Consider the following 108276-nt stretch of genomic DNA (forward strand, 5'->3'; position numbering starts at 1 on the left):
GAGAAGGCGTGGTTGAAGGGGTCCAGCGGCCCCGCCTCGATGGCCCGGTAGTCCTGGCCGCCCAGGGTGAAGGCCATGATCTTGACGCTGCCGGCCGGCCCGCCCGGATTGTCGGCCATCACCGCCGACCGCTCCGTGATCCGCGAGCCGGGGATCAGCGAGGTGTAGAGGCCGATCGCGGCCTCCATGTCCGTCTCGAACCACAGATGCTGGGTGACCTTCATCGCCTCGTCCTTTCGTCCGACGCGGCGCCGCGCCTCGACGTCCGTCGCTCCCAAGGACGCACGACGCCGTCGCGTCCCGACATCCCTCGCTCCGCTCGGGCCCTCTCCCTGTCCCCTCCCTCTCCCCCGGCGCGCGGTGCCGAGAGGGAGGGCGGTGAGAGGCCGGCGCGCACCGCGCGCCGGAACCGCATCCGCCAACGCTGGCGGGCCCGCTCGCCTATCCCACGCCCGGCCCGGGCCGCACCTCCACGTCCCGCGCCGTAACCGGGCCGCCGCATTCCGAGCAGGTGGTCACCGGCTGGAAGTCGCAACCGCAGGTCCTGTGCCGGTGCAGCAGGGGCGGCCCCGCCTCGCCGGCGTAGTAGGCGTCGCCCCAGTGGACGATCGCCATCAGCACCGGATGCAGCGCCAGGCCCTTCTCGGTCAGCCGGTACTCGTGCCGCAGCGGCCGGTCCTGGTAGGCCTCGCGCCGCAGCACGCCCTCGTCGGTCAGCCGCTTCAGCCGGCCGGCCACGATGCTGCGCGAGATCCCCAGGCGCCGCTCGAAATCCTCGAAGCGCCGCACCCCCAGGAAGCAGTCGCGCAGCAGCATCAGGGTCCAGCGGTCGCCGATCACCGCCACCGAGCGGGCCACCGAGCACGGCGCCTCCGACAGTTCGCTCCACTTCATCCGACGCGCTCCTGCGGTTCGCGCCATGGTCCCATTGACTCCGTTCGGATTCAATACGAACGTCCGTCCAGATTCCGAACGGAGCCGCGCCATGTCCGCCCCCACGGGAGCCTGCCTCGTCGTCGGCGTCGGCGACGGCCTCGGCTCGGCCATCGCCCGCGCCTTCGCCGCCGAGGGTCTCGCCGTCTGCATGACGCGCCGCCCGCGTCACCTCGAGGCGCTGGAGGCCCTGGCCCAGGATATCCGCGACGCCGGCGGCCGGGCCCATGCCTATGGTGTCGACGCCCGCTCCGAGGACGAGATGGCCGCCCTCTTCGCCGCGATCGAGCGCGACGTCGGCCCGCTCGAGGTCGTGGTCTTCAACATCGGCGCGAACGTCCGCTTTCCCATCCGCGAGACCACCGCCCGGGTGTTCCACAAGGTCTGGGAGATGGCCTGCTTCGCCGGCTTCCTCGCCGGCCGCGAGGCCGCCAGGGTCATGGTCCCGCGCGGCCGAGGCACGATCCTCTTCACCGGCGCCACCGCCAGCGTGCGCGGGCGCGACGGCTTCGCCGCCTTCGCCGCCGCCAAGCACGGCCTGCGCGCCGTGGCCCAGAGCATGGCCCGCGAGCTCGGCCCGGAAGGGATCCACGTCGCCCACGTGGTCATCGACGGCGGGATCGACGGGACCTTCATCCGCGAGAACCGGCCCGACGCCGAGGCCGCCCTGGCCCGCGACGAGATCCTCCGTCCCGAGGACGTCGCGCTCAACTACGTGGCCCTGCACCGCCAGCCGCGCTCGGCCTGGACCCACGAACTCGACCTGCGCCCCTGGCGCGAAGCCTTCTGAAGGGAGCCCCCAGTGGCCCAACCCGCGCCCCGCCCCGCGATCGACTTCGTCTTCGACTTCGGCAGCCCCAACGGCTACCTGGCCTGGAAGGTGCTCCCTGCCCTCGCCGCCCGCGCCGGCGCCGAGGTGAACCTGATCCCCTGCCTGCTGGGCGGCATCTTCAAGGCGACGGGCAACCGCTCGCCGATGGAGGCCTTCGGCGAGGTGAAGGGCAAGCTGGCCTACGAACAGCTCGAGACCCGCCGCTTCGTCGAACGGCACGGCCTCACGGCCTTCCGCTTCAACCCGCATTTCCCGGTCAACACCCTCCTGATCATGCGCGGCCTGGTCGCCGCCCGCCGCATCGGCGCGGACGTCGGCGAGCGCTACCTGGAGGCCGTGCTCGCCGCCATGTGGGAGGCCGGCGAGAAGATGGACGATCCCGAGGTCGTGGCCCGGGTGCTCTCCGCCGCCGGCCTCGACGCCGCCGCGATCCTCGCCGCCACCCAGGACCTGCAGGTCAAGGCCGAGCTCGTCGCCAACACCGAGGCCGCGGTCGCCCGCGGCGCCTTCGGCGTCCCGACCTTCTTCGTCGGCGAGGAGATGTTCTTCGGCAAGGAGCGCCTGCCCCAGGTCGAGGACGAGGCCCGCCGCGCCGCTGGAGTGTCCGCATGAGCCACCCGTTCGACGAGGCCGTCGCCCTGAAGTCCTTGGGCGAGGGCCGCTACGCCGGCGCCACCAGCCCCGCCTACTGGAACATGGCCGGGCCCTTCGGCGGGGTCACCGCCGCCGTCCTGCTGCGCGCCGTTCTGAACGAGCCCGCCCGCCGCGGCCGGCCGCTCGCCCAGACCGTCAATTTCTGCGCCGCGATCGCGCAGGGCGCCTTCGAGATCGCCGTGCGCCTCGTCCGCGACGGCCGCTCGACCCAGCACTGGAACGTCGAGCTGACCCAGGGCGAGGTCGTCGCCGCCACCGCCAGCATCGTCACCGGCCCCAGCCGTGAGACCTGGAGCCATCTGCCGGCCTCTCCGCCGTCGATGCCGCCGGCCGCGGACCTCCCGCCGATGCCGACCGAGGGTCGGCCCGGCTGGCTCGGCCGCTACGAGATGCGCTTCGAGCGCGGCGCCGCGCAGCCCGGCGAAGCCCGCCCCGATGCGCCGGCCTCGGCCGAGAGCCGCCTGTGGATCCGCGACGTCCCCGCCCGGCCGCTCGACTATCCCGCCCTCGCCGCCCTCGCCGACGCCTTCGTCGTCCGCATCCTGCAGGTGCGCGGCGACGTGCCGCCGGTCGCCACCGTCACCCTCTCGACCTACTTCACCGCCGACGAGGCCGAGATGGCCGCCCAGGCCGACCGGCCGCTGATCGGCGTCGCGGGCGCGCGCATCTTCCGCCACGGCTTCAACGACCAGTCCGCCGAGCTGTGGTCCGACGCCGGCGCCCTGCTGGCCGTTTCGCACCAGCTCGTGTGGTTCAAGGCCTGAACACGCCCCCGCCGGGCTCCTTCGTCGGATTTCGACAAAACTCCCGCTCCGGTGGTGCTAGGCTCGCCAGATCGCCGGCTGGGAGTTTTTCCAGGCGCCGGCGGCTGAGAGACGCGGGGCCGGGCGCCTCCATGCTCCCGCCTGCGACGCGGAGTGCTCTCGATGGCCGGAGACGTCGAATTCCTGGATCTCGCGCGCCAGGCGCGCCGGCGCCCCCCTGCGCCCGCTCCTGCACGCGCCGCTGCGGCGGGCGCCTATGTCCGGCGGGCCGAGGACGCCCTCATCCTCCTCTCCGGCCTCGACGAGCTGGGCGAGCGCGCCGCCGTCTGCCGCATCGCCGAGGCCTGGCTCGCCCTGGCCGAAGCCCAGCTCGACAAGCCCGGCGGCTGACGGCCACCGGAACGACCGCCCACCGCCGGGCGCGTGAACCGACGCCGGCCGGGTGATCGCCAGCGCTCTTGCATTCTTGTCTCGACGCCGGCTCGGCGGGGGGTCAGCGGATGAAGTAGCCGGTCACCTTCCAGGCCGAGCCCTCCCGCGCCAGCACCACCGTCTCGGTGACCCCACGCAGGTTGGTGAAATCGGTCGTGAACTGCACGATCTTGTAGTCCCCGTCCGGCGCGCCGGGCAGCGACGTGGCGTTGCTCACGCTCCTGAGGCTGCGCGACGAGACGCTTCCGAGCTGCCGCCGCAGAGGCTCGATCATTGCGGCCCAGCCCTTCTGGGTGAGGGCCGACCGGAACATCCCGCCGGACTGCGTCCAGCTCTCGCCCCAGCGCCGCTCGTCCAGCAGCTCCGCCCACGCCCGGGCGGCGTCCGCCCCCGCCTTGTCGGACGCCGCGTCCGGCGCCGGACGCGCGGCCGGCGTGGCGGCGGGGGCTCCGCGGTCGGCGACGAGGGTTGTCGCCAGGTAAGCTGCGGCCAGGATCGCCAGCATGATGACCATTCCTCCGATGAGCCAGGCGACGGGTCCGCCCGAGCGCCGGCGCTGATGGGAGGGCTGGTGTCCCAGGCGATCGCCGGCGGCGGCGACCCCCATTTCCGTGTCCCCAAGGATTTTGGGGCCGGCGCCTTCGTGCCGGGCGAGCAGCCTCGCCGCCTCCCGGCTGCTGGTGACGCCGAGCTTTCGCCGCGCCTCGCGCAGCCGCTCGTTGACGGTGTGGACGGACAGCCCCAGAGCCCCGGCGACGGACTTGGCGTCATGGCCGACCAGCAGAAGTCGCAGCGCCTCCTTCTCCCGCTCCGTCAGACCGCCAAGTCGCTCGTCCATCCCGCAGCGCCGCCCCTCTCCCGCTCGCCCCAGCCTAGGCTGCGCCGGGCGGGGGTTCCGCCGGGATGGTGCGCCCGCCAGCCGCCACGAGCAGACCCTGAGGGCGCTAGCGGGGGCCGCCCAGCGCTGAACGTCAGCAATGGGTGGGTAGCGGACTCTCCGGCGTCTCCTCGCCCGGTTGGGCTTGCGGCCGCGCTCCTATACGCCATTGTTCAGCTATGTCGTCGGTCGCCGAAATCGCCCAGGCGCAGCAGATCCGCCTTGGAGGTTCGGCCGCCCGGCCGCTCGTCCACATCTCTGACGCCCGGCGGTTCCTCGACGCCGCGGAGGCCGCGGAAGCGATCGCGCGCGGCTTCAGGATCGAGCATCGCGATGCTTCCGGCGCGTGGTCGGTGCCAAGCGAAGACGTAGCGTTCGGCGATGGTGCGCCCAACGATACTCGGTTCGCCCTGATCCGAGAGCTTCTGCAGGTGTGGGAAGACGACGACGCGGTCTGGGTCGACTTCCTCGTAGAGCCGCGCCCCTCACGGCCCGAACTCGGCCGAATGCCGACCCCGCGATGGCTCGCGAATTACTTCGTGACGGTCCTCTGGATAGGCCTCGCCTACTATCTCATCCTGGCCTTCATCAGCCCGCGGGACCCGGACCCGGCGACGGGCGCGACTTACCTTCTCCCGCGTCGGCGACGCGACGGCTATATCCCGCTGTGGCAGGCGATCCTGCTCTGGGCATTCATCGCCCACTTCGTCGCCTTTTTCGTCGGGAGCCTCGCTCTTCAGATCAAGGAAAAGCTTCACCCGAGCACGCGCCGCAACGCGTGAGCCTCGGCCCGCCACCGCGATGTCCCCTCCTTGACTTGGCCGTGCGAGGATTGGCGTCGAGGCCAGAGATCAAGGCGCAAACTTTGCAGCGGCTTGTCCGCAATGGGTCGGAGGGGACCTTGGCTCGAACTCCCTACGCGGACCTTCCTAACCTCAGCTATGGGTCGGAAGCCATGGTTTTCAGGCCGGGTGCGCCTCAGCGGTTTACGCACTCCCGGCCGTGCCGCGCCTCTTGGAATGCGGCCTCGACGGCCGCCGTATCGTTCGACGCCAGCCGGCAGCCCTGCAGCTTCAGCCAATAGGCGTTCATCATCACCCCAGACATGTTGTCGGGATGGCTCACGCCCCGGGCGACGAAGAAGTCCTTCAGCGGCCCGCCCTTCCAGAGCCCCCAGTTGTTGCGGATCCACATGCCCACGCCGAAGTGGCTGCCGATCACATCCTTCGCCGGCAGGGCGCGGAAGGTTTGCTTCGTCTCGTCGGACCAGTGCGCGTCCAGGCACGCCATCGCGCTATCAAGGTCCTTCGGCGCGCAGTCCGCCATCGCCTTGTTTTTCGCCGCCCGCTCACGATCCCCGGGCTCCTCGGTGTCCGGGGTCGGCTGGAGGAACATCCAGTTCCCACGTAGACCGCCCCCCGTCCCGCCGCCCCAGCGTTCGAGGTCGTGCTCCAGGATCGGCGCGCCGGGTGCCGCGAAGGCGAGGCGCGCCCGGAAGGTCCCCTCAGCGTCGCGATAGGGGTACGCGGCGCACACGACGCCGCTGTCGGACGTGGTGAAGGTCACGACGCCAGCCGGGCCCGTCTCGCACTTGGCCGGGAGCTGCTGCCGGTCATGCGGCGCGAATGTTCCGCTGAACCCTAGCCGCCGGCTCGTATCGGCCACCCCGACGACGGTCCAGTTCGCCTCCACGTGAGCGCGCACCCGCCGCGCGACCTCGTCCACAGATTCTGCCGCCGACGGCGTCACCCGCAAGGAGTCGAGGATGTCATCGGCACGAACTTTCAGCGCGCCCATCCGCGTCTTCAGCTGGACAAGACAGGTCTCCCGCGTGATCGCCTTTCCAGCGCTGGAGGCCTTGCCTTCTTCGAACGCCGCAATGACGAACGCCTGGAACTCAGGAGGCCTACCTTCAAGTAGGCCGGGCAAGTCGCGGGCGACGGTCCCACCGCTGACCTGGTCACAAGCCCCTAAGAGACGGATAACCTCGTGCAGTTCTCGCGCGGCCGCAGCGGGGGCTTGGTCAAGCTTGACGCTTTGCTCCCGTTCAAGGGCGCTGGCGTCAGCCGAGGCAAGGAGGAATAGGCTCGTTGCCGCCGTGATCCTCCCCCGAAAAAGTGGACGGGGTTAAGCCGCTCTGCGCTCGGCCTCGGCTGGACTGATGTAGCCCAGGGCTGAGTGCAGGCGGCGGGGATTGTAGAAGCCCTCGATGTACTGGAACAGGTCTCGTCGGGCCTGGTCGCGGGTGGCGTAGACCCGGTGGTGGACGCGCTCGGTCTTGAGGGTGTGGAAGAAGCTCTCCATCGGGGCGTTGTCCCAACAATCGCCCTTGCGGCTCATTGAAGGCGTGATGCCGGCGCGGGCCAGGGCCGAGCGGTAGGCCTCGGCGGCGTACTGGATACCGCGGTCGGAGTGGTGGATCAGGCCGGGCGCCGGCCGCTGGCGCTCGATGGCCATCTGCAGCGCGTCGAGGGCGATCTCGACGTGCAGCGAAGGCCGCATGCACCAGCCGACGATCTTGCGGGTGAAGAGGTCGAGCACGGTAGCGAGGTACAGCCAGCCCTCGCCGGTGGGGATGTAGGTGAGGTCGGCGAGCCAGACCTGGTTCGGCGCCTGGGTGGTGAAGTTGCGGCCGAGCCGGTTGGGCGCAATCGGATAGCCATGGCGACTGTCGGTCGTCCGCGTGCGCCGCGGCAGAGCCGCCAGGCCCCGGATGCCGGCCCGGCGCATCAGCCGCTCGATGCGGCTGCGCCCGACGCGGCGGCCGTGGCCGCGGAGCACGGCATGCACCCGAGGCGAGCCATAGGTCCCGCTGCTGTCGGCGTGGATCCGGCGGATGTCGTCCAGCAATGCGCGGTTGGCGACCGCGCGCCGGCTCTCTGGCCTGGAGCGCCAGGCGTAGTAACCGCTGGCCGACAGACCCAGGACCGCGCACATCACCCGAACCGGCCAGACGCTGCGATGCTCATCGACGAACCCGAACTTCATCGGGAGGCCGATCCGAAGATGAGCGCGGCTTTTTTTAGGATGTCGCGCTCCATCCGCAGCCGCTCGTTCTCGCGCCGAAGCCGGGCGTTCTCCGAGGCCAGGTCAGACGGCGACGGGGCCGGCGCTTGCGTGGTGGAGCGCCTCGCCGCCCCCGTCGCCTGCGCCCCGAACTGCATCATCCATCGTCGAAGCACCGTCTCGTGCAGACCCAGCTCCCGGGCCACCGCGCCCACCGACAGGCCGCTCACAGCCACCCGGTCGACCGCCTCGCGCTTGAACGTCTCCGGAAACACCCGGCGCGCACCACTCATCTGACACTCCTCTCCAGCTCCTCAGAGCTAGCATGGGTGTCCACCAAACCGGGGGAGGATCACCGCGACCACCGCCGACATAGCTTCCCCCCTAGCGCAGCGCAGGAAGCCGCGGCGCACCTCAATCATTCTTAGCACCGCGACACCGCCGCGGCCCTCATTCTTGACGTGCGCTCCGGTCGATGCGCGAGCGGCTGTCTACCCAGCGCAGTCTCAGGATCAGCGAGCATCACTGTCCGCACATGAAGCCGTTTCAAGACGCAGTCCCCTGTCCGGGTTGGACCTTCAAGCGCTTGAGGAATGCCTCAAACGTTCGAACGTCCTCCACAAGGTGTTCCCGTGTAGTGACAATGTAGGCTTCGTAGAGCGGCTCCGAGGATTTCGGATCGGTGGCGGCGGGCGCTGGCGCATAGACGCTGATCTGGATGAAGCCGCTCTGGTGCAGTTCGCACGCGCGGCTGTGGGATGAGCCGAGACGCGGTGGCCCGTCGAATAGCTTCGCCATCGAGGGCGACAGCTCCCGCCACGCAAGGGACGGGTCCGCCTTGGCCCGGCATCCCTGCTTTGGGGATCGTGCGATCTCGATGCCCATCACCCGCGACTGATCGAGGATCTCGCAGGGGCTGCCCGGCGCACGGACCATGGCGAAAAAGCCGCGTGCCTCGCCATCGTCGTTCCGCGCCGTGCAGACCGGAGTCGTGCGGGGGAAGGTCGCGGCGATCCCCAGGCGATCGTCGTGGAACGGCCGCTCGCCGTCCGACAGGGTGGGCCGCGCCATGCCGCACGGGATCCTGCCCGCCGGACAGGGGATCCGCTCGGTCACCGTCGTCTTGGCGTCGATCCTGAGCGCGTGCGCCCCCGGCCACCCGTCGTCGTCGATCGTCGAGACGATCCAGTGATCCCCGAAGCGCCTGGCCATGTAGGGCGAGTCGTCCGACGCCATCGTTGCAAGCGCGTTGGACGCCAGCGCCTTCGCTTCCTCCGGGTCGGAAACAGGCCGGATCCGGACTCGCCACTCGAACGCGCTCGCCGGCAGCTGCGCCCAGCGCAGGTCCCGGCAGACTTCGACCACGTCGCAGCGGTTTGCGTCGATGACGACCTGCGGCGGCCACACGAGAATCGAGAAGGCCAGCGCCCAGCCCCAGCGTTTCCGCGCGATCGCGAGGCCTCCGCCGGCCACCGCGACGATCGAGAACACCAGCGAGATGATGTTCAGGACGGTCCAGGCGTCCAGGGCCGTCGCCTGAAACGCCACCCAGCCCAGATAGGCGAGGTCCTGAACCAGGATCAGCGCCGCGTAGAGGAAGAATAGGCCCACGAGCAGGATGAGGATCGACTTCGCGAGCCGCATTAGGATCGCCGCGAGCTTCACCCCGAGGCGGTTGCGGCGATTGTCGTGGACCTCTGGCATATCGGCCGCCCCGCGCAGCGAGCTCTGCCGGAGGACGGTAGCGCTTAGCCGATGAAGATCAACGCCGTAGCGGGCTGGACGGGAGTTTAGTTCTGGGTCGATCGCTGCCGGTGAAGTCGTGGCCGGGAGCGGACCTTCTCAAGGTCCGATACCGACCCGTTGCGGACCCTGAGCTCATTGGTGCAATCAGGGCCAACCCTTGGAGAGCTTATGAGCACAGCTACCGGCCTGACACTCGGCTTGGCGGTCGCCATGCTGGCTCTCTTCTTGATCACCGGCCACATACCGAACGGCTACGGATCACTCTTCACAAGTCGAAAGACCGATCCAGTACCGTACTGGTTTGGGATCGGCCTTTACGTCTTAGCGCTACTGGTCGTACTATTGATCGTCGGTGTGCGGGCAGCACGCGGGTTAGCTATTTGACGTCCGCGAACCACCCTTCCGCGAAGTTCGGGGTGTCCGCTCTGAGCGGTCGCGGGGTCGCTGCGGCCGGCCGGTCACATTGGCGACGGATGGCCAAGTGCCGCGGCCCGCATCCAGGCGCCGAGGCGCGGAAGGAGCCCGCGAGAAACCCCCAAAGAACCCCCAAGGAACCCCGGGCGGCCGGGGCCGGTTGGACGGAGGACCTTCGAAAGGATCTCCCATGACAGCCGACAACGACAACGCCGACCGCGACGCCGGGACTACTGATGCGGGGACTGCTGAAGATGGCGGCCGCGGCGGCGATCCCAACCGCCAGGGCGGCGCCTCCAAGCCCGGCCACCTCTCCCCGCAGATCGACATCCGCGGCGGCAAGAGCGAGAAGGGCGGCCAGATCGCCCAGGATCCCCAGCAGTCCAGCGGCCAGGGCGGCCAAAGCTGACCGGCCAAAGCTGACAGAACCGGAGCTGGCAGGACCGCAGCTGGCAGGACCGCAGCTGGCAGGGCCAGGCCTGCCGCCCGCCTGGGGTGGCGATCCGCGCGGACCGCAACCGCCCCTCCCCCTCATCCCGGAGGAAGAGGGGATCCAGGCGGCCTCGCCGGCGCACGGCGAACCTGCCGCGGGCCGGCCCAGGCCCGCTTGGACCCGTTCGGGGCTGTCTTACGCGCACTCCTGGAGGCTACCGAAATCCTGGCGAATTCACGCGGGAATGTCAAGAACAAAATGCGAACACGTCAGCCCCGCGCCAGGATGCTGAGGGCGACGCGCAGCACCGCCTCCAGCCGCGCGCCCTCCCGGTCGCCGCCCGCGGCCTCGCGCGGCGTCATCTCCTCGCCGCAAACCAGGTCGCAGGCCGAGACCATCTCGGCCTGCATCAGGAGGCTCCGCCGGTAGGCCGCCAGCAGGTCGCGGGCCTGGGCGGTCCCGTGCGCCTGCGAGAGCAGGGCCTTCAGCGACTGTCCCGCCGGCTGGCCGCCCTGGGGCCGGGCCTCCAGCGTCGACGGGATCGCCGGATCCTGCCGCGCGCGCCGGTAGGCCGCGCCGTAGCGCTCCCCTGCCGCCACCTCCTCGGCGCTCAGCCGCCCCTTGCGACCCAGCCACTCCAGCCCCGTCTGCCGCTGATAGGGCTTGGCCCGGGTCGCCCGCCCCGGGGGCTGCGCGATGGCCGCCCCCCGCTTCCGCTCCAGCGCCACCGTCTCGGCCACGCCGTCCATCACCGCCCGCGCCTCGGCGCGCGCCTTCGCCTGCCGCTCCAGCCGCAGCAGCCTCGTCCTGTCCATGTCCCGTACTCCTCAGCGGCGTGCGCCGCGCGCCACCACCGCGTCGGCCAGGCGGTACACCGCCTCGCCCGCTTCCCGCTCGCCCTCGATGACCACCAGCCCCGCCGCCGTATGCGCCAGCAGTTCCTTCAGGAACTGCGCCCGCTGGTCCGGCGGGCGGCGGCTCAGGGCGCGGGCCACCAGGGCCGCCGCGCCCTCCGACCGACCGCTCACGGCGTCAGAGCCGGATAGCCGCCCTCGGCCAGCACCGCCGCCACGTGGGCGCCGTGGCGGGCGAACCGCGGCCGCATCGCGTCGGCCCCGCGGCCGGGGGGCCTGGCCTGGAACAGGGCTTCCAGCACCCTCGCCTTGCCGGGGGGCAGCCCCAGCTCCGTGGTCGCGCGTCCCGCCGAGGCCCCGCCTCGCCGCAGGTTCGCATAGGCCTCTCCGGCCCAGGTTTCGTGCATCGCCATGCCGAAATGTATAAAACCTACGGCCCGCTTGCGCAAAAGATTTCTACAGGTTATCTACAGCGACGAGACACCACAGGATCTCCCATGGACGGTCGCGCCGAACGCCTGCGCCAGGCCCGCATCGACAAGGGCTTCGAGACCGCCGCTGCGGCGGCCGACGCCTTCGGCTGGAACCGCAACACCTACGCCTCGAACGAGAACGGCAACGCCCCCTTCTCCTATAGGCGCGCCAAGGAATACGCGGCCGCGTTCGGGGTCCGGCCCGAGTGGCTCTACGACGCGGCCGGCGGCATGCGGCCCGCCGCGGAGGGGGGGCTCGCGCCGGTCATCGGCCGCGTGGGAGCCAATCCCGACGGGATCGTCCTCTTCGCCACGGGCCACGACCCCGGCGAGCTCGCCCCGATCCCCCCCGGCGGGACCGACCGGGCCGTGGCCCTGCGGGTCGTCGGCCACTCGATGCGCGGCGTCGCCGACGACGGGGCGCTGATCTACTTCGAGGACCAGCGCACCCCGCCCACCCCGGACATGCTGGGCCACGTGGTGGTGGTCGAGACCGACACCGACGAGGTGCTGGTCAAGCGCCTGCTGCGCGGCTCCCGTCCCGGGCTCTACGACCTCGAGAGTGTCGCCGGCCCGACCCGTCAGGACGCCCGGCTCCGCTGGGCGGCCCACATCACGGCGATCATCCCGCCCTTCCAGGCCCGCCGGATCATCCGCGGCGCAGCTTAGATACAGAGAAATTTGGAGCTGACCTGTATATAATGTATAGTTCGGTCATGCCCCTCCTGTCCGCCCAGCAAGACGAGGCCTTCCGCGCCGCCGCCCATCGCCGCGATCGGGAGGCGGCCGGGGGCGTGGCCTGGTCGGGTCTTGGCCCCCAGCCCTTCCGCCCCCTGGCCCTGGAGGCCCTGCAGGCGGAGGAGCGGCGGCGGCGCGAGCGGCTGGCCGCCTGGCGGTCCAGCGCCGCGGGCCGGGCCCTGGCCGCCGTCGCCGAGGTGGAGCGCCAGGCGGCGGCGATCCGCGCCGCCCTCGCCCGCGATCCGGACCAGGCGCTCCCGGGCCCCGCAGCGGCTCTCGCGGCCGCGGCCGAGACGGTCTGCCGGACGCTCGCCCGCTAGCGCTTGCCAAGCCTGCCGTCGGCGGGCCACCTCAGGGCATGTGCAACGAGTACCGCCTCGAGCGCTCGCTGGACGAGCTGCTGCAGGAGTTCAGCCAGCTTCGCATCCCGCTGGAGTGGGAGGGCGGCGCGCCGAACCTCGAGCCCCGCGTCTCGATCCGCCCCACCGACAGGGCGCCGGTGATCGTCGGGCAGGACGGGGCGGCCGTGCTGAAGCAGCTCGCCTGGGGCTTCCCGCGGCCCAAGGGCGGGCCGGTGATCAACTTCCGCTCGGAGGGCCGCCAGTTCCCGAACGGCCGCTGCCTGATCCCGGCCGACGGCTTCTACGAGTTCACCGGGACGAAGAGCCCCAAGTCGAAATGGCTGTTCGAAGGCGCCGAGGGCCCGCTGTTCGCGATCGCAGGCCTGATCCGCGAGGATCGCTTCACCATGCTGACCTGCGCGCCGGGGCCGGACATCGCGCCCTACCACGACCGCCAGATCGTCATCCTGCCGAAGAAGGACTGGGCCGCCTGGCTGGGCCCGCCGGAGGAGCAGCCGCCGATCGGCCCCCTCCCGGCCGGCAGCCTGACGGTCACCCAGGTGCGCTAGGGCAGATCCTCGGCGAGAATCGCCATCTCGAACATGAACGAGCCGTCCTCGTCCTCGTCCTGGAAGACGACGCCCACGAACTCCTCGCCGATGTAGACCTCGGCGGAGTCCTTCTGCTTGGGACGCGGCACGAGGGTGATCCGCGCATTGGCGAAGGTCCCGCGCAGATGGCCTTCGATCTTGCGGATGGTCTTCTCGTCCACGCCAACGCTCCTTGAGACGGCAAATTCGCGGCGAACCTACCGTCTCGCGGCCCGGCGGGAAACCTCAGATCACGTAGTCGTACACAGCATCGGCCAGCGTGTGGTCCATGCTCTTGGCCGGCTCGTCGCAGGTGGGGCAGTTGACCAGCCGCGCCGGCACGCCCGCCGCGGTGCAGTGCGGCGGCACCGGCTTCAGCACCACCGAGCCCGAGGCCACCTTGGCGTGATCGCCGATGGTGATGTTGCCCAGCACCTTGGCCCCCGCGCCCAGCAGCACGCCGTTGCCGACCTTGGGGTGGCGGTCGCCGCGCTCGGCGCCCGTGCCGCCCAGGGTCACGCCCTGCAGCATCGAGACGTCGTCGCCGATCACCGCGGTCTCGCCGATGACGATGCCGGTGCCGTGGTCGATGAACACGCCGCGGCCGATGCGGGTGGCGGGGTTGATGTCCACCTGGAACAGCTCGCTCGAGCGGCTCTGCAGGTAGAACGCCAGGGTCTCGCGCCCGGCCTTCCACAGCCAGTGGGCCACCCGGTGCGTCTGCAGCGCCTGGAAGCCCTTGAAGAACAGGAACGGCTGGACATAGCCGCGGCAGGCCGGATCGCGCTCGAACACCGCCTTCAGGTCGGCCTCGGCGATCTCCACCAAGGACGGATCGCTCTCGTAGGCTTCCTCGAGGATGTCGCGGAGCGTCATCGCCCGCAGCTCCTGGTCGCCCAGCTTGCGCGCCAGCTGGTAGGACAGGGCGTCGCCGAGCGTCTCGTGGTTCAGGATCACGGCGGCCAGCAGGCTGGCCAGGGCCGCCTCGCTCTTGGCGGCGGCGTAGGCTTCGTTGCGCAGCGCGGCCCACACGGGGGGCGGCGTGGCGGGGTCCACCACTTCCAGGCGTTGGCTCATCGGTTCCTCCCGACCCATCGGGCTCTCCCTACCCTAGCATCGCCCGCGCGAGCGTGGGCGGCAACGACCCTTCCCGAGCCATATGGTATGCGCGCAGCAGCATCGCCACCGTCAACATGTCGGGCATGTGTCCGGCCAGCGCCGCGTCCAGCACCTCGCGGAACGGCGCGCGGACGATGGCCAGGGACTCCGTACCGTCCAGCTCATGGGCGCCGTCCGCCGCCCGAAGGCCCAGCGCCACATAGCCGACGGCCCGCTCGTCGGTGATCGAGTTCGAGAGCTGGGTCCGCATCACCTCGCGCCAGTCGTCGGCTGCGAGCCCGGCCTCCTCGGCCAGCTCGCGCCTGGCCGCCTCCAGCGGGTCCTCGTCGCGCGGCGCGCCGCCCTCGGGGATCTCCCAGCTGTAGTCGGCGTGCGGCAGGCGGTGCTGGCCGACCAGCGTCACCGAGCCGTCGTCGTGCAGGGGCAGGACCGCCACCGCCACGTTCTTGAAGCCGACCACCCCGTACAGCGCCGGACGGCCCGTGGGCGCGATGGCGTCGTGCTCGGTGACCCGGATCCAGGGGTTGTCGTACACCACCCGGCTCTCGCCGCGGATCCAGGGTTTTCCATGGGGCGCCAGCCAGGCGGGCGTGTCGGGCATCTCTGTCACCTCGCCTTGCGGAACGCACGGGCGAGCCGATAAATCCACGGCTCTATCGTTTTCCTAAACGCCAAGGCCTCCTCATTGAGCTCTGACCTGCCGCCCGTCCCGGAGTTCGGCGCCCCGCTTCCCATCGCCCCCGTCCCGGAAGTCCTGCGCTTCCTGGCGCTCCGCCGCTCGGCCCCCGCCCTGACGCTGGCCGAGCCCGGCCCCTCCTCGGACCAGCTGGGCGACCTCCTTCGCCTGGCCGGCCGGGCGCCCGACCACGGCAAGCTGTCGCCCTGGCGCTTCGTCCTGCTGGAAGGCGAGGCCAAGACCGCCTTCGCCGACCGGCTCGAGGCCCTCGCGCGCGGCCGGGGCGATGCGACCCAGGCGGCCAAGCTGGGCAAGCTGCGGACGCCGCCCCTGGCGATCGTGGTCGTCTCGCGGGTGAAGCCCGGGGCGATTCCGGAATGGGAGCAGGTGCTGTCGGCGGGCGCGGTCTGCACCAACCTGCTGAACGCCGCCCAGGCCATGGGCTACGGCGCGAACTGGATCACGGATTGGTACAGCTTCGATTCCGAGGCGCAGCGGGTCCTCGGCCTGGCCGAGCACGAACGCGTCGCGGGGTTCATCATGATCGGGACGCCCCGGGAGCCGCCGCTGGAGCGCGAGCGGATGGACGTGGGCAGCCTCGTCACCCGCTGGAAGCCCTGAGCCCCACGGGCCAGACACACAGCGGCCGGACGGCGCGCCGCGCCGCCCGGCCTGAGGTGACACGCCCGAGGAGAGTTGGGCAAGATCACCTATAGGCCTCAACGCCCCTTTTGGGAAGCCCGAACAGGCTTAGCGGCCCGCACGCGCCCCTTTTCGCCTCAGGCGAGAGTAGGCGGCTTGAAGCGGCGGCCGGCCGAATTCTGGCGCGGGTCCCGAATATTCCATCCATCGCCCGACGCGGCGCTCAGATATCCGAGTAATCGCAAGCTGTCGGGTCCGATATACGTGGCGTCTATGCCGCGTCTACGCTCACCCGCGGCCGCGATATGGCGCGACGCCTTGGTCGGGCAGCCAAAGACCTTCCGGCGCCGGGCCGGTTTGCCAGAATACGTCGATGGGGATGCCGCCGCGGGGGTACCAGTACCCGCCGATCCGCAACCACTGCGGCGCGAGCTCGGCCACCAGCCGCTTGCCGATCGCCACGGTGCAATCCTCGTGGAATGCGCCGTGGTTGCGGAACGAGGCCAGGTAGAGCTTCAGCGACTTGGATTCCACCAGCCACTCGCCGGGAACGTAGTCGATCACCAGGTGGGCGAAGTCGGGCTGCCCCGTCACCGGGCACAGCGAGGTGAACTCCGGCGCCGTGAACCGGACGAGGTAGGTCTCGCCCTTGTGCGGATTGGGCACGCGCTCGACCACCGCGGCCTCGGGGCTGTCGAAGCCCCGCACGTCGCGGCCGAGCTGGCTCAGGTGGGTCTCTTCCATGGGCGCGCCTTTACCCGCTACTAGGGGCGCTAACAACACACGCAAGGGAGAGCGACATGGCGGCCGGCGGGGACTTCCAGGACTTCGTGGTGGTGGTGACCGGCGCCTCGACCGGGCTCGGCCGGGCGATCGCCGTCGAGGTGGCGCGCCGCGGCGCCAAGGCCGTGGTGGTCAACTACGCGCGCAGCGCCAGCGAGGCCGAGGAGACCGCCGCCCTCGTGCGCGCCGAGGGCGCCGAGGGGGTGCTGGTGCAGGGCGACGTCGCCTCGGACGAGGATTGCCGCAAGATCGCCGCCGCCGCCCAGCCGTTCGGCCGCATCGACGCCCTGTTCAACAATGCGGGCACGACCCGCTTCGCCGCCCACGGCGACCTCGACGCGGTCTCGGCGCAGGACTTCCTCGACCTCTACGCCGTCAACGTGGTGGGCGCCTACCAGATGGTCCGCGCGTGCCGGAGCCTGCTCGAGGCCGCCCCCCGCCACGGCGCGGTCGTGAACACGGCCTCCATCGCCGGCGTCACCGGGATCGGCTCCTCGATCCCCTACGCCGCCTCCAAGGGCGCCATGACCACCATGACCCTGTCGCTGGCCCGGGCCCTGGCCCCGAAGATCCGCGTGAACGCCGTCTGCCCCGGCTTCATCGACACGCCCTGGTTCGGCAAGGGCATGCCGGACGCCGCCGTCGACCGCGTGCGGGCGAACGCCGAGGCCTCGACGCCGCTGCGGGCGGCCTCCACCCCCCAGGATATCGCCGAGGCGACGGTGTTCCTGGCCGCGCCGGCCTCGCGCCACGTCACCGGCGAAACCCTGCTGGTGGACGCCGGCATGCACCTCGGCTACGCGCCGACCGTGGCGCGCTAAGCAGGGTGCGGTGCAGGCTGCGGGCGGGTTCTGCCCAATTTCCCGGCGCCGGCCACGTTGGGCGCACAAAGTTCGCTCAGCCCCTGCCGAGCTGCGCCATGGGCGACGCTGCGCGTTGATCTGCCCGACCGCCGCTCGCGACCATGCCGGCGCACGATCCAACCGAGGTCGGATCGGAGACATAAGGGGATAGACCAAAATGAATAAGCTCAAGGTGTCGCTTCTCGCCGCCCTCGGCACAATGGCGTTTTCCGGCGTGGCTCACGCCCAGGACGAAGGCCCTGTCTCGCTGTCCTTCAATCTCGGCGCGGCCACGGAGTACGTGTTCCGCGGGGTCAGCCAGACCGACGAGGATCCGCAGGTGTTCGGCGGCGTCGACGCCACCTTGGGCTCGATCGGCTACGCCGGGGTCTGGGCCTCGAACGTCGACTTCGGCGATTCCACCGACGCCGAGTTCGACCTCTATGCGGGCGTGAAGCCCACCGTCGGCGCGGTCACCCTGGACATCGGCGTGATCTATTACGGCTACCTCGACCAGCCCTCGGGCGCCGACTACGACTACTGGGAAGGCAAGGTCGCCGCCTCGGTGCCGGCCGGCCCGGCCACCTTCGGCGCGGCGGTCTACTATTCGCCCGACTTCACGGCCAACACGGGCGACGCCTGGTACTACGAGGCCAACGCGACCTTCCCGATCCCGAGCAGCCGCTTCGTGGTCAGCGGCGCCATCGGCCACCAGACGATCGAGGAAGCCTCGGACTACACCACCTGGAACCTCGGCGTCGGCTTCTCGCTGACCGACAACCTGGGCTTCGACGTCCGCTATTTCGACACCGACGGGCACGAGTTCGGCAAGCTGTACGACAGCCGCGTCGTGGCCGGGTTGAAGCTCGCTTTCTGAGCGCAGCGCACCGCACAGGACACGTCCAGCCGCCGCGGAGCCTCCGCGGCGGCTTTTCGTTTGCACCCGCAGGCGCCGGTTCTTAAGGTTATGCGCCTACCCCGAACGCGCCGGACATAGGGCCGCGGCGGGGGCGTTCCCGGCCGGGCGCTCCGGCGTATGGTCTGCGAATTCGGAAGGTTAGGCGGAGTGCGACGCATGGAGCGTGTGGCTTTCCGGGCCCAGACCGTCGTCGCCGACGTCGCTCTCGCCGCCCTCGCCTTCGCCCTGGCCTTCATCGTCGCGCGCACCCAGCCCGTCTTCGCGCTCGACGACCTGCCGCTGACGCGGTTCCTGCAGCTCACCTTCGTCTACGGCGCCATCGCCGGCGTGTTCGCCCTGCTCTTCCGGCGCGAGCTCTCGCCCTGGCGCTACGTCTCGATCCCCGACGTCCTCGTGCTGGCGCGCAGCGCCCTGCTGACGGTGGGCGTCTTCCTGCTGGGCGTCTTCGTGCTGAACCGGGCCCAGGGCCTGCCCCGCTCGGCGCTGTTCATGGCGCCGATGTTCCAGATGGTCTTCTCCATGGGCGTGCGGATCGTCCGCCGGGCGCTGCACGAACACGCCCTGGACAGCTTCTCGCCGCTCAAGACGGTCACCGACCGGATGGCCCAGGCGCCGACCCTGCTGCTGATCGGGCCGCCCTCGCTGGCCGACACCTACCTGCGCGACGTCGCGCGCAGCCACGACCGCACCTACACGCCCGTGGGCATCGTCACGACCGAGAAGCGCGACGTGGGCCAGCAGGTCCGCGGCGTCTGCATCCTCGACACCCTGGAGCGGCTGGACGAGGCCCTGGCCGAGCTGCGCCGCTGGAACCGCTACCCGCGGGCGATCCTGTTCCTCGAGGAGCCGGCGCGCCTGAAGGGCCTCACCGCCGACCAGCTCGGCCGGCTGAAGAACGACGGCATCCGCCTGCTGCGCCTGCCGTCCATCGTCGAGCTGCCGCAGCACGACAGCGTCACCCTGCTGCCGATGCGCGACATCAACATCGAGGAGCTGCTGGCCCGCGACCCCATCGAGCTGGACCGGGGGGCGATCGCCAAGCTGATCCGCGGCCGGCGCGTGCTGGTCACCGGCGCCGGCGGCTCGATCGGCGCCGAGCTGTGCCGCCAGGTGGCCGCCTTCGACTGCGCGCACCTGACCCTGCTCGACATCTCCGAGACCGCGCTGTTCGAGATCGAGCGCGAGATGCGCGAGACCTTCCCGCACATCCCGCGCAAGGCGGTGCTGTGCGACGTCCGCATCGCCCACAAGCTTGAGGCGGCCTTCCGGGCCGAGGCGCCCGACCTCGTCTTCCATGCGGCGGCCCTGAAGCACGTCTCCATGGTCGAGCAGCATCCCAGCGAGGGCGTGCTCACCAACGTCATCGGCACCTGGAACGTGACCGAGGCGGCCAAGGCCTGCGGGGCCGGCCAGATGGTGCTGATCTCCACCGACAAGGCCGTGGACCCGTCGAACGTGATGGGCGCCACCAAGCGGCTCGCCGAGGCGGTGATCCAGGCCCAGCAGTCCAGCGCCAAGGGCACGCGCTTCTCGGCCGTGCGCTTCGGCAACGTCCTGGGCTCGGCCGGATCGGTGGTGCCGATCTTCAAGTCGCAGATCGAGCGCGGCGGGCCGGTCACCATCACCCATCCCGAGATGGAACGGTTCTTCATGACCATTCCGGAGGCCGCGCAGCTGGTGCTGCACGCCACCGCCACCTCGGCCGAGGGCGAGGCGCGGGACGCCCGGCTGTTCCTGCTCGAGATGGGCGAGCCGGTGCGGATCATGGATCTCGCCCGCCAGATGATCGCCCTCTCCGGCCGCACCCCCGGCCGCGACATCGAGATCGAGATCACCGGCCTGCGTCCGGGCGAGAAGCTGACCGAGGCCCTGCTGGACGAGACCGAGAGCGCGGTCCCCTGCGCGCCCAAGGTGCTGGAGGTGATCACCAACTCGGCCCTGCGGGTCACCCCGGGACACCTGGCCGAGCTGGAGGCCCTGGCCAGCCGCGGCGCCGTGGACGAGGTGCGCGCCGCCCTCTTCGCCCTCGTGGCCCAAGTCCGCGGCGAGAAGCCGGGCGGCGCCCCCAACCTGCGGGTCATCGCCGGCGGCTGAGCCCGCGGCTGGGGCCTCAAGTCCGGCCTCACGCCGGACCTCACGTCGGGGAGTTCATCCCCGGCCCGCCGTCTGCTAAAGGCCGGCCATGGGTTACGCAGCAGGCCTGATCGGCCTTACCGCTCCGATGGCGGCCCTCGCCGCCTACGTCGGCCTCAAGCGGCGCTCCGAGCGCCGCCGACGGCAGGCCCGGCTCGATGCGGCGCGGACCCCTGCGCCTGCGACGCCGCCGCCCGCCGAGGAGAAGGATGCCTTCGACGCCTGGCGCGAGGGTTTCTCCAGCCAGGTCGAGCCGCCCGGCGACGGGAAGGCCTGAAACGAAAAGGCCGCGGGGTGACCCGCGGCCTTCGTCGTCCGGAGGGTGGCCGCCGCGCCTATTCGGCGGCGACGACCTGCTTGGGCGCAGCTTCCTCGAGGCGCTTCACCAGCGCCTCGTACTCGCCCCACAGCGCCTTCGGCAAATGCTCGCCGAACCGCTGGTAGAAATCGGGGATGAGGGCCGCTTCCTGGCCCCAGATCGCGGGATCCACCGTCAGCAGCAGGTCGAGCTGCTGGTCGCTGAGGGTCAGACCCGACAGGTCCAGGCTCGTCTTCGACGGCACGCGACCGATCGGGGTGTCCACGGCGTCGGCCTTGCCCTCCAGCCGCTCGACGATCCACTTCAGGACCCGCGAGTTGTCGCCGAAGCCCGGCCAGACGAACTTGCCCCGCTCGTCCTTGCGGAACCAGTTCACGAAGTAGATCCGCGGCAGCTTGGCCGGATCGGCCTGCTCGCCCATGGCCAGCCAGTGGCCGAAGTAGTCGCCCATGTTGTAGCCGCAGAAGGGCAGCATGGCGAAGGGATCGCGGCGCAGTTCGCCGATCTTGTTCTCGGCGGCGGCGGTGCCTTCCGAGGCGACGTTCGAGGCCATGAATACGCCGTGGGTCCAGTCGCGCGCCTCGGTGACCAGCGGCACGGCCGACGCCCGACGGCCGCCGAACAGGATGGCCGAGATCGGCACGCCCGCCGGGTCCTCCCACTCGGGCGCGGCGACCGGGCACTGCGAGGCCGGAACCGTGAAGCGGGCGTTCGGGTGCGCGGCGGGCTCGTCGCTGTCGGGCGTCCACGGACGGCCCTTCCAGTCGATCAGGCGCGCCGGCGGCTCGTCGGTCAGGCCTTCCCACCAGACGTCGCCGTCCTCGGTGAGCGCGACGTTGGTGAAGATGCAGTTCGAATGCAGCGTGGCGATGGCGTTCTGGTTGGTGTTGACGCCCGTGCCCGGCGCCACGCCGAAGAAGCCCGCCTCGGGGTTGACCGCATAGAGGCGTCCGTCGTCGCCGAAGCGCATCCAGCAGATGTCGTCGCCGATCGTCTCGGCCTTCCAGCCGGCCAGCGTCGGCTGCAGCATGGCCATGTTGGTCTTGCCGCAGGCGCTGGGGAAGGCCGCGGCGATGTAGCGGACCTGCCCCTCGGGCGAGGTCAGCTTCAGGATCAGCATGTGCTCGGCGAACCAGCCCTCGTCACGGGCCATGACCGAGGCGATGCGCAGCGCGAAGCACTTCTTGCCCAGCAGCGCGTTGCCGCCGTAGCCCGAGCCGTAGGACCAGATCTCGCGGGTCTCGGGGAAGTGGACGATGTACTTGATCTCGTTGCACGGCCAGGCGACGTCCTTGGCCCCGTCGACCAGCGGCATGCCCACCGAGTGGACCGCAGGAACGAAAAAGCCGTCCTCGCCGAGCTGGTCGAGGGCGGCCTGGCCCATCCGCGTCATGATCCGCATCGATACGGCCACGTAGGCGGAATCGGTGATCTCGACGCCGATGGCGCTGATCTTCGAGCCGAGCGGGCCCATGCAGAAGGGCACCACGTACATGGTGCGGCCGCGCATCACGCCCTTGAACAGGTCCTTCAGGTCGGCCCGCATCTCGGTGGGGTCGAGCCAGTTGTTGGTCGGACCGGCGTCCTCCTGCTTCTCCGAGCAGATGAACGTGCGGCTCTCGACGCGGGCGACGTCGCGCGGGTCCGAGGCGGCGTAGAACGAGTTCGGACGCTTGTCCGGATTGAGGCGCTTGAGGGTGCCTGCGGCGACCAGCTCTTCGGTCAGCCGGTTCCACTCCTCTTCCGACCCGTCGCACCAGACCACGCGGTCGGGCTGGGTCAGCTCGGCGATCTCGCCGACCCATTGGACCAGCTTGGCGTGCTTCGTCGGCGCGGGCGCAAGTCCCGGGACGGTGGGTTGGCTCATAGACGAAAACTCCCTGGCCCCAACTCGGCGCGTGCGGCAGACGCCCCGCACGCTCCTTACACGTGAGCAACTCCTTAACGGCGGAAAGCGCGTCTGCCTACCGCGTGCGCACCCGTACAGGCTGCGCCGTCGCATCAACGCCCCAGAACGCAAGGCGGACGCGCCGGTTCACGGCCAATTGCACGCCCTCACCCTGGGTGAGGCATCCGCCGACGGACGAATCGCCAGGTGGGTTGGCGGCCGGTTGGCGCGGCGCTGCGAATGGGGCATGTCTCCCCCATGGCCGGTCGGGGCAAATCGGCGGCGCGCGACCCGCTCCTCGACGTCTATCTGGAGCGTCGGGAGACGCTCGTGCGCTTCCTGGCGGCGCGGGCGGGCTCGCGCGCGGCGGGCGAGGACCTCGCCCAGGAGCTCTACATCCGGATCGCCGGCCGCGATCCGGCCGCCGGCGCCGACAATCCACTGGCCCTGCTCTACCGGATGGCCCTGAACCTGGCGCTGGACCGCGCGCGCGGCGAGCGCCGCGCCGCCGCCCGCGAGGCCGCCTGGCGCGAGACCGCCCATACGCGCATCGGGGCCGTGGACGTGGCCGACGAGCCCCCAGCCGACGAGGCGGTGGCCTCGCGCCAGCGCCTGCGCCGGATGATCGAGGCCGTGGCCGAGCTGCCGCCCCAGGCGCAGCGGGCCTTCCGGCTGCACAAGCTGGAGGGCCTCTCGCACGCCGAGACCGCCCGGGCGATGGGGCTGTCCGTGAAGTCCGTCGAGAAGCACGTCAGCGCCGCGCTGAAGTCGCTCACCGCGAAGTTGGGTGCATGATCTACCATAAATTGCATGCCCCGACCGGGGGGCGCATCCTGGCGGCGGCGTCTAGTCAGGTGAAGGGCCGCCGGGGGCGGCTGCGGGAAGGATCATGAACGATCTTCGGCGACAGGCGGACGAGGAGGCTCGCTGCGCGGCGGCGGCCGACTGGCTCGTCCGGCTCGGGGCCGACGATCTGGACGAGGCCGAGGCGCTCCCCTTCGACGCCTGGGTCCAGGCGCCGGACAACGCGCGCGCCTACGATGCGGCGCTCGCCGTCTGGAGCGCCTACGACGCCGAGGCCCCTGCGGTGGCCCAGGGCCTTGCGAACCGGCGCGGGCCGCGCCCCGACCGGCGACGCCTGTGGTTCGCCGCGGGGATCGCCGCCGCCGCCGTGGGCGCCGTCGTGCTGCTGCCCCAGCTCCAGACCCAGCCGCGGACCGACGTCTACGCCACCGGCGTGGGCCAGCACCGCACGGTCACGCTCGCCGACGGCTCCACCCTCGAGCTGAACGCCGCCACGCGCCTGTCGGTCACCCTGCGCCGCGACCGCCGGGACGTGACGCTGGACCAGGGCGAGGCGATCTTCGACGTCGCGCACGATCCTCGCCGGCCGTTCCAGATCGCCGCCGGCGACCGGGCGGTGCGGGTGGTCGGCACCCAGTTCGACGTGCGGCGCCGCGACGGCGAGCTCTCGGTCACGGTGGCGCGTGGCGCGGTCGAGGTGCGGCCGGCCGCCGGCGCGGCGGGTCGGGCCTATCGTCTGCGGCCCGGCCAGCGGCTGGACCACCGCGAGGGCCAGGCCGAGGTCCGGCTGGCGGCCGTCGAGGCGTCGGAGGTGATGTCCTGGCGCACGGGCCGGCTCGTCTATCGCGACCAACCTTTGCGGGCGGTGGTGGACGACCTCAACCGGGAGTTCCCCACGCCGATCCGCATCGCCGACGCGGACCTGGGGGAGACGCCGATCTCGGGCGTCATCGTGCTCGACGACCAGGAGGCGGTCATCCGTCGTCTGGCCTTGCTGGTTCCCATCGAAGCGGTACGTTCCGACGCGGGTCTGGTCCTGCGGCGCGACGGCGCGCCGGGGCGTTGATGGGGTCTGGAAGTCATCCCGACGCGGAGCGTGCCTCTACGGGCGTTGCTGGCCGGCGGCCTCGTCGCGTGCGTCGCGACGGCCGCTGAGGCCGCGGGCGCGCGCCATCGCCTGTCGATCTCCCCCAAGTCCTACGCCGACGCCCTGATCGACCTGGGGATCCAGGCGAACGTCTCGATCGTCGGCACATCGGCCTGCGGCCGCGGCGGGCCCGTGGCCCTGCAGGGCCGCTACACCGTCGAGGAGGCCCTCGCCCGGCTTCTGGACGGCGCGCCGTGCCAGTTCCGCATCGTCGATGCGCGGACGGTCCGCATCACCCCCGCCCCCACGCCTGCGGCTCCGCCCGTCGAGCGGCCGCCGGCCGACCAGCCGATGCTGGTGTCCGAACTCGTCGTGACAGCGGCCAAGCGCCCGGCCAGCCTCGATCTGCTGCCGGCCGGCGTCAGCGCCGTCTCCCGCGCCCAGATCGCCGCCACTGGCGCAGGCGACGTCGGCCAGACCATCGGCCAGGTGGCCGGCGTGCTGACCACCAACCTCGGCCCCGGCCGCGACAAGCTGCTGATCCGCGCGCTCTCGGACGGGACGTTCACCGGCCGCGCCCGTTCGACGGTCAGCACCTACCTCGACCACGCGCCCCTCAACTACAACGCCCCGGACCCCGACCTGCGGCTCGTGGACATCGAGCGCATCGAGGTCGTCCGCGGCCCGCAAGGGGCGCTCTACGGATCGGGCTCGCTGTCGGGCGTCTATCGCATCATCACCCGAAAGCCCGACCCGGAGGCCGTGGCCGGCGGCGTCGGGGCGACCTTCGCGGCCACCAAGGGCGGCGATCCCAGCGAGGAGGTCGAGGGCTATCTGAACCTGCCGCTGGCGGGCGGCCGGGCGGCGGTGCGGCTGGTCGCCTACCACGACGAGCGCGGCGGCTACCTCGACGACACCCCGCCCGGCGCGACGAACGTCGACCGCACCGTCCGCGACGGGGGTCGGCTGGCCGTCCGGCTGCGGCTGGGAGACACGTGGAGGGTGGACGCCCTGGCCGCGACCCAGCACCTGCGCTCCGACAACGCCCAGTACGTCAACGTCGTGCTCTCGACCGGCGCCAGCCGCGGCAATCGCATCCGGGAAGGACACGACAACGACTTCACCCACGGCGCCGTGACCATCCAGGGCGACCTCGGCGGGGTGAGCCTCGTCTCGTCCTCGGCCTATGTGCACCACACGTTCACCAGCCAGTACGACGCCTCGAGCGTGGACGATCCGCTGCTGCCCGGCGGCGCGTTCAACGCCGCCCCGGCGGACACGGTGGTCTATCTGGAGAACACCCGGGTCAACATGCTGGTCGAGGACCTGGTGCTCCGCTCGCGGACGGGCGGGCGGTTCCGCTGGCTGGCCGGCGTCTACGGCTCGCTCACCCTGGAGCGCTCGCCCTCCTCGGCCGACATCTTCGCCCCCGGCGCCCCGCGGGTGCCGGCCTACCGCGAGCACCGCAAGGACCGGGTCAGCGAGCTCGCGCTCTATGGCGAGGTGGACTATGCCCTCGCGCCGGGCTGGACCCTCAGCGTCGGGGGCCGGCTGTTCGGAAGCTGGGTCCGGACCTCGGCCGACGTATGGACCTGGGCCCCCAACGGGCCGCGGGTCGTCGCCTACGAGCGCCGGTTCCAGGGGGTCTCCCCGAAGATCTCGCTCCAGCGCGAGATCGGCGAGCGGGGGGCGGCCTATGCGCTGATCTCGGAAGGCCACCGGCCCGGCGGCTTCAACACCGCCGGCATCACGCCCCTGCGCGAGATCCGCACCACCTTCGGCGCCGATCGCCTGCGGAACTACGAGGCGGGGCTCAAGCTGCGCTTCTTCGACGGCCGGATGGCCGTCCGCTCCGCCGCCTATTTCGCCGAGTGGCGCGACATCCAGACCGACCAGTACCGCATCACGGGCCTCGCCTACACCGCCAACGTCGCCGACGCCGAGACCTTCGGCCTGGAGGGCGAGATCGGCTACGACTGGGACTTCGGGCTGTCGGTGCAGGCCAACGCCCTCCTCGCCGACTCCCGGGTGACGGACAAGAATCCGAACTTCACCGGGCGCGTGGCCGACGAGCTGCCCGCGGTCCCCGACGTCTCGGGCGGGGTCATCGCCATCTACCAGCGCCCGTTCCGCGACGACCTCGTGCTGCGGCTGGTGGGCGAGGCCAGCTACGTCGGCCGCTCGGCCCTCTCTTTCGACGCCACGATCAACCGCCCCATGGCCGGCTACGTCCGCGCCCGGCTGTCCGCCGAGCTGGCCGCCGACGGCTGGAGCGCGGCCGCCTTCGTCAGCAATCCGCTCGACGACGACAGTGACACCTTCGCCTACGGTAATCCCTTCAGCTTCCGCGGCCTGCGGCAGGTCACGCCCCAGCGGCCGCGCACCATCGGCGTCCGGCTGGCCGCCAACTTTTAGACAAAATTCACCGCCGCGGGCGGGGGGCGGCGCCGCGCGGCGCCGTCTTACTGATCAGGGGAACTCGCGCTCGTGGAAGCGGGGGGGCAAGTGGTCAGGCTATCGGCGTTGGTGTGCGTTCGCGGAGGGGAGAGCGGCCTTGCCGACTGCCTGCGCGGCCTGTCGTTCTGCGACGAGGTCGTGCTGGTGGTGGACCGGGGAGCCGACGGGGTCCGCGACCTCGCCCGCCGGGCAGGGGCGAAGGTCGTCGACGGCATCTTCCCCTTGCCCAGCCAGGCCCGCGCCGCGGGCGCCGAGGTCTGCACGGGCGACTGGATCCTGGAGGTCGAGCCGGACGAACGCGTGGACCGGGCGCTTGCCTGGGAGATCCGCGCGGCCCTGCAGATGCGGCCGGGCGGCGACTGGTTCGACATCCCGATCGACAACTACGTGGGGACGACCCTCGTGCGCCAGGGCTGGACGGGGACCCTGAGCGCCCGGCGCGCGGCGCGGCTGTTCCGCAGGGGGGTGAAGACCTGGGGACCGGGACGGCTGGGCCGCGCGTCGCTTTCCGGCGCCCCGGCCGGGGCCCTGACCGGCGCCCTGCGGCGCTCCCTCGGGCGCGACACCGGCGAACTGGTCGAGCGGGCGAACCGGCAGGCCGAGCTCTGGGCCGAGGACGCGGCCGACGCCGGCCGCCGGCGCGGCCTCGCCGCCGCCCTCCTCGCGGGGACCGGCGGGCTGCTGGACAGCTATGTGGCGCGCGGGGGCTGGCGCGAGGGCCGTCTCGGCGTGCTGGTGGCCCTGCTCACCGGCCTGCACCCCGTCCTGGCCCAGTTGCGGGCCGCCGAGATCCTCACGGCCGAGGCCCAGCAGGCGCCCGCCCCGACCGCGCCCCTGCGCCGGGCCGGCTGACGCCGTCATCGACTTGGGCGCCTGCGGACGCTAGGGAATCCCCTGCGCGATCCTCCGCGCGGAAACTTCGTGTGGCGCCTTGGCGATCCTGGTCACCGGCTCGGCCGGCTTCATCGGCTTCCACCTGAGCCGCCGGCTGCTGCAGCGGGGCGAACAGGTCATCGGGGTCGACAACCTCAACGCCTACTACGATCCCAGCCTAAAGGCGGCGCGCCTGGCGCTGCTGGAGGCCGAGGCCGGCTACCGCCACGCCCGCATCGACCTCGCCGACCGGGAGGCCATGGCCGCCCTGTTCGAGGAGACGCGCCCCGATGGGGTGGTGAACCTGGCCGCCCAGGCCGGCGTGCGCTACAGCCTCGAGAACCCCGCCGCCTATGCGGACTCGAACGTGGTGGGCTTTCTGAACGTCCTGGAAGGCTGCCGCGCCGTGCAGCCCAGACATCTCGTCTACGCCTCCACCAGCTCGGTCTACGGCGCCAACGGCAAGCTGCCGTTCAGCGTCCACGACCACGCCGTCCACCCGATCACGCTCTATGCGGCGACCAAGCTGGCCAACGAGGCCATGGCCCACGCCTACGCCCACCTATTCGGCGTGCCGTGCACGGGCCTGCGCTTCTTCACCGTCTACGGTCCCTGGGGCCGCCCCGACATGTCGCCGTTCAAGTTCCTCTCGGCGATCCTCGAGGGTCGGCCGATCGACGTCTACGGCCAGGGCCGGATGCAGCGGGACTTCACCTACGTCGACGACATCGTCGACGGCGTGATCGCCGCCCTGGACCGCCCGGCGCAGGCGAATCCTGAGTGGGATCCGCAGCGGCCCGATCCCGCCTCCAGCGGCGTGGCTCCCTGGCGCATCTACAACATCGGGGCCAGCGAGCCGGTCGAACTGATGCGCTACATCGAGACCTTCGAGCGCAAGCTGGGCTGCAAAGCGAAGCTCAACCTGATGCCGATGCAGCCGGGCGACGTCGTCAGCACGGCCGCCGACGTGAGCGAGACCGTCCGGGACCTCGGCTATCGCCCGACCACCTCCATCGAGGAGGGCGTCGGCCGCTTCGTGGACTGGTACCTCGACTACTACGGCAGCAAGGCCTAGCGGCGGGAGAACGGGCATCTTCGGCGCCGGCGCACTGAACCTGCTGGTCGCGCTTGGCCTCGGCCTGCTGATCGGCGCCGAGCGCGAGCGCCGCAAGATCGAGAAGGCCGTGCCCGCGGCCGCCGGCATCCGCACGTTCACCGTGGCCGCCCTCGCCGGCGGGCTGGGCCAGCTGGTCGGCGGCCCCGTTCTTACGGCGGTCATCGTCGCCGCCGTGGGCGCGTTCGTGGCCCTGGGCTACTGGCGCACGCGGCGGGAGGACGACCCCGGCCTGACCACCGAGATCGCCCTGGTCGTCACCGCGCTGCTGGGCGCCCTCGCCATCGCCGACCCCGCCCTGGCCGCGGGCGGCGGGGTGGCGGTGGCCGTCGTGCTCGCCGGCCGGACCCAGCTGCACCACTTCGTGGGCGAGGTGCTGACCGAGCGCGAGGTGCGCGGCGCCCTGGTCCTCGCCGCCGCGACGCTGATCGTCCTGCCGCTGCTGCCGGACCGGCCGATGGGGCCGTTCGACGCGGTGAACCCCCGCTCGGTCTGGCTGCTGGTGATCCTCGTCCTGGCGATCGGCGCCGCGGGCCACGTCGCCGTCCGGGCGCTGGGTGTCCGCTTCGGCCTGCCGATGGCGGGCCTGGCGTCGGGGTTCGTATCCAGCGCGGCCACCATCGGGGCCATGGGGGCCCGGGCGCGCACGACGCCCGAGCTGATGCCCGCCGCCGTCGCCGGCGCGGTGCTGTCCACCGTCGCGACCGTGATGCAGATGACCCTGGTGGTGGCCGCCGTCAGCCTGCCGACGCTGCAGGCGCTCGCCCTGCCCCTCGCGCTCGCCGGCCTGACCGCCGTGGCTTACGGGATCGTCTTCACCCTTGCCGGCCTGCGCCGCACGCCGGACGGGGAGCTCGATGCGGGCGAAGCGTTCAGCCTCGCCACGGCGCTGGTCTTCGGGGCCACGCTCACGGCGATCATGCTGGCGGCGGCGGCCCTGCAGGCCTGGTTCGGCGACCTCGGCGCCGCCGCGGCGGCGGCGCTGGCCGGTCTCGTCGACGCCCACGCCGCGGCGATCTCGGTGGCCGCCCTGGCGCGGAGCGGCCAGCTCGCCCCGGCAGACGCCGTGCTGCCGATCCTGGCCGGCTTCTCGACCAACGCGGCGACCAAGATCGTCCTGGCCGCCACGGCGGGCGGCCGCGCCTACGCCCTGCGGGTCGCGCCCGGGGTCGTGCTGGTGACGGGGGCGGCGTGGGCGGGCGCCCTCCTCTCCCGCGCCGCGTAACGGCTCAGACCGGCCGGTCGATGGAGGCCGGGGGCTGGGAGAACCACTTCGGCCCCTGATCGGTCATGTAGAGGCAGTCCTCGATCCGGACGCCGAACTCGCCGGGGATGTAGATGCCGGGCTCGTTCGACAGGCACATGCCGGCCGCCAGGGGCGTCTGCTCGCCCCGCACGAAGTTGATCGGCTCGTGCCCGTCCAGTCCGATGCCGTGGCCGGTCCGGTGCGACGTCCCGGGCAGGCGGTAGTCGGGTCCGTAACCCAGGGTCGCGTAATAGGCGCGCACCGCGTCGTCCACGCGGCCGGCGGGGGCGCCGAGCTGCGCGGCCTCGAAGGCGACCTGCTGTCCCCGATGCATGTGCTCCCACACGGTCCGCTGCCGCCTGGAAGGCTCCCCGAACACCAGCGTGCGCGAGATGTCGGACTGGTAGCCCTGGAACGTGCAGCCGCAGTCCATCAGTACGACTTCACCGTCGCGCACCGCCTGCGGCTTGCCCGAGCCGTGCGGGTAGGCGCTGGCCTCGCCCAGCAGGATCAGGGCGAACTCCGGCTGGCCGCCCAGAGCGCGGGTGGCGCCGTTCATGATCTCGCCGATGTCGGCCGGCGTCATGCCCCGCTCGATGCGCGGGACCGTGTGCCGGTAGGCCGCGACCGTGATGTCGGACGCATGCTGCATCAGCGCGATCTCGGCGGGCGACTTGATCATCCGGCAGCCGCGCACCACGCCGGACGCCGAGCGGACCGCCACGCCGGGCAGGCTCCGCTGCAGGCCCTCGACGGCGAAATAGCGGACCGTCTCCTCGATCCCGATCGCGCCCCGCGCCAGCTTCCGCTCGCGCAGCCAGCCGGCGACCAGCGCCAGGGGGTCCTCGTGCTCCTGCCATGTCCGGACCTGCGCGGACACGCCCAGGGTCTCGCGCACCGAAGGCTCCTCGAAGAAGGGCGTGACCACCAGGATCTCGCCCTCGGCCGGGATCACCGCCGCGGTCAGGCGCTCGCTGCGCCACCATTGCAGGCCGGTGAAGTAGACGAGACTGGCGCCCGGCTCGATCAGCACCGCCGAGAGGCCCTGCTCGCGCATCAGGCGCTGGGCCTTGGCGATCCGCGCCTCCCGCTCGGCCCGCCCGATCGGCGGCGGCGGGTTCGGCAGGGGCGCGAGGTCCGCCGCGCCGGCGGGGGCGGAGCCGGCCGCGGCCGCGATCAGCGCCGAGGCGCCGGTGAGGAAGATTCGACGATCCATCCGGCGAAGCTCTCGCGACTTCGCCGCAAGCTCAAGCGCGACGGAGCGTCTACGAATACCGCGCCTCGCCGCCGGCGGCGCCGCGCGCCGCCTCCACGGCCCAGGCGAGGTCGGCGAGATAGCTGTCGGCGATCTCGGCGTGCACGGGCGAGAGCATCAGGTGCAGCCCGCGCGGCTCGGTGGTCACGCTGGTGAACCAGCCCCGCTCGCGCAGCTTGGCCCAGACGGCCAGGCAGTCGACGTCCTGGCGGGCGAAGGCGAGCAGCCCCAGCTGCGGGCGGCCGATCACCGAAAAGCCCAGCTCGCGCACGCCGGCCTCGATCCGCTCCCGCGCCCGCGTCACCTGCCCGTGCTTGCGCCGGTAGCCCTCGACGCCCAGGAACGTCATCACCGCCCAGGCCGCTGCGATCGCCCCGCCCGGCCGCGTGCCGGCGAGCGTCGGCGTCACCATCCGGCCGCCCGGCCAGTCGTTGAAGTCGAAGACCATCAGCCGGTGCAGCTCGGCCGAACGGAAGAGCACCGTCGAGGCGCCCTTGGCGCAGTAGCCGTACTTGTGCAGGTCGGCCGAGATCGAGCGAACGCCCGGCAGCTTGAAGTCGAAAGGCGGGATGTCGCCGCCGTTCATCCGCACGAAGGGGGCGATGTAGCCCCCGACGCAGGCGTCCACGTGCAGCCACAGGTCCCGCGCCGTCGCCAGGTCAGAGAGCGCCCCGATGGGATCGATCAGGCCGTAGGGGAAGTTCGGCGCCGAGCCGACGATCATCACCGTGCGGTCGTCAGCCGCCGCGGCCATGGCCTCGGGATCGGCCAGCCAGTCCTTCAGCGGCGTCCGGCGGACCTCGATCTCCATGACCGCGCAGGCCTTGTCGAACGCCGGATGCGCCGAGCGCGGCAGGACGAGGTTGAGCGGACCCGTCACCCCGCGCACCTTCCGGGCGTGGTCGCGCGCGGCCTTCACCGCCATGGTGATGGAATCGGTCCCGCCCGAAGTGATCGTTCCGGCCGCCCCCTCGGGCGCGTTCAGCAGCGACAGGCCGTAGCCGACGACCTCGGCCTCCATCCGCGCCAGGCTCGGGAAGGCGGCGGGCCCCAGCCCGTTCTCGGACATGAAGAGGGCGTAGGCCTCCTTCTGGACCTGCTCCACCTCGGGGCCGGCGTTGAAGACGTAGACGGCGGTCTTGCCCTCGCGCCAGTGGACGTCGCCGGCGCCCATCTCCTGCATACGGGCCTTCAGGTCCGGCCAGTCGGCGCCGGTCTGCGGAAGGGCTGCGGCCATGGAGGTCCCCCGGGTCGATGAGCGGGGAAGGACCTTAGCCGGACGCTCGGACAAACAAAAAGCCGCGCCTTTCGGCGCGGCCAGTTAGGGAGGAAACGCCCCTAAGGGCAGGACCACCTAGACCAGCGATTTGTGTCAGCGCGAAGACGTCATCGCTTCAATTGCGAAACCCGGTTCGACAGGCGCCCGCAGCCTGGGCAGCCTGCCCGGAATCCGGGCGCCGGGTGTCATCCGGCGCGGCCGGTCAGCTCCAGCACCGCCATGGTCAGGTGGTACAGCGAGGTCGCCGGCGCCGGCTCGTCCACGAAGCCGCCGTCGGGCCGCAGCTTGTCGCGCCAGGCGCCCCGGGCGGGGGTCTCCAGATAGCGCGCCAGCCCCCGCGCGGCCGAGATGGCGTCGGCCTCCTCGCCCAGCAGGACGGCGGCCTTCAGGCGCTCGGTCTGAGGCCACAGGCGTGCATAGCCGTCGCGCACCGCCAGGTCGTCCCACAGGGCGTTGACCGCCACCTCGCGCGAGGCGTCGACGCCCGCCCGGCCGACCTCGTAGAGGCGGCGCGCCGTGTGCAGCCCGCGCTCGGCGCCGCGGGCCCGGCCCCAGCGCTCCAGCAACCAGGCCCATTCGAACTGGTGCCCCGGCTCCACCAGGCCCGCCTCGCCCGTCAGAGGGGCCCAGCCCGCGTCGAAGAACTCGCGCAGCACGCCGCTGTCGGGATCGATGAACCGCTCGAGGGCGAGATCGGCCACCTCGTCCGCCAGCCGCCCCCAGCCGCCGTCGGGCTCCACCGCCTCCCAGGCGAGGGCCGCCTCGAAGAGGTGCATGTGGGCGTTGGCCTGGTAGGGCTGGGGCCCCGCCTCGCGGAAGCCGCCGGCCGGATGGCGGAAGATCTCCAGGGCCGCGCGGGCGCGGGCGCCCTCGGTCCGCCAGCGGGCGTCCCCGGGCTCGGCACGGGCGAGCGCGCTCAGGGCCAGCAGCAGGAAGGCGTGCTCGTACAGGCAGGCGGTCTCGTCCAGCGGCGCGCCGTCCACGGTCAGCACCGACACCGTCCGCCCGTCCTTGCGCAGTCCCCGGGCGGCGTAGAACTCCCAGCCGCGCTTGGCGACCTCCAGCCAGGGGCCGGGGGCGCCGATCGCCGCCGCCGTGGCGAAGACGAAGACCTGCCGGGCCTGGGTGCGGGCGCGCCGCCGCGGGTCGACCGCCTCGCCCTCGGCGGTCAGCGCCTCGCGGAAACCGCCGTTGACGGGATCGGCCCCCAGGGTGCTCCACAGCGGCAGGGCGGCGGTGCGGAACCACAGGTCGTACCAGTCGGCGGCGGCCTCCAGGGTGGTGAAGCGCCGGCCCCGGCCGCCGGGCGGGGCCGCGGCCGCCGCGGCCTTGACGTCCTGGCTGGCGGCGAGGTCGCAGACCAGCACCACGTCCGGCTCGACGATCACCGCCAGGTTGGAGGCGCCGACCACCGCCACGTGCAGGTCGTCCGAGGCCCGGACCAGCAGGTCGCGCGCGCCCACCGCCTGCACGTTGCCGCTCAGGCTGTTGCCGTCGGCGTCGCGGTCCGAGCCCGCCAGGACCGCGTCCCACGCGCCGACGTCCGACCATTCGAAGGCGACCGGCAGCACGGCGGCCCGGGCGGTCTTCTCCATCACCGCGTAGTCGATGGATATCTTCGGCGCCTGGCGGAACGGCCGGCCGAGGATCCAGGCCGCGCCGTTCGCTTCCAGGTCGGCGACCCCGGCCCGCGCGGCCTTCGCCACGCCGGGCGCATGGGCGCCGAGCTCGTCCATCAGCGTCCGCGCCGTGGCGACGAAATTGCCGCTGTTCCACAGGTAGCCGTCCGCCACATAGGCCCGGGCCCGTTCGGCGTCGGGCTTCTCGACGAAGGCCGCGACCGGCTTCACGGCCTCGGCCCCTGCGCCCGGCCGGATGTAGCCGTAGGCCGTGGCGGGCTCGGTCGGCTCTACGCCCAGCGTCACGACCGCGCCCTCGCAGGCCGCCGGCAGGGTCTGCGCCACGGCCGCACGGAAGGCGTCGGCGTCGGGGATGTGGTGGTCGGCCGAGACGATGACCGCCACGGCGTCCGGATCGCGCGCTTCGATCCAGGCGCAGGCCGCGGCGATGGCGGCGGCCGAGTCCCGCGGCTCAGGCTCCAGCAGCACCACCGCCTGTCCGCCGATCTCGGCAAGCTGGGCCTCGATGAGGGCCTGGTGGGCGATCCCCGCGACGACCAGCACGGGGCCGGCCTCGGCCAGCGGCGCCACCCGGACCAGCGTCTCCTGGAAGCTGGAGCGGGCCCCGGTCAGCGGAATGAACTGCTTGGGCCGCCAGGGGCGCGAGGCCGGCCACAGCCGCGTCCCCGACCCGCCGCACATGATCACCGGATAGACGGCCACGCCGCGCCCCTCCCCCTCGCCGAACCGCTAACTAACCCGAGGCGGGTTGAATCGGCCAAGGCAGACTAGGGCCAGCGTGCGCAGAAGCGCGATCTCGCCCTGGAACGGCTTGATCTTGGTGGGCGTCTTCTCGTCCTTGGGATAGCGGCGGGCGGTCGGCAGTTCGAGGCAGCGGAAGCCCAGGCGCGGCGCCCGGTAATTCATGTAGGCCAGGAGCTCGTAGTCGCGGAACTGCGGCCGGAAGATCGCCATCCGCGGGTCCTCCAGCAGCCGGCGGCTGTAGGCGCGGAAGCCCTGGGTGGTGTCGGTCCAGCGGAAGCCCGAGGCGAGGCTGAGGGCCGGCGCGTGGATCAGGCGGATGGCCAGGTCGCGCAGCCAGGGCGTGTTCTCGGCCACGCCGCCCTTCACGTACCGCGAGGCCTGCACGAAGTCCCAGCCGTCCTTCAGCGCCTGGACGAAGGCCGGAATGGCGTCGGGATCGTCCTTGTTGTTGCCGTCGATGGTGACGACGCCGCGGTAGCCCTGGTCCAGGGCGAAGGCGTAGGCGCACAGGAGCTGGGCGCTGAGCTTGCCGGGGCCGGTCTTGCGCACGAGGCCGGCCACCTGGGCGGCGTCGAGGCGCGCCGGAGCCAGGGAGCCGTCGGTCGAGCCGCCGTCCACGATGACGATGTCGGCGATCTCGGCGATGCCCAGGGCGCTCATGCGCGACAGCAGGCGGCCGATCCGTTCGCCCTCGTTGATCACCGGAATGACGACGCAGTGGTCCTTGGAGCGCCCGCGCCAGCGCTCCACCACATGCTCGGGGACGTGGTCGCGGCCGGGGGTCACGCTGGGCCCCGCGCCAGGGCCAGGGCCACGATGCCGGCCAGCAGCAGCGAATAGCCCAGCCAGTGAAGCGGCGTGAACGCCTCGCGCATCATGAGGGCCGAGGCCGCGCCCACGACCACGATGGCTCCGGCCGTGGCGATCGGATGGGCGACGTTCAGCGGCAGGCGGGTCACGGCCGCGGCGTAGGCCAGGAACGCCACGCCGTAGCTCGCCGCCGCCAGCCACAGCCGCCAGTTGGCCGCCAGGGCCATGGGGTCGGACAGCGTCAGCGGCCCGTCCGAGCTCAGCTTGACCAGCACGCTCGCCGCGGCGTTGGCGAGGATCCCAACGACGATCAGCAGCCAGGTCACGCCGGCGCCCCGTAGGCCGCTTTCGCGACCGCCACCGCCCGGGCGAGCGCCTGCCGGTGCGGCTCGGCGGCCGCCGGCGCCATCTCGACCGTGACGGTGAGCTCGGGCCGCGCGTTTCGCAGGGCCGCGGCCGCGGCGGCGTGCGGCGCGCCGGCGTCGCCAAGCGGGACGAGGCCAGGCTCGCTGGCGTGGACGTGGCCGATCAGCTCGGCGTGGGCGGCGATCACCTGGGCGGGATCCTCGCGGTTGGCGGCGATGGCGCCGACGTCCAGCTGCAGCCGGATCGCCGGATGGTCCACGGACCGGACCACCTCGGCCGTCTCGGCCGTGTCCGTCATGAAGTTGCAGCCGTAGATGACGGGATTCGGCTCCAGGCAGACGAGGACGCCGTTCTGCGCCGCCGCGTCGCCCAGTCGGCGGAAGAACTCCACGGCGATCCGGCGGGCCGCGCCGTCGTCGAGGCCGCTGCGGTCGCGGTTCTTCGGCGAGCCGAAGGTGAGCGCGCGCGCGCCGAGCAGGCCGCCCACCCGGCACAGCGCCGAGAGCCGGGCCAGCATCGCCCCGTCGTCGGAGAAGAGATTGAGCCCGCTCGTGCCGAACAGCAGGCTCTGCATGCCGACGACGCTGAAACCTCGGTCGGCCCACCACCGGCGCACGCGCTCGGCGTCGGCCCCGCTCACCTGCGCCGGATCGGCGAAGTACTTGCCGGGCGCCACGTCCACCTGATCCACGCCCGCGGCGGCCAGCAGGTCGGCGGCAGCCGGCTCCTCGGCGAGATCCCAGGCGATGTTGGAGACCGAGAGGCGCACGTCAGGCCCCGGGCGTGGAGAGGGGTTTGGAGGGAGGCTCGGACTGGGCGTAGGCGCGGATGGCCATCAGGCTCTCGCGCCGGGCGTACTGGTAGGCGCCCTGCCCGCCGAACAGCGCCGCGTGCCGGGTGCGGAAATCGTAGGCCGCAGGCGACCGTCCCTCCACAACGTTGTCGAACCGCCGCCCGAAGCCCTCCTGCGCCACCTCGGCCATCGACAGCGGTTCAGCCGTCAGGTGGACCAGCCGCAGCCCGGCGGCCAGCGCGGTTTGCAGGTCGGCCCACAGGTTCACCATCGGATAGAACTGGTAGACGCTGCGCGCGTCGATGACGTGCAGGTTGTTGTCGTTTCGCAGGTCGAACACGGCGTTCTTGCGCAGGCCCGGCCCGACCAGCCCCGGCAGCCGCACGATCAGGGCGCCCGGGAAGCGCTCGGCGACCTGCTGCTCCAGCCAGCGGCGATGACGGCCGTAGGCGCCGGGCGCCTGCGCGTCCGGATCCGCGTCCTCGTCCGCGCCGCGGCTGTCGGCGAAGACGTCGACCGTGCTGATCAGGATCACCTGCCGCGCCTGGACCTGCTCCAGGTGGCCCATGAGGGTCTCCAGCGCGGCGCGGTCGGCCTCGGGCTCCTTCTCGGCGAGCCACTTCTGGGCGGGCGCCCCGGCGCAGACCAGCAGGTCGAACGCCTGCCCGCGGATCTCGGCGATGTCCGTGGATCGGTAGGTCTGCTGGAAGCTTCGCTGGCGCAGCAGCGTCTGGCCCACATAGCCGCTCCAGCCGACGAGGGCGTCGCTCATGCCGGCAGCTCCTCCGCCTCCAGGCGCTCCAGGACGTCGAAGACGTTGTCGATCTTGCCGCCCAGCACGCTGAACACCCGCCCCTCGTGGCCGTGGCGGCGGAACAGGATCGGCCGCCCGTCGTCGCCCTCGTTCGCCGTCAGCACCGTCTTCACCGTGAACAGCGAGCCCTCCACCGTGCTGCGCGCCAGCCCCGGCGCATAGCGCGCGGCGTCCCGCAGCATCCGGTCCACGCGGCTTTCCTTCGCATAGGCGTCCAGCACCGCATAGGGATCGCGCTCGCCCGCCTCGGCCCAGCTCAGGTGCGGCGTGTAGCGGACATGGGACAGCGAGTGCAGCCCCCGGGCGGGGAACGGCATGCACGAGAAGAACGGCCCGTCCATCACGGTGACGCCCAACCCCTCGAACTCCGGCGGCGGGCGGACCAGCGCCAGCTCGGTGATCTCGTGCTTCAGGCCGAAGGGCGGCGCCTCCGGCCCGGCCAGCCGCTGCAGCCGCGCATAGGTGCAGTTGAACACCACGCCCGCCGGATGGTGTTCGCCGCCCGCCGCGACCGTGAGCCCGTCCGGCGCGGCCTCGACCGAAGTCACCTCCAGCCCGGTGCGCACCTCGACGCCCGCGTCCCGCAGCAGCCGCTCCGCCGCCCGGGCGAGCTTCGCCGCGTCGAAGGCGCTCTCCTCGACGAGATAGGCCTGGGCGACCAGCCTGGGATCGAACAGGCGCGCCACCTGCGGCGGGGCCGGATCCAGCGGCGCCCCGATGTCGGCGCAGAAGCGCTCCATCTGGCGCGGGGTGACCTTCGAATTGCGCCGCGCGAGCGCGTAGACCGCCTGGAAGGGCGTCGTCGCCTCGCCGAAGGCCTCGACGAACCGCGGATAGTTCACCCGGCTGCGGTAGGCCGTCGTGAAGCTGCGCGGATAGTGGTAGCCGCTGTGCACCCGGGCCTGGTTGACCAGGGAGGCCCGGCCCAGCAGCTCTGGGGCCGCCTCGAAGAGCCTGACCGTCCCGACCCCGCGCCGGGTCTTCAGGTAGGCGGCGATCATCGCCCCGTAGAAGCCGCCGCCCGCCACGATGGCGGTGGTCATCCCGCCCCCTGCCGGACCGCGGGCCGGCGCGGCCCGGCCTCGACGTTCAGCCGCGTGCGCCGCGTCAGCACCGCGCTCGTGTGCTCCCCGGCCAGGTAGTAGGAGGGCCCTTCCAGCGTCCAGGACAGCACCTGGGCGACGTATTCGACGAGGATGAACACCACCAGCGACAGCAGGAAGAACATGCCCGACTGCTGCAGCGACAGCGTCGTCCAGCCGGGCATGACGTCCGACTTGAACAGCCGGATCAGGATCACGTAGCCGGAATAGATCAGGTTCAGCGTCGCGCCCGTGATCGCCAGGGCCGAGGCGATCCGCAGCGGCAGGGTGGTCTGGGAGAACAGCAGGTTGAGACCCCGCCGGGCCTTGCTGCGCAGGCTGGTGCGCGGCTGAGGCCGCCGGGGTCCTTCGTAGTCGATCGCCGCCTTCGGAAAGCCCGCCAGCGCCGGCAGCGCCCGGTAGCGCAGGCCGGGCTTCGGCTGCTCCAGCAGGAAGCTCACCACGCGCTTGCTGATCAGCCGGCAGCTCGCCCCCTCGACCTCCAGGTCCACGCCCACCAGCCGGCGGAAGACCCCGTGGAACAGCCGGTCCAGCATTCGCTCGGTCCCGGACATCGGCTTGGGCGTGGTGTTGCGGACGGTGACGAGGTCCGCCCCCTCGGCGATCTTCTCCAGGGCGCGGGGCAGGAACGAGAGGTCCTCGTTCAGCGGGTCCAGCACCAGCACGTAGTCGCCCAGCGCGTTCTCGACGCCGGCCCAGACGGCGATCTCGAGGTCGACGGCGCGGATCAGCCGGTAGATCTGCAGGTTGGGCAGCCCGCCCTCCTGCACGAGGTCCGCATAGTCGCGCACCGAGCCGTCGGTCGAACCGTTGTCGACGATGACCACCTCGAAGTCCTCGACCTGGGCCGCCAGCTCGGCCACCAGCGGCTCGACGAGCGCGCGGGCGCGCCCCGCCACGTTGCGCAGCGGCACGACCACGGACAGAAGGATCGGATAGCGCTCCGGCACGGCTCGACTCCCCAGGGGGCCCACGCTTGCCGGGTCGCGGCGCGTTCCGCAAGGATCGTAAGGCCGAAGGCCGAGGCGGACGTCAGGGATAGGCGCGTACGGGGACGTGCGGGGTCGCCGCGTCGGGCGAGTTCCGGCGCAGGGCGGCGCGCAGGATCTCGGTCTCGAGCATCAGGTCGCCGATCATCTCGCGCAGGCGGCGGTTCTCGGCCTCGAGCTGCTGGGCCCGGCTGGCCCGCGCCGCCGGGCTGAGGTGGGAAAGACCGTCGTTCGAGGGCTGCCGCACGGGGGTGACGACCACGCGCGGCGTTTCGGCCCGGTTGGGCTCGCACCTGTCGGTCGAGAGCACGAAGTCGCTCACCGACGCGACGGATTTCGCCCGCTTCCGCCTGCGGAAGAGGCTGAAACGCCAAGCATGACCCGACCGCGGGCGCATAAGACCCCCAACGCTCACGATGTCCGGCACAGCGGGCATCGCCGCCATACGCCCCCAGAACATCATTATCCGAAAAATAAGGTGAAGCTGCAACCCCCGCTGGCAGTCGCTCTCGCGGCGCGACGCAATCGGAGCCGCGGGCGCTCAGTCCAGCATGCGCCGGACGGCGGCCTCCAGCACCTCCTGCGCCCGCTTCGGCGACAGGTCCTGCTCCCGACGCAGCCGCGACCACGCCTCGAAGCTGAGCAGCAGGTCGAGGCCCTCCAGGCGGTTGCGGTCGCGGACCGCCTCCGCCGGCAGCACGCCCTTGAGAATCTCGCGCAGCGCCGCCGCCAGCCGCCCGGCGTCGGCGTCCAGGAACCGCGAGCGGTGGCGGAAGGCGTCCGAGGCGCGCTTGAACGGGGCGATCCGCTCGAAGGCGACCGCCCGCCGCTCGACCAGCTCGATCACCCGCTCCTGCCAGACGTCGGACCGGAAGGGCCGCTCGACGATGGCGCGCAGCTCCTCCTCGATGACCCCGGACATCTCCCGGTAGAGGCTGTCCATGTCCTGGAAGTGCCGGAAGACCGTGCGTAGCCCGACCTCGGCGCGGGCGGCCACCTGCTCGGCGCTGGGCGCGACCTCGCCGGAGTGGATGATCTCCAGCATGGCCCGCACGATGCGGGCTCGGTTGTCGAGGCCGCGGCGGCGGCGTCCGTCGGCGACCCCCGCGGCCGCATCGGCGACCGCCTCCGCCCGCTTCACGCTCGCTGTCCTGGCCACGGGTCCTCGCTCCGGATGGCCGGTGATTAGGGCGCCCGCCCGCGCCTGACCAGCCTCACGCGACGAGAGCCGAGAGCCCGGCGCGGGCCAGCGCCGCGTCCACGGTCGAACGCGCGGCCGGCGGCAGGGCCGCGTGGCTCGCCCGCAGCCAGCCGAGGCACTTGGCCTGGTAGGGAAACGGCTGCTGACGCCAGGCCTGGCCGTCCACCTCGGCGATCACCTCGTCCAGCCCCTCGGTCACCGCCCGCGCGTTGGCCAGCATCACAGGCGCGTAGGCCCGGCCGATCTCCACGAGCAGGGCCACCAGGGTCTCCGGCAGGACGGCGGGATCGATCCAGTCGCCATCGCCCGGTTCGACGCCGGAGGCGTCCTCCATCATGCCCACCCAGGCGGTCACGCGCGGCGCGACCTCGAGCGTCAGCGCCATCGGCGTGGGATCGAACTCGGCGAGCTGGGTGAGTTGGCCGAAGACCGCGAAGTCGCAGGCCGCCGGGCGCCGGCCGAGCAGATAGGGCCAGGTCCGCAGATGGTCCTCGAAGCGCTCCAGGAAGCGCCGGTAGCTCGCCTCGATCACGGGCCCGGTGGTCTCGTTCGACCCGACGTAGCGGAGGCGGCCGATCTGGCGCTCCGAGACGGCCCGGCCGCGCTGGGCGAGCGTCTCGTCCGGGATGTTGAAGCCCCGCCAGCAGGGCAGCATGGCCGCCGCCTTGGCGATGTCGGGGGCGTAGGACCACCGATAGTGGAACATCGCCTTGGTCAGCCATTCGTCGGCGTAGTCCTCGATCAACTCGTCCAGGAAGGCGAGCGCCGGATCGGATGGCACGACGCTGCGGCCCGGCCGCTCCCGCTCAAGCCGGCGGATCAGCGGCGTGGAATCGGTGACCGCCTGCACGGCTCCCGTCTCGTCGGGCAGGTAGAAGGTCGGCAGCAGCGCCACCTTCGGCTGCGGCAGATCCTGCGCGGCCGCCTGGGGCGGCAGCAGGAAGCGGTAGGGAATCCGCCGGTAGCGCAGCACGGCCAGCATCTTGCGGGTGTACGGGGAACCCGGCGCCCCCATCAGCGCGATCGGCGCGGTCTCGGTCATGCCCCTTTCCCCTTCAGAACAGGACGTTCAGCCGATTGGTCCGGCGGATCGCCGTCGAGCCCGCGGGCAGGCTGATGGTGTCGCCGTCACGGCCGACGCGGATGGCCCCAGCATAGATCTTCCCGGCCTTCCCCAGCCAGGGCCCCTCCAGGGCGCGGATCGGCAGCGGCGGAATGACGTGGGTGAACAGCAGGTAGCGGACCCCGGCCCGCTGTGCGATCCCCGCCACCTCCTCGGGCGTGGCGTGATAGCTCGGGATGTCGTGCAGGATGTGCGAGAGGTTCGCCTTGCCGCCCTTGTCCGCCGACCGGCCCTGCAGCGCCACCAGCTTCGGCGAGAGGCCCTCGTGCACCAGCAGGTCCGCGCCCCGCGCCGCCGCCTCCAGGCGCGGAGAGGCGGCGGTGTCGCCGCTGATCACCACGCTGCGGCCCTTGTAGTCGAACCGGTAGCCCACCGCCGGCTCGGCAGGCGAATGCGGGACCGGGAAGGCCGTCACCCGGAGCCCGGGCTGATCGATGAGCACGACGTCCTGAGCGCCCGGCGCGAAGGGACGCGGATCGCCGCCGAAGCCCGACGGCGGCGTGACCTGAGGCCCGTGGTGGGCGATGCGGTAGCCGCGATCGGGCCCATAGGCCGCCTCGAAGCCGTCCACGACCTGCTCGACTCCGGTGGGGCCGTAGACCGGCAGGGGCGCCGGCCAGGCGCCGCCGGCCCAGCGCTGGAGCATCAGTTCGCCCAGGCCGTCGATGTGGTCCGAGTGGAAATGGGTGATCAGCGCCGCGTCCACCCGCGCGGGCGGGAAGTTCATCAGCGAGAGGTTCTTCACCGACCCTGCGCCCGCATCGACGATGAAGAGCTGCCGGCCCGCCAGCACGGCCGTGCAGGGCCCGGCCCGCGTCGGGTCGGGCATCGGCGAGCCTGCGCCGCAGAGGCCGACGTGCAGCCCGTCCTCCAGGCCCTCGTACGGATCCGCGACCAGAGCCCGGTCGTAGATGCGCTGCATCGCCGCCAGGGCGATCTGGCCCCGCAGCAGCCAGAGCCCCGCCCCGATCGCCAGCACCGCCGCCAGCAGCATCAGCCCGATCGTCCGCCACCGCCCCATGGCCGTCCTCCCGTCTCCCGGGCGGCTTGACGGCCGCCGCTCATAATGACACGCATAATGTCACTATCTGGATCAAGAGCAAGATCGGGGAGATGCGGCGCATGCAGGTGTTGAGGACGCCGGACGAACGGTTCGAGGGGCTGGCCGACTGGCCGTTCGCCCCGAAGTACGTTCAGGTGAAGGACGCCGACGGCACGCTCCTGCGCATCCACCATGTGGACGAAGGCCCCCGGGACGGCGCCCCCGTGCTGCTGATGCACGGGGAGCCCTCGTGGGCCTACCTGTACCGCCACATCATCCCGCGCCTGGTCGCCGCCGGCCACCGTGCGATCGCGCCGGACCTCGTGGGCTTCGGCCGCTCGGACAAGCCGGCCGACCGGGGCGACTACACCTACGCCCGGCACGTGGCCTGGATGAGCGCCTGGCTCGAGGCGGTGGACCTTCGGGGCGCCTACCTCTTCTGCCAGGACTGGGGCGGTCTGATCGGCCTGCGCCTGGTGGCCGCCTATCCCGAGCGGTTCGCCGGCGTCGTCGTCTCGAACACCGGCCTGCCCGTCGGCGGCGGAGCCATGACCGACGGGTTCAAGGCCTGGCTGCAGTTCAGCCAGACGGTCCCCGAGCTGCCGATCGGCTTCCTGCTGAACGGCGGCTCTGTCCGCGAGCTGTCGGCGGCCGAGATGGCCGCCTACGACGCCCCCTTCCCGGACGAGAGCTACAAGGAGGGCGCGCGCCAGTTCCCGGCTCTCGTGCCGGTCACCTCCGAGCACGCCGGCGTGGCCGAGAACCAGGCCGCCTGGAAGGTGCTGGAGGCCTGGGACAAGCCGCTGGTGACCGCCTTCAGCGACGGCGACCCGATCACCAAGGGCGGCGAGGTCCCGTTCCGCGAGCGCGTGCCGGGCGCCCGGGGCCAGCCGCACGTCACGCTGCATGGCGGCCACTTCGTGCAGGAGGACAGCCCCGCCGAGATCGCCGGGCTGCTCGACGGCCTCATCCGCCGCAGCCGCTGAGGGACCTCCCCATGAAGGTCGAGAACGCCGTCCTGCCCGCCCCCGCCCAGATGATGGACTTCTTCGGCGCGCCCGAGGACGGCCCCTTCATCATGGTCAACCTGCTGAAGTTCAACGACAGGGCGGAATACGAGGACGGCTCGGACGCTCACCTCACCGGGGCCGAGGCCTACGCCCGCTATGGCGAAGCCGTGCGCCAGCTCGTCGAGGGGCTGGGTGGGAAGATTCGCTACGCCGGCAGGGTCACCGGCCTGCTGCTGGGCGAGGTCGAGGAGCTGTGGGACGCGGTCGCCCTCGCCGAATACCCGTCGCTGGCGGCGTTCCGGGACATGGCGCTGTCGCCGCAGATGCAGGCCATCGAGCACCACCGCAAGGCGGGCCTCGCCGGCCAGCTCAACATCCGAACGAAGCCCAACGACAGCTTCTAGCCGGGCTCGCGCAGCACCGTGCGGAAGCCGATGTGCCCCGCCCCGCCGTCGGGCGGGCCCGGCGTACGGGCCGCCGGCCGGTAGCGGAAGCAGTAGTCGTCCGAGCAGAGGTACGAGCCGCCCTTGATGACGTGCTTGGCGAGACCCGGTTCGGCCGGATCGTAGGCCAGCGCCTGCGGCGGGCCTTCCGGATCGGCGCCCAGGCCCGGCCGGTACCAGTCGCGGGTCCACTCCCAGACATTGCCGGCCATGTCGAAGAGCCCGTAACCGTTCGGGGGATAGCACCCGACCGGGGCGGGTTGCGCCTTGTGACCGTCCTGCCCGATGTCTTTGACGGGGAATATGCCCTGCCAGGTGTTGGCCTTCGGACCGCCCTCCGCCGCGGGAGCGTCGCCCCAGGCGTAGCGTGCGCCCGCCAGGCCGCCGCGGGCGGCGTACTCCCACTCGGCCTCCGTCGGCAGGTCCCGGCCGAGCCAGCGGGCGTAGGCGAGCGCGTCCTCGTAGGCCACGTGGACGACGGGCCAGGCCTCCTTGCCCTCGATCGAGCTGCCGGGCCCGGTCGGATGGCGCCAGTCCGCGCCGGGCGTGACGCGCCACCAGCGGCCGGGATCGTCCGACTTGCCCGCCGCGCCCACGAACACCAGCGAGGCCGGCCGGCGCTGCTGCGCGCTCAGGTGTTGATAGGCGACCGGGTCCAGCGGCCGCTCGGCCAGGGTCCGGTAGCCGGTGGCCGCCACGAACCGCGCGAAGGCGGCGTTGGTCACCTCCGTCCGGTCGATCCAGAAGGTCCCGACAGTTGTTGGCCGCTCAGGCCCCTCCTCGGGCAGGACGGCGGCCGCGCCCTGGCGGAACTCGCCGCCGGTGATCCGCACCATGCCGGCGGTCGAGCCGGGCGCCGGCAGGGGCGCGTCGGCCAGGCACGCGCGCGGCGCCTCGGTCCTCTGGCACGCGGCCGCCAGGAGGCCCGCCACGGCGAGGGGCAGGAGGCGCCGCATCGGGCTCAGTTGTCCCAGAGGACGTACTCGTCGCCCGGCTGCTGCTTCGCCCCGCCCGGCTTGTCGACGAGGATCGGCCCCTGCAGCAGCGAGGGCCAGATCGGCTTGGCGCTCTGGGCGTCCTGCTCGCGAATCAGGGCCAGCATGGCCTTCACCCGCCCCGGCTCGGCCTTCGACAGGTCGCGCCGCTCGGTCGGATCCTCGGCCAGGTTGAACAGCCAGACCTTGCCCAGCGCCTCGTTGCTCTGGAGCTTCCAGTCCCCGTCCAGCACCGTCTTGTACTGGCCGCTGCGCCAGAACAGCGTCTGGTGCGGCCGTCCCGCCGTCCGTCCCTGGACGTGCGGCAGCAGGTCGACCCCGTCCACGGTCCGGTCGGCCGGGATCTCGGCGCCGGCCGCGGCGGCGGCCGTGGCGAAGATGTCCACGTGCCCCACCGGATAGGGGAAGCGCGAGCCCGCCGGGATCACGCCCGGCCAGCGCATGAAGAACGGCGCCTTGATACCGCCCTCGAAGAACGTCGACTTCCAACCGCGATAGGGTTTGTTGAGATCAGGCAGGCCGACGTAGCCGGCGCCCCCGTTGTCGGTGGTGAAGATGACGAGGGTGTTCCGGTCCAGCCCCTCGTCCTTCAGCGCCTGGAGGATCAGGCCCACGTTATGGTCGAGGTTGCGCACCATCGCGGCGTAGACCCGCATCCGGTGGTCCGCGATCTGCGGCAGGGCGTCGTAGTCCGACTTCTTCGCCTGCAGCGGCGTGTGGACCGCATTGGGCGCGAAATAGAGGAAGAACGGCCGGTTGCGGTTGGCCCGGATCGCCTTCACCGCCTCCTCGGCCAGGTAGTCGGTCATGTAGCCGCGCGGCTCGAACAGCTCGCCGCCGTTGAACTGGACCATGTACGGCAGGTTCGGCCACAGGAACCGGTCGATGGCGTCCCAGGGCTGCTTGGAGTTGACCACCTGGGGGTGCTTCTCGGGCAGGTACATCGAGCCGCCGGCGATGAAGCCGAGGCTCTCGTCGAAGCCCTGGTGCTCGGGCCGCGAGCCCTCGGCCCCGCCCAGGTGCCATTTGCCGAGGTGGATGGTGTGGTAGCCGCGGGCCTTCAGCACCTCGGCGATCGTCACCTCGTCCGAGGGCATGCTCAGCACGTTCACCGCCGTCGGCGTCGGGGCGGTGCTGCCGGGCGGCATGTCCTTGATGCGGTCGGCGAAGAACTTAGGCTTCACGATCGCCCCGGGCTCGGCCTCGGTGCCGACCATCCGCTCGAAGGCGACCGGCGCGGGGGTGAACTCGAAGCCGAAGCGGGTGGCGTAGCGGCCGGTCATGATCGCCGCGCGCGACGGTGCGCAGGTGGCGTTGCCGGCGTAGCCGCTGGCGAAGTTCACGCCCTGCCGGCCGATGGCGTCGATGTTCGGCGTCGGGACCGCCCCGCCCGCCACGCCGCCGCCGTTGAAGGTGATGTCGTTGTAGCCGAGGTCGTCGGCCAGGATGAACACCACGTTGGGCGGGCGCGGTGCGTCGGCCGCCGTCGCCGGCCCCTGGGCCCACTCGACGGGCCGGTTCGGCGCCACGTCGGGCATCCGCGCCCGGGCGATCATCGACAGGATCTCGGCCCGGTTCACGTAGGCCGCGCCCCCGGCGGCGGCCAGCGCGGCGACGCCGCCCACGATCCACGCCCACGCCTTCATCGCGCCCTCCCCCGTCAGGTTCGGGCGGCAGCATATAATGACATTGCTCGTGCCGCTAGTTTGGAATGAGGCCGTTCAGCCGGCGGTCTTGGCGCCCACCGGCCTGGCGCGGCGGGCGCGGGCCTCCTCGTCGTCCAGCGGGGCGGGTCTGCCGTGCCGGCGCTCGATGTCCTTCTGCAGCGCGCGGGCCGCCATGGCGTGGCCGGGAAACAGCGTGTCCACCGCCCAACCGGCGATCGGCACGCCCGAGCTGACGCTGTCGAGCCCGAGGTAGAGCCCCATCTTGGCCAGGGTTCCGCGCGAAGCGCCCGCCTGCAGCGCCTCCGAGATGAGCAGCGCGGCCGCGCCCACCGAATAGGCGGTCCCGGCGACGGGCACCCAGGCGAGGACGCCGTCGATCCCCAGGCCCAGCGGCCCCACGCGCACGATCCCGTCCGAGAGCCGGCGGATGCGCTCGGCTCGGCTCCAGGCGGTGTGGGCGCGGTCACGGTCCATCATCCGCCTAACGCGGGTCGGCGCCGCCCAGGTTCCCTACAGCATCCCCCCGGCGGCCGCGTCGAGCAGCAGGTAGAGCCGGCCGGCGTCTCCCGACAGCAGCTCGGCCATCAGGAAGCCCTGCGGGTCGCGGACCACGGCGTCGTCGATCAGCGTCTTGTAGCGCCGCAGGTAGACCTCGGTCTGGTGCTTGACCGTCTCGTCCGTGAACAGGCGCCGGGCGATGCGGCGGGTCGCGGCGGGCGCCAGCTTCTTCACGACCTGGCGCGCGCCCTCCTCGTCCCCCGTCTGGACTGCGGCGGCGATCTCGTCGATCCGGTTCTTCGGCAGGAGCTTGGCCGGCTCGACCCCCATTCGGACCAGCTCGGCCGCCAGGGCGTCCTCGAGGCGTTCCCCCTCGCCCTCGCCGCCGTCCAGCGAGGCCAGCAGGTCCTTCCAGGTCCAGGTCTCGCCCGAGGCGTTCGGAGCCTCGGCCTCCGCCTCCTCCGCGGCTTCGGGCGCCGGCGCGGCCGGACGACCTGCGGCGGCCGAAAACACGGCGCTGAACTCGCGGTCGGTGGCGGTGGGGGTCAGCTTCAGCCGACCCCGCACGCCCAGTTCCTGGGCCAGCGCCTCGCCCGGCGGCTCGGCGTCATCGGCCAATGCGCCCTGGGCGCTGGTCTCGTCGGCCAGCTCATTGAGCTCCAGCGGTTCGGCCTCCTCGGCCGGCGGCGGCTCGACGGGCGCGGACTTCGCCCGCCGGGGCGGGGCGGCCGCGAGCGGCGGCAGCGGTGCGGGCGCGGCGGCGACCGTCCCCATCAGGCGCACGGCTTCGGACAGCATGTCGAAGTTGCGGCGCACGCGCTCCTGGAAGGCCGCGTCGATCGCCTGGGCCTCCTCGGCCGTACGGCGCGCGTGCTCCATCAGCTCGTCCATGCCATGGGCCACGGCGGCCTTGACCTGCTCGGCCTGGCCCCGCGCGGCGACCGGCAGGCGCGAGGCGCGCTGCTCCAGTTCGCCCAGCATGCCAGCCAGCTCCTCCAGCGCGGCCCGGGCGGCGGCGGCGCCCTCGTCCAGCTTCCGCGCCGTGGCGGCCCCCGCTTCCTCGACCATCTTCGAGGACTGCTCGACGAGGGCCCGGGCCTCCTCCAGGCGGGCCTCGAAGACCTGGTTGGCCTTCTGACCGGCGGTGAAGGCCGCCTCCGAGAGCTGGTCCACCTGCTCGCGGGCGGTGGCCGCGTGGCGGGCGGCCGCCTCCCGGGTCTCCTCGGCCGCGGCCGCGAGGGCGTCGATGGCGGCGCGGGTCTGGGCCTCCAGCTTGCCCCGCTGGTCCGCGGCGGCGGCCGAGACGGCCTCCAGCGCGTGCAGGGTGGACTGGCCGAACTCCTCGCGCTCGGCCTTGGCGGTCTCGGCCAGGTCGCGGAACTGCAGCGCCGCGTCGGCCATCAGCTGGCGCAGGGCCTCGCCGCCCTTGGTCGCCCGGTCGCTCATTTCGGCGGCCGACAGGCGGGCCTGGGTGATGAATTCCGACAGCCGGGCGGCGTGCGCGTCGGCCTCGGACGAGAAGCTCTCGTGGTCCGAGCGCAGGGCGGCGGCCAGGGTGATCAGCGCCGCGCGCTGTTCCGACAGGCCGGCCTCAACCGCCCTCGCCTGCTCGGCGACGCCCACGCCGGCGGTCTCCAGGCGGGCGATGTGGCGGGTCAGGTCCTCGCCGGCCGTGCGAGCGGCGTCGCTCGCCTCGCCCGCGGCGGCGGCCAGGTCGGCGGCGCGGGCCGAGAGCGCGGTTTCGGCCTCGCGGATCTGGGTCTCGGCGAGGTCGGCGGCCTCGGCGACCATCTTGGCCTGCTGGGTGATGGCGTCGGCGACCCTGACGGCCTGGGCGTCCAGGGTCTGGGCCAGCTGGCCCATCTCGCTGCGCTCGCGGCCCAGCGTCCCGGCCAGGGTCTCGGCGGTGCGGACCGACTGAGAGGTCGCGTCGGCCAGCTTCTCGGTCTCCAGGGCCAGGGCGTCGCGCAGCGCGAGCAGGGTCTCGCGGGCGTCCTCGGCGGCCGCGCCGGCGCGGGCGATCTCGTCGCGGACCGACTGGGCCACGTGGCCGGCCCGGGCGGCGGCCACGACGGCGGGCGACAGCATGTCCTCGGCCATGGCCTTGGCCCGGCGCGCCTCGAAAGCGAGCTTCTGGCCCTGGCGGATCATGAACGCCGCGCCCCAGACGAAGGCGGCCGGCCCGATGGCCAGGAGGGCGAAGACGGCCAGGGCGAAGGCGTCGTCCTGCAGCGGGGCGACGTTGTTGCGGTAGCCCACCGCGTAGGCGATCGGCGCCAGCGCCCACAGCGCCGAGACGATCACGGCCGCCACCCAGATCGGCCAGCCGGACGGCGCCTCGAGCTCGTCCAGCGTCGCCGGCTCGTAGCGGGGCTCGGGCTGGAACTCGGGACGTGGCGCCGGGGTCTTCGCTTCCCGCGTCGCCACCGGGGCGGTCGAAGCGGGAGGATCGAGCGGCGGCAGGGCCTCAGGCGTCGCGGCCGGCTCGGCGGCCGGCGCGACCTCGGGCTCGCTCGCGGGCGTCGGCGACAGCGCAGGGCCGCCGAAATCCATCGGTTGTCGCCGCTTGGAGAACTTCATGCGCGGCCGATCCTTCCCTCTTGGCCCGAGGCGCGCGTCACGAGGGGGCCGGCATGGCTCGCCCCCACCGCGCCTTGGCTTCAGGTTCGAAGGATTACCCGCCCGGCGTGCGGACGCAAACAGGCGCCGCGAATCAGGCGGCCTCCGGGTCGGATTGTCGCGGCTGGAGGGGCGTCAGGCCTTGACCACGCCCGACCGCCCGTCGGGGCAGTCGGCGGGAACCTTGACGGAGACCTTCTGGGCCTTGCGCGGCGAGCGGGCGACCACGCGCTCGGCGGGCGCCGCCGGGCGCTCGAACATCGGGGCGTCGAGCGTCACGCCGAAATGGGAGAAGGCGACGGCGGACGAATGCACGACCACCGCGGCCACAACTTCCGTCAATGTCGCCATCGAACCTCTCCCCGATTCCTGCGCGACTCCGCCGAGCGGCGTTATACGACGCGGACGGCTTCGCCGCGAGCGGCGCGGACCTTAAATTTCGGCAATGTTGCGCCGGCGCCATCAGGCGGCGAGGCGATCCCGGAAGCTCGCGCCCTCGTGGGCCAGCAGCCAGCGCTTGCGCGGCAGCCCGCCGCCGTAGCCGGTGAGCGAGCCGTCCGAGCCGATCACCCGGTGGCAGGGCACGACCAGCGCCACGGGATTGGAGCCGTTGGCGAGCCCCACGGCGCGTACGGCCGTCGGCCGGCCGATCGCCTGCGCCAGGCGCGCGTAGCTCCAGGTCTCCCCGACCGGGATGGCGCAGAGCGCGGCCCACACCTTCCGCTGGAACGCCGTGCCCGCGCCGTCCCAGGGCACGGCCGACAGAGCCCCGAGGTCCCCGGCGAAATAGGCCTCCAGCGCCGGCCGCGCGGGGCTGCGCCCTTCGACGAGCGCGGCCTTCGGATAGCGGCGGGCGACCCAGGCCAGCATCCGGTCCTCGTAGTCGGTCCAGTTGAAGGCCCGCAGGACGCCCGCCTCGTCGGTGACCACGAGGGCCGTGCCGATCGGGGTCGCGATGCGGTCGAGGGTCAGGGTTTCAGGCGGCTGCACGATCATCGGTCTTGGTCCTCTTGAGGTCGGGTTGGGCCGCGTCGTGGGCCCAGAGATGTTGGGCGGCGTAGGCGCGCCAGGGCCGCCAGGCGGCGCTGCGGGCGAGCAGTTCCTCCTGCGTCGGCCGCCGGCCGGTCTCGTCCGCCATGGCGCGCAGGAGCGCGATATCCGCGCCCGGAAAGGCGTCCGGCTCGCGCAGTTCGCGCAGCGCGATGTACTGCGCCGTCCACTCGCCGACGCCCGGCAGCGCCTTCAGCGCCGCGATGGCGCTGTCCAGGTCGGCCCGCGGCGTGAAGATCGCCGGATCGGCCGCCACGGTGCGCGCCAGGGCCTCCAGCGCCGCGCCGCGCGCCTTCGGCATGCCCAGCGCGGCGATGTCCTCGCCGACCAGCCGCTCGGGCCGCGGGAAGACGCGTGTCAGACCCAGCTCCGCGGCGGCCGGATCGTCGACCGACGCGCCGTAGGCGTCGGTCAGCTTGGCCGCCAGCGCCCGCGCGGCGGCCACGGTGATCTGCTGGCCGAGGATCGCCCGCACCGCCAGTTCGAAGCCGTCCCACGCCCCCGGGGCTCGCAGGCCCGGCCGGGCCGCGACCAGCGGGGCGAGCGCCGGATCCTGGCTCAGGTGCGCTCCAATGCGTCCCGGGTCGGCGGCGAGGTCGAACACCCGCCGGATGCGCGCGATCACCGCCGGCAGGGCCTTCAGCTTCGGGAAGCGGATCTCGGCGGTCAGGGCGTCGTCGCCCGGGCGCGGCGTCACGATCACGACACCGCGGGCGCCGTCGACCTCCAGCGTGCGCGCATAGCGGCGCGGCTCCACCCGCTCCACGCCCGGGATGGCACGGTCGGCGAGGAAGCGGATGATCGCGTCCCAGTCGTAGGGCGGCCGGTACGGCAGGCGGACGACGATGCCCTCGGCCGCCGGCACGTCGGCCTGGCGCGAGCGGCGCAGCTCGCCCGGCGGGCGGCCGAACAGCTGCTGGAACGTCTCGTTGAAGCGCCGCACGCTGCCGAAGCCGGCCGCCAGCGCCACCTCGCCCATCGGCAGGCGGGTCTCCTGGATCAGCTGCTTGGCGAGCAGGACGCGGCGGGTCTGGGCGACCGAGACCGGCGAGGCGCCGAGATGCTGGCGGAACAGGCGGCGGAGCTGGCGTTCGCCCACGCCCAGGCGGGCCGCGAGCGCATCCACGTCGTCGCCGTCCAGCGCGCCCCCCTCGATCAGGGCCAGCGCCCGCGAGACCGTGTTCGACGTGCCCCGCCAGGCGCCGAGATCGGGCGAGGCTTCCGGGCGGCAGCGCAGGCACGGCCGGTAGCCGGCCTCCTGGGCCGCCGCGGCCGTCGGGTAGAACGTCATGTTCTCGGGCTTCGGCGTGCGCGCGGGGCAGATCGGCCGGCAGTAGATGCCGGTCGTCTTCACGGCGCCGAAGATGCGGCCGTCGAACCGCGGGTCGCGGGTGACGAAGGCGCGGCGGCAGGCTTCGAAGTCCATATCCATGTTCGGCAGGATGCGCCCCGCGGGACGGCTAGTCTCGCGGTTTTCGGACATTCATGGCCGGCCGTGGCAGCTTTCGGACGCCGAAGCGCGCGCGATCAGCCCTTCGGCGCGCGCCGGGTCACGACCTTCGGCGCGTGGATCGCCGCGGGCCCGTCGCCCCTCGGCCGCTGCCAGCGCCACTCATAAGGCGTCAGCCACACCCAGCCGCCCTCGGTCAGCCGCCGCGGCGTCAGCGCATAACTGCGGATCCAAAGCGGGTCGGTCGTCTCGCGCACGCGTGTTCACTCGGAATCAGGAAGAGCCCCTCGCCGAGGACCATAGCCGTCCGGCCGCGTCGGCGCCGTGGCATTTCGGCCGCGATCCACAGCATCCAAACCGGGTCCAGCCGCGCTTTCAGGGGGAGCCAACCTTTGAGAGGCCGCAGATGAGCTACTATGCCGCAAGAACCCTGGACCTGCCGTTCGACGCCGCCGTCGAGCGCACCCGCGCCGCGCTCGCCGAGGAAGGCTTCGGCGTCATCACCGAGATCGACGTGCGCCAGGTCCTGAAGACCAAGATCGGCGTCGACTTCCGCCCCTATCTGATCCTCGGCGCCTGCAACCCCGGCCTCGCCCACGAGGCCCTGAAGCTGGAGGACAAGGTGGGGACGATGCTGCCCTGCAACGTCGTCGTCCAGGCGGTGGACGAGAGCCGTTCGGAGGTGGCGGCGATCGACCCCGAGGCCTCGATGCAGGCCATCGACAACGCCGACCTGAAGGCCAAGGCGCGCGAGGTCGGCGGCCGGCTCCGCGCCGCCCTCGACCGGCTCTAGGCCACAAGCTCCAGGTCAGCCCACCGCCGCGGCGAGGCGCTTGTCGCGGGCGATCGACCAGGCGGACGCCAGGTGCGCGAGGATCGTGATCACGATCACCGGCACCAGGGCCAGGAACGCGATCGAGAGCGAGTTGTCGCCGTGCTCGGCCTTGGCCATGTCGGAGATGCGGCCGACGTAGACCGGCCCCGCGCCCAGGCCGATCAGGTTCAGCACGAACAGCAGCACCGCGCCCGAGATCGTGCGCCGGTTCGGCGGCACCGCGTTCTGCACGACGGCGAGCGCCGGCGCGAGGTAGCAGTTGTTCAGCAGCGCCGGCACCGCGATGCAGATCAGGGCGATCTGCCAGGTCGGCGCATAGACGATGCCGAACCAGAACGGGATCGTGATGAAGAACGCCAGGGCCGGGATCCAGGCGAACCAGCGGCGGTCCTTGGCGCCCAGCTTGTCGGCGATCCAGCCGGCCGCGAACGTGCCGATCATGCCGGTGATCCCCAGCACGAGGCTGTAGTAGGCGGCGACTTCGGTCAGGCTCATGCCCTTCACCCGCATCAGGAACGGCGGGTTCCAGGTCAGGGCGGCATAGCCGACGAAGGCCGAGAGGCCGGCGGCGAAGGCCGTCAGCACCAGCGTGCGGTTCGAGAAGAAGCCGCCGATCGCCGTCCAGAGCGGCGGGGCCGCGTCGTGCGCGTCCTTGCCGTCGGCGATCTTGTCGAGGCCGCCGCGCTTCGGCTCCTTGACGAACAGCAGCACGACGAGCGCCAGGATGATGCCCGGCACGCCCATGACGTAGAACGCCGTCCGCCAGCCGTGCTCGGCCGCGATCCAGCCGCCCAGCGCCGAGCCGAACATCGATCCGGCGGGCACGCCCAGGGAGTAGATCGCGAGCGCCGTGCCCCGCTCCTCGGGCTTGAAGTAGTCCGAGATCAGCGAATAGGACGGCGGGGAGCCGCCCGCCTCGCCGATGCCGACGCCCATCCGGTAGAGCGCGAGCTGGACGAAGTTGGTCGCCGTGCCGCAGAGCGCCGTGAACAGGCTCCACAGCGCGCACGCTCCCGAGATGATCCAGACCCGCCGGGCCCGGTCGGCCAGCCAGCCGACGGGGATGCCGAAGCCGGTGTAGAAGATCGCAAAGACGATGCCGCTCAGCATGCCGAGCTGGGTGTCGTCGAGCTGCAGGTCCTTGCGGATCGGCTCGGCCAGGATCGAGACGATCTGCCGGTCCAGGAAGTTCAGCGTGTAGACGACGGCCAGAAGCCAGACGACCATGTAGCGATAGCTCGCCGACACCTTCGGCGCCGGCACGGCGTCCACGCTCATACGCTGTCTCCCCCTGTCGCCCGTCAGGCCGGTGTTCCGGCTCGAAAAACGGGTATGCGCTTCCTGCCCGTGTTTTGGCAGCAACCGCGGGCGACGCCAAGCCGCTTTCCGCGGACGTCAGCGTCGCAGGGAGACGACGTTGGCGCCGCGCTCGCCGCCCAGGATCGCGGCGACCTTGCGGCCAAGTTCGTCGTCGCGGAACGGCTTCTGGATGATCCGTTCCTCGCCGACCTCGCGCAGCGCCGCCAGATCCGCGAAGCCGGTGATGAACAGGCTGGGCAGGCCCGGCCGCAGGCGCTGGGCCTCGCGGACGGTCTCGACGCCGTTCATCCCGGGCATGGCGTAGTCGGCGAGCAGCAGGTCGATCCGGGCGGCGCCACGCAGGGCGTCGAGCGCCGCATTGCCGCTGCCGGCCTCGATCACGCCGTAGCCGAACTCGCGCAGCAGCGAGGCGGTGACCTCGCGCACGGCGCTGTCGTCGTCCACCAGCAGCACCGTCGCGCCCGCCGGCGCGGCCGGCGCCTCGACCTCGCGCCGGGCGGGCAGCCGCGCCGGCGCCTCCGCGGCCCTCGGCAGGTAGACGCTGACCGTCGTGCCCTCGCCCTCCCGCGTGCGGATGGCGACGCCGCCGCCGGACTGCTTGGCGAAGCCGTAGACCTGGGCCAGGCCCAGGCCGGATCCGCGGCCGACGGCCTTGGTCGTGAAAAATGGCTCGAACGCCTTGGCCAGGACCTCTTCGCTCATGCCGTGGCCGGTGTCGCTGACCGCCAGCATGACGTACTCGCCCGGCCCCGGCTCTTCGGGACGGCCGGGTTCGCCCTTGATCATGACGTTCGCCGTCTCGACGGTCAGGCTGCCGCCGACCTCCATCGCATCGCGCGCGTTGATGGCCAGGTTCAGGATGATCAGCTCGATCTGCGTCGGGTCGACCAGCGCCGACCACAGGTCGGTCTTGAGCACCGTCTCGAGACGCACGGTGCCGCCGAGCGTGCTCTGCAGCAGCTCGCGCATGCTCTCGACCGTGTCGTTCAGGTCGACGGGCTTGGGCTCCAGCTTCTGGCGGCGCGAGAAGGCCAGCATCTGGCCGGTCAGCTTGGCGCCGCGCTCGGCGGCGTTCCGCATGTGGCCGAGCCGATCGACCACCCCGCCGTCGAGCCCCTCCCTCTGCAACGTCCTCTCGATGAAGCGGATGTTGCCGAGGATGACGGTCAGCAGGTTGTTGAAGTCGTGCGCCACGCCCGAGGTGAGCTGGCCCACGGCCTCCAGGCGCTGCATCTGCCGCAGCTCCTTTTCGACCCGTTCGCGCTCGGCCATCTGGGCGGCGAGCTGCTCGTTCCGCTCGGCGAGGGCTTCGGCCGCCGCCTTCTCCTCGGTGATGTCCCGCCCGACCGCGTAGAAGGCGTCGCCTTCCGGCACGGCCGTCCACGAGATCCAGCGCCAGGAGCCGTCCGCGTGGCGCAGGCGGTCCTCGAACCGGGGGGCGACCTGGCCGCTGGCAAGCGTCCTGATGACTCCCTCGACCTCCGCCAGATCCTCCTTGTGGATCAGGAGGTGGAAGTCGCTGTCGACCAGGGCCCCGGCGTCGTAGCCGAGCACGGACTCCCAGGCGGGGTTCACCCGGCGCAGCCGCCCGTCGAAGGTGGCGACGGCGAAGAGGTCGCGGCTGAGCCGCCAGATCCGGTCCCGTTCGGCGGTCCGTTCGGCCACCTCCTGCTCGAGCTTCTCGGCGAAGCCCTTCAGCTCCTGGCGAGCCCGCCGTTCCTCGGTGATGTCGCGCAGCACCCCGACGAACCGGGTGCAGGTCTCGTCCGTGAACAGCGCCTGGGCGCGGAGCGCGAGCCAGCGCTCGACCGCCGCCTCCGGGCCGGTGCGGAACTCGGTGACCAGAGCGCGGTCCTGCTCATCGCCGCCCGCGATGGCGCCGGCGATCTCCGCCTCCAGCGTGGCGCGGTCGTCGGGGTGCACCAGCCTCAGGAAGCGCTTGTAGGTGATCTCGGCGTCGGCCGGCAGGCCCAGGAAGTCGCGCGTGCGCGCGTCGCACTCCAGGCGCCCGTTCCGCGGGTCGAGGTCCCAGAGGCCGAGCCGGGCGCCCTCGATGGCCAGGCGCGCCCGCATCTGGCTGCGCGAGAGCGCCTCCTCGGCCCGCCGGCGCTCCTCCCGCTCGTGCGCCTGCTCCAGGGCCCGCTCGACCGCCGTGGCCAGGCGGGTGAGGTTGCGCTTCAGCACATAATCCGTCGCCCCGCGCTTCAGCGCGTTGGTGGCGAACTCCTCCCCCACCACGCCCGAGACGAAGATGAATGGGATGTCCGGCTGCAGGGCCCGGGCGATGTTCAGCGCCGACAGGCCGTCGAAGTCCGGCAGGGAATAGTCCGCGAGGATGATGTCGCAGCGCTCTTCCTCCAGCGCATGGACGAACTCGCGCCGGTTGGTGGCCCGCAGCAGCGTGAACTCGATCCCCGCCTTCTCGAGATGGGCCGCCAGCAGCTCGGCGTCGATCTCGCTGTCCTCCAGCAGGAGGACCGAGACCTCCGGCGCCCGCCCCCGGCCGACAGCGTCAGGCATGGGCCAGCCCCCGCGGCGGCGGCTCGTTGAGGATCGCCCAGAACATGCCGAGGTCCTGGATGGCCTCGAAGAAGGCGTTGAAGTCCACGGGCTTCACCACGAAGGCGTTCACCCCCAGCTCGTAGCTGCGCAGCAGGTCCCGCTCCTCGCGGGAGGACGTCAGCATGACGACGGGGATCTGCCGCTGGGCCGGGTTGGTCTTCACCTGCTCCAGCACCTCGAGGCCGTCCACCTTCGGCAGCTTCAGGTCCAGCAGCACCACGGCCGGATCGCCGGGCTGGCGATCGGCGAACGAATTGCGGGCGTTCAGATAGTCCAGCGCCTCGGCGCCGTCGCGGGCGACCACGATATCGTTGGCGAGCTGGCACTTGGCCAGGGCGGCCAAGGTGAGCTCGAGGTCCCGCGGATTGTCCTCGACCAGCAGGATGGGCCTCAGGTCAGCCAAGCTCGAACTCTCCGTGTGATTCCGCCCGGGGGCGCTTGGGTAGGGTGAAGGTGAAGCTGGCGCCTTCGCCAGGACGCCCGTGCGCGTCGATGGTTCCGCCGTGGCGGTCGATCACCCGCTTGACCAGCGCCAGGCCGATGCCGGTGCCCTCGAATTCTTCGGACCGGTGCAGGCGCTGGAAGACCCCGAACAGCTTGTGCGAATAGGCCGGGTCGAAGCCGACCCCGTTGTCGGCGATCGTGTAGGCGGTGACGTCGCCGCGGTCCTCGCCCTCCACCGTGATGACGGCCGGGTCGCGCCCCGCCGAGTACTTGACGGCGTTGTGCAGCAGGTTCTGCAGCACCTGCCGGATCATGGCCGGATCGGCCCATGCGCTGGGCAGGGCGCCGACGCGCCATTCGATGGGCCGGCCGTCGAGGTCGGGCCCCATCGAGCGGCGCACCTCGACCATCAACTTCTCCAGATCCACCCGCGTGGGCTTCAGGCTGGAGCGGCCGAGTTGGGAGAAGTTCAGGAGGTCGTCCACCAGGCGGCCCGCCGAGAGCGCCGCCTCGGTGATGCTCTGCAGGTAGTGACGGGCCGTGGCGTCGAGCTGGTCGCCGATCCGGTCGGACAGCAGCTCCGCGAAGCCGACGACATGCCGGAACGGCGCCCGCAGGTCGTGCGAGATCGAGTAGGAGAAGCTCTCCAGCTCGCGGTTGATCTCCACGAGACGGCTGGTGAGCTCGGCCCGCTCCTCGGCGCGGCGCAGCACGAAGTTCTGGATCGAGGCCCGGAAGCTGCGGGCGCTCTCGATCTCGGAGAGGGTCCAGGGCGCCGAGCGCTGGCGCACCTGCTCCTTCCACAGCCGGAACGACTGTCGCGGATGCAGGCGGTCGCCCACTTCCCGCGGCTTCTGGGGCTCGCCGGCCCATTCGACGGTGCGGACGAGCTCGGGCCGGAACCACAGCAGATAGTTCGAGTGGAGCTGGGAGATCGAGATCGCCAGGAGGCCGCTCGCCCGCTCCGCGTAGCTGGCGGTCTCGGGCCAGACCGCGGCCATGCTGTCGAAGGCCGCCGTCTCGCGGTCTTCCGCCCGAAGGCGCTCGACGATGGCCAGGATCTCGGCGTCCGACGGGGTGAGCCCGACGGCCAGCACGCCCTGTTCGGTCACCACCGCGGCGCCCGCGGCGCGGACGACGTCCTTCCAGAGGGTGGCGTTGCCGGCCAGGCCGTCCTGGTAGCTCTGCGCCGCCGAGACCCGCGCGATGAGGGCCGTCTCCACGTCCTTGAGGGCCAGCCGCTCGGCGGTCCGCTGCGCCTGTTCCCGCGCCTCGATCTGCAGCGAGAGGATCTGGCCCAGGATGTCGCAGGCGGTGCGCACCTGCGCGTTCACGTGCCGCGGTTCGCGGCTGTGGCCCGAGATCAGGCCCCAGAGCTCGCCCTTCACCAGGATCGACACCGACATGGACGCGCCTGTGCCCATGTTGCGCATGTACTGCAGGTGAACCGGCGAGACGCTGCGCAGGGCCGCCAGGCTCAGGTCCAGCGGCTGTCCATCCACGGGCGACAGCGGCGGGACGATCGCCGCCGGCGCGTAGTCGGCCGTCGGGATCAGGCGGATACGGTTGAGCTTGTAGAGTTCGCGCGCCTGGGCCGGGATGTCCGAACCGGGGAAGCGCAGGTTCAGGTACGAAGGCAGGACGCCGTCGCCGTCCTCGGCCAGCACCGTGCCGGTGCCCTCGGAGTCGAAGCTGTAGAGCAGGACCCGGTTGAAGCCGGTGAGCGCCCGGATCTCGCGGACGGCGATCTGCGCGACCTCGCCCACGCCCTCGGCCTGCGCGATGCCGTCGAGGAACCGGCCGAGCCGCGGATAGAGGGCGTCGAGGGTCTCGGCCTCGGACGCCGGCGGCTCGAACTCGACGAGCAGGCCCTGGGCGGTGCGGTGCGCCGAGATCTGGAAGGTCGCCTCGCCGATCCGCAGCGCACGCAGCAGCAGGCTGTCGCCGGCCGCGAGCCAGCGCTCGAGTTCCGCCACGAGGCTCGCCGCTTCCGGCAGGTCGGCCAGCGGCCGGCCGGACTCGGCGGCAAGGCCCGTCACCGCCGCGAGGTTCTCGCTCGCCTGCAGCACCTCGAAGCCTTCGGGCGAGAGCACCAGCAAGGCGCCGTGCGGCTGGATACCGCCCGGGATCCGGATCGGCTCGGCCGCGCAGGCGTCCAGGTCGAGGGTCGGGTCTAGGGTGACGTCGTTCATGTCAGCCAGGCCTCCAGCACCTCGAAGGTGCGCCGCGCCCCCGCGACCGCCGCGTCGCGGCGCGCCGGCGGCGCCCGCGTTTCGGCCCAATCCTGAAATTCCCGCCACATCCGCCCGGTGGCGGGGCCATGGGGGTCGAAGTAGGAGAGCCCGCCTTCGGGCAGCCAGTCCACGCCGGCCAGGGCCCGCGCGATCAGCTGGCCGCCCAGCGTGGAGCCTTCCATCACGTACATGGACCCGACCGCCCCGGCCTCGCAGCCGGCCGGCTCGGCCCCCGCCGCGCAGGGCGGCAGGCGCGCGATCGCGTCTTCGTCCAACCCCAGCCCCGCCAGGTCGCGCCGCAGATGCGGCAGACGCGTCCTGGTCTCCTGGAAGCTCCGAAGGCCCGCATGGCGGCGCACGGCGTACTCCCAGACAGAATGGAAACCGTAGAACCGTCCCAGCACATGGACGAAGCGCTGTCTGTCGACCGGTCGACTCAGCAGGTCGAGCGAGGCCTCCAGGCGCGCGTGCAGATCGGATGTCCGGCGCCTGAGCAGACGCGTCAGCGTCTCCTCCGGGCATGGAGCGGACTCTCGGGCAGCAATCGGCACGGGCGGAACATCTCCTGTTCTCGCCCCTCCCCGATGCGGGACTTTCAACCGGAACCGCTCGAACGACGCAAGCCCCGCCCGGCCGCCTCCACCGCAACTGCCAGCGCATGGAGAATTCCTGGGCCGGGCTCGCCTTGCGCCGCGCCCGGGCGGCGGCTAACTCGCGATCCAGGGCCGGCCCGGGCGCGCGCACGCGCACGGGAATATTCACTCTTTGATGTAAGGTCCGCTCATGGACGCCCGCGTCCTGACCCGCTCAACGATCTCCGAAGGCGCTGTGCCCCGCCAGACGCTCACCCACCTGCAGCGGCTCGAGGCCGAGAGCATCCACATCATGCGCGAGGTCGTCGCCGAGTGCGAACGGCCGGTGATGCTCTACTCGATCGGCAAGGACTCGGCCGTGATGCTGCACTTGGCGGCTAAGGCCTTCTATCCTTCCAAACCGCCGTTCCCGCTGCTGCACGTCGACACGACCTGGAAGTTCCGGGCGATGTACGAGATGCGCGAACGCATGGCCAAGGAGCTCGGCTTCGAGCTGCTGGTCCACAAGAACCCGGACGCCGTCGCCCAGGGCGTCAATCCCTTCACCCACGGCAGCGCGGTCCACACGGACGTCTGGAAGACCGAGGGGCTGAAGCAGGCGCTGGACAAGTACGGCTTCGACGCGGCCTTCGGCGGCGCCCGCCGCGACGAGGAGAAGTCCCGCGCCAAGGAACGGATCTTCTCGTTCCGGTCGGCCCAGCATCGCTGGGATCCCAAGAACCAGCGGCCCGAGCTCTGGCGGCTCTACAACGCGCGCAAGAACCCCGGCGAGAGCATCCGGGTGTTCCCTCTGTCGAATTGGACCGAGCTCGACATCTGGCAATACATCTATCTCGAGCAGATCCCGATCGTGCCGCTCTACTTCGCCGCCGAGCGACCGGTGGTGGAGCGTGACGGGACGCTCATCATGGTCGACGACGAGCGCTTCCCCCTGCGCGAGGGCGAGAGCCCGCAGATGCGCTCGGTCCGGTTCCGCACCCTCGGCTGCTACCCGCTGACCGGCGCCGTCGAGAGCACGGCGGCCACCCTGCCGCAGATCATCCAGGAGATGCTGCTCACCACCACGTCCGAGCGCCAGGGCCGGGTCATCGACCACGACCAGTCCGCCTCGATGGAGAAGAAGAAGCAGGAGGGCTACTTCTGATGGCCCACCAGTCCGCCCTCATCGCCGAGGACATCGAGGCCTACCTGAAGCAGCACGAGGTGAAGAGCCTGCTGCGCTTCATCACCTGCGGCTCGGTGGACGACGGCAAGTCGACCCTGATCGGCCGGCTGCTCTACGATTCCAAGATGATCTTCGAGGACCAGCTCGCGGCCCTCGAAGCCGACTCCAGGAAGGTCGGCACGCAAGGCGGCGAGATCGACTTCGCGCTGCTGGTGGACGGCCTGGCCGCCGAGCGCGAGCAGGGCATCACGATCGACGTCGCCTACCGGTTCTTCTCGACCGACCGGCGCAAGTTCATCGTCGCCGATACGCCCGGCCACGAGCAGTACACGCGCAACATGGTCACCGGCGCCTCGACGGCGGACGCGGCGGTCATCCTGATCGACGCGCGCAAGGGTGTGCTGACCCAGACCCGCCGCCACAGCTATCTCGTCAGCCTGCTGGGCATCCGGCAGGTGGTGCTGGCGATCAACAAGATGGACCTGGTGGACTGGAGCCGCGAGGTCTTCGACGCCATCGTCGAGGAGTACCGCGACTTCGCCCGGCAGATCGGCCTGACGGAGTTCACCGCCATCCCGATGTCGGCCCTGAAGGGCGACAACATCACCGATGGCTCGGCGAACACGCCCTGGTACTCGGGCCCGCCGCTGATGCGCTGGCTGGAGGACGCCCCCGCCCAGGAGGACCTGCGGGAGAAGCCCTTCCGCATGCCCGTCCAGTGGGTGAACCGGCCGAACCTCGACTTCCGCGGGTTCTCGGGCCTCGTCGCCTCGGGCGCCGTGAAGCCGGGCGACAAGGTGAAGGTCCTGCCCTCGGGCCGCGAGAGCACGGTGGACCGGATCGTGACGCTGCGCGGCGACCTGCCCGAGGCCGTCGCCGGCCAGTCGGTGACGCTCACCCTCAAGGACGAGATCGACGTCAGCCGCGGCGACGTGCTGGCGAGCGCGGCCGCCCCGCCTGCGGTCGCCGACCAGTTCGAGGCCACGCTCGTCTGGTTCGACGACGAGCCCCTGCTGCCGGGCCGACCCTATCTGATGAAGCTGGGCGCGCGGACCGTCACGGCCCAGGTCACCGAGCCCAAGCACAAGGTCAACGTCAACACGCTGGAGAAGCTGGCCGCCACCCGGCTCGAGCTGAACGAGATCGGCGTGTGCAACCTGGCGCTCTCGGCGCCGATCGCCTTCGACCCCTACGCCGACAGCAAGGACCTGGGCGGCTTCATCCTGATCGACCGGCTGTCCAACCGCACCGTCGGGGCCGGCCTGCTGCACTTCGCCCTGCGCCGCAGCCAGAACATCCACTGGCAGGCCCTGGACGTCGACAAGGCCGCCCGCTCGGCGCTGAAGGGACAGAAGGCGCGCGTCGTCTGGTTCACGGGCCTCTCCGGCGCCGGCAAGTCGACCATCGCCAACCTGGTCGAGAAGCGGCTGCACGCCGAGGGCCGCCACACCTACCTGCTCGATGGCGACAACGTCCGCCACGGCCTGAACAAGGACCTCGGCTTCACCGAGGAGGACCGGGTCGAGAACATCCGCCGCGTGGCCGAGGTGTCCAAGCTGATGGTGGACGCCGGGCTGATCGTGCTGGTCAGCTTCATCTCGCCGTTCCGGGCCGAACGGCGGATGGCCCGCGAGCTGATGGGCGAGCGCGAGTTCGTCGAGGTCTTCGTCGACACCCCGCTCGAGGAGGCCGAGCGCCGCGACGTGAAGGGCCTCTACAAGAAGGCCCGGGCCGGGCAGCTGAAGAACTTCACCGGCATCGACAGCCCCTACGAGCCGCCCGAGAACGCCGAGATCCGCATCGACACGACCCGGATGTCGCCCGACGAGGCGGCCGAGCAGATCTTCGCCTGGCTGGAAGGCGCCTTCGACCCCGGGATCTGATCGGGCGCCCCTCGCCGCTCACGCCTTCGCGCGGGCGGCGTCCACCAGGGCGCGGATGGCCCAGCGCTTCACCCGGCGCGCCTCGTCGGGGGGCAGCTGCAGCACGTCCTTGCACACCACCATGGCCTCGGTCCCGATGAGGATCGCCAGCGCCTTGCTCAGCCGGTCGCGGGCGACGGGCGTCAGGTCCACGCCGTCCAGCGCCGCCTCGATCAGGGGCGTGCGCCGGTTCTGCCGCGCGGGCAGCCCCTCGCCCCCCAGCGCCCCCTCCATGGAATGGGCGAGCATCATCCGGAACTGCGGCTCGTGCCCGGCGAGCAGGGAGTCGAGGGTCTCGTCCAGCCGCTCCAGCCGCGCCACGGGATCGCGCGGCGCGCCGGGACCGAACAGCGCGGCGGGATCCGGCATCGCCACGTCGAGGGCCGCTTCCACCAGCAGCTGCTCGACGTTGGGGAAGTAGCGGTAGGCCGTCGCCCGCGAGACAAGCGCCTCGGCGGCGACCTCGTCCAGCGACGGCTTGCGGCCGTCCCGCGCCAGCCGGGCGGCGGCCTCGAGCAGCGCCTTGCGGGTGCGGCGTCTCTGGTTCGAACGGCCGGCGGTGCCGTCCATCCTCAGGCCTGCGGCAGCTGCTGCAGGATCGCGGCCATGTCGATCCACACGTTCTCGCGCCGGATATCGCCCGTATCGGCGAACTCGATCACGTGCAGCAGCCGGAATTCCAGCGGCCGGCCCCGCCCCTCCAGGCCGAACGGCCGGCCGGGCGCCTTGCCGCGCCAGAGGGATTCATCGACCAGGAAGTTCTCGCCGTAGAGGCGCCGCAGGCACTCGACCTTGCCGTCGGACAGGTCGGCGAACAGTCCCTCGTAGAAGGGGCGCGCGCCTTCACGGCCGTGCGTCGGGCCGGTGGGCGCGCCGACGATGTCGTGCTCGACGTCGGGCGTCAGCGTCGCCAGCACGCCCTCGACGTCGTCGTTCGCCTCGAAGGCGAAGTGCTCGTCGATCTTCCGATCCATCTGCTCGCGGGTGAGCGCCATGCCGCGTCCTCCAACTCGACCGCGGCCGGGATTTAATGAGACTTTTGTCTCACGTCAAGAATATTGTCTCGCGCCGGCGTGAGGGGCGGAACCAGCCTGCCCGCCGCTGGTTCGAGTGGCTCAGCCCCAGGACGATCGACGCGGTGAGCGGTTTCCTCGCGCCCCAGCCCCATGTGGACGAACGCGCCCTCGACCGGGGGCTGCGCGACCTGATGTGGGACGCCACCTTCGCCACGGTCGTGGGGGCCCTGAACTCGGGCGTGGTGCTGGTCGCCTTCGCCCTGTGGCTGGGGGCGCCGAACACGGTGATCGGCCTGCTCGCCGCGATCCCGCTGTGGACCCAGATCCTGCAGGCTCCGGCGGTCAGCCTGGTCGAGCGCCTGCGCGCGCGCCGGCGGATCAGCATCGTGGCCTTGACCATCGCCCGGATCACCCTGCCCCTCTTCGCGATCCTGCCGCTGATCCCCGACCGCCGCCTGGCGCTGATGCTGCTGATCGTGCTGGAGATCGTCCACACGGCCTTCAACGCGATCTGCGCCTGCAGCTGGAACTCGTGGATCCGCGACCTCGTGCCCGAGGATCGGCTGGGCCGCTTCTTCGCCCGCCGCACGATCTTCGCGACCGCCGTCGGCATGGCCTGCTCGCTGCTGGCCGGCTTCGCCCTGCAGTCGCAGCAGACGGCCTCCGGCGGCGGGGACGGCGTCGTCTTCACCCTGCTCTATTCCGCCGGCTTCCTGGCGGCCGTGATCAGCACCTGGCGGCTCGCACGCGTGCCCGAGCCGCTGATGCCGCCGCCACAGCCGAAGCAGACCCTCTGGACCCTGCTGAAGGCGCCGCTGAAGGACCCCAATTTCCGCACCCTGATCCGCTTCATGGCGAGCTGGCAGTTCGCCGTGAACTCGGCGACGCCGTTCTTCACCGTCTACTTCGTCCAGCAGCTGGGCCTCGGGATGGGCTGGGTGATGACCTTCTCGGTCGTGAGCCAGGCGGCCAACCTGCTGGTGCTGCGCACCTGGGGCCAGCTGTCGGACCGCTTCTCGAACAAGTCGGTGCTGAACGTGGCGGCCCCGGCCTTCCTGCTCTGCATCGCGGCCATGGTGTTCGCCTCGGAGATCGACGGCCGGCTGGAGCTGATCGTCTACCTGTCGGTCCTGCACGCCTTCATGGGCATGGCCTCGGCCGGCGTGAACCTGGCCACCGGCGCCGTGGCCATGAAGCTCGCGCCCCGCAACGGCGCCACGGCCTATATCGCCGCGAACTCACTGATCGCCTCGGCCGCGGCCGGGCTCGCCCCGATCCTGGGCGGCCTGTCGGCCGACTTCTACGCCGCGCGCGAGCTGAGCTTCCAGGTGCTGTGGCGTGATCCGGGCGGGGTGTCCGAGTTCTTCGCCCTGCGGATCACCCACTGGGACTTCTTCTTCCTGATCTCGGCGACCATCGGCCTCTACGCCATGCACCGCCTGTCGTTCCTCGTGGAGGAAGGCACGGTCCGCCGGCGCGTCGTCGTGCGCGAGATAGTCGGCGAGACCCGCCGGGGCATGATCCGCAACCTGTCGCCGGTGAAGGGCCTGCGCCCCGTCTTCCCCGCCGCCGCCCTGATCGACCTGCACGCCCGCTACCGGCAGCAGAAGCGCGCCGCCCGCGCCCGCGACTACCGCGAGGGGCTCAAGGCGGCCGACTAGCGCCGTCCCGTGTCCAGGAAGTCTCGGGCGCTGAAGTCCTCGGGCGCGGCCACCTCGACGATGGGGTCGTCGCGGTCGTCGAACTCCAGCCGCAGCGCCTTCGTCATCACCGCATGCATGTCGTATAGGCAGGTGATGTAGGTCAGCTCCAGGATCTCCTCGTCCGAGAGGAAGCCTTTCAGCGCCCCGAACACCCCGTCGGGGGTGCGGCCGGCCTGCAGCACCAGGCAGTCGGCGTAGGCCAGCACCGCCCGCTCCTTCTCGTCGAAGCAGGCCGCGGTCTGCCAGTGCGGAATGGCGGCGATCTTCTCCTCGGAAACCTTCAGGCCGCGCAGCGACTTGCAGTGCTGGGAAAAGACGAACTGGCTGGCCTTGGCCCAGCCGGCGCGGGTCTGGGCCAGCTCGCGCAGCACCGGGTCCAGTTTGCGCTTCGGGCTGCGGTAGAAGGCGAAGCCGCGGTTGCAGTGGTCCAGGCAGTCGGGGACCAGGGCGAAGACGGTCCACCAGTCGCCGGACGTGCCGGTGGCGGTGCCGGGCTCGGCCACCGGGTCGCGGTCGCCGAACAGCAAGTCGTAGGTCCTGTGGATCACCTCGGAGTCGGTGTCCTTGCGCGACACCTGGCGCAGGCGGGGCATGGGCTCAGGCTCCGGCGGGCTGGACGGCGCGGGCGGGCGCATGCCGCACGTCGTCCGGGCGGAAGTCGCGCAACGTCGCGGCGAACTCCAGCATCACCCCGTTGGGGTCGGTGAAATAGACCGAGCGGATCCAGACGCCCTCGTGCATCTCGCGGGCGACGCCCATGGCGCTGTCGTCGTGGTTGACCACCGCCGGCACGGTCATCTTCACGCCGGCGGCCTGCAGGCGCCCGATCGCGGCCTCCAGCTCGTCCTCGTCCATGTGGAAGGCCACGTGGTTCATCGAACCAACGGCCGACTTCGGACTGGCAGGGAACTCGGCCACCGAGGCGATCCCGGGCGCGGCCGGCGGGGCGTCGGCCCACCAGAAGAACGCCAGGGTCGATCCCCCGCCGCAATCGAAGAAGAAGTGCTGGCCGCCGTCCGGCAGGGCCACCGTCTTCACCAGCCGCATGCCCAGCACCTGGGTGTAGAACGCCACCGTCTCGGCCATATCCCGGCACACGAGCGCCAGGTGGTTGATCCCCTTGGTCTTCATGGCGTCCTCCCTTGGCTCGCCGGTCAGAACTCCAGCACGATCTTTCCGAAATGCTCGCCGCCGCCCATGGCCGCGATGGCGGCCTTTGCCTCGGTCCACGGATACACCTTGTCCACCACCGGGCGGACGCCGTGCAGCTCGATCGCCCGGCACATGGACTCGAACATGTCGCGTGAGCCGACCGACAGGCCCTGCAGCTTGGCGGAGTTGCCGATCAGGGCGGCCGGATTGAACGGCTCGCCCGCGCCGGCCACGATGCCGATCACCGCGATGTGGCCGCCGATCTTGATGGCCTTCATGCTCTCCTGGATCGTGCCCCCGCCGCCGACCTCCATGATGAAGTCCGCGCCGCGGCCGCCGGTGGCCTCGCGCACCGGTTTCGACCAGGCCGGGGTTGTCTTGTAGTTCACGAGGTGGTCGGCCCCGAGCGCCTTGGCGCGCTCGAGCTTGGCGTCCGACGACGAGGTGATCAGCGTGCGGTAGCCCGCGGCCTTGGCGAACTGCAGGCCGAAGATCGAGACCCCGCCCGTCCCCTGCAGCACCACGGTGTCGCCCGGCTCCAGGCGGGCGTCGTGAAAGAGCCCGCGCCAGGCGGTCAGCGCCGCGCAAGGCAGAGTGGCGACCTCGTGGTCAGTGAGGAAGTCCGGAACCTTCGAGAGCCCTTCCTGGCTGAACACCTGCAGCTCGGCGCCCGCCCCCGGGATCGGGAAGCCCAGGGCGCTCGACAGCTTCTCCAGCGTCGGCGGTCCCGACACCCAGTTCTGGAAGAACAGAGTGGAGACCCGGTCGCCGGCCTTGAAGCGGGTGACGCCGGGCCCCACGGCCTCGACGTAGCCGCAGCCGTCCGAGAAGGGCGTGATGATGTCGGTCGCGCTGGCCGCCGCCCGCCCGTACATCCCGTGGATCATCAGGAAGTCGCGATAGTTCAGCGAGCAGGCCTTCATCCGCACCAGGACCTGGCCCGGCCCCGGAGTCGGCTCTGGGACCTCCACCACCTGGATGGCGTCCGGCCCCCAGGGGGCGGTGACGTTCAGCGCACGCATGACGACTTCCTCCACTTGGGGAGGCATCATGGAGCGACGCTGGCGCGCCGCAACCGTGTCGCCACGTCAGCCTCGCGTGGAGGGCAGCACGGGCCGCTCGCCCCACTGGCCGGGGTCGTGGCCGAACACCATCACGGTGTCCTCTCCGCGGAGGTCCAGCAGGCTGTCGAGCGACCGGTTCAGCGCCGCGTGGTCGCTGTAGGCCGGGAAGGTCCGCGTCTCTAGCGCCTCGCAGGTGTAGCAGGCGTCGCCCACCAGGATGTGGTCGCCCATCTCGCTGCGCACCCGCATCGACTGGTGGCCCGGCGTGTGGCCGAAACTGGGGTGCAGGGTGACCGCGCCGTCGCCGAACAGGTCGTGCTCGCCGTCCACCAGCTTCACCGGATGGCCCAGGTCGTAGAACCGTTTGGGCAGGAAGTAGCGGGCCGCCATGTCGTCGTCGAAGCCCGCCGCCCACTCGCGGCTCTGGACGACGACCGTAGCGTTGGGCAACTGGTGCAGGCCCCCGGCGTGGTCGAAGTGCAGGTGCGACAGGACGACGAAGCGGACCTTGGCCGGATCGATGTCCAGGCGCTCCAGGTGCGCGGCGGCCAGCTCGCCCTCGTCCACCGTGGAGTCCATCCCCTGGGTGCGCAGCCGCTGGCGGTACGGGTCGTCCGCGTTGGCGATGTCGGCGTGCAGGCCGGTGTCGAACAGCGCCACGCCGTCCGGGTGCTCGACCACATAGAAGGGGATCGGCACGCTGACCCGCTCGGCCGCCATGCCGAGCCCCGCGCCGGGACTGTGGAACTGGCCGCACACGCAGCCGAAGAGCCGGATCGTCATGCTCGCGCCTCCCTATCGCGGCGCAGGTTAGGCGCCGATCCTACGGCGGGTCGAGCCGTCCGACGCCGTAGAGGCGCACCGCGCCGATCAGCCCCACGGCGCACATGGCCGCCATCAGCAGGTAGCCCTGGGCGCCGAAGCGGTCGAACAGCGGCCCCGAGGCCAGGGTCGCCAGGCCCATCAGCATGCCGCTGGAGAGCGCCGAGTTGATGGTCTGGGCGGCCGAGGCGTTGCGCGGGGTGGACAGCCGCTCGGCCAATTGCAGCGCCGCCAGGAAGGTCGCCGCGTAGCTCAGCGCGTGCAGCGCCTGCAGCGGGAACAGCAGCCACAGCGGCGGCGAGAACCCGTAGACGGTCCAGCGGATCACCGCCGCCGCCCCGCCGAGGACCAGCAGCCGCCGCGGTCCGATCCGCCGCCGCCACGGCTCCATGAACCACATGAACCCGACCTCGACCGCCACGCCCACCGCCCACAGCACGCCGGTGGTGCTCTCGGGGATGCCCTGCCCTTTCCAGGCCAGGGTCGAGAAGCCGTAGTAGAATGCGTGCGCCGACTGGATCATGCCGGCGGCGAACACGGCGGTCATGAAGTCGCGGTCGCGCAGCAGCTCTCCGACCCCGGCGAACCGGTCCGACAGGCGCGCCGAATGTCCCTCCTCGTGCACCGGGTCGGGCGGCAGCAGCAGCCGCGCGCAGACGGCGGTCAGCGACACCGCCGCGGTGATCCAGACCAGCACCAGCTCGGGCGAGCCGCGGGCGAGCAGCCAGCCGACGGTCAGGTTCGCGACGATGAAGGCGACCGAACCGATGCCCCGCGGCCAGCCGTAGTTGAACCCGTCCCGCCGCGCCCTGCGCAGCACGATCACGTCGGTCAGCGGCGAGATGGTCGAGATGGCGGAGGAGGCCGCGAACCAGGCCACCGCCCAGCCGGCGAAACCCAGCGGCAGCGCCATGAGCCCGTAGGTGCCGGCCACCCCGAGCGCCAGGAAGATCAGCGCCGTGCGGCGGAGCCTGAAGCTGTCGGCCCAGATCGCCAGCAGCGGGGCGGTGATCGTCCGCGCCAGCATCGGCAGCGACAGGATCAGGCCGATCTGGGCCCCCGAGAGCCCCCGTTCGGCAAACCACACCGGCATGTAGGGCGAGCTCGCCCCCGTGCCGACGAAGATCGCCGAATAGAACAGGCCCAGCCGGACGGGGAGCGACATGGCCGCGATCTACAGGGAGTCGCGGTCGCCCGCGCGGCGACGTAAGCTCGCGCCAACGACAAGCGAGGGAGGCGCGGATGGCTGGAACAGGCAGCCGGGACCGGGCGCTGCGCGAGCGGGCCCAGGCGGTGATCCCGGGCGGGATGTACGGGCACCAGTCCGTGGGCCTGCTGCCCGACGACTACCCGCAGTTCTTCGAGAAGGGCGAAGGCGCCCACCTGTGGGACGTGGACGGCCGGCGCTACCTCGACTTCATGTGCGCCTATGGCCCGAACCTGTTCGGCTACGCCCATCCCGAGATCGACGCCGCCTTCGTCCGCCAGCTCGGCCAGGGCGACACCCTGACCGGACCGACCGCCCTGATGGTCCAGCTGGCCGAGGCCCTCACCGGCATGGTCAGCCACGCCGACTGGGCGATCTTCTGCAAGAATGGGACGGACGCCACGTCCATGGCCCTGACCGTCGCCCGCGCCCACACGAAGCGCCGCGTGGTCGTCCGGGCCAAGGGCGCCTACCACGGCGCCGCGCCCTGGTGCACCCCGAGGCCCGCGGGCGTGATCGACACCGACCGGGCGCACCAGATCTTCTACGACTACAACGACGTGGGAAGCCTCGAGGCGGCCGTCGCCCAGGCGGGAGACGACCTCGCCTGCATCTTCGCCGCCCCGTTCAAGCACGACGCCTTCGTTGATCAGGCCGAGCCCGACCCGGCCTACGCCCGCCGGGCGCGCGAGCTGTGCGACGAACGCGGCGCGCTGCTGGTGGTGGACGAGGTGCGGGCGGGCTTTCGGCTGTCGCGCGACTGCTCGTGGAGCCGGATCGGCGTCCAGCCCGACCTCTCCACCTGGGGCAAGTGCGTGGCCAACGGCCACCCGATCTCGGTGCTGCTGGGATCGGACAAGGCCCGCGCGGCGGCGGCGTCGGTCTATGTGACCGGCTCGTTCTGGTACCAGGCCGCCCCCATGGCCGCCGCGCTGGAGACCCTGCGGCTGGTGCGCGAGACCGACTATCTGGAGCGCATGACCGCGCTGGGCGAGCGGCTGCGGCAAGGCCTTGCCGAACGCGCGGCGGCGGCCGGCTTCGGCTTCCGCCAGACCGGGCCCGCCACCATGCCCCTCTTCCTGTTCGACGACGATCCGGACCTTCGCAGGGGCTTCTGCTTTTCCAGCGAGATGCTGGCGCGGGGGGTCTATGTGCACCCCTGGCACAACATGTTCCTGTGCGCCGCCATGACCGAGGCCGACATCGACGCGGCGCTCGACGCGGCCGAGGACGCGTTCGCCGCCCTGAAGCGCCAGGCGGGCGCCCTGCCGCCCGTCGAGAAACTCGCCTTCCTCACCGCCGGAGCCCATTGATGGACGACTATTCCGACTACGACGGCCTGGGCCTGGCCGAGCTGGTCCGCACGAAGCAGGTGACGCCTGCCGAGCTGGTCGAGGCCGCCATCGTCCGCATCGAGCGGCACAACCCGACTCTGAACGCGGTCGTCCACAAGGGCTACGACGACGCCCGCCGCTGGGCCGCGTCGGACCTGCCGGACGGCCCCTTCCGGGGCGTGCCGTTCCTGATCAAGGACCTGGGCGCCCAGGTGAAGGGCTGGCCGCGCACCTCGGGCAGCCGCTTCGCCCAGGTCCCCGCCGACGCCGAGGACAGCGAGCTTGTCCGCCGTTACCGCGACGCCGGCGTGGTGCTGCTGGGCAAGACCAACACGCCCGAGTTCGGCATCCCGGGCGTGACGCATTCCGAACAGCTCGGCTCGTGCCGCAATCCCTGGAACCCGGACCACATCTCGGGCGGCTCCTCGGGCGGGGCGGCCTCGGCCACGGCGGCCGGGATCGTGCCCCTGGCGCACGCCAGCGACGGCCTGGGCTCGATCCGCATCCCCGCCGCCTGCTGCGGCCTGTTCGGCCTGAAGGTCACCCGCGACCGCACGCCGATCTGCGAGGTCTCGGACGGGGCCCTCGGCTTCTCGGTGCACCACGTGGTCAGCCGCACGGTGCGCGACAGCGCCGCCATGCTGGACGCCACCGGCTATCCCCAGGCCGCCGATCCGTTCCAGGCTCCGGCCAAGGGCGGCCCCTACCTCGCCGAGCTTGAGAAGAGCCCGGGGCGCCTGCGGATCGCCTGGTCCTCTGAGACGCCCAGCGGCCGGCCCATTCCCGACGAGATGATGGACGCCCTGCTGCGCACCGTCGAACTGCTCGACGGCCTCGGCCACGAGGTGATCGAGCGGGGCCTTGGGATCGACTACCGCCTGCTCTACCGCGCCCAGGGCCTGGCCAGCGCCTCCAACTTCTCGGCCAATGTCCAGCGCTGGGTGGAGGCGCTCGGCCGCGAGCCGGGCGACGACGAGCTCGGCCCCCTGGCCCGCCGCGGCTACGAGGCCGGCAAGCGGCTCACCGGCCAGCAGGCGTTCTGGGGCTTCCAGCAGCTGCGGCTGATGAACCGCCAGATCCTCGCCGCCTTCGAGGACATCGACGTCTTCCTCTCGCCGGTGATGGCCACCCCCGCGCCGCGCGCCGACTGGCTTGACCCGCTGATGGACGACCTGAAGGAGTTCGACCGCCGGCAGGCGGCGACCTATCCCTACACCCCGCCGTTCAACTTCACCGGCCAGCCGTCGATGTCGGTCCCCCTCTGGGAGTCCGAGGCCGGCCTGCCGATCGGGATGATGTTCAGCGGCCGCTTCGCCGACGAGGCGACCCTGTTCCGCCTCGCCGCCCAGCTCGAGAAGGAGGCCCCGTGGAAGGACCGCCGCCCGCAGGTGTCGGGCTGATGCCGGCCGCGCTCGCCCTCGCCGCCCTGCTGGGGCTGGCCTGCGTCGGTTTCGGGGCCTTCGGGGCGCACGGGGTCGCCGACCCCAAGGCCCAGGAGTGGCTGCGGACCGGAGCGCTCTACGGCTTCGTCCACGTGCTGGCGGTGTTCGCCGCAGACCGCTACGGCGCGCGGCTGGCGCCGCCGCTGTACCTGTTCGGCGTCCTCGTCTTCTCGGGCTCGCTGTTCGCCATGGCGCTGGGCGCGCCGCGCTGGCTGGGCGCGATCACGCCGATCGGCGGCGTCAGCTTCATGGCCGGATGGGCCGCCCTCGCCTGGGCGGTGGCGCGCCGCCAAACCTGAAGGCCGCCAGACCTGAGAGCTGTCAGACCTGAGGGCCGGGCTTCAGGGCCAGCTTCCTCAGCGCCACGGCCGAACCGACAAGCGCGACCAGCATCACCAGCGCCATGGGCCGGGGCGTGCCGTCGTGGAACGCGCCGGCCAGGCTGGAGGCCAGCGCGCCCATGCCGAACGAGACCCCGCCCAGCAGGGCCGAGATCGAGCCGGCCCGCCGCGGATCGACGCTGAGGGCGCCGGCCATGGTGTTGCCCTGCATGAAGCCGTAGCTGGCCAGCAGCAGGAACAGCAGCGGCAGGACGCTCCAGCGCTCTCCGATCCCGGTGACCGCCGCCAGCGCCAGGGCGACGGCGAACGCCACCGCCACCGTGCTCGCCCGCGCCAGGACCTGGTCGGGCGTGCGGGTGCGCAGCAGCCAGCGGTTCACCTGGTTCGCGCCGATCACCCCGGCGGCGTTCAGGCCGAACAGCCAGCCGAACGCCGAGGGCGGCACGCCGTAGGTCTCGATCAGCAGCTCGGGCGAGGCCGAGATGTAGGTGAACAGCGTCGCCCCGTTCAGCGCCCCGGCCAGGGCGTAGCCCACCAGCCGCGGCTGCCGCAGCAGGGCGGCGTAGGCCTGCAGCGGGCTCTCGGACTGCGCCTGCCGCGTCGTCTCCTCGCTGCGGGACTCCTGCAGGCGAAGCATCGTCGCCGCGCCGATCGCCAGGCCGAAGGCGGCCATGAACCAGAAGTTCAGCCGCCAGCCGCCCACGGTGAGCAGGGCGCCGCCCAGCAGCGGCGCGAGGATCGGCGCCAGGCCCATGATCAGCATCAGCAGGCTGAGCATCCGCGCCGTCTCGGTGTGGTTGAAGCGGTCGCGCACCACCGCGCGCGAGACCACACCGCCCGCGCAGGCGCCCAGCGCCTGGACGAACCGCCCGGCCAGCAGCTGCTCCGGCGAGGCGGCGAGCGCGCAGCCCGCCGAGGCCAGGATGAAGATCAGGACGCCCACCAGGATCGGCGGCTTGCGCCCGAACCGGTCCGAGGCCGGGCCGTAGAAGAACTGGCCGATCGCCATGCCCGCGAGGAAGGCGGCGACGGTGCCCTGGGTCTGGCCCGAGGTGGCGCGCAGATCCTCGCCGATGGCCGGCAGGCTCGGCAGGTACATGTCGATGGCGAGCGGCCCCATGGCCGTCAGCGCCCCGAGCAGGACCACCAGCCCCCAGGGCGTGCGGTCCGGCGATGTGGTGTTGGCGTACGTCACGACAGGCGTGCCCTACTGGCGCCGCCCGCTTCCGGGAAAGCGGTTTTGCGGCGATGCTGGCCGCAACGCCGAAAATGAGGGGGAAAAGCCGTGTCTGCGCTCGAAACCATGATGCCTGAGCCGAACCGCGTTCGGGTGAACGGGGTGGAGATCGGCTACTACGAAGCCGGCCCGCGGCAAGGCGTTCCCGTCGTCCTGTGCCACGGATTTCCCGAGCTGGCCTTCTCGTGGCGGCACCAGATCAAGGCCCTGGCCGCCGCCGGCCGCTGGGTGATCGCCCCGGACCAGCGCGGCTATGGGCTGTCGTCCAAGCCCGACGCCGTCCCCGACTACGACATGGCGCACCTGACGGGCGACCTCGTGGGGCTGCTGGACCACCTGGGCGTGGAGAAGGCGATCTTCTGCGGCCACGACTGGGGCGGCATCGTCGTGTGGCAGATGCCGCTGATGCACCCGGAGCGGGTGGCGGGCGTGATCGGCCTCAACACCCCGTTCCTGCCGCGCGCGCCAGCCGATCCCATCGCCATCTTCCGGCACAGGTTCGGCCCCGACATGTACATCGTCTGGTTCCAGACCCCGGACGAGCCCGAGGCGGTGCTGGGCGAGGACGTCGCCAAGACCATGCGCTTCTTCATGCGCCGGCCCTCGGCCCTGCGCACGGCCGCGGCCCAGCCGGAGGGCGGCTCGTCGTTCGCCTTCCGCGACCTGCTGCGGGCCTGGGATGGGGCGGACGGCGGCGACCAGCTGCTCAGCCCCGACGAACTCGCGGTCTTTGTCGAGACGTTCGAGGCCGGCGGCTTCTTCGGCCCGGTGAGCTGGTATCGCAACTTCACCCGGAACTGGGAGCGGGCCGAGGGACTTCCGGGCAGGGTCGACGGCCTGCCCTGCCTGATGATCACGGCCGAGCTCGATGCCGTGCTCACCCCCGAGATGGCCGAGCCGATGAAGGGCCTGGTCGGCGACCTGGAGACGCACATGGTGAAGGGCTCGGGCCACTGGACACAGCAGGAGAAGCCGGGCGAGGTGAACGTGCTGATCCTCGACTGGCTGGACCGGCGCTTCCCGAAGTAGACTGAGGCCCATGGAACGCAACACGCCGGCGCCCGCCGTATCGTCCCCCCAGCACCGGCGCGGCCTGTTCGCCGACAACGAGCCCTTCGCCTCGGGCTGGCTCGCCACCGGCGGCCCGCACGAGATCTTCTACGAGGAGTGCGGCAATCCGAACGGCAAGCCGTGTGTGATCCTGCACGGCGGCCCGGGCGGGGCGATCAACCCCACCATGCGGCGGTTCTTCGACCCGGCGAAATGGCGCATGGCGCTGTTCGACCAGCGCGGCTGCGGCCGCAGCCGGCCGAACGCCAGCCTGGAGGACAACACCACCTGGGCCCTGATCGAGGACATCGAGCGGCTGCGCGAGCACCTGGGCGTCGAGAAGTGGTGCGTGTTCGGCGGCTCGTGGGGCTCCACCCTGGCGCTCGCCTACGCCATCAAGCACCCGGAACGGGTCGAGAGCCTGGTGCTGCGCGGCATCTTCCTGCTGACCGAGCGCGAGCTGCGCTGGTTCTACCAGGACGGCGCCTCGATGCTGTTCCCCGACGCCTGGCAGCGGTTCTGCGCGCCGATCCCCGAGGCCGAACGCGGCGACATGATCGCCGCCTACCACAAGCGCCTCACCCACCCCGACCGCGGCGTGCAGGCCGAGGCCGCGGCCGCCTGGAGCCAGTGGGAGGGCGACACCATCTCGATCCGGGGCCCCGAGGCGCGGCCCTCCAAGTTCAACGAGATCGACTTCGCCATCGCCTTCGCGCGGATCGAGTGCCACTTCTTCGCCAACGGCGGATTCTTCCCCTCGAAGAACTGGATCCTCGAGAACCTCGACCGGATGCGCGGCATCCCCGGCTGGATCGTCCAGGGCCGCTTCGACGTGGTCACGCCCATGGAGAGCGCCTGGCGGCTGAAGCAGGGCTGGCCCGAGGCCCGCTTCGAGGTCGTGTGGGACGCCGGCCACGCCTCGACCGAGCCCGGGATCGTCGACGCCCTGGTCCGGGCCACCGACCAGGCGCTGAAGCTCTAGGGACCCGCATGAGCCGCGCCGAGATCGTCCGCGCCTATCTGAAGGCCATCGAGGACCGCGGCGACTCCCTTGGCTGCTTCGCCGAGGACGCAGTGCAGGAGGAGTTCCCCAACGCCCTGGTCCCCACCGGCGCCCGGCGGACCCTGGCCGACCTGCGCGAGGCGGCCGAGCGCGGCCAGGGGGTGCTGCGGTCCGAGACCTACGAGGTGATCAACCTCCTGGAGAGCGGGAACGTGGTCGCCGCCGAGGTCCTGTGGCGCGGCGTGCTGGCCGTGCCGCTGCGCTCGCTGCAGCCGGGCGACGCCATGAAGGCGCGGTTCGCCGTGTTCTTCGAGTTCGAAGGCGACAAGATCCGTCGGCAGCGCAACTACGACTGTTTCGAGCCCTTCTGACGCCCGCCGCTCGGCGAACGCGCATACCGGACTTTCGGACTTTCCCGCTCCCCGTGAGGCCGCTACTTTCGCGCCCAAAGGCGAACACCGCCAAAGGGGAAACGATCCAGCATGAGTGCGACCACGACCGCCGCGGGTGCGGACGGCCACATCACCGGCTTCGGCTCCAAGCCCTACCGAAGCTACGTCCTCAACGCGCTCCTGCTGATCTACATCCTGAACTTCGTGGACCGCGGCCTGCTGTCGGTGGTCGCGCCGCAGATGAAGCCCGAGCTGGGAATCTCGGACACCGCGTTCGGCCTGCTGACCGGCTTCGGCTTCGCCCTGCTCTACACCTTCGTCGGCATCCCCCTCGCCCAGTTCGCCGAGACGCGGCACCGGGTGTGGATCATGACCGTCTGCGTGGCCCTGTGGTCGCTGATGACGGCGCTGTGCGGCCTGGCGGCGCCGATCACCATCGGCGGCATGGTCATCGGCGGCTTCTGGATCCTGCTGGCCTGCCGGGTCGGCGTCGGCATCGGCGAGGCGGGCTGCACGCCGCCGGCCAACTCGCTGATCGCGGACTACTACCCGCCCCAGCGGCGCTCGACGGCCCTCGGCTACTACGCCATGGGCGTGACCCTGGGCGGGCTGCTCGCCAATCTCATCGGCGGCCCGATCACCGACGCCTTCGGCTGGCGCATGGCGTTCTTCGTGGTCGGCCTGCCGGGCCTGCTCGTCGCGGTGGTCTTCAAGATGACCGTCAAGGAGCCGCCGCGCGGCTACACCGACCCGCCCGGCACGGTGCGCAAGGCCCGGCCCAAGTTCGCCGACGGCATGCGCGAACTCGCCTCCAAGCCGTCGTTCTGGTGGATGACCGCGGGCGCGACCATCGCCTCCTTCTGCGGCTACGGCATCGCCTCGTTCCAGTCGCTGTTCATCAACCGCTCGTTCGACCTCAGCGCGGGCCAGGCGGCGGTCTACATCAACGCGCCCGTGGCGCTGGCCGCCGCGATCGGCACCCTGGCCACCGGCTGGCTGGCCGAGCGTCTGGGCAAGCGCTCGCCCAACGCCATCGCCTGGCTGCCCGGCGTGGGCCTGACGCTCAGCGTGCCGTTCTACTTCGTGGCCTTCACGACCCAGAACCTGACGCTGTGCCTGATCGCCCTGATCATCGGCGGCGGCATCAAGTACGGCTACCTGGCGGCCCAGTACACCATCGGCCAGGGCGTGGTGACCGCCCAGGTCCGCGCCGTCGCCACGGCCGTGCTGCTGTTCGTGATCAACCTGCTGGGCTACGGCCTCGGCCCGCTGTTCATCGGGGCGCTCAGCGACATGCTGTTCCGGATGAAGGTGGCGAACCTCGGCGCCGCCGAGCTCACCCGCCAGGCCTGCGAAGGCGCCGCGCGGGCGGCCCTGCCCGCCGCCGAGCAGGCGGTCTGCGCCGTCGCCCACCCCGAGAGCCTGCAGCACTCGATGCTGATCACCTCGGCGCTCTACGCCGTCGCGGGCCTGTGCTTCTTCATGACCATGCGCTGGCTGAAGCGGGACATGGTCGCCCGGTAGGCGGCCCCTCCTCCGGCGGAGGAATAGAGGGCTCCGGGGCGAGGCCGCCTCGGGGCCCTTCCTGCATCCGGCCTGCGCCCGCTAGAGGAGGCCCGAGCCCTTGGTGACCTCGGCGTAGCGGTGGACCCGCGCCGACTGCACCAGGCCGAAGCCGATCATCACCGTCAGCATCACCGTGCCGCCGTAGGACAGCAGCGGCATGGGCACGCCCACCACCGGCGCCAGGCCCATCACCATCGCCCCGTTGATCAGGACGTAGAGCGTGAAGGTGGCGGTCACGCCCGCGGAGGCCAGGCGGGCGAAATGCGAGTGGCTGACATAGGCGGTCCGCAGGGCCATGAAGATCACCGCGGCGTAGAGGATCAGCACCGATACGCAACCCACGAAGCCGAACTCCTCGGCCAGGGTCGCGAAGATGAAGTCGGTCTGCTTCTCGGGCAGGAAGTTGAGCTGGCTCTGCGAGCCCAGGCCGTAGCCCTTGCCCAGCAGACCGCCCGAGCCCAGGGCGATCATCGACTGCAGGATGTGGTAGCCGGAGCCCGAGGGATCGCTCTCGGGGTCCAGGAAGGTCAGCACGCGCTGCCGCTGGTAGTCGTGCATCACGAATATCACGAACGGCGGCACGATGGCCACGAACGCCGCCACGCCGGCGGCGATGATCTTCCAGGACAGCCCGGCGAGCACGACGATGGCCGCCCCGGTCATCAGGATCAGCATGGCGGTGCCGAGGTCGGGCTGGTGCGCCACCAGCAACACCGGCAGGCCGATCATGCCGGCGGGGACCAGAAGCCACCAGGACAGCCTCGCCCGCTGGGCCGAGGTCCCGTGGTAGTAGCGCGCCAGCGCCAGCACGATGCCGATCTTCATCACCTCGGACGGCTGGAAGCTGAAGCCGCCGATGGATAGCCACCGCTGCGCCCCCAGGCGCGTGTCCCCGACCAGCTCCACCGCCACCAGCAGCAGCAGACCCAGCACATAGACGGGATAGGCGATGGCGAACCACACGCGGATGTCGATCATCGCCAGGCCGATCATCATCGCCAGGCACAGCGCGAAGCGGAAGGCGTGCTTGGCGGCCCACGGGTCCCAGGACGAGCCGGCGATGGAGAACAGCATCAGGGCGCCGGCCCCGGCGATCAGGCTGAGCACCAGGACGAACAGCCAGTCCACCTCGGACAGCTTGACGATCAGGCGGTCCCGCTCGCCGGGACGCGTGAGGGCCGAGACGGTCATGCGGGGCCTTCCGAGGGCGGGACGAGCGGATCGCCGACGGCGGGCGTCGGCGTGTTCGGCGGCTCGGCGAAGACCGGGCTGTCGGGCACGGTGTCGAGCTCCAGGTCCGGCTGGATCTCGGGCATCGGCAGCGGCGTCTCGATGCGCGCGCGCAGCTCGGGATCCTTCAGCAGGGCCACCCGCATGATCTCGCGCGCCCGGGGCGCGGCGGCCGTCGAGCCGCCCATGCCGTGCTGGACGATCACCGCCAGGGCGTAGCGCGGCTCATCCAGCGGCGCGAAGGCGACGAACAGGCCGTGGTCGCGCAGCCGCCAGGGGCCGCCCTTCCCCCGGTGCCCGCCGGCCTTGTAGCTGTAGACCTGCGCCGTGCCGGTCTTGCCGGCCATCAGGATGTCGCCCAGGCCGAGCTGGCTGGCTCGGAAGGCCGTCCCGCCCGCCTCGGTCACCGCGGCCATGCCGTCGCGGACGTAGTTCAGGTGCTCCTGGCTGAACGGCAGGTCCGGCACGTCCGAGCCGCGCGGCAGCTCCTTGCCGCCGATCGACTTGATGAGGCGCGGGTTGAGCGCCTTGCGGCCGTTGGCCAGCCGCGCGGTCATCACCGCCAGTTGCAGGCAATTGGCCGTCAGCATGCCCTGGCCGATGCCGTAGCTCAGCGACTCACCGGGGTGCCACTTGGGGTCCTTCGGGCGGTTCTCCCGGACCCACTGGGTCGAGGGCACGATGCCCTTCTTCTGGCCCGGAATGCCAATGTCGAAGGTCTGGCCGAAGCCGAATTCGCGCGCCACGGCGGCGATCCGGTCCGGCCCGATGCGCGAGGCGACCGAATAGAAATAGACGTCGCAGGAGTTCTTGATGGCGTCCCGCATGTTCTGGGCGCCGTGGCCGCCCTTCTTGTGGCAGCGGAAGTAGCGGCCGCCGAAGTACATTCCGCCGCCGCAGCTGACGGTCTGGTCGGGGTCGATCCCGGCCTCCAGCGCCGCGAGCGCCGTCATGGTCTTGAAGGTCGAGCCCGGCGGGTAGGTGCCCGACAGGCACTTGTCGAGCAGCGGCCGGCGTTCGTAGTTGGCCAGCGCACGGTACTCGGCGCCCGTCAGCCCCCGCACGAACCGGTTCGCATCGAAGCTCGGCGCCGACATCATGCACAGGATGTCGCCCGTGCGGCAGTCCATCAGGACCGCGCCTCCGCTCTCGCCGCCGAACACCTCGAGGGCGCGGTTCTGGATATCGACGTCGAGGGTGAGCTGGACCTCCTTGCCGGGGACCGCGGCGATGTCGCCGTCCTCGTCGTGGCGCACCTCGCGGCCGTTGGCGTCCACCTCGACCTTCTTGGCGCCGGCCCGGCCCCGCAGCTCGAGGTCGAGCGCCTTCTCGATGCCCTGCTTGCCGATCCGGAAGCCCGGGTGCAGCAGGATGGGGTCCGAGTTCGGGCCGGTGGGCGTCAGGTCCTCGCGGTTCACCTTGGCCACGTAGCCGATCACGTGCGCGAAGGCCCCGCCGTGCGGATAGACCCGCACCTCGCCCATGTCGGCGGTGACGTTCGGCAGCTCGGGCGCGCGGACGTTGATCGCGGAGAACTGCTCCCAGGTCATGTCCTCCATGACCGAGACCGGCGCACGGCGGGGCGCGTTGCTGATCTCGCGCAGCAGCCGGCGCTGGCGGGCCTCGTCCATCGGCACGAAGCTGGCCAGGGTCTTCAGCGTCGCCTCGGGGTCGGTCCCCTTGTCCTTCGACACCAGCAGGCGGAAGTTCGGGCGGTTCGCCGCCAGCACCGCGCCGTTGCGGTCGACGATCAGGCCGCGGGGAGCCGGGACCAGCTTGAAGTTGAACTGGTTCGAGGTGGCCAGCTTCTCGTAGCGCTGGGTCTCCAGCAGCTGGAGATAGGCCAGGCGCCCGCCCAGGGCCGTGAGGCCCAGGCCCGCGAAGCCGCCCAGCAGGACGGCCCGGCGGTGGAACAGGCCCTGCCGCTCGTTGACCTCCTCGAAGAAGATTGCCGGTTCGGCCATGGCGCTAGCGGAACCTCACGTCGGCGTCCTCGAACCGCTCGATCAGGCGGTCGGCGAAGGGATAGAGGATGACTGTGGCGAGGAATTGCCAGAACACCGAGAGCGGGCTGGCCATCCCCTTGGCGTCCAGCATGGTGAAGAGATAGGCCGCGCTCATCGAGAGCGCGGTCAGCACGCCGTACCAGGCCCACATCATGCCCCGGCTCTGACCGGCCAGCATGGCGCGCCCGCCCAGGGCGACGCCGTAGGCGATCAGCAGGCAGACGGCCCACAGGCCCAGGGGACCTCCCCACAGCAGATCGAGGAAGAAGCCCATGAGGGCCACCCCGAACGGCGCCAGCACCGACGGCCGGATCACCGCCCAGGCGAAGGCCACCGGCAGGGCGAAGACCGGCTCGGGCAGGGCCAGGCCCCAGACGCGCAGCGGCAGGGCGAACAGCAGGGTGGCGCCCATCACCTGCAACATCGGCACGCCTAGCCAGCGCCACGGCTCGAGGGTCCGGGCGCCGCCGTTCATGGCCGGGCTCCGGACGGCGGTGGCGCGGACGTCTGCGGCGCCGGGGTTTTCGGAGCGGGGGTTTTCGGAGCCGGGGTCTTCGGAGCCGGCGTCTTGGGCGCGGGCGTCACAGCCGGCGGGGTCGCGGTCCCGCTGGTCTTCGGGGCCGCCGTCTTGGGCGCGGGCGTGGTCGCAGGGCTGCGGACCGCGGACGAGGTCTGCGCCGCCGCCCCGCCGTTGGCCTTCGGCGTCGGTGCGGCGGTCTTCGGAGCAGGCGTCGCGGGCGCTGGCGTGGCCGGGGCGGGCCGCGCGGCGGGCGGCGTGGCGGCGCGGGGCGCGGGCGGCGTTGCCGTGGCGGCGGGGGCCGCGGCCGTCGGCGGCGGAGGCAGCAGGGCGGGGCCGCCGGGGGTCGGCGGCGGGGGCGACGAGGGCTGGTCCAGCTCGGCCCGATTGGCCAGCACGGTGAAGTCCTCGAACAGCAGGATGCGAACGTAGTCGACCGGCGCGCGGTCCGAGGCCAGCACCACGCGCCAGCGGCCGTCCAGCCCCTTGACCGCCCGGCCGACCGGAAGGCCGCGCGGGAACATGCCGCCATCGCCCGAGGTCAGCACCCGGTCGCCGTCGCGGACAGGCTCCTGGCCCCGCAGGTACTCGAGCCTGGGATTCGGCCCGCCGTCGCCGGTCAGGATGGCCCGGGCGTTGGTGCGGTCGATCATCACCGGCGTGCGCGAGGCGACGTCGGTCAGGGTCAGCACGCGGCTGGCCCCGTCCGTCACCCCGATCACGCGGCCGACCAGGCCGTTCTCGCTCATCACCGGATGGCCGACCTTCACGCCCTTCTCACGGCCGGCGTTGGCGAGCCGCGTGTTGGCGAAGGGGCCGCGGCTGTCGGTGACGATGCGCGCCGCCACCATCGGGATCGGCGGGTCGGTCTGCAGGCCCAGGATGGCGCGGTAGCGCTCGTTGTCGTCCTTCAGCGCGATGGCGACGTCGCGCCACTGGCGCATCTCCTTCAGCTCGGCCTTCAGCCGGCGGTTCTCGGAGACGGCGAAGAAGTAGCCGCGCACGGCGTCGACGCCGGCGCCCGTCCAGCGCCCGGGCGCCGAGAGGGCGTCGCCCACCGGCTCCAGGGCCTTGTCGCTCATGGTGCGGGTGCGGCCGTAGGCGTCCGTCTCGAACGACTCCCGCCGGTCCGAGAGGAGGATCGCCAGCGCCGCGATGAGGACGACGAGGAACACGATCCCCGCCGTCCAGGTCAGCGGGACCTTCAGTTCGCCGAGCGGATTGTCCCTCAAGGACATCGAAAGCTACGCCCCCAAGCGGCCCCCGCCGCGCCCCATCCGGCGTATCTTACGCCAGCGTGGACTCCAGCACGCCCTTCATCCACTTCGGATGCTCGAGCACTTTGCCGCAGCCCAGGGCCACGCACGACAGCGGGTCGTCGGCCACGGTCACCGGCAGGCCGGTGTGGTCGCGGATCTCGGCGTCCAGGCCGCGCAGCAGGGCGCCGCCGCCGGTCAGCATGATCCCCTTGTCGGCGATGTCGGAGGCGAGCTCGGGCGGCGTGGCTTCCAGCGCCATCTTCACCGCGTCGACGATCTGGCCGACCGGCTCGGACAGGGCGTCCGAGGCCTGTTTCTCGGAGATGCGGACTTCGCGCGGCACGCCCTGCATCAGGTCGCGGCCCTTGACCTCGATCGACAGGCCCTCGCCGTCGGCCGGCGCCCGGGCGGTGCCGATCTCCTTCTTGATCCGCTCGGCGGTGGTCTCGCCGATCAGCAGGTTATGGTTGCGGCGCATGTAGCTGATGATCGCCTCGTCCATCTTGTCGCCGCCGACGCGGACCGAGCGCGAATAGACGATGCCCGAGAGCGACAGCACGGCCACCTCGGTGGTGCCGCCGCCGATGTCGACCACCATCGAGCCGGTGGGCTCGTGGATCGGCAGGCCGGCGCCGATCGCCGCGGCCATCGGCTCGTCGATCAGGCCCACGCGGCGCCCGCCGGCGTTGAGGCAGGAATCGTTGATCGCGCGGCGTTCCACGGCGGTGGCGCCCGACGGCACGCACACGATCACCTTCGGGTTCACGAAGCCCTTCCGGTTGTGAACCTTGCGGATGAAGTACTTGATCATCTCCTCGGCGACTTCGAAGTCGGCGATGACCCCGTCGCGCATCGGGCGGATGGCTTCCATGTGGCCCGGCGTCCGGCCCAGCATCTGCTTGGCCTCGATGCCCACGGCGTGGACGACCTTGCGCCCGCCGACGTTGCGAAGCGCGACCACCGAGGGCTCGTTGAGCACGATGCCCTTGCCCTTCATGTAGATCAGCGTGTTGGCGGTGCCGAGATCGATGGCGATGTCGTTCGAGATCGCGCCGAAGAGGGATGAGATCATGCAGGGCCCTGGTCGATGGGGGCTGGAGACGCGTTACGCCAGACGTCCGCGACGGCTCGACTGACACCTTAGACTGCGTCGAGTCGCTACGTTTTGTCTGGCGGCTTTAACCGTCCTCTGCCCTGCCCCTTTTGCCTTTTCAAGGCTTAAAGAGCGGTGTGCGCTTTCGCGTCGCGCGCGAATTTTCGGCCACGGGTTCGCCTTACCGGCGCCATGGTGGTGCGCCTCGGGCTCAACCCTCATCCGCGCCGGGCCGAGAGACCCGCCGATCCAGCAGCAGCAGCGACAGGATGACGGCGAATCCGAAGGCCACCAGCAGGGCCGAGACGGCGTGCGCCTTCTCCCACTCCAGGGCCTCCACCAGCCGGTAGATCTCGATGGAGACGACGTCGGTCTTGCCGGGAATGCCGCCGCCGATCATCAGCACCACCCCGAACTCGCCGACCGTGTGGGCGAAGCTGAGCACGGCCGCGACGAAGTAGCCGGGCGCCGCCAGCGGCAGGGCCACCCGCCGGAAGGTCTCCCACCCCGACGCGCCCAGGGTCGCGGCCGCGTCCAGGTTCTCCTGGCCGATGGCGCGGAAGGCGTTGCGCAGCGGCTGCACCGCGAACGGCAGGGAGTAGACCACCGAGCCGATCACCAGGCCGGTGAAGGTGAAGGCCAGGGTCCGTATCCCCAGCGCCTGCAGCGGCGCCATCAGGGGACTGTCCGGTCCCAGGGCGATCAGCAGGTAGAAGCCCAGCACCGTCGGCGGCAGGACGACCGGCAGGGCCACTACCGCCCCCACCGCCTCGCTCCACCAGGCGCGGCTGCGCGCCAGCCACCAGGCCAGCGGCGTGCCGATGACCAGGAGGACGAGCGTCGTCACGCCGGCCAGCTTCAGCGTCAGCCACAGGATGTCGGCGAGCGGGCTCAAGGGACCTCGTAGCCGTACGTGCGGACGACGGCGCGCGCCTCGTCGCTCTTCAGGAAGTCCGCGAACGCCCGGGCCGCCGGCTTGCGGGCGGCCGCCCTCAGCAGCACCGCCTGCTGGTCGATCGGCGCGTGCAGCCGCGCCGGGACCAGCCAGCGCGAGCCGCCCTTCTCGCTCACGACCTGCGACAGCGCCACGAACCCCAGCTCGGCCGCCCCCGTGCGGACGAACTGGTAGGCCTGGGTGATCGAGGCGCCCTGCACGATCCGCCCGCGCACCCGCTCGTGCAGGCCCAGGGCGCGCAGGGTCTCCATCGCCGCCCGGCCGTAGGGCGCGGCCGTCGAGTCGGCGATCGCCAGCTTCTCGAAGCCGCCGCGGGACAGCACCCGCCCCTCGGCGTCCACCCGCCCGGGATCGCGGCTCCACAGCACGAGCCGGCCGACGGCGTAGGTGAAGCGCGATCCGGGCGCGGCGAGGCCCGCCGCCTCCAGCCGCCGCGGCCGCTCGGCGTCGGCCGAGAGGAAGACGTCGAACGGCGCCCCGTTGGCGATCTGGGCGTAGAACTGGCCCGACGAGCCGAAGCTCAAGGTCGCCCTGTGTCCTGTCCGCTGCTCGAAGCGCCGGGCGATCTCTCGGGCGGGCTCGGCGAAGTTGGCGGCGACCGCCACGCGGACCTCTCCGGCGCGCGCGCAGGCGGGCGCGGCGAGCGCCGCCAGCAGGAGGAGGAGCCCCCGGCGCCGCACGTCAGACGTCCAGCGCCTCGACCACGGCCGTGACCTGGCCCCCGGATTCCTTCGCCCCGCCGCCGATGGCGTAGATCCGCCCGCCCAAGGCCACCCCGGCGAGGCCGTGGCGCGGCGTGCGCATGGCGGGCTCGGCGCGCCACGCGTCGGCCTTCGGATCGTACGACCAGCAGTCGGGGATCACGCCCGGACCGCCCTCGCCGCCGAAGACGTAGAGCCGTCCGCCCAGGGCCGCGCCGGCCAGGCCGCCGGCCGCGCGCGGCATCGGCGCCAGCGTCTCCCAGCGGTCGGACTTCGGATCGTAGCGGTCGAGCCGGGCCGAGTTGCCCTCGCCCACCCGCCGGCCGCCGGCCAGGTAGAAGAGGCCGTCGATCACCGCGCCGGTGGCGCTGTTGCGGGCCAGCGGACAGGGCGCAGCCGTCTCCCACCGGCCCGTTCGGACGTCGAGCACCTGGTGCAGGGCGATGTCGCCCTGGTCGCTCCAGTTGCGGTTCGCCTCGCCCTTCGGCGCCCGGCCGCTGGCGACGTGGATCCGCCCGCCGATCCCGACGGCCACCGTCTCGCACTGGATCTGCCGCATCGGCGCGATCGCCCGCCAGGCTTCCCCGTCCAGCACGAGCGCGTCGGTGATCCCGACCCAGCCGCCCTCCCCGGTCACGCGGTAGCCGCCCAGGGCGTAGGCTCGGCCGCCGACGCTCGCCAGCGCCGGATGGTGCCGCGGGAACGGCAGCCGGGGCCCCTCCGTCCAGCGGTCGGCCGCCGGGTCGTAGAGGCCGGTCCGGTCCTGGGGATTGATGCCGCCGCGCAGGCCCTGGACACCGGGCGCCATCCCGCCGGCGATCAGCGCCCGCCCGCGCCAGGCGGTCCCGTAGACCTCCTGCACCGGCCAGGGGACGTCGGCGCGCGGGCTCCAGCGCGACTCAGCCCGTGCAAGGGCCGGCGCGGCGGCGGCGAGGCCGGCGGCGATGAGGGTGCGGCGGTCGATCATCCCGCCATGAGACGCGTCAGCCCAGAACGGTCAAGGCCACGCCCGCGGTCGCCAGCCCCCCGCCCAGCCACTGGCGCGCGGAAATCCGCTCGCGGAACAGCCGCCGGCCCACCGCCGCGGCGATCGGCGTCTCGATCAGGGCCACGGCGCGCACCGGCCCCGCCGGGGCGAGCGCGAGCGCGCCGAACCAGCAGGCCGAGGCCGCCGAACCGAAGAAGCCGGCGCTCAGCGACTGCCGCCACGAGCCGACCACGGCGGCGAGCGCCTGCGGCCGCGTGACCGCCAGCAGGAAGGTCAGGGTCGCCGACTGCATGACCTGGGCGATCACCAGGGCCGCGGTGGCCGAATAGATCGGATGCGCCGGATCGAGCGCCAGGCCCGCCTGCCGGTAGCCGTTGAACGCCACCGCGAAACCCGCGCCGGCCGCCAGGCCCAGGAGCACCCCGGCCGCCGTCCCGCGCGCCGCCCCGGCCCTCGGCCAGGAGAGCGCCACGAGCCCCGCCGTCGCCAGGGCGATCCCCGCCCAGGCCCGCGCGCTGAGGACGTCCCCCAGCAGCCACCAGCCCGTCAGCGCCGCCAGCGGCAGGGACGACTGCTGCAGCACGGTGGCCACGGCGAACCCCGCCCTGTGCATGGCCATCAGCAGCGCGCCGGTCGCCGCCACCTGGCCGGCGGCCCCGAGGATCGCGGCCAGCCAGAACCGCAGCGAAGGGTCGGGGGCGGCGTCCCGCGTCGCGAGCGCCACCACGCCGAAGATGGCGATCGAGAACGGCAGGCCGAACAGGAAGCGCACCAGCGTCGCGCCCCAGGGGCCGGCGTCGCCGACCAGGCCGCGCTGGAACGCGTTGCGCGCCACCTGCAGCGGCGCGGCCGCCACGGTGAGGATGATCCAGAGCATCGGAGCGCCTCTCCCCGCGGGGGAGAGGAAGCCGCCTAGAACCCGCTGGCGACCCGCGCCTCGGGCGCGCTCTTCTCCTTGCGCGCGATGAGGTTGTTGAGCGCGTTGACGTAGGCCTTGGCCGAGGCGGTCAGGGTGTCGGTGTCGGCCGCCTGGCCGGTGGCGATCCGTCCGTCGTCCTCGAGCCGCACCGAGACCTGCGCCTGGGCGTCGGTCCCTTCCGTCACGGCGTGCACCTGGAACAGGCGCAGGATGGCGTCGTGCGGCACCACCGCATGGATGGCGTTGAACACCGCGTCGACCGGGCCGTCGCCGGTGGCGTTGGCGCTCTTCTCCTCGCCGTCGATGGTGACCGTCAGGAAGGCTTCCTGCGGCCCTTCGGTGCCGGCGATCACCCGCAGGTGCTTGACCTGGACCTTGTCGGCCGAGCTCGCCAGGGCGTCGTCCACCAGGGCGATGATGTCGTCGTCGAAGACGTGCTTCTTCTTGTCGGCCAGGTCCTTGAAGCGCTGGAACGCCTCGTTCAGGGCGTTCTGGCCCAGCTCGTAACCCAGGTCCTTCAGCTTCTCGCGGAAGGCGTGCCGGCCCGAGTGCTTGCCCATGACCAGGTTGGACTCCACCTGGCCCACGTCCTCGGGCTTCATGATCTCGTAGGTCTCGGCGTTCTTCAGCATCCCGTCCTGGTGGATGCCGCTCTCGTGGGCGAAGGCGTTCTTGCCGACGATCGCCTTGTTGAACTGCACGGGGAAGCCGGTGATGGCCGAGACGTAGCGGCTGGCGCGGGTGATGTGCTGGGTCTCGACGGCGGTGTGGAACGGCAGCTTGTCGCCCCGCACCTTCAGCGCCATCACGATCTCTTCCAGCGCCGCGTTGCCGGCCCGCTCGCCGATGCCGTTGACGGCGCACTCGATCTGGCGTGCGCCGCCCTGGACGCCGGCGATGGAGTTGGCGACCGCCAGCCCCAGGTCGTTGTGGCAGTGGGTGGAGAAGACGACCTTGTCCGCGCCGGGCACGTTCTCGATCACGTCGCGGAACATCTCGGCGTACTCGCTGGGGTACGAGTAGCCCACCGTGTCGGGCAGGTTGATCGTCGTGGCGCCCGCCTTGATCGCCGCCTCGACGCAGCGCAGCAGGAAGTCGCGCTCGGTACGGGTGGCGTCCTCGGCCGACCATTCCACGTCGCCGCACAGGTTGCGGGCGTGGCCGACCGAGCGGGTCACCATCTCCAGCACCTGCTCGGGCTCCATCTGCAGCTTCCACTTCATGTGGACCGGGCTGGTGGAGATGAACGTGTGGATGCGGCCGCGCTTGGCGCGCTTGATCGCCTCGGCGCAGCGATCGATGTCGGGGGCGCCGGCGCGGGCCAGGCCGCAGACGACGCTCTCGGTGACGACCTCGGAGATCTGGCGCACTGCCTCGAAGTCGCCGTTCGAGGCGATCGGGAAGCCGGCCTCGATCACGTCGACGCGCATATCCTCCAGGATCTTGGCGAGCTCCAGCTTCTCCTCCAGCGACATGGAGGCTCCGGGCGACTGCTCGCCGTCGCGCATGGTGGTGTCGAAGATGATGACGCGGTCGCGCTCGGCCTGAGCGGCGGTCTTGGATACGTCGGCGGTCATGTCGGGAGGCTCTTCGCGAGGATTTCGGTTTCGGGCGGGGGATCGGAAAGCCCCTGAGCGCCCGGCCGCGAAGATGCGCGTGCCTAGAGAGGCGCCCAGGGGCGGCTAAGCCCCAGCGAAAGAAGAAGCAGGCTGTTCGCTTGCGTGCGCATTGGGGCTGCATCTACCGAAACGCGCGCTCCAGGGCAAGCATCTTGCGTCTCGGGGCGACAATTTGGTTACGGGCGCAACTTTATGCCCGAAAGTTGTTTACAGGCGCAAAAGACCGCTCCGCTCCCGCCTCCGCCGTGGTCACCCCTGCTCGTCCGGCGGGGTCCCCGAGGCCGCCACCGCCGCCTCGCGGGCCTTCAGCCACTTGCGGGCGTACCAGCCGATCACCAGCCACAGGACGGCGATCCCGACCAGCAGGGCCAGGTGTCCCGCCCCGCCCTGCCCCCGCATCACCTGCACCACCGAATTGCCGGCGAAGGCGGTCAGCGCGATCTTGGGCACGATGCCGAGCGCCGTCCCGGCCGCGAAATCCCGCGCCCGCATCGGCGTCACGCCCGCCGCCATGTTGACGACGATGAACGGGGCCGAGGGCACCAGGCGCACGATCAGGCTGGCCAGGAAGCCGTTGCGGCCGACCAGCTCCATGAACTGGCGCAGCCCCTCGCCGGAGAACGTCGCCAGGGTGCGGGCCCCGGCCGCCCGGCCCAGGTAGAAGCCGATCACGGCCGAGACCATCGTGCCGATCCAGGAGTAGGCGAAGCCCGCCCAGGCGCCGAACACCACCACCGCCGCGGCGATCAGCATGAACTGCGGCACGCCCACGAAGGCGAGGCCCGCGAAGGCCAGCACGGCCACCGGCAGGGCCCAGGCGCCGTGGGCGGCGCCCAGCCATCGCTCCACAGCCGCCTCGCCGCCGAAGCCCAGCACCTGGGCCCCGAAGACGAAGACGAGGCCGACGCCGCCGAACAGCACGAACGAGACCGCCAGCGCCCGCCAGGCCTTGGCGTCCATGTCCGAGAGGAACCTGAAGAGGCGGCGCATCGGCCCTGAGGTCGCCCATGCCGCCCGCGCGGTCAAGCAACGCGGCCCCAACCCGGCCCTCCGCCTCGCCGAACATCGTTTCTCGTAAGTTGCGTTTTTACGCAACATGCGTCATCTAGGCCGTAGAGGGGCGATCGCCCAGGAGACACCGACCTTGATGGAATATGCGTTCGAGACGATCACGGCCGAGCAGGCGGCGGGCGTCCAGCTCGGCGACACGCTGACGTTCAACGGCGGGCCGGCCAGCGCCGTCTCCGTCGTCTACCAGTCCTACGAGCCCCTGGCCCTGACGCCGGAAGTTCCCAGCATCCTCGTCACCTTCGCCGGGCGGACCGTGAAGTTCGGCGTCGGCCTGACCCAGCTCTCCGACGCGGGCGCCATCGTGATGGCCGACGGCTCCAAGCTGTTCGTGGGCGACGCGGGCGACGAGCGGACCTCGGGCTCCGACCTGGGCGACGGCCTCTACGGCGGCCCCGGCCACGACGTCCTGGCGGGCTTGGGGGGCGACGACCTGATCCACGGCGGAAGCGGCGACGACCAGCTCGCCGGCGGCGCGGGCTACGACGTGATCTACGGCGGCCAGGGCGACGACGTGATCTACGGCGGCTCCACCGCGGCGGGAGAGCCCGGCGAGGCGGGCAACTTCGCCCACGGCAACCTCGGCGACGACCACGTGGTCGGCGGCGGCGGCGACGACTGGCTCTACGGCGGCCAGGGGGCCGACTTCATTGCCGGCCTGGATGGCGACGACTACCTCAGCGGCGACCTGGGCGACGACGAACTGCACGGCGGCCTCGGCGACGACAGCCTGGTCGGCGGCGGCGGGAACGACACCCTGCAGGGCGGCTTCGGGGCGGACCGCTTCGGCGGCGGCGCCGGCGACGACCTGCTGGTCGCCCAGGGTCCGGAGGGCGCCTGGATGCGGGGCGACGAGGGGAACGACACCCTCGTCACGGCCACCGCGGGCCGCGACACGCTCTACGGCGGCGAGGGGCGCGACCGGTTCGAGTTCGTGGCCAGGACCCCGCCGGGCGAAGGCGTCGATGCGGTCATCATGGACTGGGAGGCCCACGATACCCTGAACTTCGCGGACGTCAGCATCCTGTCCTCCTCGATCCTGCCGACCTCGTATTCGGAGTTCACGGCCGACAGCTACGAGCAGGCCCTCGCCATCGCCAACCAGCACATCTCGGCGGCGGGCGCGAAGTACGTGGCCGCGCAGGTGGGGGATTCCGTGGTCGTCTTCGTCGATGCGGGCGACCCGGCCGACGGGGCGGACTCGGCCGTCCTGCTGGTCGGCCGCACCCTGGCCGACATCGGCCTGGAGAACTTCGTCTAGCCCGGATCGCCTAGCCCGGATCGTTAGCCCGGATCGCTAGCCCGGGCAGCGCATCAGGGTGATGGGGCCCGCCCAGGGGCCGCCGCTGACGGTCATGCTCTGCGGCGGCGCCGGGTCGGTCATGGCCAGCGTGATCTCGCTCGAGGTCTCCTCGCCCTCGGCGGCGCAGGTCGCGTCGATCCGGTAGCCGCTGGCGGTGGCCGTCACCGACCGGAAGGCGCAGCTCACCTCGCCCGCGGTCGAGACGCCGTCCGTCCGGAACAGCCAGGCGCCGTCGGCGCACAGGCCGGGCTCGGCGGCCCAGCGGCCGACGAACGATGCTGGCCGGAACGCGGGCTCGGCGCCGGGCGCGGCAGCGGGCTCGGCGTCCTCCACCACGGCGGTCGTTTCGGGCGGGCCGGCCGCGCGCTCGCACGCGCCGAGCGCCAGCAGCGGGATCAGGAGAAGGGCGGATCGCATCCTGCGCCAACGGCCAAGCCGCAGGCCACGTTCCGCCAGGTGGCTGTTTGCGTGCGCTGCAGCATGGTCTAAACCCGCCGGCAATCTCGCACCCTCCGTAGAAGCCGGGAGATCCCGTATGTCGCTCGAATCCGCCGCGCTCGCCCGCGTGAAGCCGTCCGCCACCCTGGCGGCCGATGCGAAAGCGCGCGAGCTGAAGGCGCAAGGCCGCAACGTCATCAGCCTGGCCGCGGGCGAGCCCGACTTCGACACCCCGGAGAACATCAAGGAAGCCGCGATCAAGGCGATCCGCGAGGGCAAGACCAAGTACACCAACGTCGACGGCATCCCCGAACTGAAGGAAGCCATCTGCGCCAAGTTCCAGCGCGAGAACGGCCTGACCTACAAGCCCAGCCAGATCAACGTCTCGCCGGGCGGCAAGCCGGTGATCTGGAACGCCTTCCTGGCCACGCTCAACCCCGGCGACGAGGTGATCGTGCCCACCCCCTACTGGGTCAGCTACTGGGACATCGTGCTGCTGGCCGGCGGGAGGCCCGTGGCCGCGCCGACCTCGGCCGACACCGGCTTCAAGCTGACCGGCAAGGACCTGGCCTCGAAGATCACGCCGAAGACCCGCTGGGTCATCCTGAACTCGCCGTCCAACCCGTCGGGCGCGGCCTACACCAAGGCCGAGCTGCGCGAACTGGCCGACGTGCTGCTGCAGCATCCGCACGTCTGGATCCTGACCGACGACATGTACGAGCACCTGGTGTTCGGCGACTTCGAGTTCTTCACCATCGCCCAGGTGGAGCCGAAGCTCTACGAGCGCACCCTGACCATGAACGGGGTCAGCAAGGCCTACGCCATGACCGGCTGGCGGATCGGCTACGCCGGCGGGCCCGAGCCGCTGATCAAGGCCATGGCCAAGGTCATGAGCCAGACCACCTCGAACCCCTCCTCCATCTCGCAGTGGGCCGCCGTCGAGGCGCTGAACGGCCCTCAGGACTTCATCAAGCCGAACGCCAAGCTGTTCGAGCAGCGCCGCGACCTCGTCGTTTCGATGCTGAACCAGGCGAACGGCATCCGCTGTCCGACGCCGGAGGGCGCGTTCTACGTCTATCCGTCGGTCGAGGGCCTGATCGGCAAGACCGCCCCGTCAGGCAAGGTCATCGGAAACGACCAGGACTTCGCGGTCGAGCTGCTCGAATCCGAGGGCGTCTCGGTGGTGTTCGGCGCCGCCTTCGGCCTCTCGCCGCACTTCCGGATCAGCTACGCGACCTCGAACGCCGTGCTCGAGGACGCCTGCAGCCGCATCCAGCGGTTCTGCGCCAACGTGAAATAGCGGCTACATCTTCGTGCGCCAGGCGGCCTTCGCGGCCGCCTTGGTGCGGTTGAGACAGACCGTGTCCTCCTCGACGCGGTCCACCCAGCTCATCGGGATCATGTGGTGCTTGAGCCCGGCGGCCAGGTCGAGCTTGGTCAGCTCGATCTCGTCGCCGACCACGTGGTCGACCCGCCCGACGTGTCCGCCGTCCGAGCCCACCACCTCCATGTGCTGGACGATCTCGGAAGGTTGAACCATGCGCTCGCTCCATTTCCCTTGCGCCGCCCTGTCGGCAGGGCTGCAACGGGCGTGAGCGAAGGCGGTTTCAGGCCGCCTCGGCGGGGGCCCTGAGCGGAAACTCCAGCACGCAGACGAGCCCCGAGGAGCGGAAGTCCATCTCGACCTCGCCCTCCAGCTGCTGCTTCAGCCCCTGGGTGATCAGGCGGGTGCCAAAGCCGCGCCGCCGCGGCGCCTCGGCGACCGGCGGCCCGCCGATCTCCCGCCAGGTAAGCCGGACGCGCCGCGCCTCGGCCCGCCCGATCACCTGCCAGGCGACGGCCACCTGCCCCTCCGGCCGGCTCAGCGCGCCGTACTTGGCCGCGTTGGTGGCCAGCTCGTGCAGGGCCATGCCCACGGCCAGCGAGGCGGCTGGCGGCAGCGAGACCGGCCCGCCGTCGATCCGCACCCGCCCCTCGCCGTGGGGGGACAGCTCCTGCCGGACGATCTCCCGCAGGTCCGCGCCCCGCCAGTGGGCGCGGGTCAGGAGGTTGTGGGTGTGGCTGAGCGCCAGCAGCCGGGCCTCGAAGGTCTCGCGCGTCTCCGCGGCCGAGCGACCCTCGCGCAGGCTCTGGGCGGCGATCGACTGGACGGTCGCCAGGGTGTTCTTCACCCGGTGGTTCAGCTCGGCCACCAGCAGCTCTCGCTCGTGCTCGGCCTCCCGCCGGGCCGCGATCTCGTCCTCGGCCGTCAGGCGCGCCCGCACCTGCCGCCAGGTCGCGAAGGCCACCAGGCCCGTCGCCAGCATGCCGCCGACGAAGAAGACGAACGCCAGGCCGCGGGTGGAGCCCTCCTCCAGGCCCGGCGCTGCGGCGTAGACGATCCGCCAGCGCCGCCCGCCGATCTCGAGGTCGCGGCTCGCCGTGAACCGCGCGGGATCGGGCGCCCGGCCGGTCGAGGCGTGCAGCAGGTTCTCGGGCGCGACCGTCTCGTCGTAGACGAACATCCGGACGCGGGGATTGGGCTGGTCGCCGAAGATGCCGCGCAGCAGGTCGTCCGCCCGGAACGGGGCGTAGACGAAGCCGATCAGCTGGGCCCGCCGCTGCGCGACCGTCTCGGGCACGCCCCCGTCGCGATAGACCGGGTGGTAGATCAGGAAGCCGGCCTGCTTGTCCCGATCGATCTCCTGGACCAGCTCCACCTTGCCCGACATCGCCCCGCGGCCGGTGTCCCGGGCGGCGGCCATGGCGGCCCGGCGCACCGCGTTGGAATACATGTCGTAGCCCAGGGCCGCGCGGTTGCGCCGGTCCAAGGGCTCCAGGAACAGGATGGCGTGGACTTCCGGCCGCGGGTGGGAGGGATGGATCTCCAGGCCGGGCACGCCGTGGCGCGCCAGCATCGCCGCGGTTTCGGGGCCCGCCAGGCCCGGCAGCTTGGCGCTGAACCCCAGCCCCTGGATGCCCGGATAGACCTGCGGCAGGTCCAGCCGCTCGGCGTAGGCGCGGAACTCCTCGCGCGTCACCGCCCCGCCGGGGCGGGCGGCGAACAGCCCGGTCCCGCCGCGAAGGGCGGCCGTATAGGTCTGCAGCCGGGCCGCCACCGCCGCGTGCGCCTGTGCGACGGCGTTGTTGAAGCGCTCGCGGTCCTTGGCCTCGGCGACCCGCTGGACCTGCAGGCCGGCCGCCAGGCTGGCGATGAGGCCGATGACCAACACCAGGACCGGAAGGCTGCGGGGAAGACCCAGCCATGCCGCAAGACGGCTATTCTCCACGCCCTCAGGCAACGCCGCTCCCGTCTGGCTTCCCGAACCCTGCTCGCATAGCTTCAACGCCGATGGCGGAGGATGGAGCCATGGCCGATCTCATCAACCTGAACAAGGCCCGCAAGGCGCGCGAGCGCGCCGCGGCGAAGGACAAGGCCGCCGAGAACCGGGTCCGGTTCGGGCGCACCAAGGGAGAGAGGGCGGTCTCCAGGCTGGAAGCCGAGCGCGCCCGCCGCGATATCGAGGGGAAGAAGCGCGAGGACTAGCGCTGGGGCACGGCCTCGTCGCGGAATTCCGGCGGGATGGAATCGTAGATCGTGGGCGGGGTGATGTTCAGCCGCCGGCGGGCCGCGTCCAGCGGCTCGGCCAGCAGCCGGCCGTAGTCCTCGCCCAGCAGCCATTTGGCGGCCTTGCCCCGCTGGTAGCCCTGCCAGATGGCCTTCACGTAGGGATACTGCCTGTTCTCCCGCGCCCGGCTCGCCGCCCCGAAGGCGATCAGCGCCCAGCCGAGCCCCTTGGTCTGGGCGTAGGAGAAGGCCACCAGGCACGCCTCGCCCAGGCCGTCGCGGCCGTAGCCCGACAGGATGTGCCATATGTCGTGGACGTCGCGGGTGCGCCGGCCGAACCAGGCGTAGGGGTGCGGCTCGTCGATCGCCTCGGCGCCTTCGCGGCTCACCATGGCCAGGCCTTCGGCCGAGAGGTTCTCCGCGCGGATGAAGTCGCGATAGGCGGCGCCGACGCTGCCCTCGGGCAGGCTGTCCAGCCAGGCGTCGTCCATCAGCCGCTGGGCGAACTCCTCGCGCTCGTAGGCGATCCGTCCGCCCTCCGGGGTCGCGAGCAGCCGCTGGTAGCCCTTGGCGGTCGAGGCGCCGTTCAGGGCGCGCATGATCTCGAACACCTGGCGGGTGTCTTCCTTGTCGCGCAGCAGGCGGCGCAGCGAGCGCAGCGCGTGGCCCCAGTCCATCTTGGTGGAGCTCGCCCGCCCAGCGGGGCGGAAGTCGGCGGTGTCGGCGGCCATGGCCATCGTAGGGTCGATATTCCAGCTTCGTTACGAAACAGAAAATGACGCCCCCGTCATCTTTATGCAAGGGGACATGAGGCGCCAAGGTTTGTAGACTTGCGACATGGGGGCGCTGAAGAAACGTTCGGTCCTGCTGTCCGGCCACGCGACCTCGATCGCGCTCGAGCCCGAGTTCTGGGCGGTGCTGGACGAGATGGCCCGTGCGCGCGGGGTCAGCCTCGCCGCCCTCATCGTCGGGATCGACCGGGCCCGGGCCGGCCGCCCCCTCGCCTCCGCCTGCCGCCTGGCGGCGCTCGACTACGCCCTCCGGCGCTGAATCACTGGCTCGTCGGAGCCGGCGTCCCCTCCATCACGCCGCCCGGCGTGGCGGGCGCATCGCCCTGGGCTGGAGCCGGCGGCATGACCGAGGGCCCCTGCTCGGCCATCGGCGTGGCCCCGCCGCCGGGCGTGCGGTCGGTCCCGCCCCGCTGGACCATGGCGATCACCAGCCAGGCCACCAGCAGCGCCAGCACGATCCACACGAGCGGCGGGACGCCTCCCTTGCGCTTGGGCGTGGAGCTCTGGTCGGTCATGGGGTCGTTTCCTTCTGAAGCCGCCGGGGTAACGAGCCCTGGCCGCCGCAGTTCCGGGAGCCGCGGCGCGGCTTTTGGAGTTAGGCTGATCGCGGAGGTCCCGATGCGCGTCCTGATCGTCTACGGCACCACCGAAGGCCACACCCGCGAGCTGTGCAACTACGCGGCGACCCGCCTGCGTGAGCAGGGCCGCCGCGTGACGACGGAGGCGGCCGGTCCCGACGCTGGCCACCCCGACCCGGCGCCCTACGACGCCGTGCTGCTCGCCGCCTCGCTGCACGTCGGCCGCTACCAGGCCCCGCTGGTCGCCTACGCCCAGCGCCACCACGAGCGGCTGAACGCCATGCCCAGCGCCTTCCTTTCGGTGTCGCTGTCGGCCGCCGGTGAGAGTCCGGACGACTGGGCCGGGCTGGACGAGTGCCTGGCCACCTTCAAGGCCGAGACCGGCTGGACCCCGCGAGAGGTCCACCAGGCGGCGGGCGCGATCCGGTACAGCCAGTACGACTTCTTCAAACGCCTGGCTCTGCAGGGCATCGCCCGCAAACGGGGGATGAAGACCGTCCGCTCCCACGACTACGACCTGACCGACTACGAGGCGCTCGGCGCCTTCGTGAGCCGGTTCGTCGCCGCCGCCGCGGCCCCGGCCGGCTGAGCGCGCTCGCGCGCCGTCCGCAGAAGCTGCTCCAGCGCGGCCCAGTCGATCACCGCTGACTTGCGGAAACGCAGACAGCCCTTGCCCCGCCCACCGCCCGTTCGCGCGGCGGCGGGGGTCTGCAGCACGCCCGGATCGGCGAAGTAGAGGGAGAGATACTGCCGCTGCTCGGCGAAGCCGAACGCCGGCCGTCCGGCGCGAACGAAGGTGGGGCGGCCCCAGGTCATGGTTTCCTCATGGTCCGGAAGCAGCCGGCGCGCGAGGTCGCGCAGGCGCGCCAGGTCCCCGGCGCGTTCCGGCGAGGCTTCGGCCAGATAGGCGTCGACCGTTGGGGCCTTGGACTGGACCATGGTCGCTCCCGCGGCATGGGCCGCCCGGCCTCAACGCTCGCCGCTCCCGGCGGGTCCATTCGGCAAGGACCGGAACCGGCGCGTCAGGCGGGCCTTTAATCCAGACCGCGCCCTGCGGCCCCCTACCCCGATCCGACGGTCCGTCTCATGACACACGCGCAGAAGGTCGGCGTGCTCACCTTCCATCGCTGCATCAACTACGGCTCCTACTGGCAGGCGCGGTGCTCTGTGGAAGGGCTGCGGGCCCGCGGTCTGGAAGCGGTGCTGCTGGACCATCAGTCCCCGCGGGTGAACCGCGCCGAGTGGCGCTGCGCGCTGCAGCCGCTGCTGCCGGCGCGCGCGACGGCCACGGACCGCGCCCGCTATGCGGCCAAGGCCAGGAAGTTCTTCGAGGCCTTCGACCGCCTGCCGCTCTCCCGTCCGTTCGACCTGGACGATCCGGCGGACATGGAGTCCGTCGACGTGGCCGTCGTCGGCAGCGACGAGGTGTGGAACTTCCGCCACCCCTGGTACGCGGGCTATCCGCTGTTCTTCGGCGACGGATTGAAGGCGCGGCGCGTCGTCTCCTACGCGGCGAGCTTCGGCTCCCATGGCGCGGACGACGCCCTCGAAGCCTCCTGGGCCGAGCGGCTGCGCCGCTTCGACGCCCTGGCGGTTCGCGACGAGACCTCCCGCATCCTGGTGCGCGAGGCGCTGGGACGCGATCCGGCCCTGGTGCTCGATCCGTGCCTGCAGTTCGCCGACGTCTGCCGGCGGCCGGCCCGGACCCCGCCACGCGACGTCGTGGTCTACGGCCACAGCTTCCCGGCCACGTTCGGGAGCCGGGTGCGGGACTGGGCCGAAGGCGCGGGCCTGCGCCTCGTCAGCCTGGGCTATCGCAACGACTTCGCCCACGAGCAGCGCCTCGACGCCGGGCCCGAGGATTTCGCCCGGGCCATGGGCGGGGCTCTTGCGGTGGTCACCAACTTCTTCCACGGCTGCGTCTTCGCACTGGCGAACGCGCGCCCGTTCGTCTGCATTCCCAGCGCCTACCGGTCGAACAAGGTGCTGAACCTGACCCGGGCCGTGGACGCCGAGGACCGGCTGGTGGACGAGGATCCTGCGCCGTCCGCACTGGACGCCCTGCTGTCGGCGCCGCTGGCCCCGCGGGTGGTGGCCGCCATCGACCACATGCGGCGCCGCTCGGACGCCTACCTCGACCATGCGCTCGCCTGACGCCGGCCTGAGCCCCAGAGAGGTCGTCGCCGCCGGCCTCTGCATCGGCTGCGGCGGCTGCGCGGCAGGCGGACGGACGGCTGGGGCCCGGGTCGGCTTCGACCGCTTCGGACGGCTGCGTCCGGAGGGCCCGAAGGCCTGGCTCGGCCGGCGCAGCGAGGTCTTCGCCCGCACCTGCCCGTCCTCGCCCGCGGCCCGCGACGAGGACGCCCTGGCGCTGGAGCTCTACCCGGACGCGCCCTTCGCCGATCCCTGCATCGGCCGCTTCCGGGCCGCCTACGTCGGGGCGGCGGCCGAGGGCGATTTCCGGGCCGCCGGCAGCTCGGGGGGCATGGTCACCTGGACCGCGGCCGAGCTGATGCGGCGCGGGCTGATCGACGGCGTTGCGCACGTGAAGCCCGCCCCCTCGCCACGCGGACAGGCGCCGTTCTTCCGCTACGGGGTCTCGCGCAGCGAGGCCGAGCTGCGGGCGGGCGCCAAGTCCCGCTACTACCCGATCGAGATGTCGGGCGTGCTGGACGAGATCCGCCGCACGCCCGGCCGCTACGCCGTGGTCGGGGTGCCCTGCTTCATCAAGGCGGTGCGGCTGCTCTGCCGCGAGGACCCCGTCCTGCGCGAGCGCGTCGCCTTCACCCTCGGCCTGTTCTGCGGCCACATGAAGAGCGCCCGGCTGGTCGAGAGCTTCGCCTGGCAGCTCGGGACGCAGGTCGAGGCGGTGGAGGCCGTGGATTTCCGCGCCAAGGATCCCGGCCGACCGGCCAACTGGTACACTGCACATCTGCGCCTGAAGGACGGCTCGGAGCGCCGGCAGGACTGGTGGCATCTGGCCGACGGGGACTGGGGCGCCGGCTTCTTCCAGTATCCCGCCTGCGACTTCTGCGACGACGTCACCGCCGAGACGGCCGACATCAGCTTCGGCGACGCCTGGGTGGAGCCCTATTCCTCCGACGGCCGCGGCACGAACGTGGTGGTGGTCCGGTCATCGGCGCTGGCGGCGATCCTGGCCCAGGGGATCGAGGAGGGCCGGCTCGACCTTTCGCCCGTGGACGCCGACTTCGTGCATGGGACCCAGGCGGCGGGGTTCCGCCAGCGGCGGGAGGGGCTGTCGCTCAGGCTTGCGGGCCGTCGGCGCGGCCTGACGCCCCGCAAGCGGGTCCCGGCGCGGGCGCCGTCGCTCACCTGGCGCCGACGCGCGGTCTACCGCCTGCGCCAAGCCATCGCCGCGGGCAGTCACCGCGTGTTCTGGGCCGCGCAGCGGCTGCGCTGGCCGGGCCTCTACACGCGCTGGGCCAGGGCGAGCCTGGCCGTCTACCAGGGCCTCGCCTGGTCGCACGGCCGCGTGGGCCGGATCGTGGACCGGCTGGACGGCAAGCGCGCCTAGGCGAAGATCGCCGCCAGGTCCTCGGCCCCCATCAGCCGATAGCGACCGGGGGCCAGGTCGGCAGGAAGGTCCAGGCCGCCGATGCGGTCCCGGTGCAGCGCCTCCACATGGTTGCCGACGGCGGCGAACATCCGGCGCACCTGGTGGTAGCGACCCTCGGTGATGGTCAGCCGCGCCAGGGTCGGCGACAGGGGCTCCAGCACCGCCGGCGCCAGCGGCTTGTCTTCGCCCTCCAGCATCAGCTCGCCCGCGGCGAAGATGGCCCCCTCGTCGCCGCGCAGCGGCCGGGCCAGGGTGGCCACGTAGCGCTTGGCGACGTGCCGCCTGGGCGAAATGATCCGGTGCAGCAGGTCGCCGTCGTCGGTCAGCAGCAGCAGGCCGGACGTCTCCTTGTCCAGCCGGCCCACCGTGGAGAGCGGCGGCTCGCGCATCCGCCAGCGCGACGGCAGGAGGCTATAGACCAGCTCGCCCGTCTCCTTGTGCGAGCACGTCACGCCCGTGGGCTTGTGCAGCATCAGCGCCATGCCGGGCAGCGGATCCAGCGGCCGTCCGTCCACTTGCATCCGCGCCGGCAGATCCGGGGTCAGCGCGATCCGCGTGTCGGCCTTGGGCACGGGCGCGCCGTCCAGGGTGATGGCCCCGGCGCGGGCCAGCGCCTGCACCTCCCGGCGCGAGCCATAGCCCATGTTGGCCAGCAGCTTGTCGAGGCGGACCGAGCCGCTCATTTCCGCGCCTCGTACACCTTGAAGCCTCCACCTTCGGCCTTCAGCGCGGCCTTGCCGAACAGGTCGCCCAGGACGCCCTCGTACGGCAGGTGCCGGTTGGCCACCAGCCACAGGACGCCGCCCTTGCGGAGCACGGCGTGGGCGCGGCGGATGAACGCCTGGCCCAGCGCCTTGTCCTCAGCGCCTGCGTCATGGAACGGCGGGTTCATCACCACGAAATCGAGCCCGGCGAGCTCCGGGCCGGTGCGGGCGTCCCGCCAGTGGAAGCCGGCGCGCGAATCCTGGACGTTGCGCCGGGCGCAGTCCACCGCCCGACGGTCGAGGTCCACCAGCGCAAGCTCGGTCACCTGCGGACTGGCCAGGACGGCGTGGGACAGGATGCCGAGCCCGCAGCCCAGGTCGGCGCCGCGTCCCGCCAGCGGCGGGAGCGCCTGGATGAGCAGGACGCTGCCGGGGTCGGGGCGATCCCAGCTGAACACCCCGGGCTGCGTCCACAGGCCGAGGCTCTCCGAGAACCGCGGCCGTCCCGCCTCGATCGCCGCCTCCAGGCCGGCGGGCGCGTCCGGCCGGCGGGTCTGGCAGATGCGCTGGTGGCGCTGGCCTGTCTCGTGGACCTCGCAGCCGAACGCCTTCAGCTCCTTGCCGAGGCGCGAGCCGCCCTTCTCCTTGGGCGCGAGAGCGGTGAGCCGCCCGCCCGGCGCCAGCGCCCGCAGGGCCAGGGCCAGGACGTAGCGACGCTCGATCGTCCCGGGCGGGGCGGCGACCGTCACGCTCTCCAGGCTGGCCGGCGCGATGTCCTCCAGGGCCGCCGAGCCGGGGATCAGCGGGGAGACCTGCACCGCGCCGGCCGGCGCAGGCGCGAGCTCCGGCGGCGGCAGGCCATAGACGGCGGAGACCGGAGACGGGCTCAAGCGGCGGCAACTCCCTGACCGCGCGACGCTGGCGGCCGGAGGGCGATACCGGGCGGGGCGGCGCACGTCCAGCGGCGGGAACGCAGCGCGAACACCGGGGTGCCCTGGCGCGCCCGGCGTGCTAAGGGCTCCCGGAAATGTCTTCTGAGTCCTACGAGCCCCCTGCCCCCCGCGTGAGCGACCTCGCCCGCGTCGATCCGCCTGCCGCCGACTACCTGCAAGGCCTCAATCCCGAGCAGCGCGAGGCCGTGCTCGCCACCGAGGGGCCGGTGCTGGTGCTGGCGGGCGCGGGCACGGGCAAGACGCGGGTGCTGACCACCCGTCTCGCCCACATCCTGGCCACCGGCAAGGCCCGGCCATGGGAGCTGCTGGCGGTCACCTTCACCAACAAGGCCGCCCGCGAGATGCGCGAGCGGATCTCGCACATGATCGGCCCGGCGGCCGAGGGCCTGCGCTGGCTGGGGACCTTCCACTCGGTGGCCGCCCAGATCCTGCGCCGCCACGCCGAGCTGGTGGGGCTGAAGTCGAACTACACCATCCTCGACGACGACGATCAGGAGCGCCTGATCAAGCAGATCCTCGAGGCCGAGAACATCGACGCCAAGCGCTGGACCCCCAAGGCGCTGGCCGGCCTGATCGACCACTGGAAGAACCGCGGCTGGCGGCCCGACCAGCTTCCGCCGGCCGAGGCGCAGGCCTTCGCCAACGGCCGCGGCCAGGCGCTGTACCGGCTCTACCAGGAGCGGCTGCGGGTGCTGAACGCCTGCGACTTCGGCGACCTGCTGCTGCACAACATCACCATCTTCACCAGCCAGCCCGACGTGCTGGCCGACTACCACGCCCGCTTCCGCTACCTGCTGGTGGACGAGTACCAGGACACCAACGTCGCCCAGTACCTGTGGCTGCGGCTGCTGGCCCAGAAGAGCCAGAACCTCTGCTGCGTGGGCGACGACGACCAGTCGATCTACGGCTGGCGCGGGGCCGAGGTGGACAACATCCTGCGCTTCGAGCGGGACTTCCCGGGCGCCAAGGTCGTGCGGCTCGAGCGCAACTACCGCTCCACCAGCCACATCCTGGCCGCCGCCTCGGGCCTGATCGCCGCCAACAAGTCCCGCCTGGGCAAGACGCTGTGGACCGAGGCCGAGGGCGGCGAGAAGGTCATCGTGCGCGGCGTCTGGGACGGCGAGGCCGAGAGCCGGCTGATCGCCGACGAGATCGAGCGGGCCAAGCGCGCCGGCCGCCGCTACCGCGACATCGCCATCCTGGTGCGCGCCTCGTTCCAGATGCGCGCCTTCGAAGAGCGCTTCGTCCTGCTGCAGATCCCCTACACGGTGGTCGGCGGCCCCCGGTTCTTCGAGCGGGCCGAGATCCGCGACGCCCACGCCTACCTGCGGCTGATCCAGTCCGAGGATGACGACCTGGCCTTCGAGCGGATCGTCAACACGCCCAAGCGGGGCATCGGCGACACCACCGTCCAGAAGCTGCTGCAGGTCGCGCGCCTCAACGGCGTCTCCGCCACCCGCGCGGCGCGGCAGATCGTGCTGACCGACGAGCTCGCGGCCCGGACGCGGACGTCGCTCGCCAATTTCCTGCGGGACCTCGACCGCTGGCGCGCCGAGGCCCAGCACGTCGCCCATCCCCGCCTGATGGAGGCGGTGCTTGAGGAGAGCGGCTACACGGACGCCCTTCGCCTCGATAAGAGCCCGACCGCCCAGACCCGGCTCGAGAACCTCAAGGAGCTGGTCCAGTCGATGGGGAACTTCGACACGCTCCAAGCCTACCTGGAGCACGTCTCCCTGGTCATGGACCTCGACCGCGGCCCCGCCGCCGACGCGGTGCAGATCATGACCCTGCACTCGGCCAAGGGCCTGGAGTTCCCGCTGGTCTTCCTGCCCGGCTGGGAGGAAGGCGTCTTTCCCTCGCAGCGCTCGATGGACGAGAAGGGCGAGAAGGGCCTCGAGGAGGAGCGGCGCCTGGCCTACGTCGGCATCACCCGGGCGCGGGAGGAGGCGCGGATCAGCTTCGCCGCCAACCGGCAGGTCTACGGCCGCTGGACCAGCCAGCTGCCCTCGCGCTTCGTCGACGAGTTGCCCCTGGCCAACGTCGAGGCCAGCTCCGAAACCGGCTACTACGGCGGCGGCCCGGGCATGCAGCAGCACGGCAGCCGCTGGGACGAGAGCCCCTCGTTCGGCGCCGGCTATTCCTCGCCCGGCTGGCGGCGGGCGCAGGCGTCCAACTACCGCGGCAGCCATCCCGGCCGCCAGCAGGTGATCGAGGGCGACGGCCGGCTGGTCGTCACCGGCTCTGAGGCCAAGAGCGACTACAGCCGCGGCGACCGCGTCTTCCACCTCAAGTTCGGCTACGGCACGGTGAAGGGCATCGAGGGCAACAAGCTGACCGTCGCCTTCGACAAGGCCGGCGAGAAGAAGGTCATCGACAGCTTCGTGGAGAAGCAGTCCTAGGCCTCGGGTCCCCGCCGCCGCATCAGCCGCCGCGCAGCGAAGGTCGCAAGTCCGGCCACCACCGCCGCGCCGGCCGCCATCAGCGGGGCCGCCTTGCGGAGCCGGGACTGGCGAGACGCCGCCTCGGCGGCGCGGCGCATCGGCTCGGGCCGCACGCCGTCGGAGCCGGCGGACCAGGCCGCCGCCTCGCCGACGCGCCCGCCGGGGCCCTGCTCGGGCGCCGGCGCCAGGGGCTCACCCACCGCCGGCTGGGCGTGCTGCGGCTGCACGCCGCCCGCCGCCTCGATGTCGGCCTGGGCGGCGTTGCGGCGGAAGGTGACCGTCTCGCCGGCGCGGTCCACCTCGGAGACCTCCCAGCCATGACCAGTCCAGGCGCGGCTGTGCGACTTGTCGGGGTCGTTGGCCCACCACGAGCCGCCGGACCTTGCGCCCTTGGGCAGGGGGAAGCCCAGCACCTCCTCCAGCTCGGCGAAGCTCGCGCGCCATTCGTCGGCGCCGTGGCCGGACAGGCGTTGGGACAGGGGCTTGTACTTGCTCATGGCGGCTAAACGCACGGCGGCCGCATCGGCGCCATGGAACTGAACCGTCCGAAGGTTCGCGCGCTATCGCATCGATGCGCAGCTCGTTTCTCCAGAGCCCGTTTTCCAGGGCCGACCTGAAGCCGATCCTGACAGGCGCCGCCGCCTGCGCCGCGTTCGGCCTCCTGCTCGGCGCGGCCATGCAGCCGAACCTCCGCGGCCCGACGGACGTCGAAGGCCCCCAGATGCTCGCCGGCGTCTCGGGCGCCCGGCAGCCACAGCTGCAGGACGTGGGCGCCTCGTTCGCGGCCTACGAAACCGGCGTACCCGACTACGTCGTGGGAACGGATTGGCTGGAGCCGCCGGAACAGTTCGACGAGGAGGTCCCGATCCCGGGCGAGGACGAGACCGTCGCCTTCGCCGAGGACGACGCCTACGAGCCGGTCGCCATCGTCCGCTGGGAGGAGCCGCCGCGGGAGCCGGCGCGCTATCCGTCGCTGGACGGCGGCGTAGCCTACGGCGTGGCCTACGCGGGCGACCTCCCCGCGCCCCCGCCGCCGCCCGAAGACTCCGAGCTCGCCGAGATGGCGGCGGCGACGCCGGGCTGATCCCCCTCGCCTTTCGCGCGCCGGGCCGCTAGAGGCTCACGCCCATGAGCGACGAGGCCGTCCAGATCATCGCCCGCGGCCCGCGCCGCATTGCCGAAGCCGCAGCCGCCGCGCTGGAGGCCGAGCCCGCCACCGAGGCGCTGACCTACTCGATCCTCGAAGAGGACGAGGACCACGACGTCTGGCGCATCGACGCCTTCCCGACCACCGACCAGGAGCGCGAGGCCATCGCGGCCGTGCTGGTGCGCTTCGGCGACCTGCGGGTGAGCACCGAGGTGCTGGCCGACGCCGACTGGCTGGCCATGGCGCTGTCGGGCCTGCCGCCCGTGCGAGCGGGCCGGTTCTTCGTCTACGGCGCCCACGACCGGGGCCTGGCCCCCGCCAGCACCGTGAACCTGCGCATCGAGGCGGGCGCGGCCTTCGGCACCGGCCACCACGGGACCACCGTGGGCTGCCTGCTGGCCTTCGACGAGCTGCTCAAGGCGCGCCGTTTCCCGAAGGTGCTGGACGTGGGCTGCGGCACCGGGGTGCTGGCCATCGCCGCCGCGCGCACAGGCTCGGAGCTCGCCGTCGGCACCGACATCGACCGCGTCTCGGTCCGCATCGCCAACGAGAACGCCACGCTGAACCGGGCGGGCGCCGAGTTCGTCCACGCCTCGGGCCTCGGCCATCCCGCGGTCCGCACCCGCGGCCCGTACGACCTGGTGTTCGCCAACATCCTGGCGCCGCCGCTGGTGGCGCTGTCGCAGGACATCCGCAATGCGCTGAAGCCCGGCGGGCTGGCGATCCTCTCGGGCCTACTGCGGACCCAGGAGCGGCGCGTGCTGGCGGCCTACCTCTCCAAGGGGTTCAAGCTCCAGCGGCGGCTGCACCGGGACGCCTGGGCCACGCTGGTCGTTCGCAGGCCCTGACGGAACCGCCCAAGGAACCCGCGCCCGAGGAACCCCACAGGGCGAGCGCCGTTCTCAGCCGGAAGGCCAAGCTTGGCCGAGGAGGAGGCTGAGATGACCGAGCCGTACGAACGCACCACCATCACCAACGAGCCGACCCGCACCGTCGAGGTCCGCCGCGGCGGAAGCGCGGCGGGCTGGTGGGTCGCCGCCCTCGTCGCCATTGTGGCGATCGTGGCCGTGATCTTCATATACAACGCCGGCGCCGGGGACGACGAGCTGCAGGCCGCCCGCGAGCAGGGCGAGGCCGAGGCCTCCATCGCCGCGGCGA

Annotated in this window: 111 protein-coding genes and 1 pseudogene (2 of these 112 cut by a window edge); 44 read left to right on the forward strand and 68 right to left on the reverse strand. The window is 71.8% G+C overall.

The window, feature by feature from the left end:
- Both PHZ_RS12205 and PHZ_RS12210 read right to left on the reverse strand, forming a co-directional pair.
- Nucleotides 1-224, reverse strand: the beginning of a protein-coding gene (locus PHZ_RS12205; RefSeq protein WP_012522766.1) for a VOC family protein. It extends 247 nt beyond the left edge of the window; 224 of the gene's 471 nt are visible here — the first part of the coding sequence; its start codon is at nt 222-224; its stop codon lies beyond the left edge, outside the window.
- A 217-nt stretch (nt 225-441) separates the two neighbouring features.
- Entirely contained in the window at nt 442-894 is a 453-nt protein-coding gene (locus PHZ_RS12210) for a winged helix-turn-helix transcriptional regulator (RefSeq protein ID WP_012522767.1), read from the reverse strand.
- Between the two features lie 91 nt (nt 895-985).
- Between PHZ_RS12210 and PHZ_RS12215 the strand changes: the two genes are divergently transcribed.
- From PHZ_RS12215 to PHZ_RS12230, 4 genes are all read left to right on the forward strand, one after another.
- Nucleotides 986-1723, forward strand: a complete 738-nt coding sequence (locus PHZ_RS12215; protein ID WP_012522768.1) for an SDR family oxidoreductase — start codon at nt 986-988, stop codon at nt 1721-1723.
- Nucleotides 1724-1735: 12 nt separating this feature from the next.
- Entirely contained in the window at nt 1736-2377 is a 642-nt protein-coding gene (locus PHZ_RS12220) for a 2-hydroxychromene-2-carboxylate isomerase (RefSeq protein WP_012522769.1), read from the forward strand.
- A complete protein-coding gene (locus PHZ_RS12225; RefSeq protein ID WP_012522770.1) occupies nt 2374-3183 on the forward strand; it encodes an acyl-CoA thioesterase in 810 nt (269 codons plus the stop codon). Before PHZ_RS12220 ends, PHZ_RS12225 begins: the two co-directional genes overlap by 4 nt.
- Before the next feature lie 162 nt (nt 3184-3345).
- On the forward strand, nt 3346-3573 hold the full coding sequence (locus PHZ_RS12230) for a hypothetical protein (RefSeq protein WP_041373482.1): 228 nt from the start codon (nt 3346-3348) through the stop codon (nt 3571-3573).
- A gap of 103 nt (nt 3574-3676) precedes the next feature.
- Here the strand turns inward: PHZ_RS12230 and PHZ_RS12235 are convergent, their stop codons facing one another.
- A complete protein-coding gene (locus tag PHZ_RS12235) occupies nt 3677-4453 on the reverse strand; it encodes a helix-turn-helix domain-containing protein (protein WP_012522771.1) in 777 nt (258 codons plus the stop codon).
- 218 nt (nt 4454-4671) lie between these two features.
- Here PHZ_RS12235 and PHZ_RS12240 point away from each other — a divergent pair, with 218 nt between their 5' ends.
- Nucleotides 4672-5274 (forward strand): hypothetical protein, encoded by a 603-nt coding sequence (locus PHZ_RS12240; protein ID WP_041373483.1) that lies wholly within the window; start codon nt 4672-4674, stop codon nt 5272-5274.
- A 196-nt stretch (nt 5275-5470) separates the two neighbouring features.
- Here the strand turns inward: PHZ_RS12240 and PHZ_RS12245 are convergent, their stop codons facing one another.
- From PHZ_RS12245 to PHZ_RS12260, 3 genes are all read right to left on the reverse strand, one after another.
- Nucleotides 5471-6421 (reverse strand): DUF6794 domain-containing protein, encoded by a 951-nt coding sequence (locus PHZ_RS12245; RefSeq protein WP_187149074.1) that lies wholly within the window; start codon nt 6419-6421, stop codon nt 5471-5473.
- 198 nt (nt 6422-6619) lie between these two features.
- A protein-coding gene (locus PHZ_RS12250; protein WP_086004007.1) for an IS3 family transposase occupies nt 6620-7791 on the reverse strand; the annotation gives its coding sequence in 2 pieces (ribosomal slippage) (nt 6620-7518 and nt 7518-7791; 1173 coding nt in all).
- A 253-nt stretch (nt 7792-8044) separates the two neighbouring features.
- Complete coding sequence (locus PHZ_RS12260) at nt 8045-9202, reverse strand: hypothetical protein (RefSeq protein WP_041373484.1); 1158 nt, start codon at nt 9200-9202, stop codon at nt 8045-8047.
- A gap of 646 nt (nt 9203-9848) precedes the next feature.
- On the opposite strand from PHZ_RS12260, the gene PHZ_RS12265 reads away from it, so the two are divergent.
- Nucleotides 9849-10067 carry a hypothetical protein gene (locus tag PHZ_RS12265; RefSeq protein WP_041373485.1) on the forward strand — a complete coding sequence of 73 codons (219 nt, stop codon included), beginning with the start codon at nt 9849-9851 and terminating at the stop codon, nt 10065-10067.
- Nucleotides 10068-10360: 293 nt separating this feature from the next.
- Here the strand turns inward: PHZ_RS12265 and PHZ_RS12270 are convergent, their stop codons facing one another.
- Genes PHZ_RS12270 through PHZ_RS12280 form a run of 3 tightly spaced genes read right to left on the reverse strand, consistent with a single transcriptional unit; the run spans nt 10361 to nt 11358 of the window.
- The gene (locus PHZ_RS12270; RefSeq protein ID WP_041373486.1) at nt 10361-10906 is read right to left on the reverse strand and encodes a hypothetical protein; all 546 of its coding nucleotides are present in this window, start codon (nt 10904-10906) and stop codon (nt 10361-10363) included.
- 12 nt (nt 10907-10918) lie between these two features.
- Nucleotides 10919-11119 (reverse strand): hypothetical protein, encoded by a 201-nt coding sequence (locus PHZ_RS12275; protein ID WP_041373487.1) that lies wholly within the window; start codon nt 11117-11119, stop codon nt 10919-10921.
- Entirely contained in the window at nt 11116-11358 is a 243-nt protein-coding gene (locus tag PHZ_RS12280; RefSeq protein WP_041373488.1) for a hypothetical protein, read from the reverse strand. The genes PHZ_RS12275 and PHZ_RS12280 overlap by 4 nt, the downstream gene beginning before the upstream one ends.
- 84 nt (nt 11359-11442) lie before the next feature.
- On the opposite strand from PHZ_RS12280, the gene PHZ_RS12285 reads away from it, so the two are divergent.
- From PHZ_RS12285 to PHZ_RS12295, 3 genes are read left to right on the forward strand one after another with little or no spacing between them, the layout of a single operon-like run.
- Nucleotides 11443-12087: a S24 family peptidase gene (locus PHZ_RS12285; protein ID WP_012522773.1), complete on the forward strand. Its 645-nt coding sequence runs from the start codon at nt 11443-11445 to the stop codon at nt 12085-12087.
- A gap of 47 nt (nt 12088-12134) precedes the next feature.
- Nucleotides 12135-12476 (forward strand): hypothetical protein, encoded by a 342-nt coding sequence (locus PHZ_RS12290; RefSeq protein ID WP_041373489.1) that lies wholly within the window; start codon nt 12135-12137, stop codon nt 12474-12476.
- A 38-nt stretch (nt 12477-12514) separates the two neighbouring features.
- A complete protein-coding gene (locus tag PHZ_RS12295) occupies nt 12515-13066 on the forward strand; it encodes an SOS response-associated peptidase (RefSeq protein WP_012522774.1) in 552 nt (183 codons plus the stop codon).
- Here PHZ_RS12295 and PHZ_RS12300 read toward each other — a convergent pair.
- The 3 genes from PHZ_RS12300 to PHZ_RS12310 form a co-directional block, all read right to left on the reverse strand.
- Nucleotides 13063-13269 (reverse strand): DUF3126 family protein, encoded by a 207-nt coding sequence (locus PHZ_RS12300; RefSeq protein ID WP_012522775.1) that lies wholly within the window; start codon nt 13267-13269, stop codon nt 13063-13065. The two genes, PHZ_RS12295 and PHZ_RS12300, sit on opposite strands and share 4 nt — an antisense overlap.
- A gap of 64 nt (nt 13270-13333) precedes the next feature.
- Nucleotides 13334-14164, reverse strand: coding sequence for a serine O-acetyltransferase (cysE, locus tag PHZ_RS12305; RefSeq protein WP_041373490.1), 831 nt, complete (start codon nt 14162-14164; stop codon nt 13334-13336).
- Between the two features lie 28 nt (nt 14165-14192).
- Nucleotides 14193-14807 (reverse strand): NUDIX domain-containing protein, encoded by a 615-nt coding sequence (locus PHZ_RS12310; protein ID WP_012522777.1) that lies wholly within the window; start codon nt 14805-14807, stop codon nt 14193-14195.
- Between the two features lie 84 nt (nt 14808-14891).
- Here PHZ_RS12310 and PHZ_RS12315 point away from each other — a divergent pair, with 84 nt between their 5' ends.
- Nucleotides 14892-15503: a nitroreductase family protein gene (locus PHZ_RS12315; RefSeq protein WP_012522778.1), complete on the forward strand. Its 612-nt coding sequence runs from the start codon at nt 14892-14894 to the stop codon at nt 15501-15503.
- A gap of 309 nt (nt 15504-15812) precedes the next feature.
- Here PHZ_RS12315 and queF read toward each other — a convergent pair whose 3' ends face one another.
- Nucleotides 15813-16268: a preQ(1) synthase gene (queF, locus tag PHZ_RS12320; RefSeq protein ID WP_012522779.1), complete on the reverse strand. Its 456-nt coding sequence runs from the start codon at nt 16266-16268 to the stop codon at nt 15813-15815.
- Nucleotides 16269-16324: 56 nt separating this feature from the next.
- Here queF and PHZ_RS12325 point away from each other — a divergent pair, with 56 nt between their 5' ends.
- The 4 genes from PHZ_RS12325 (at nt 16325) to PHZ_RS12340 (ending at nt 20478) form a co-directional block, all read left to right on the forward strand.
- Entirely contained in the window at nt 16325-17128 is an 804-nt protein-coding gene (locus tag PHZ_RS12325) for an SDR family NAD(P)-dependent oxidoreductase (protein WP_012522780.1), read from the forward strand.
- A 199-nt stretch (nt 17129-17327) separates the two neighbouring features.
- Complete coding sequence (locus PHZ_RS12330; protein ID WP_012522781.1) at nt 17328-18026, forward strand: TorF family putative porin; 699 nt, start codon at nt 17328-17330, stop codon at nt 18024-18026.
- A 198-nt stretch (nt 18027-18224) separates the two neighbouring features.
- Nucleotides 18225-20162 carry a polysaccharide biosynthesis protein gene (locus PHZ_RS12335; RefSeq protein ID WP_012522782.1) on the forward strand — a complete coding sequence of 646 codons (1938 nt, stop codon included), beginning with the start codon at nt 18225-18227 and terminating at the stop codon, nt 20160-20162.
- Between the two features lie 88 nt (nt 20163-20250).
- Nucleotides 20251-20478 (forward strand): hypothetical protein, encoded by a 228-nt coding sequence (locus PHZ_RS12340; protein WP_148216855.1) that lies wholly within the window; start codon nt 20251-20253, stop codon nt 20476-20478.
- Nucleotides 20479-20536: 58 nt separating this feature from the next.
- Here the strand turns inward: PHZ_RS12340 and PHZ_RS12345 are convergent, their stop codons facing one another.
- Entirely contained in the window at nt 20537-22387 is a 1851-nt protein-coding gene (locus PHZ_RS12345; protein ID WP_012522783.1) for a phosphoenolpyruvate carboxykinase (GTP), read from the reverse strand.
- A 279-nt stretch (nt 22388-22666) separates the two neighbouring features.
- On the opposite strand from PHZ_RS12345, the gene PHZ_RS12350 reads away from it, so the two are divergent.
- The 6 genes from PHZ_RS12350 to PHZ_RS12375 all read left to right on the forward strand — a co-directional run bounded on the left by PHZ_RS12350 (nt 22667) and on the right by PHZ_RS12375 (nt 29968).
- The gene (locus PHZ_RS12350) at nt 22667-23203 is read left to right on the forward strand and encodes a sigma-70 family RNA polymerase sigma factor (RefSeq protein ID WP_012522784.1); all 537 of its coding nucleotides are present in this window, start codon (nt 22667-22669) and stop codon (nt 23201-23203) included.
- A 94-nt stretch (nt 23204-23297) separates the two neighbouring features.
- Nucleotides 23298-24278: a FecR family protein gene (locus PHZ_RS12355; protein WP_012522785.1), complete on the forward strand. Its 981-nt coding sequence runs from the start codon at nt 23298-23300 to the stop codon at nt 24276-24278.
- 30 nt (nt 24279-24308) lie between these two features.
- Nucleotides 24309-26714, forward strand: a complete 2406-nt coding sequence (locus tag PHZ_RS12360) for a TonB-dependent receptor domain-containing protein (RefSeq protein ID WP_012522786.1) — start codon at nt 24309-24311, stop codon at nt 26712-26714.
- A 111-nt stretch (nt 26715-26825) separates the two neighbouring features.
- On the forward strand, nt 26826-27608 hold the full coding sequence (locus PHZ_RS12365) for a glycosyltransferase family protein (protein ID WP_148216856.1): 783 nt from the start codon (nt 26826-26828) through the stop codon (nt 27606-27608).
- Between the two features lie 79 nt (nt 27609-27687).
- Nucleotides 27688-28704, forward strand: a complete 1017-nt coding sequence (locus tag PHZ_RS12370; protein WP_012522788.1) for an NAD-dependent epimerase — start codon at nt 27688-27690, stop codon at nt 28702-28704.
- 43 nt (nt 28705-28747) lie between these two features.
- Complete coding sequence (locus PHZ_RS12375; protein ID WP_269079170.1) at nt 28748-29968, forward strand: MgtC/SapB family protein; 1221 nt, start codon at nt 28748-28750, stop codon at nt 29966-29968.
- A 4-nt stretch (nt 29969-29972) separates the two neighbouring features.
- Here the strand turns inward: PHZ_RS12375 and PHZ_RS21725 are convergent, their stop codons facing one another.
- The 13 genes from PHZ_RS21725 to PHZ_RS12440 form a co-directional block, all read right to left on the reverse strand.
- Nucleotides 29973-31205: a M24 family metallopeptidase gene (locus PHZ_RS21725; RefSeq protein WP_012522790.1), complete on the reverse strand. Its 1233-nt coding sequence runs from the start codon at nt 31203-31205 to the stop codon at nt 29973-29975.
- A gap of 49 nt (nt 31206-31254) precedes the next feature.
- Entirely contained in the window at nt 31255-32481 is a 1227-nt protein-coding gene (locus tag PHZ_RS12385) for a pyridoxal phosphate-dependent decarboxylase family protein (RefSeq protein WP_012522791.1), read from the reverse strand.
- A 227-nt stretch (nt 32482-32708) separates the two neighbouring features.
- Nucleotides 32709-34865 (reverse strand): AGE family epimerase/isomerase, encoded by a 2157-nt coding sequence (locus PHZ_RS12390; protein WP_012522792.1) that lies wholly within the window; start codon nt 34863-34865, stop codon nt 32709-32711.
- 27 nt (nt 34866-34892) lie between these two features.
- Nucleotides 34893-35693, reverse strand: a complete 801-nt coding sequence (locus tag PHZ_RS12395; protein ID WP_041373494.1) for a glycosyltransferase family 2 protein — start codon at nt 35691-35693, stop codon at nt 34893-34895.
- Nucleotides 35690-36043, reverse strand: a complete 354-nt coding sequence (locus PHZ_RS12400) for a hypothetical protein (protein ID WP_041373495.1) — start codon at nt 36041-36043, stop codon at nt 35690-35692. Before PHZ_RS12400 ends, PHZ_RS12395 begins: the two co-directional genes overlap by 4 nt.
- Nucleotides 36040-36852 carry a sugar phosphate isomerase/epimerase family protein gene (locus PHZ_RS12405; protein ID WP_041373496.1) on the reverse strand — a complete coding sequence of 271 codons (813 nt, stop codon included), beginning with the start codon at nt 36850-36852 and terminating at the stop codon, nt 36040-36042. Before PHZ_RS12405 ends, PHZ_RS12400 begins: the two co-directional genes overlap by 4 nt.
- 1 nt (nt 36853) lies before the next feature.
- Nucleotides 36854-37648 (reverse strand): Rossmann-fold NAD(P)-binding domain-containing protein, encoded by a 795-nt coding sequence (locus tag PHZ_RS12410; protein ID WP_012522795.1) that lies wholly within the window; start codon nt 37646-37648, stop codon nt 36854-36856.
- A complete protein-coding gene (locus PHZ_RS12415) occupies nt 37645-38733 on the reverse strand; it encodes an NAD(P)/FAD-dependent oxidoreductase (protein WP_012522796.1) in 1089 nt (362 codons plus the stop codon). Before PHZ_RS12415 ends, PHZ_RS12410 begins: the two co-directional genes overlap by 4 nt.
- A complete protein-coding gene (locus PHZ_RS12420; RefSeq protein ID WP_012522797.1) occupies nt 38730-39743 on the reverse strand; it encodes a glycosyltransferase in 1014 nt (337 codons plus the stop codon). Before PHZ_RS12420 ends, PHZ_RS12415 begins: the two co-directional genes overlap by 4 nt.
- A gap of 82 nt (nt 39744-39825) precedes the next feature.
- Nucleotides 39826-40104, reverse strand: a complete 279-nt coding sequence (locus PHZ_RS12425) for a hypothetical protein (protein WP_041373497.1) — start codon at nt 40102-40104, stop codon at nt 39826-39828.
- 219 nt (nt 40105-40323) lie between these two features.
- Entirely contained in the window at nt 40324-40941 is a 618-nt protein-coding gene (locus PHZ_RS12430) for a TetR/AcrR family transcriptional regulator (protein WP_012522798.1), read from the reverse strand.
- A gap of 55 nt (nt 40942-40996) precedes the next feature.
- Nucleotides 40997-42025, reverse strand: a complete 1029-nt coding sequence (locus PHZ_RS12435) for a glutathione S-transferase N-terminal domain-containing protein (RefSeq protein WP_012522799.1) — start codon at nt 42023-42025, stop codon at nt 40997-40999.
- A gap of 13 nt (nt 42026-42038) precedes the next feature.
- A complete protein-coding gene (locus PHZ_RS12440; RefSeq protein ID WP_012522800.1) occupies nt 42039-43127 on the reverse strand; it encodes an MBL fold metallo-hydrolase in 1089 nt (362 codons plus the stop codon).
- Nucleotides 43128-43228: 101 nt separating this feature from the next.
- On the opposite strand from PHZ_RS12440, the gene PHZ_RS12445 reads away from it, so the two are divergent.
- Together PHZ_RS12445 and PHZ_RS12450 are read left to right on the forward strand one after the other, a co-directional pair.
- Nucleotides 43229-44134, forward strand: coding sequence for a haloalkane dehalogenase (locus PHZ_RS12445; RefSeq protein ID WP_012522801.1), 906 nt, complete (start codon nt 43229-43231; stop codon nt 44132-44134).
- A gap of 11 nt (nt 44135-44145) precedes the next feature.
- Nucleotides 44146-44562, forward strand: coding sequence for a DUF1330 domain-containing protein (locus PHZ_RS12450; RefSeq protein ID WP_041373498.1), 417 nt, complete (start codon nt 44146-44148; stop codon nt 44560-44562).
- On the opposite strand, the gene PHZ_RS12455 is transcribed toward PHZ_RS12450, so the two are convergent.
- From PHZ_RS12455 to PHZ_RS12490, 8 genes are all read right to left on the reverse strand, one after another.
- Nucleotides 44559-45557, reverse strand: coding sequence for a formylglycine-generating enzyme family protein (locus PHZ_RS12455; protein WP_041373499.1), 999 nt, complete (start codon nt 45555-45557; stop codon nt 44559-44561). The genes PHZ_RS12450 and PHZ_RS12455 overlap by 4 nt on opposite strands.
- Before the next feature lie 5 nt (nt 45558-45562).
- Nucleotides 45563-47242 carry a sulfatase-like hydrolase/transferase gene (locus PHZ_RS12460; protein ID WP_012522803.1) on the reverse strand — a complete coding sequence of 560 codons (1680 nt, stop codon included), beginning with the start codon at nt 47240-47242 and terminating at the stop codon, nt 45563-45565.
- Between the two features lie 75 nt (nt 47243-47317).
- Nucleotides 47318-47737 carry a DUF4112 domain-containing protein gene (locus tag PHZ_RS12465; RefSeq protein WP_236611824.1) on the reverse strand — a complete coding sequence of 140 codons (420 nt, stop codon included), beginning with the start codon at nt 47735-47737 and terminating at the stop codon, nt 47318-47320.
- Between the two features lie 36 nt (nt 47738-47773).
- Complete coding sequence (locus PHZ_RS12470; protein ID WP_041373500.1) at nt 47774-50341, reverse strand: hypothetical protein; 2568 nt, start codon at nt 50339-50341, stop codon at nt 47774-47776.
- A gap of 174 nt (nt 50342-50515) precedes the next feature.
- On the reverse strand, nt 50516-50731 hold the full coding sequence (locus PHZ_RS12475; protein ID WP_148216857.1) for a hypothetical protein: 216 nt from the start codon (nt 50729-50731) through the stop codon (nt 50516-50518).
- A gap of 111 nt (nt 50732-50842) precedes the next feature.
- On the reverse strand, nt 50843-51376 hold the full coding sequence (locus PHZ_RS12480; RefSeq protein WP_012522806.1) for a methylated-DNA--[protein]-cysteine S-methyltransferase: 534 nt from the start codon (nt 51374-51376) through the stop codon (nt 50843-50845).
- The gene (locus PHZ_RS12485) at nt 51357-52862 is read right to left on the reverse strand and encodes a DNA-3-methyladenine glycosylase 2 family protein (protein ID WP_012522807.1); all 1506 of its coding nucleotides are present in this window, start codon (nt 52860-52862) and stop codon (nt 51357-51359) included. The genes PHZ_RS12480 and PHZ_RS12485 overlap by 20 nt, the downstream gene beginning before the upstream one ends.
- 95 nt (nt 52863-52957) lie before the next feature.
- Nucleotides 52958-53137, reverse strand: coding sequence for a hypothetical protein (locus PHZ_RS12490; RefSeq protein WP_041373502.1), 180 nt, complete (start codon nt 53135-53137; stop codon nt 52958-52960).
- A 149-nt stretch (nt 53138-53286) separates the two neighbouring features.
- Here PHZ_RS12490 and PHZ_RS12495 point away from each other — a divergent pair, with 149 nt between their 5' ends.
- On the forward strand, nt 53287-53673 hold the full coding sequence (locus PHZ_RS12495) for a DUF302 domain-containing protein (protein ID WP_012522808.1): 387 nt from the start codon (nt 53287-53289) through the stop codon (nt 53671-53673).
- Nucleotides 53674-53688: 15 nt separating this feature from the next.
- Here the strand turns inward: PHZ_RS12495 and PHZ_RS12500 are convergent, their stop codons facing one another.
- From PHZ_RS12500 to PHZ_RS12520, 5 genes are all read right to left on the reverse strand, one after another.
- On the reverse strand, nt 53689-54993 hold the full coding sequence (locus tag PHZ_RS12500; protein WP_012522809.1) for a spinster family MFS transporter: 1305 nt from the start codon (nt 54991-54993) through the stop codon (nt 53689-53691).
- A 117-nt stretch (nt 54994-55110) separates the two neighbouring features.
- The gene (locus PHZ_RS12505; protein WP_012522810.1) at nt 55111-57555 is read right to left on the reverse strand and encodes a response regulator; all 2445 of its coding nucleotides are present in this window, start codon (nt 57553-57555) and stop codon (nt 55111-55113) included.
- Complete coding sequence (locus PHZ_RS12510) at nt 57548-58000, reverse strand: response regulator (RefSeq protein WP_012522811.1); 453 nt, start codon at nt 57998-58000, stop codon at nt 57548-57550. Before PHZ_RS12510 ends, PHZ_RS12505 begins: the two co-directional genes overlap by 8 nt.
- Nucleotides 57993-60233, reverse strand: a complete 2241-nt coding sequence (locus PHZ_RS12515) for an ATP-binding protein (RefSeq protein WP_012522812.1) — start codon at nt 60231-60233, stop codon at nt 57993-57995. The genes PHZ_RS12510 and PHZ_RS12515 overlap by 8 nt, the downstream gene beginning before the upstream one ends.
- Nucleotides 60230-60826 carry a biliverdin-producing heme oxygenase gene (locus PHZ_RS12520; RefSeq protein ID WP_012522813.1) on the reverse strand — a complete coding sequence of 199 codons (597 nt, stop codon included), beginning with the start codon at nt 60824-60826 and terminating at the stop codon, nt 60230-60232. Before PHZ_RS12520 ends, PHZ_RS12515 begins: the two co-directional genes overlap by 4 nt.
- A gap of 232 nt (nt 60827-61058) precedes the next feature.
- Between PHZ_RS12520 and cysD the strand changes: the two genes are divergently transcribed.
- Nucleotides 61059-62012, forward strand: a complete 954-nt coding sequence (cysD, locus tag PHZ_RS12525) for a sulfate adenylyltransferase subunit CysD (protein WP_012522814.1) — start codon at nt 61059-61061, stop codon at nt 62010-62012.
- Complete coding sequence (cysN, locus tag PHZ_RS12530; RefSeq protein ID WP_012522815.1) at nt 62012-63916, forward strand: sulfate adenylyltransferase subunit CysN; 1905 nt, start codon at nt 62012-62014, stop codon at nt 63914-63916. Before cysD ends, cysN begins: the two co-directional genes overlap by 1 nt.
- 18 nt (nt 63917-63934) lie before the next feature.
- On the opposite strand, the gene PHZ_RS12535 is transcribed toward cysN, so the two are convergent.
- Nucleotides 63935-64525 (reverse strand): TetR/AcrR family transcriptional regulator, encoded by a 591-nt coding sequence (locus PHZ_RS12535; protein ID WP_012522816.1) that lies wholly within the window; start codon nt 64523-64525, stop codon nt 63935-63937.
- A 2-nt stretch (nt 64526-64527) separates the two neighbouring features.
- Nucleotides 64528-64950: an ester cyclase gene (locus PHZ_RS12540; RefSeq protein WP_012522817.1), complete on the reverse strand. Its 423-nt coding sequence runs from the start codon at nt 64948-64950 to the stop codon at nt 64528-64530.
- Between the two features lie 143 nt (nt 64951-65093).
- Between PHZ_RS12540 and PHZ_RS12545 the strand changes: the two genes are divergently transcribed.
- Nucleotides 65094-66632 (forward strand): MFS transporter, encoded by a 1539-nt coding sequence (locus PHZ_RS12545; protein WP_187149075.1) that lies wholly within the window; start codon nt 65094-65096, stop codon nt 66630-66632.
- Here PHZ_RS12545 and PHZ_RS12550 read toward each other — a convergent pair.
- The 5 genes from PHZ_RS12550 to PHZ_RS12570 are packed head-to-tail and all read right to left on the reverse strand — an operon-like array spanning nt 66629 to nt 70877.
- Nucleotides 66629-67267, reverse strand: a complete 639-nt coding sequence (locus PHZ_RS12550) for a carboxymuconolactone decarboxylase family protein (RefSeq protein ID WP_012522819.1) — start codon at nt 67265-67267, stop codon at nt 66629-66631. The two genes, PHZ_RS12545 and PHZ_RS12550, sit on opposite strands and share 4 nt — an antisense overlap.
- 4 nt (nt 67268-67271) lie before the next feature.
- Nucleotides 67272-67805 (reverse strand): VOC family protein, encoded by a 534-nt coding sequence (locus PHZ_RS12555; RefSeq protein WP_041373503.1) that lies wholly within the window; start codon nt 67803-67805, stop codon nt 67272-67274.
- Between the two features lie 23 nt (nt 67806-67828).
- A complete protein-coding gene (locus PHZ_RS12560; protein ID WP_201765242.1) occupies nt 67829-68878 on the reverse strand; it encodes a zinc-dependent alcohol dehydrogenase family protein in 1050 nt (349 codons plus the stop codon).
- 36 nt (nt 68879-68914) lie between these two features.
- Nucleotides 68915-69673, reverse strand: a complete 759-nt coding sequence (locus tag PHZ_RS12565; RefSeq protein ID WP_012522822.1) for an N-acyl homoserine lactonase family protein — start codon at nt 69671-69673, stop codon at nt 68915-68917.
- A 40-nt stretch (nt 69674-69713) separates the two neighbouring features.
- Nucleotides 69714-70877: an MFS transporter gene (locus PHZ_RS12570; protein ID WP_012522823.1), complete on the reverse strand. Its 1164-nt coding sequence runs from the start codon at nt 70875-70877 to the stop codon at nt 69714-69716.
- A gap of 77 nt (nt 70878-70954) precedes the next feature.
- Here PHZ_RS12570 and PHZ_RS12575 point away from each other — a divergent pair, with 77 nt between their 5' ends.
- Genes PHZ_RS12575 through PHZ_RS12585 form a run of 3 tightly spaced genes read left to right on the forward strand, consistent with a single transcriptional unit; the run spans nt 70955 to nt 73994 of the window.
- A complete protein-coding gene (locus PHZ_RS12575; protein ID WP_012522824.1) occupies nt 70955-72232 on the forward strand; it encodes an aminotransferase class III-fold pyridoxal phosphate-dependent enzyme in 1278 nt (425 codons plus the stop codon).
- On the forward strand, nt 72232-73653 hold the full coding sequence (locus PHZ_RS12580) for an amidase (RefSeq protein WP_012522825.1): 1422 nt from the start codon (nt 72232-72234) through the stop codon (nt 73651-73653). The genes PHZ_RS12575 and PHZ_RS12580 overlap by 1 nt, the downstream gene beginning before the upstream one ends.
- Complete coding sequence (locus tag PHZ_RS12585; RefSeq protein ID WP_012522826.1) at nt 73653-73994, forward strand: DUF423 domain-containing protein; 342 nt, start codon at nt 73653-73655, stop codon at nt 73992-73994. The genes PHZ_RS12580 and PHZ_RS12585 overlap by 1 nt, the downstream gene beginning before the upstream one ends.
- A gap of 22 nt (nt 73995-74016) precedes the next feature.
- Here PHZ_RS12585 and PHZ_RS12590 read toward each other — a convergent pair whose 3' ends face one another.
- Nucleotides 74017-75231, reverse strand: coding sequence for a multidrug effflux MFS transporter (locus PHZ_RS12590; RefSeq protein ID WP_012522827.1), 1215 nt, complete (start codon nt 75229-75231; stop codon nt 74017-74019).
- A 111-nt stretch (nt 75232-75342) separates the two neighbouring features.
- On the opposite strand from PHZ_RS12590, the gene PHZ_RS12595 reads away from it, so the two are divergent.
- The 4 genes from PHZ_RS12595 (at nt 75343) to PHZ_RS12610 (ending at nt 79242) form a co-directional block, all read left to right on the forward strand.
- Nucleotides 75343-76302, forward strand: a complete 960-nt coding sequence (locus PHZ_RS12595; RefSeq protein ID WP_012522828.1) for an alpha/beta fold hydrolase — start codon at nt 75343-75345, stop codon at nt 76300-76302.
- 10 nt (nt 76303-76312) lie between these two features.
- Entirely contained in the window at nt 76313-77305 is a 993-nt protein-coding gene (pip, locus tag PHZ_RS12600) for a prolyl aminopeptidase (protein WP_012522829.1), read from the forward strand.
- Between the two features lie 8 nt (nt 77306-77313).
- A complete protein-coding gene (locus PHZ_RS12605) occupies nt 77314-77697 on the forward strand; it encodes a nuclear transport factor 2 family protein (RefSeq protein WP_041373505.1) in 384 nt (127 codons plus the stop codon).
- A gap of 111 nt (nt 77698-77808) precedes the next feature.
- Nucleotides 77809-79242 (forward strand): spinster family MFS transporter, encoded by a 1434-nt coding sequence (locus PHZ_RS12610; RefSeq protein ID WP_012522830.1) that lies wholly within the window; start codon nt 77809-77811, stop codon nt 79240-79242.
- An 81-nt stretch (nt 79243-79323) separates the two neighbouring features.
- Here PHZ_RS12610 and rodA read toward each other — a convergent pair whose 3' ends face one another.
- The 11 genes and pseudogenes from rodA to PHZ_RS12665 all read right to left on the reverse strand — a co-directional run bounded on the left by rodA (nt 79324) and on the right by PHZ_RS12665 (nt 91561).
- Nucleotides 79324-80475, reverse strand: coding sequence for a rod shape-determining protein RodA (rodA, locus tag PHZ_RS12615; RefSeq protein WP_012522831.1), 1152 nt, complete (start codon nt 80473-80475; stop codon nt 79324-79326).
- A complete protein-coding gene (gene mrdA / locus PHZ_RS12620; RefSeq protein WP_012522832.1) occupies nt 80472-82478 on the reverse strand; it encodes a penicillin-binding protein 2 in 2007 nt (668 codons plus the stop codon). Before mrdA ends, rodA begins: the two co-directional genes overlap by 4 nt.
- 4 nt (nt 82479-82482) lie before the next feature.
- Entirely contained in the window at nt 82483-82995 is a 513-nt protein-coding gene (locus tag PHZ_RS12625) for a hypothetical protein (RefSeq protein ID WP_012522833.1), read from the reverse strand.
- A 242-nt stretch (nt 82996-83237) separates the two neighbouring features.
- A pseudogene (gene mreC / locus PHZ_RS12630) lies at nt 83238-84275 on the reverse strand (rod shape-determining protein MreC); the annotation flags it as partial.
- A gap of 49 nt (nt 84276-84324) precedes the next feature.
- Entirely contained in the window at nt 84325-85368 is a 1044-nt protein-coding gene (locus PHZ_RS12635) for a rod shape-determining protein (protein WP_012522835.1), read from the reverse strand.
- Nucleotides 85369-85600: 232 nt separating this feature from the next.
- Entirely contained in the window at nt 85601-86284 is a 684-nt protein-coding gene (gene modB / locus PHZ_RS12640) for a molybdate ABC transporter permease subunit (RefSeq protein WP_012522836.1), read from the reverse strand.
- Nucleotides 86281-87024: a molybdate ABC transporter substrate-binding protein gene (gene modA / locus PHZ_RS12645; RefSeq protein ID WP_012522837.1), complete on the reverse strand. Its 744-nt coding sequence runs from the start codon at nt 87022-87024 to the stop codon at nt 86281-86283. Before modA ends, modB begins: the two co-directional genes overlap by 4 nt.
- Before the next feature lies 1 nt (nt 87025).
- Entirely contained in the window at nt 87026-88012 is a 987-nt protein-coding gene (locus PHZ_RS12650) for a Kelch repeat-containing protein (RefSeq protein WP_012522838.1), read from the reverse strand.
- 16 nt (nt 88013-88028) lie between these two features.
- Nucleotides 88029-88910 (reverse strand): DMT family transporter, encoded by an 882-nt coding sequence (locus PHZ_RS12655; RefSeq protein ID WP_012522839.1) that lies wholly within the window; start codon nt 88908-88910, stop codon nt 88029-88031.
- Between the two features lie 35 nt (nt 88911-88945).
- Complete coding sequence (locus PHZ_RS12660; protein ID WP_012522840.1) at nt 88946-90529, reverse strand: 2-isopropylmalate synthase; 1584 nt, start codon at nt 90527-90529, stop codon at nt 88946-88948.
- Between the two features lie 291 nt (nt 90530-90820).
- A complete protein-coding gene (locus PHZ_RS12665) occupies nt 90821-91561 on the reverse strand; it encodes a TVP38/TMEM64 family protein (protein ID WP_012522841.1) in 741 nt (246 codons plus the stop codon).
- A gap of 157 nt (nt 91562-91718) precedes the next feature.
- On the opposite strand from PHZ_RS12665, the gene PHZ_RS21730 reads away from it, so the two are divergent.
- Nucleotides 91719-92900 (forward strand): calcium-binding protein, encoded by a 1182-nt coding sequence (locus tag PHZ_RS21730; RefSeq protein ID WP_012522842.1) that lies wholly within the window; start codon nt 91719-91721, stop codon nt 92898-92900.
- Between the two features lie 36 nt (nt 92901-92936).
- Here PHZ_RS21730 and PHZ_RS12675 read toward each other — a convergent pair whose 3' ends face one another.
- Complete coding sequence (locus PHZ_RS12675; RefSeq protein ID WP_041373506.1) at nt 92937-93359, reverse strand: hypothetical protein; 423 nt, start codon at nt 93357-93359, stop codon at nt 92937-92939.
- 118 nt (nt 93360-93477) lie between these two features.
- On the opposite strand from PHZ_RS12675, the gene PHZ_RS12680 reads away from it, so the two are divergent.
- Nucleotides 93478-94680, forward strand: a complete 1203-nt coding sequence (locus PHZ_RS12680) for a pyridoxal phosphate-dependent aminotransferase (RefSeq protein WP_012522843.1) — start codon at nt 93478-93480, stop codon at nt 94678-94680.
- Nucleotides 94681-94683: 3 nt separating this feature from the next.
- Here the strand turns inward: PHZ_RS12680 and PHZ_RS12685 are convergent, their stop codons facing one another.
- The gene (locus tag PHZ_RS12685; protein ID WP_012522844.1) at nt 94684-94920 is read right to left on the reverse strand and encodes a DUF2171 domain-containing protein; all 237 of its coding nucleotides are present in this window, start codon (nt 94918-94920) and stop codon (nt 94684-94686) included.
- A gap of 67 nt (nt 94921-94987) precedes the next feature.
- Nucleotides 94988-96592, reverse strand: a complete 1605-nt coding sequence (locus PHZ_RS12690) for a CHASE domain-containing protein (RefSeq protein WP_187149076.1) — start codon at nt 96590-96592, stop codon at nt 94988-94990.
- Nucleotides 96593-96729: 137 nt separating this feature from the next.
- Between PHZ_RS12690 and PHZ_RS22175 the strand changes: the two genes are divergently transcribed.
- Complete coding sequence (locus tag PHZ_RS22175; protein ID WP_083770932.1) at nt 96730-96906, forward strand: DUF4169 family protein; 177 nt, start codon at nt 96730-96732, stop codon at nt 96904-96906.
- Here the strand turns inward: PHZ_RS22175 and PHZ_RS12695 are convergent.
- Nucleotides 96903-97664 carry a Coq4 family protein gene (locus PHZ_RS12695; protein WP_012522846.1) on the reverse strand — a complete coding sequence of 254 codons (762 nt, stop codon included), beginning with the start codon at nt 97662-97664 and terminating at the stop codon, nt 96903-96905. The two genes, PHZ_RS22175 and PHZ_RS12695, sit on opposite strands and share 4 nt — an antisense overlap.
- Before the next feature lie 100 nt (nt 97665-97764).
- Between PHZ_RS12695 and PHZ_RS12700 the strand changes: the two genes are divergently transcribed.
- The gene (locus PHZ_RS12700; RefSeq protein WP_012522847.1) at nt 97765-97977 is read left to right on the forward strand and encodes a ribbon-helix-helix domain-containing protein; all 213 of its coding nucleotides are present in this window, start codon (nt 97765-97767) and stop codon (nt 97975-97977) included.
- Nucleotide 97978: 1 nt separating this feature from the next.
- Here the strand turns inward: PHZ_RS12700 and PHZ_RS23125 are convergent, their stop codons facing one another.
- Nucleotides 97979-98233: a hypothetical protein gene (locus PHZ_RS23125; protein WP_041373508.1), complete on the reverse strand. Its 255-nt coding sequence runs from the start codon at nt 98231-98233 to the stop codon at nt 97979-97981.
- A gap of 103 nt (nt 98234-98336) precedes the next feature.
- Between PHZ_RS23125 and PHZ_RS12710 the strand changes: the two genes are divergently transcribed.
- On the forward strand, nt 98337-98885 hold the full coding sequence (locus PHZ_RS12710; RefSeq protein ID WP_041373509.1) for a flavodoxin domain-containing protein: 549 nt from the start codon (nt 98337-98339) through the stop codon (nt 98883-98885).
- Here the strand turns inward: PHZ_RS12710 and PHZ_RS12715 are convergent.
- Nucleotides 98822-99235, reverse strand: coding sequence for a DUF1801 domain-containing protein (locus PHZ_RS12715; RefSeq protein WP_049758233.1), 414 nt, complete (start codon nt 99233-99235; stop codon nt 98822-98824). The genes PHZ_RS12710 and PHZ_RS12715 overlap by 64 nt on opposite strands.
- Before the next feature lie 147 nt (nt 99236-99382).
- On the opposite strand from PHZ_RS12715, the gene PHZ_RS12720 reads away from it, so the two are divergent.
- The gene (locus tag PHZ_RS12720) at nt 99383-100450 is read left to right on the forward strand and encodes a polysaccharide pyruvyl transferase family protein (RefSeq protein ID WP_012522849.1); all 1068 of its coding nucleotides are present in this window, start codon (nt 99383-99385) and stop codon (nt 100448-100450) included.
- The gene (locus PHZ_RS12725; protein WP_012522850.1) at nt 100437-101831 is read left to right on the forward strand and encodes a Coenzyme F420 hydrogenase/dehydrogenase, beta subunit C-terminal domain; all 1395 of its coding nucleotides are present in this window, start codon (nt 100437-100439) and stop codon (nt 101829-101831) included. Before PHZ_RS12720 ends, PHZ_RS12725 begins: the two co-directional genes overlap by 14 nt.
- Here PHZ_RS12725 and PHZ_RS12730 read toward each other — a convergent pair.
- Both PHZ_RS12730 and PHZ_RS12735 read right to left on the reverse strand, forming a co-directional pair.
- Nucleotides 101828-102556, reverse strand: coding sequence for a pseudouridine synthase (locus tag PHZ_RS12730; RefSeq protein WP_012522851.1), 729 nt, complete (start codon nt 102554-102556; stop codon nt 101828-101830). The two genes, PHZ_RS12725 and PHZ_RS12730, sit on opposite strands and share 4 nt — an antisense overlap.
- The gene (locus PHZ_RS12735; protein WP_012522852.1) at nt 102553-103467 is read right to left on the reverse strand and encodes a class I SAM-dependent methyltransferase; all 915 of its coding nucleotides are present in this window, start codon (nt 103465-103467) and stop codon (nt 102553-102555) included. The genes PHZ_RS12730 and PHZ_RS12735 overlap by 4 nt, the downstream gene beginning before the upstream one ends.
- Before the next feature lie 137 nt (nt 103468-103604).
- Between PHZ_RS12735 and PHZ_RS12740 the strand changes: the two genes are divergently transcribed.
- A complete protein-coding gene (locus PHZ_RS12740) occupies nt 103605-105929 on the forward strand; it encodes an ATP-dependent helicase (protein ID WP_012522853.1) in 2325 nt (774 codons plus the stop codon).
- On the opposite strand, the gene PHZ_RS21735 is transcribed toward PHZ_RS12740, so the two are convergent.
- Nucleotides 105926-106468: a DUF7662 domain-containing protein gene (locus PHZ_RS21735; protein WP_012522854.1), complete on the reverse strand. Its 543-nt coding sequence runs from the start codon at nt 106466-106468 to the stop codon at nt 105926-105928. The genes PHZ_RS12740 and PHZ_RS21735 overlap by 4 nt on opposite strands.
- A 74-nt stretch (nt 106469-106542) precedes the next feature.
- On the opposite strand from PHZ_RS21735, the gene PHZ_RS12750 reads away from it, so the two are divergent.
- From PHZ_RS12750 to PHZ_RS23130, 3 genes are all read left to right on the forward strand, one after another.
- Nucleotides 106543-107055, forward strand: coding sequence for a hypothetical protein (locus PHZ_RS12750; protein WP_041373510.1), 513 nt, complete (start codon nt 106543-106545; stop codon nt 107053-107055).
- A 44-nt stretch (nt 107056-107099) separates the two neighbouring features.
- Nucleotides 107100-107966, forward strand: a complete 867-nt coding sequence (locus PHZ_RS12755; RefSeq protein WP_012522855.1) for a 50S ribosomal protein L11 methyltransferase — start codon at nt 107100-107102, stop codon at nt 107964-107966.
- A gap of 93 nt (nt 107967-108059) precedes the next feature.
- Nucleotides 108060-108276: the 5' portion of a hypothetical protein gene (locus tag PHZ_RS23130; protein WP_012522856.1), read on the forward strand. Its footprint extends 182 nt past the window's final position; 217 of the gene's 399 nt are visible here — the first part of the coding sequence; the start codon lies at nt 108060-108062; the stop codon falls past the right edge of the window.

Origin of the sequence: Phenylobacterium zucineum HLK1, from assembly GCF_000017265.1 — a bacterium.
Classification (GTDB): domain Bacteria; phylum Pseudomonadota; class Alphaproteobacteria; order Caulobacterales; family Caulobacteraceae; genus Phenylobacterium; species Phenylobacterium zucineum.

What these genes read in the sequence shown, in the direction of transcription:
- PHZ_RS12445 (WP_012522801.1), top strand. Translation starts at nt 43,229, where the DNA reads ATGCAGGTGTTGAGGACGCCGGACGAACGGTTCGAGGGGCTGGCCGAC.
- PHZ_RS12555 (WP_041373503.1), bottom strand. Translation starts at nt 67,805, where the DNA reads ATGAAGACCAAGGGGATCAACCACCTGGCGCTCGTGTGCCGGGATATG.
- PHZ_RS12575 (WP_012522824.1), top strand. Translation starts at nt 70,955, where the DNA reads ATGGCTGGAACAGGCAGCCGGGACCGGGCGCTGCGCGAGCGGGCCCAG.
- PHZ_RS12385 (WP_012522791.1), bottom strand. Translation starts at nt 32,481, where the DNA reads ATGGCCGCAGCCCTTCCGCAGACCGGCGCCGACTGGCCGGACCTGAAG.
- PHZ_RS12665 (WP_012522841.1), bottom strand. Translation starts at nt 91,561, where the DNA reads ATGCGCCGCCTCTTCAGGTTCCTCTCGGACATGGACGCCAAGGCCTGG.
- mrdA (WP_012522832.1), bottom strand. Translation starts at nt 82,478, where the DNA reads ATGGCCGAACCGGCAATCTTCTTCGAGGAGGTCAACGAGCGGCAGGGC.
- PHZ_RS12350 (WP_012522784.1), top strand. Translation starts at nt 22,667, where the DNA reads ATGGCCGGTCGGGGCAAATCGGCGGCGCGCGACCCGCTCCTCGACGTC.
- PHZ_RS12595 (WP_012522828.1), top strand. Translation starts at nt 75,343, where the DNA reads ATGCCTGAGCCGAACCGCGTTCGGGTGAACGGGGTGGAGATCGGCTAC.
- PHZ_RS12355 (WP_012522785.1), top strand. Translation starts at nt 23,298, where the DNA reads ATGAACGATCTTCGGCGACAGGCGGACGAGGAGGCTCGCTGCGCGGCG.
- PHZ_RS12725 (WP_012522850.1), top strand. Translation starts at nt 100,437, where the DNA reads ATGCGCTCGCCTGACGCCGGCCTGAGCCCCAGAGAGGTCGTCGCCGCC.
- PHZ_RS12290 (WP_041373489.1), top strand. Translation starts at nt 12,135, where the DNA reads ATGCCCCTCCTGTCCGCCCAGCAAGACGAGGCCTTCCGCGCCGCCGCC.
- PHZ_RS12455 (WP_041373499.1), bottom strand. Translation starts at nt 45,557, where the DNA reads ATGCGGCGCCTCCTGCCCCTCGCCGTGGCGGGCCTCCTGGCGGCCGCG.
- queF (WP_012522779.1), bottom strand. Translation starts at nt 16,268, where the DNA reads ATGGAAGAGACCCACCTGAGCCAGCTCGGCCGCGACGTGCGGGGCTTC.
- PHZ_RS22175 (WP_083770932.1), top strand. Translation starts at nt 96,730, where the DNA reads ATGGCCGATCTCATCAACCTGAACAAGGCCCGCAAGGCGCGCGAGCGC.
- PHZ_RS12285 (WP_012522773.1), top strand. Translation starts at nt 11,443, where the DNA reads ATGGACGGTCGCGCCGAACGCCTGCGCCAGGCCCGCATCGACAAGGGC.
- PHZ_RS12210 (WP_012522767.1), bottom strand. Translation starts at nt 894, where the DNA reads ATGAAGTGGAGCGAACTGTCGGAGGCGCCGTGCTCGGTGGCCCGCTCG.
- pip (WP_012522829.1), top strand. Translation starts at nt 76,313, where the DNA reads ATGGAACGCAACACGCCGGCGCCCGCCGTATCGTCCCCCCAGCACCGG.
- PHZ_RS12265 (WP_041373485.1), top strand. Translation starts at nt 9,849, where the DNA reads ATGACAGCCGACAACGACAACGCCGACCGCGACGCCGGGACTACTGAT.
- PHZ_RS12295 (WP_012522774.1), top strand. Translation starts at nt 12,515, where the DNA reads ATGTGCAACGAGTACCGCCTCGAGCGCTCGCTGGACGAGCTGCTGCAG.
- PHZ_RS12505 (WP_012522810.1), bottom strand. Translation starts at nt 57,555, where the DNA reads ATGCCTGACGCTGTCGGCCGGGGGCGGGCGCCGGAGGTCTCGGTCCTC.
- PHZ_RS12215 (WP_012522768.1), top strand. Translation starts at nt 986, where the DNA reads ATGTCCGCCCCCACGGGAGCCTGCCTCGTCGTCGGCGTCGGCGACGGC.
- PHZ_RS12460 (WP_012522803.1), bottom strand. Translation starts at nt 47,242, where the DNA reads ATGAAGGCGTGGGCGTGGATCGTGGGCGGCGTCGCCGCGCTGGCCGCC.
- cysE (WP_041373490.1), bottom strand. Translation starts at nt 14,164, where the DNA reads ATGAGCCAACGCCTGGAAGTGGTGGACCCCGCCACGCCGCCCCCCGTG.
- PHZ_RS12750 (WP_041373510.1), top strand. Translation starts at nt 106,543, where the DNA reads ATGCGCAGCTCGTTTCTCCAGAGCCCGTTTTCCAGGGCCGACCTGAAG.
- PHZ_RS23125 (WP_041373508.1), bottom strand. Translation starts at nt 98,233, where the DNA reads ATGACCGACCAGAGCTCCACGCCCAAGCGCAAGGGAGGCGTCCCGCCG.
- PHZ_RS12340 (WP_148216855.1), top strand. Translation starts at nt 20,251, where the DNA reads ATGGGTTACGCAGCAGGCCTGATCGGCCTTACCGCTCCGATGGCGGCC.
- PHZ_RS12680 (WP_012522843.1), top strand. Translation starts at nt 93,478, where the DNA reads ATGTCGCTCGAATCCGCCGCGCTCGCCCGCGTGAAGCCGTCCGCCACC.
- PHZ_RS12325 (WP_012522780.1), top strand. Translation starts at nt 16,325, where the DNA reads ATGGCGGCCGGCGGGGACTTCCAGGACTTCGTGGTGGTGGTGACCGGC.
- PHZ_RS12675 (WP_041373506.1), bottom strand. Translation starts at nt 93,359, where the DNA reads ATGCGATCCGCCCTTCTCCTGATCCCGCTGCTGGCGCTCGGCGCGTGC.
- PHZ_RS12450 (WP_041373498.1), top strand. Translation starts at nt 44,146, where the DNA reads ATGAAGGTCGAGAACGCCGTCCTGCCCGCCCCCGCCCAGATGATGGAC.
- PHZ_RS12495 (WP_012522808.1), top strand. Translation starts at nt 53,287, where the DNA reads ATGAGCTACTATGCCGCAAGAACCCTGGACCTGCCGTTCGACGCCGCC.
- PHZ_RS21725 (WP_012522790.1), bottom strand. Translation starts at nt 31,205, where the DNA reads ATGGATCGTCGAATCTTCCTCACCGGCGCCTCGGCGCTGATCGCGGCC.
- PHZ_RS12230 (WP_041373482.1), top strand. Translation starts at nt 3,346, where the DNA reads ATGGCCGGAGACGTCGAATTCCTGGATCTCGCGCGCCAGGCGCGCCGG.
- PHZ_RS12515 (WP_012522812.1), bottom strand. Translation starts at nt 60,233, where the DNA reads ATGAACGACGTCACCCTAGACCCGACCCTCGACCTGGACGCCTGCGCG.
- PHZ_RS12465 (WP_236611824.1), bottom strand. Translation starts at nt 47,737, where the DNA reads ATGGACCGTGACCGCGCCCACACCGCCTGGAGCCGAGCCGAGCGCATC.
- PHZ_RS12335 (WP_012522782.1), top strand. Translation starts at nt 18,225, where the DNA reads ATGGAGCGTGTGGCTTTCCGGGCCCAGACCGTCGTCGCCGACGTCGCT.
- PHZ_RS12580 (WP_012522825.1), top strand. Translation starts at nt 72,232, where the DNA reads ATGGACGACTATTCCGACTACGACGGCCTGGGCCTGGCCGAGCTGGTC.
- PHZ_RS12570 (WP_012522823.1), bottom strand. Translation starts at nt 70,877, where the DNA reads ATGTCGCTCCCCGTCCGGCTGGGCCTGTTCTATTCGGCGATCTTCGTC.
- PHZ_RS12485 (WP_012522807.1), bottom strand. Translation starts at nt 52,862, where the DNA reads ATGGATATGGACTTCGAAGCCTGCCGCCGCGCCTTCGTCACCCGCGAC.
- PHZ_RS12540 (WP_012522817.1), bottom strand. Translation starts at nt 64,950, where the DNA reads ATGGCGCTCACCCGCGAGCAGATGGATCGGAAGATCGACGAGCACTTC.
- PHZ_RS12610 (WP_012522830.1), top strand. Translation starts at nt 77,809, where the DNA reads ATGAGTGCGACCACGACCGCCGCGGGTGCGGACGGCCACATCACCGGC.
- PHZ_RS12655 (WP_012522839.1), bottom strand. Translation starts at nt 88,910, where the DNA reads ATGCTCTGGATCATCCTCACCGTGGCGGCCGCGCCGCTGCAGGTGGCG.
- PHZ_RS12500 (WP_012522809.1), bottom strand. Translation starts at nt 54,993, where the DNA reads ATGAGCGTGGACGCCGTGCCGGCGCCGAAGGTGTCGGCGAGCTATCGC.
- PHZ_RS12330 (WP_012522781.1), top strand. Translation starts at nt 17,328, where the DNA reads ATGAATAAGCTCAAGGTGTCGCTTCTCGCCGCCCTCGGCACAATGGCG.
- PHZ_RS12535 (WP_012522816.1), bottom strand. Translation starts at nt 64,525, where the DNA reads ATGGACGGCACCGCCGGCCGTTCGAACCAGAGACGCCGCACCCGCAAG.
- PHZ_RS21735 (WP_012522854.1), bottom strand. Translation starts at nt 106,468, where the DNA reads ATGAGCAAGTACAAGCCCCTGTCCCAACGCCTGTCCGGCCACGGCGCC.
- PHZ_RS21730 (WP_012522842.1), top strand. Translation starts at nt 91,719, where the DNA reads ATGGAATATGCGTTCGAGACGATCACGGCCGAGCAGGCGGCGGGCGTC.
- PHZ_RS12660 (WP_012522840.1), bottom strand. Translation starts at nt 90,529, where the DNA reads ATGACCGCCGACGTATCCAAGACCGCCGCTCAGGCCGAGCGCGACCGC.
- PHZ_RS12240 (WP_041373483.1), top strand. Translation starts at nt 4,672, where the DNA reads ATGTCGTCGGTCGCCGAAATCGCCCAGGCGCAGCAGATCCGCCTTGGA.
- PHZ_RS12225 (WP_012522770.1), top strand. Translation starts at nt 2,374, where the DNA reads ATGAGCCACCCGTTCGACGAGGCCGTCGCCCTGAAGTCCTTGGGCGAG.
- cysN (WP_012522815.1), top strand. Translation starts at nt 62,012, where the DNA reads ATGGCCCACCAGTCCGCCCTCATCGCCGAGGACATCGAGGCCTACCTG.
- PHZ_RS12410 (WP_012522795.1), bottom strand. Translation starts at nt 37,648, where the DNA reads ATGAGCGACGCCCTCGTCGGCTGGAGCGGCTATGTGGGCCAGACGCTG.
- PHZ_RS12435 (WP_012522799.1), bottom strand. Translation starts at nt 42,025, where the DNA reads ATGACCGAGACCGCGCCGATCGCGCTGATGGGGGCGCCGGGTTCCCCG.
- PHZ_RS12710 (WP_041373509.1), top strand. Translation starts at nt 98,337, where the DNA reads ATGCGCGTCCTGATCGTCTACGGCACCACCGAAGGCCACACCCGCGAG.
- PHZ_RS12730 (WP_012522851.1), bottom strand. Translation starts at nt 102,556, where the DNA reads ATGAGCGGCTCGGTCCGCCTCGACAAGCTGCTGGCCAACATGGGCTAT.
- PHZ_RS12585 (WP_012522826.1), top strand. Translation starts at nt 73,653, where the DNA reads ATGCCGGCCGCGCTCGCCCTCGCCGCCCTGCTGGGGCTGGCCTGCGTC.
- PHZ_RS12470 (WP_041373500.1), bottom strand. Translation starts at nt 50,341, where the DNA reads ATGAAGTTCTCCAAGCGGCGACAACCGATGGATTTCGGCGGCCCTGCG.
- PHZ_RS12695 (WP_012522846.1), bottom strand. Translation starts at nt 97,664, where the DNA reads ATGGCCATGGCCGCCGACACCGCCGACTTCCGCCCCGCTGGGCGGGCG.
- PHZ_RS12280 (WP_041373488.1), bottom strand. Translation starts at nt 11,358, where the DNA reads ATGGCGATGCACGAAACCTGGGCCGGAGAGGCCTATGCGAACCTGCGG.
- PHZ_RS12740 (WP_012522853.1), top strand. Translation starts at nt 103,605, where the DNA reads ATGTCTTCTGAGTCCTACGAGCCCCCTGCCCCCCGCGTGAGCGACCTC.
- PHZ_RS12635 (WP_012522835.1), bottom strand. Translation starts at nt 85,368, where the DNA reads ATGATCTCATCCCTCTTCGGCGCGATCTCGAACGACATCGCCATCGAT.
- cysD (WP_012522814.1), top strand. Translation starts at nt 61,059, where the DNA reads ATGGACGCCCGCGTCCTGACCCGCTCAACGATCTCCGAAGGCGCTGTG.
- PHZ_RS12235 (WP_012522771.1), bottom strand. Translation starts at nt 4,453, where the DNA reads ATGGACGAGCGACTTGGCGGTCTGACGGAGCGGGAGAAGGAGGCGCTG.
- PHZ_RS12650 (WP_012522838.1), bottom strand. Translation starts at nt 88,012, where the DNA reads ATGATCGACCGCCGCACCCTCATCGCCGCCGGCCTCGCCGCCGCCGCG.
- PHZ_RS12625 (WP_012522833.1), bottom strand. Translation starts at nt 82,995, where the DNA reads ATGAACGGCGGCGCCCGGACCCTCGAGCCGTGGCGCTGGCTAGGCGTG.
- PHZ_RS12270 (WP_041373486.1), bottom strand. Translation starts at nt 10,906, where the DNA reads ATGGACAGGACGAGGCTGCTGCGGCTGGAGCGGCAGGCGAAGGCGCGC.
- PHZ_RS12550 (WP_012522819.1), bottom strand. Translation starts at nt 67,267, where the DNA reads ATGCCCCGCCTGCGCCAGGTGTCGCGCAAGGACACCGACTCCGAGGTG.
- PHZ_RS12720 (WP_012522849.1), top strand. Translation starts at nt 99,383, where the DNA reads ATGACACACGCGCAGAAGGTCGGCGTGCTCACCTTCCATCGCTGCATC.
- PHZ_RS12480 (WP_012522806.1), bottom strand. Translation starts at nt 51,376, where the DNA reads ATGATCGTGCAGCCGCCTGAAACCCTGACCCTCGACCGCATCGCGACC.
- PHZ_RS12475 (WP_148216857.1), bottom strand. Translation starts at nt 50,731, where the DNA reads ATGGCGACATTGACGGAAGTTGTGGCCGCGGTGGTCGTGCATTCGTCC.
- PHZ_RS12605 (WP_041373505.1), top strand. Translation starts at nt 77,314, where the DNA reads ATGAGCCGCGCCGAGATCGTCCGCGCCTATCTGAAGGCCATCGAGGAC.
- PHZ_RS12685 (WP_012522844.1), bottom strand. Translation starts at nt 94,920, where the DNA reads ATGGTTCAACCTTCCGAGATCGTCCAGCACATGGAGGTGGTGGGCTCG.
- PHZ_RS12260 (WP_041373484.1), bottom strand. Translation starts at nt 9,202, where the DNA reads ATGCCAGAGGTCCACGACAATCGCCGCAACCGCCTCGGGGTGAAGCTC.
- rodA (WP_012522831.1), bottom strand. Translation starts at nt 80,475, where the DNA reads ATGACCGTCTCGGCCCTCACGCGTCCCGGCGAGCGGGACCGCCTGATC.
- PHZ_RS12700 (WP_012522847.1), top strand. Translation starts at nt 97,765, where the DNA reads ATGGGGGCGCTGAAGAAACGTTCGGTCCTGCTGTCCGGCCACGCGACC.
- PHZ_RS12310 (WP_012522777.1), bottom strand. Translation starts at nt 14,807, where the DNA reads ATGCCCGACACGCCCGCCTGGCTGGCGCCCCATGGAAAACCCTGGATC.
- PHZ_RS12440 (WP_012522800.1), bottom strand. Translation starts at nt 43,127, where the DNA reads ATGGGGCGGTGGCGGACGATCGGGCTGATGCTGCTGGCGGCGGTGCTG.
- PHZ_RS12755 (WP_012522855.1), top strand. Translation starts at nt 107,100, where the DNA reads ATGAGCGACGAGGCCGTCCAGATCATCGCCCGCGGCCCGCGCCGCATT.
- PHZ_RS12565 (WP_012522822.1), bottom strand. Translation starts at nt 69,673, where the DNA reads ATGACGATCCGGCTCTTCGGCTGCGTGTGCGGCCAGTTCCACAGTCCC.
- PHZ_RS12345 (WP_012522783.1), bottom strand. Translation starts at nt 22,387, where the DNA reads ATGAGCCAACCCACCGTCCCGGGACTTGCGCCCGCGCCGACGAAGCAC.
- PHZ_RS12415 (WP_012522796.1), bottom strand. Translation starts at nt 38,733, where the DNA reads ATGACCACCGCCATCGTGGCGGGCGGCGGCTTCTACGGGGCGATGATC.
- PHZ_RS12715 (WP_049758233.1), bottom strand. Translation starts at nt 99,235, where the DNA reads ATGGTCCAGTCCAAGGCCCCAACGGTCGACGCCTATCTGGCCGAAGCC.
- PHZ_RS12560 (WP_201765242.1), bottom strand. Translation starts at nt 68,878, where the DNA reads ATGATGCCTCCCCAAGTGGAGGAAGTCGTCATGCGTGCGCTGAACGTC.